101 protein-coding genes, 1 tRNA gene, 1 other RNA gene and 2 pseudogenes (1 of these 105 running past the window's edge) are annotated in these 101766 nt (G+C 68.1%); 60 read left to right on the forward strand and 45 right to left on the reverse strand.

What is annotated here, in order from left to right; all coding sequences use genetic code 11:
* On the reverse strand, positions 1-475 hold the start of the coding sequence (locus tag DAT37_RS19890; RefSeq protein ID WP_109526304.1) for a carbohydrate kinase family protein. 494 nt of this gene lie to the left of the window's left edge; 475 of the gene's 969 nt are visible here — the first part of the coding sequence; the start codon lies at positions 473-475; the stop codon falls past the left edge of the window.
* An 82-nt stretch (positions 476-557) separates the two neighbouring features.
* Positions 558-908: a HesB/IscA family protein gene (locus tag DAT37_RS19895; protein WP_109526305.1), complete on the reverse strand. Its 351-nt coding sequence runs from the start codon at positions 906-908 to the stop codon at positions 558-560.
* 223 nt (positions 909-1131) lie between these two features.
* On the opposite strand from DAT37_RS19895, the gene DAT37_RS19900 reads away from it, so the two are divergent.
* Positions 1132-1803: a DUF3043 domain-containing protein gene (locus DAT37_RS19900; protein WP_109526306.1), complete on the forward strand. Its 672-nt coding sequence runs from the start codon at positions 1132-1134 to the stop codon at positions 1801-1803.
* Between the two features lie 93 nt (positions 1804-1896).
* Here DAT37_RS19900 and DAT37_RS44175 read toward each other — a convergent pair whose 3' ends face one another.
* Entirely contained in the window at positions 1897-2058 is a 162-nt protein-coding gene (locus tag DAT37_RS44175) for a hypothetical protein (RefSeq protein ID WP_157978559.1), read from the reverse strand.
* An 86-nt stretch (positions 2059-2144) separates the two neighbouring features.
* On the opposite strand from DAT37_RS44175, the gene DAT37_RS19905 reads away from it, so the two are divergent.
* The 6 genes from DAT37_RS19905 to DAT37_RS19925 all read left to right on the forward strand — a co-directional run bounded on the left by DAT37_RS19905 (position 2145) and on the right by DAT37_RS19925 (position 6940).
* Positions 2145-3143, forward strand: coding sequence for a helix-turn-helix domain-containing protein (locus DAT37_RS19905; protein ID WP_109526307.1), 999 nt, complete (start codon positions 2145-2147; stop codon positions 3141-3143).
* Positions 3144-3290: 147 nt separating this feature from the next.
* Positions 3291-3851 (forward strand): bifunctional adenosylcobinamide kinase/adenosylcobinamide-phosphate guanylyltransferase, encoded by a 561-nt coding sequence (locus DAT37_RS19910; RefSeq protein ID WP_109526308.1) that lies wholly within the window; start codon positions 3291-3293, stop codon positions 3849-3851.
* Positions 3852-3985: 134 nt separating this feature from the next.
* A complete protein-coding gene (cobT, locus tag DAT37_RS19915; RefSeq protein ID WP_232839869.1) occupies positions 3986-5071 on the forward strand; it encodes a nicotinate-nucleotide--dimethylbenzimidazole phosphoribosyltransferase in 1086 nt (361 codons plus the stop codon).
* Positions 5068-5190 (forward strand): hypothetical protein, encoded by a 123-nt coding sequence (locus DAT37_RS46075; protein WP_269814790.1) that lies wholly within the window; start codon positions 5068-5070, stop codon positions 5188-5190. Before cobT ends, DAT37_RS46075 begins: the two co-directional genes overlap by 4 nt.
* On the forward strand, positions 5187-5936 hold the full coding sequence (locus DAT37_RS19920) for an adenosylcobinamide-GDP ribazoletransferase (RefSeq protein ID WP_109526310.1): 750 nt from the start codon (positions 5187-5189) through the stop codon (positions 5934-5936). Before DAT37_RS46075 ends, DAT37_RS19920 begins: the two co-directional genes overlap by 4 nt.
* Before the next feature lie 290 nt (positions 5937-6226).
* Positions 6227-6940: an MBL fold metallo-hydrolase gene (locus DAT37_RS19925; protein WP_109526403.1), complete on the forward strand. Its 714-nt coding sequence runs from the start codon at positions 6227-6229 to the stop codon at positions 6938-6940.
* A gap of 51 nt (positions 6941-6991) precedes the next feature.
* Here DAT37_RS19925 and DAT37_RS19930 read toward each other — a convergent pair whose 3' ends face one another.
* Together DAT37_RS19930 and gcvT are read right to left on the reverse strand one after the other, a co-directional pair.
* Positions 6992-8092: a branched-chain amino acid aminotransferase gene (locus tag DAT37_RS19930; protein WP_109526404.1), complete on the reverse strand. Its 1101-nt coding sequence runs from the start codon at positions 8090-8092 to the stop codon at positions 6992-6994.
* A gap of 112 nt (positions 8093-8204) precedes the next feature.
* The gene (gene gcvT, locus DAT37_RS19935) at positions 8205-9305 is read right to left on the reverse strand and encodes a glycine cleavage system aminomethyltransferase GcvT (RefSeq protein WP_109526311.1); all 1101 of its coding nucleotides are present in this window, start codon (positions 9303-9305) and stop codon (positions 8205-8207) included.
* A gap of 185 nt (positions 9306-9490) precedes the next feature.
* Here gcvT and DAT37_RS19940 point away from each other — a divergent pair, with 185 nt between their 5' ends.
* On the forward strand, positions 9491-11002 hold the full coding sequence (locus tag DAT37_RS19940) for a leucyl aminopeptidase (protein ID WP_109526312.1): 1512 nt from the start codon (positions 9491-9493) through the stop codon (positions 11000-11002).
* Positions 11003-11125: 123 nt separating this feature from the next.
* Here DAT37_RS19940 and DAT37_RS19945 read toward each other — a convergent pair whose 3' ends face one another.
* Positions 11126-11488, reverse strand: coding sequence for an oxidoreductase (locus DAT37_RS19945; protein ID WP_198654360.1), 363 nt, complete (start codon positions 11486-11488; stop codon positions 11126-11128).
* 257 nt (positions 11489-11745) lie between these two features.
* Here DAT37_RS19945 and sucB point away from each other — a divergent pair, with 257 nt between their 5' ends.
* From sucB to DAT37_RS20000, 12 genes and pseudogenes are all read left to right on the forward strand, one after another.
* Positions 11746-13521 (forward strand): 2-oxoglutarate dehydrogenase, E2 component, dihydrolipoamide succinyltransferase, encoded by a 1776-nt coding sequence (gene sucB / locus DAT37_RS19950; protein WP_109526313.1) that lies wholly within the window; start codon positions 11746-11748, stop codon positions 13519-13521.
* 23 nt (positions 13522-13544) lie between these two features.
* On the forward strand, positions 13545-14453 hold the full coding sequence (locus DAT37_RS19955) for a TIGR01777 family oxidoreductase (RefSeq protein WP_109526314.1): 909 nt from the start codon (positions 13545-13547) through the stop codon (positions 14451-14453).
* Positions 14450-14974 (forward strand): GNAT family N-acetyltransferase, encoded by a 525-nt coding sequence (locus DAT37_RS19960; RefSeq protein ID WP_232839870.1) that lies wholly within the window; start codon positions 14450-14452, stop codon positions 14972-14974. Before DAT37_RS19955 ends, DAT37_RS19960 begins: the two co-directional genes overlap by 4 nt.
* A 72-nt stretch (positions 14975-15046) precedes the next feature.
* Positions 15047-15391, forward strand: a complete 345-nt coding sequence (locus tag DAT37_RS19965; protein WP_109526315.1) for a DUF3024 domain-containing protein — start codon at positions 15047-15049, stop codon at positions 15389-15391.
* Between the two features lie 87 nt (positions 15392-15478).
* Positions 15479-16201: pseudogene (gene lipB / locus DAT37_RS19970) on the forward strand (lipoyl(octanoyl) transferase LipB); the annotation flags it as partial.
* A gap of 185 nt (positions 16202-16386) precedes the next feature.
* Complete coding sequence (gene lipA / locus DAT37_RS19975) at positions 16387-17403, forward strand: lipoyl synthase (protein WP_109526316.1); 1017 nt, start codon at positions 16387-16389, stop codon at positions 17401-17403.
* A gap of 279 nt (positions 17404-17682) precedes the next feature.
* Entirely contained in the window at positions 17683-19119 is a 1437-nt protein-coding gene (locus tag DAT37_RS19980; RefSeq protein WP_109526317.1) for an ATP-binding protein, read from the forward strand.
* An 82-nt stretch (positions 19120-19201) separates the two neighbouring features.
* Entirely contained in the window at positions 19202-20029 is an 828-nt protein-coding gene (locus tag DAT37_RS19985) for a hypothetical protein (RefSeq protein WP_109526318.1), read from the forward strand.
* On the forward strand, positions 20029-21114 hold the full coding sequence (locus tag DAT37_RS19990) for a hypothetical protein (protein WP_109526319.1): 1086 nt from the start codon (positions 20029-20031) through the stop codon (positions 21112-21114). Before DAT37_RS19985 ends, DAT37_RS19990 begins: the two co-directional genes overlap by 1 nt.
* The gene (locus DAT37_RS44950) at positions 21111-22595 is read left to right on the forward strand and encodes a hypothetical protein (RefSeq protein WP_198654361.1); all 1485 of its coding nucleotides are present in this window, start codon (positions 21111-21113) and stop codon (positions 22593-22595) included. The genes DAT37_RS19990 and DAT37_RS44950 overlap by 4 nt, the downstream gene beginning before the upstream one ends.
* Entirely contained in the window at positions 22592-23929 is a 1338-nt protein-coding gene (locus DAT37_RS19995; RefSeq protein ID WP_198654362.1) for an AAA domain-containing protein, read from the forward strand. Before DAT37_RS44950 ends, DAT37_RS19995 begins: the two co-directional genes overlap by 4 nt.
* Positions 23930-24138: 209 nt before the next feature.
* Positions 24139-24441 carry a hypothetical protein gene (locus tag DAT37_RS20000; protein ID WP_109526321.1) on the forward strand — a complete coding sequence of 101 codons (303 nt, stop codon included), beginning with the start codon at positions 24139-24141 and terminating at the stop codon, positions 24439-24441.
* A gap of 74 nt (positions 24442-24515) precedes the next feature.
* Here the strand turns inward: DAT37_RS20000 and DAT37_RS20005 are convergent, their stop codons facing one another.
* Together DAT37_RS20005 and DAT37_RS20010 are read right to left on the reverse strand one after the other, a co-directional pair.
* Positions 24516-25346, reverse strand: coding sequence for a siderophore-interacting protein (locus DAT37_RS20005; protein WP_109526322.1), 831 nt, complete (start codon positions 25344-25346; stop codon positions 24516-24518).
* Between the two features lie 146 nt (positions 25347-25492).
* Positions 25493-27769 (reverse strand): nuclease-related domain-containing protein, encoded by a 2277-nt coding sequence (locus DAT37_RS20010; RefSeq protein ID WP_109526323.1) that lies wholly within the window; start codon positions 27767-27769, stop codon positions 25493-25495.
* Positions 27770-28132: 363 nt separating this feature from the next.
* On the opposite strand from DAT37_RS20010, the gene DAT37_RS20015 reads away from it, so the two are divergent.
* Positions 28133-28387 (forward strand): excalibur calcium-binding domain-containing protein, encoded by a 255-nt coding sequence (locus DAT37_RS20015; RefSeq protein ID WP_109526324.1) that lies wholly within the window; start codon positions 28133-28135, stop codon positions 28385-28387.
* Between the two features lie 54 nt (positions 28388-28441).
* Here the strand turns inward: DAT37_RS20015 and DAT37_RS20020 are convergent, their stop codons facing one another.
* Positions 28442-29305, reverse strand: a complete 864-nt coding sequence (locus tag DAT37_RS20020; protein ID WP_109526325.1) for a Scr1 family TA system antitoxin-like transcriptional regulator — start codon at positions 29303-29305, stop codon at positions 28442-28444.
* Between the two features lie 200 nt (positions 29306-29505).
* Here DAT37_RS20020 and DAT37_RS20025 point away from each other — a divergent pair, with 200 nt between their 5' ends.
* The 5 genes from DAT37_RS20025 (at position 29506) to DAT37_RS20045 (ending at position 33988) form a co-directional block, all read left to right on the forward strand.
* Positions 29506-29784 (forward strand): hypothetical protein, encoded by a 279-nt coding sequence (locus DAT37_RS20025; protein WP_109526326.1) that lies wholly within the window; start codon positions 29506-29508, stop codon positions 29782-29784.
* Position 29785: 1 nt separating this feature from the next.
* Positions 29786-30256, forward strand: coding sequence for a DUF4254 domain-containing protein (locus DAT37_RS20030; protein ID WP_109526327.1), 471 nt, complete (start codon positions 29786-29788; stop codon positions 30254-30256).
* A 114-nt stretch (positions 30257-30370) separates the two neighbouring features.
* Positions 30371-30829 carry a hypothetical protein gene (locus DAT37_RS20035; protein ID WP_157978560.1) on the forward strand — a complete coding sequence of 153 codons (459 nt, stop codon included), beginning with the start codon at positions 30371-30373 and terminating at the stop codon, positions 30827-30829.
* 124 nt (positions 30830-30953) lie between these two features.
* Positions 30954-33152: an elongation factor G-like protein EF-G2 gene (locus tag DAT37_RS20040; RefSeq protein ID WP_109526329.1), complete on the forward strand. Its 2199-nt coding sequence runs from the start codon at positions 30954-30956 to the stop codon at positions 33150-33152.
* Positions 33153-33244: 92 nt separating this feature from the next.
* Entirely contained in the window at positions 33245-33988 is a 744-nt protein-coding gene (locus DAT37_RS20045) for a DUF4191 domain-containing protein (RefSeq protein ID WP_109526330.1), read from the forward strand.
* A gap of 11 nt (positions 33989-33999) precedes the next feature.
* Here DAT37_RS20045 and DAT37_RS20050 read toward each other — a convergent pair whose 3' ends face one another.
* Positions 34000-34452: an RDD family protein gene (locus DAT37_RS20050; RefSeq protein WP_109526331.1), complete on the reverse strand. Its 453-nt coding sequence runs from the start codon at positions 34450-34452 to the stop codon at positions 34000-34002.
* A gap of 252 nt (positions 34453-34704) precedes the next feature.
* Here DAT37_RS20050 and glnA point away from each other — a divergent pair, with 252 nt between their 5' ends.
* From glnA to DAT37_RS20065, 3 genes are all read left to right on the forward strand, one after another.
* The gene (gene glnA, locus DAT37_RS20055; protein WP_109526332.1) at positions 34705-36141 is read left to right on the forward strand and encodes a type I glutamate--ammonia ligase; all 1437 of its coding nucleotides are present in this window, start codon (positions 34705-34707) and stop codon (positions 36139-36141) included.
* Between the two features lie 544 nt (positions 36142-36685).
* On the forward strand, positions 36686-37078 hold the full coding sequence (locus DAT37_RS20060) for a YciI family protein (protein WP_109526333.1): 393 nt from the start codon (positions 36686-36688) through the stop codon (positions 37076-37078).
* 14 nt (positions 37079-37092) lie between these two features.
* Positions 37093-38334, forward strand: a complete 1242-nt coding sequence (locus tag DAT37_RS20065; protein WP_109526334.1) for an RNA polymerase sigma factor — start codon at positions 37093-37095, stop codon at positions 38332-38334.
* A gap of 114 nt (positions 38335-38448) precedes the next feature.
* Here DAT37_RS20065 and DAT37_RS20070 read toward each other — a convergent pair whose 3' ends face one another.
* Both DAT37_RS20070 and DAT37_RS20075 read right to left on the reverse strand, forming a co-directional pair.
* Positions 38449-38961, reverse strand: coding sequence for a signal peptidase II (locus tag DAT37_RS20070; protein ID WP_198654363.1), 513 nt, complete (start codon positions 38959-38961; stop codon positions 38449-38451).
* 100 nt (positions 38962-39061) lie between these two features.
* Positions 39062-39277 (reverse strand): hypothetical protein, encoded by a 216-nt coding sequence (locus tag DAT37_RS20075; RefSeq protein WP_109526336.1) that lies wholly within the window; start codon positions 39275-39277, stop codon positions 39062-39064.
* A gap of 139 nt (positions 39278-39416) precedes the next feature.
* Here DAT37_RS20075 and DAT37_RS20080 point away from each other — a divergent pair, with 139 nt between their 5' ends.
* The 5 genes from DAT37_RS20080 (at position 39417) to DAT37_RS20100 (ending at position 44922) form a co-directional block, all read left to right on the forward strand.
* Complete coding sequence (locus DAT37_RS20080) at positions 39417-40304, forward strand: hypothetical protein (RefSeq protein ID WP_157978561.1); 888 nt, start codon at positions 39417-39419, stop codon at positions 40302-40304.
* Positions 40305-40504: 200 nt separating this feature from the next.
* Positions 40505-42196: a CocE/NonD family hydrolase gene (locus tag DAT37_RS20085; protein WP_232839871.1), complete on the forward strand. Its 1692-nt coding sequence runs from the start codon at positions 40505-40507 to the stop codon at positions 42194-42196.
* 29 nt (positions 42197-42225) lie between these two features.
* Positions 42226-43578: a M20/M25/M40 family metallo-hydrolase gene (locus DAT37_RS20090; protein ID WP_109526339.1), complete on the forward strand. Its 1353-nt coding sequence runs from the start codon at positions 42226-42228 to the stop codon at positions 43576-43578.
* Between the two features lie 24 nt (positions 43579-43602).
* Positions 43603-44445 (forward strand): alpha/beta hydrolase, encoded by an 843-nt coding sequence (locus DAT37_RS20095; protein ID WP_109526340.1) that lies wholly within the window; start codon positions 43603-43605, stop codon positions 44443-44445.
* A 9-nt stretch (positions 44446-44454) separates the two neighbouring features.
* Entirely contained in the window at positions 44455-44922 is a 468-nt protein-coding gene (locus DAT37_RS20100; protein ID WP_109526341.1) for a 6,7-dimethyl-8-ribityllumazine synthase, read from the forward strand.
* Positions 44923-44931: 9 nt separating this feature from the next.
* Here the strand turns inward: DAT37_RS20100 and DAT37_RS20105 are convergent, their stop codons facing one another.
* The 3 genes from DAT37_RS20105 to DAT37_RS20115 all read right to left on the reverse strand — a co-directional run bounded on the left by DAT37_RS20105 (position 44932) and on the right by DAT37_RS20115 (position 48162).
* Positions 44932-46380: a neutral zinc metallopeptidase gene (locus tag DAT37_RS20105; protein ID WP_109526407.1), complete on the reverse strand. Its 1449-nt coding sequence runs from the start codon at positions 46378-46380 to the stop codon at positions 44932-44934.
* Between the two features lie 132 nt (positions 46381-46512).
* Complete coding sequence (locus tag DAT37_RS20110) at positions 46513-47466, reverse strand: endonuclease/exonuclease/phosphatase family protein (RefSeq protein ID WP_109526408.1); 954 nt, start codon at positions 47464-47466, stop codon at positions 46513-46515.
* A 90-nt stretch (positions 47467-47556) separates the two neighbouring features.
* Positions 47557-48162 (reverse strand): uridine kinase family protein, encoded by a 606-nt coding sequence (locus tag DAT37_RS20115; RefSeq protein ID WP_109526342.1) that lies wholly within the window; start codon positions 48160-48162, stop codon positions 47557-47559.
* Between the two features lie 133 nt (positions 48163-48295).
* On the opposite strand from DAT37_RS20115, the gene DAT37_RS20120 reads away from it, so the two are divergent.
* Positions 48296-48574 (forward strand): hypothetical protein, encoded by a 279-nt coding sequence (locus tag DAT37_RS20120; RefSeq protein ID WP_109526343.1) that lies wholly within the window; start codon positions 48296-48298, stop codon positions 48572-48574.
* 214 nt (positions 48575-48788) lie between these two features.
* On the opposite strand, the gene DAT37_RS20125 is transcribed toward DAT37_RS20120, so the two are convergent.
* The 3 genes from DAT37_RS20125 to DAT37_RS20135 all read right to left on the reverse strand — a co-directional run bounded on the left by DAT37_RS20125 (position 48789) and on the right by DAT37_RS20135 (position 54934).
* The gene (locus DAT37_RS20125) at positions 48789-51800 is read right to left on the reverse strand and encodes a bifunctional [glutamine synthetase] adenylyltransferase/[glutamine synthetase]-adenylyl-L-tyrosine phosphorylase (protein WP_109526344.1); all 3012 of its coding nucleotides are present in this window, start codon (positions 51798-51800) and stop codon (positions 48789-48791) included.
* Positions 51801-51888: 88 nt separating this feature from the next.
* The gene (locus DAT37_RS20130) at positions 51889-53229 is read right to left on the reverse strand and encodes a glutamine synthetase family protein (protein WP_109526345.1); all 1341 of its coding nucleotides are present in this window, start codon (positions 53227-53229) and stop codon (positions 51889-51891) included.
* 157 nt (positions 53230-53386) lie between these two features.
* Positions 53387-54934, reverse strand: coding sequence for an alpha/beta hydrolase (locus DAT37_RS20135; RefSeq protein WP_109526346.1), 1548 nt, complete (start codon positions 54932-54934; stop codon positions 53387-53389).
* A gap of 238 nt (positions 54935-55172) precedes the next feature.
* Between DAT37_RS20135 and panB the strand changes: the two genes are divergently transcribed.
* From panB to DAT37_RS20155, 4 genes are all read left to right on the forward strand, one after another.
* Positions 55173-56030, forward strand: coding sequence for a 3-methyl-2-oxobutanoate hydroxymethyltransferase (gene panB, locus DAT37_RS20140; protein ID WP_109526409.1), 858 nt, complete (start codon positions 55173-55175; stop codon positions 56028-56030).
* A gap of 265 nt (positions 56031-56295) precedes the next feature.
* Positions 56296-56739, forward strand: coding sequence for a hypothetical protein (locus tag DAT37_RS20145; protein WP_109526347.1), 444 nt, complete (start codon positions 56296-56298; stop codon positions 56737-56739).
* Positions 56739-57701 carry a prolyl aminopeptidase gene (gene pip, locus DAT37_RS20150; protein WP_109526348.1) on the forward strand — a complete coding sequence of 321 codons (963 nt, stop codon included), beginning with the start codon at positions 56739-56741 and terminating at the stop codon, positions 57699-57701. Before DAT37_RS20145 ends, pip begins: the two co-directional genes overlap by 1 nt.
* Before the next feature lie 4 nt (positions 57702-57705).
* Complete coding sequence (locus DAT37_RS20155) at positions 57706-58590, forward strand: CHAD domain-containing protein (protein ID WP_109526349.1); 885 nt, start codon at positions 57706-57708, stop codon at positions 58588-58590.
* A 142-nt stretch (positions 58591-58732) separates the two neighbouring features.
* Here DAT37_RS20155 and DAT37_RS20160 read toward each other — a convergent pair whose 3' ends face one another.
* The 3 genes from DAT37_RS20160 to DAT37_RS20170 form a co-directional block, all read right to left on the reverse strand.
* A complete protein-coding gene (locus DAT37_RS20160) occupies positions 58733-59170 on the reverse strand; it encodes a hypothetical protein (RefSeq protein WP_157978562.1) in 438 nt (145 codons plus the stop codon).
* Positions 59171-59331: 161 nt separating this feature from the next.
* Positions 59332-60768, reverse strand: coding sequence for an RNB domain-containing ribonuclease (locus DAT37_RS20165; RefSeq protein WP_109526351.1), 1437 nt, complete (start codon positions 60766-60768; stop codon positions 59332-59334).
* 3 nt (positions 60769-60771) lie between these two features.
* Entirely contained in the window at positions 60772-61086 is a 315-nt protein-coding gene (locus tag DAT37_RS20170; RefSeq protein WP_232839872.1) for a hypothetical protein, read from the reverse strand.
* Between the two features lie 456 nt (positions 61087-61542).
* Between DAT37_RS20170 and DAT37_RS20175 the strand changes: the two genes are divergently transcribed.
* Positions 61543-61932 (forward strand): hypothetical protein, encoded by a 390-nt coding sequence (locus tag DAT37_RS20175; RefSeq protein WP_109526353.1) that lies wholly within the window; start codon positions 61543-61545, stop codon positions 61930-61932.
* Positions 61933-62008: 76 nt separating this feature from the next.
* Here the strand turns inward: DAT37_RS20175 and rnpB are convergent.
* Positions 62009-62439: RNase P RNA component class A (rnpB, locus tag DAT37_RS20180), an RNA gene on the reverse strand.
* 75 nt (positions 62440-62514) lie between these two features.
* On the opposite strand from rnpB, the gene DAT37_RS20185 reads away from it, so the two are divergent.
* The 4 genes from DAT37_RS20185 (at position 62515) to DAT37_RS20200 (ending at position 65031) form a co-directional block, all read left to right on the forward strand.
* Positions 62515-63402: an alpha/beta hydrolase gene (locus tag DAT37_RS20185; RefSeq protein WP_109526354.1), complete on the forward strand. Its 888-nt coding sequence runs from the start codon at positions 62515-62517 to the stop codon at positions 63400-63402.
* 133 nt (positions 63403-63535) lie between these two features.
* Positions 63536-64054 (forward strand): TrmH family RNA methyltransferase, encoded by a 519-nt coding sequence (locus DAT37_RS20190; RefSeq protein WP_109526355.1) that lies wholly within the window; start codon positions 63536-63538, stop codon positions 64052-64054.
* Between the two features lie 40 nt (positions 64055-64094).
* Positions 64095-64676 (forward strand): NUDIX hydrolase, encoded by a 582-nt coding sequence (locus DAT37_RS20195; RefSeq protein WP_157978563.1) that lies wholly within the window; start codon positions 64095-64097, stop codon positions 64674-64676.
* A gap of 70 nt (positions 64677-64746) precedes the next feature.
* Positions 64747-65031 (forward strand): hypothetical protein, encoded by a 285-nt coding sequence (locus DAT37_RS20200; protein ID WP_232839873.1) that lies wholly within the window; start codon positions 64747-64749, stop codon positions 65029-65031.
* A gap of 101 nt (positions 65032-65132) precedes the next feature.
* Here DAT37_RS20200 and DAT37_RS20205 read toward each other — a convergent pair whose 3' ends face one another.
* From DAT37_RS20205 to cobC, 7 genes are all read right to left on the reverse strand, one after another.
* On the reverse strand, positions 65133-65837 hold the full coding sequence (locus DAT37_RS20205) for a S1 family peptidase (RefSeq protein ID WP_232839874.1): 705 nt from the start codon (positions 65835-65837) through the stop codon (positions 65133-65135).
* A 175-nt stretch (positions 65838-66012) separates the two neighbouring features.
* Positions 66013-67137: a bifunctional RNase H/acid phosphatase gene (locus DAT37_RS20210; protein ID WP_109526358.1), complete on the reverse strand. Its 1125-nt coding sequence runs from the start codon at positions 67135-67137 to the stop codon at positions 66013-66015.
* 231 nt (positions 67138-67368) lie between these two features.
* Positions 67369-68106: a zinc ribbon domain-containing protein gene (locus DAT37_RS20215; RefSeq protein WP_109526411.1), complete on the reverse strand. Its 738-nt coding sequence runs from the start codon at positions 68104-68106 to the stop codon at positions 67369-67371.
* Positions 68107-68248: 142 nt separating this feature from the next.
* The gene (locus DAT37_RS20220) at positions 68249-68890 is read right to left on the reverse strand and encodes a hypothetical protein (RefSeq protein ID WP_109526359.1); all 642 of its coding nucleotides are present in this window, start codon (positions 68888-68890) and stop codon (positions 68249-68251) included.
* A 96-nt stretch (positions 68891-68986) separates the two neighbouring features.
* Positions 68987-69553, reverse strand: coding sequence for an HD domain-containing protein (locus DAT37_RS20225; RefSeq protein WP_157978564.1), 567 nt, complete (start codon positions 69551-69553; stop codon positions 68987-68989).
* A gap of 94 nt (positions 69554-69647) precedes the next feature.
* A complete protein-coding gene (locus DAT37_RS20230) occupies positions 69648-70772 on the reverse strand; it encodes a Nif3-like dinuclear metal center hexameric protein (protein ID WP_109526361.1) in 1125 nt (374 codons plus the stop codon).
* A gap of 118 nt (positions 70773-70890) precedes the next feature.
* On the reverse strand, positions 70891-71928 hold the full coding sequence (gene cobC / locus DAT37_RS20235) for an Rv2231c family pyridoxal phosphate-dependent protein CobC (RefSeq protein WP_109526362.1): 1038 nt from the start codon (positions 71926-71928) through the stop codon (positions 70891-70893).
* Positions 71929-71972: 44 nt separating this feature from the next.
* Here cobC and DAT37_RS20240 point away from each other — a divergent pair, with 44 nt between their 5' ends.
* Both DAT37_RS20240 and DAT37_RS20245 read left to right on the forward strand, forming a co-directional pair.
* Positions 71973-72476 carry a low molecular weight protein-tyrosine-phosphatase gene (locus DAT37_RS20240; RefSeq protein ID WP_109526412.1) on the forward strand — a complete coding sequence of 168 codons (504 nt, stop codon included), beginning with the start codon at positions 71973-71975 and terminating at the stop codon, positions 72474-72476.
* Positions 72476-73339, forward strand: coding sequence for an SURF1 family cytochrome oxidase biogenesis protein (locus tag DAT37_RS20245; RefSeq protein WP_109526363.1), 864 nt, complete (start codon positions 72476-72478; stop codon positions 73337-73339). The genes DAT37_RS20240 and DAT37_RS20245 overlap by 1 nt, the downstream gene beginning before the upstream one ends.
* Positions 73340-73346: 7 nt before the next feature.
* Here the strand turns inward: DAT37_RS20245 and DAT37_RS20250 are convergent, their stop codons facing one another.
* Positions 73347-74270 (reverse strand): cobalamin biosynthesis protein, encoded by a 924-nt coding sequence (locus DAT37_RS20250; protein WP_109526413.1) that lies wholly within the window; start codon positions 74268-74270, stop codon positions 73347-73349.
* Between the two features lie 112 nt (positions 74271-74382).
* On the opposite strand from DAT37_RS20250, the gene DAT37_RS20255 reads away from it, so the two are divergent.
* Positions 74383-74805 carry a TIGR03618 family F420-dependent PPOX class oxidoreductase gene (locus DAT37_RS20255; protein WP_109526364.1) on the forward strand — a complete coding sequence of 141 codons (423 nt, stop codon included), beginning with the start codon at positions 74383-74385 and terminating at the stop codon, positions 74803-74805.
* Positions 74806-74911: 106 nt separating this feature from the next.
* Positions 74912-75865: an RNA polymerase sigma factor SigJ gene (gene sigJ / locus DAT37_RS20260; protein WP_232839875.1), complete on the forward strand. Its 954-nt coding sequence runs from the start codon at positions 74912-74914 to the stop codon at positions 75863-75865.
* A gap of 80 nt (positions 75866-75945) precedes the next feature.
* On the opposite strand, the gene ald is transcribed toward sigJ, so the two are convergent.
* Positions 75946-77061 carry an alanine dehydrogenase gene (gene ald, locus DAT37_RS20265; RefSeq protein WP_109526414.1) on the reverse strand — a complete coding sequence of 372 codons (1116 nt, stop codon included), beginning with the start codon at positions 77059-77061 and terminating at the stop codon, positions 75946-75948.
* Positions 77062-77187: 126 nt separating this feature from the next.
* On the reverse strand, positions 77188-77952 hold the full coding sequence (locus DAT37_RS20270; RefSeq protein WP_109526366.1) for an MBL fold metallo-hydrolase: 765 nt from the start codon (positions 77950-77952) through the stop codon (positions 77188-77190).
* A gap of 71 nt (positions 77953-78023) precedes the next feature.
* Here DAT37_RS20270 and DAT37_RS20275 point away from each other — a divergent pair, with 71 nt between their 5' ends.
* The 4 genes from DAT37_RS20275 (at position 78024) to DAT37_RS45550 (ending at position 80633) form a co-directional block, all read left to right on the forward strand.
* The gene (locus DAT37_RS20275; RefSeq protein ID WP_109526367.1) at positions 78024-79004 is read left to right on the forward strand and encodes a GlxA family transcriptional regulator; all 981 of its coding nucleotides are present in this window, start codon (positions 78024-78026) and stop codon (positions 79002-79004) included.
* A complete protein-coding gene (locus DAT37_RS20280; RefSeq protein ID WP_109526368.1) occupies positions 79001-79516 on the forward strand; it encodes a gamma carbonic anhydrase family protein in 516 nt (171 codons plus the stop codon). The genes DAT37_RS20275 and DAT37_RS20280 overlap by 4 nt, the downstream gene beginning before the upstream one ends.
* 183 nt (positions 79517-79699) lie before the next feature.
* A complete protein-coding gene (locus DAT37_RS20285) occupies positions 79700-79864 on the forward strand; it encodes a hypothetical protein (protein ID WP_232839876.1) in 165 nt (54 codons plus the stop codon).
* Between the two features lie 151 nt (positions 79865-80015).
* Positions 80016-80633 (forward strand): TetR/AcrR family transcriptional regulator, encoded by a 618-nt coding sequence (locus tag DAT37_RS45550; RefSeq protein WP_232839877.1) that lies wholly within the window; start codon positions 80016-80018, stop codon positions 80631-80633.
* A 1047-nt stretch (positions 80634-81680) separates the two neighbouring features.
* On the opposite strand, the pseudogene DAT37_RS46245 reads toward DAT37_RS45550, so the two are convergent.
* A pseudogene (locus DAT37_RS46245) lies at positions 81681-82292 on the reverse strand (Eco57I restriction-modification methylase domain-containing protein); the annotation flags it as partial.
* 151 nt (positions 82293-82443) lie between these two features.
* On the opposite strand from DAT37_RS46245, the gene DAT37_RS20300 reads away from it, so the two are divergent.
* Complete coding sequence (locus DAT37_RS20300; protein WP_109526371.1) at positions 82444-83139, forward strand: nitroreductase; 696 nt, start codon at positions 82444-82446, stop codon at positions 83137-83139.
* Positions 83140-83252: 113 nt separating this feature from the next.
* Positions 83253-83714 (forward strand): hypothetical protein, encoded by a 462-nt coding sequence (locus tag DAT37_RS20305; RefSeq protein WP_109526372.1) that lies wholly within the window; start codon positions 83253-83255, stop codon positions 83712-83714.
* Here the strand turns inward: DAT37_RS20305 and DAT37_RS20310 are convergent, their stop codons facing one another.
* From DAT37_RS20310 to aceE, 7 genes are all read right to left on the reverse strand, one after another.
* Complete coding sequence (locus DAT37_RS20310) at positions 83715-84182, reverse strand: winged helix-turn-helix transcriptional regulator (protein ID WP_109526373.1); 468 nt, start codon at positions 84180-84182, stop codon at positions 83715-83717.
* Positions 84183-84291: 109 nt separating this feature from the next.
* Positions 84292-85725, reverse strand: coding sequence for an acyl-CoA carboxylase subunit beta (locus tag DAT37_RS20315; protein WP_109526374.1), 1434 nt, complete (start codon positions 85723-85725; stop codon positions 84292-84294).
* A gap of 109 nt (positions 85726-85834) precedes the next feature.
* Positions 85835-87085, reverse strand: a complete 1251-nt coding sequence (locus DAT37_RS20320; protein ID WP_109526375.1) for a KasA/KasB family beta-ketoacyl-ACP synthase — start codon at positions 87083-87085, stop codon at positions 85835-85837.
* A 10-nt stretch (positions 87086-87095) separates the two neighbouring features.
* Complete coding sequence (acpM, locus tag DAT37_RS20325) at positions 87096-87395, reverse strand: meromycolate extension acyl carrier protein AcpM (protein WP_109526376.1); 300 nt, start codon at positions 87393-87395, stop codon at positions 87096-87098.
* Between the two features lie 123 nt (positions 87396-87518).
* Positions 87519-88433, reverse strand: coding sequence for an ACP S-malonyltransferase (locus DAT37_RS20330; RefSeq protein ID WP_109526377.1), 915 nt, complete (start codon positions 88431-88433; stop codon positions 87519-87521).
* A 128-nt stretch (positions 88434-88561) separates the two neighbouring features.
* The gene (locus tag DAT37_RS20335; protein WP_109526378.1) at positions 88562-89836 is read right to left on the reverse strand and encodes a PucR family transcriptional regulator; all 1275 of its coding nucleotides are present in this window, start codon (positions 89834-89836) and stop codon (positions 88562-88564) included.
* 71 nt (positions 89837-89907) lie between these two features.
* On the reverse strand, positions 89908-92808 hold the full coding sequence (gene aceE, locus DAT37_RS20340; RefSeq protein WP_198654365.1) for a pyruvate dehydrogenase (acetyl-transferring), homodimeric type: 2901 nt from the start codon (positions 92806-92808) through the stop codon (positions 89908-89910).
* Positions 92809-93091: 283 nt separating this feature from the next.
* Here aceE and DAT37_RS20345 point away from each other — a divergent pair, with 283 nt between their 5' ends.
* From DAT37_RS20345 to DAT37_RS20360, 4 genes are all read left to right on the forward strand, one after another.
* Entirely contained in the window at positions 93092-93649 is a 558-nt protein-coding gene (locus DAT37_RS20345; protein WP_109526380.1) for a hypothetical protein, read from the forward strand.
* A 117-nt stretch (positions 93650-93766) separates the two neighbouring features.
* Positions 93767-94189 carry a DUF3052 domain-containing protein gene (locus DAT37_RS20350; protein ID WP_109526416.1) on the forward strand — a complete coding sequence of 141 codons (423 nt, stop codon included), beginning with the start codon at positions 93767-93769 and terminating at the stop codon, positions 94187-94189.
* Between the two features lie 73 nt (positions 94190-94262).
* Positions 94263-94727 carry a peroxiredoxin gene (locus DAT37_RS20355; RefSeq protein ID WP_109526417.1) on the forward strand — a complete coding sequence of 155 codons (465 nt, stop codon included), beginning with the start codon at positions 94263-94265 and terminating at the stop codon, positions 94725-94727.
* 30 nt (positions 94728-94757) lie between these two features.
* A tRNA-Val gene (locus DAT37_RS20360) sits at positions 94758-94829 on the forward strand.
* Positions 94830-94987: 158 nt separating this feature from the next.
* On the opposite strand, the gene DAT37_RS20365 is transcribed toward DAT37_RS20360, so the two are convergent.
* The 3 genes from DAT37_RS20365 to DAT37_RS20370 all read right to left on the reverse strand — a co-directional run bounded on the left by DAT37_RS20365 (position 94988) and on the right by DAT37_RS20370 (position 98230).
* A complete protein-coding gene (locus DAT37_RS20365; protein ID WP_456320122.1) occupies positions 94988-96025 on the reverse strand; it encodes a DUF6630 family protein in 1038 nt (345 codons plus the stop codon).
* A gap of 556 nt (positions 96026-96581) precedes the next feature.
* Positions 96582-96716 (reverse strand): hypothetical protein, encoded by a 135-nt coding sequence (locus DAT37_RS46080; protein ID WP_269814791.1) that lies wholly within the window; start codon positions 96714-96716, stop codon positions 96582-96584.
* Between the two features lie 908 nt (positions 96717-97624).
* Positions 97625-98230 (reverse strand): TetR/AcrR family transcriptional regulator, encoded by a 606-nt coding sequence (locus tag DAT37_RS20370; protein WP_109526382.1) that lies wholly within the window; start codon positions 98228-98230, stop codon positions 97625-97627.
* Between the two features lie 94 nt (positions 98231-98324).
* Between DAT37_RS20370 and DAT37_RS20375 the strand changes: the two genes are divergently transcribed.
* A complete protein-coding gene (locus DAT37_RS20375) occupies positions 98325-99518 on the forward strand; it encodes an FAD-dependent oxidoreductase (RefSeq protein WP_109526383.1) in 1194 nt (397 codons plus the stop codon).
* A 180-nt stretch (positions 99519-99698) separates the two neighbouring features.
* Here DAT37_RS20375 and DAT37_RS20380 read toward each other — a convergent pair whose 3' ends face one another.
* Positions 99699-100121, reverse strand: coding sequence for a DUF4189 domain-containing protein (locus DAT37_RS20380; RefSeq protein WP_157978567.1), 423 nt, complete (start codon positions 100119-100121; stop codon positions 99699-99701).
* A gap of 401 nt (positions 100122-100522) precedes the next feature.
* On the opposite strand from DAT37_RS20380, the gene DAT37_RS20385 reads away from it, so the two are divergent.
* Positions 100523-101191: an HAD family hydrolase gene (locus DAT37_RS20385; protein WP_198654366.1), complete on the forward strand. Its 669-nt coding sequence runs from the start codon at positions 100523-100525 to the stop codon at positions 101189-101191.
* 28 nt (positions 101192-101219) lie between these two features.
* Here DAT37_RS20385 and DAT37_RS20390 read toward each other — a convergent pair whose 3' ends face one another.
* The gene (locus tag DAT37_RS20390) at positions 101220-101564 is read right to left on the reverse strand and encodes a toxin-antitoxin system YwqK family antitoxin (RefSeq protein ID WP_109526385.1); all 345 of its coding nucleotides are present in this window, start codon (positions 101562-101564) and stop codon (positions 101220-101222) included.
* Positions 101565-101766: the final 202 nt, after the last annotated feature.

Below are 101766 nucleotides of genomic sequence, written 5' to 3' on the forward strand. Positions count from 1 at the left end.
GGCATTCCTCGGTGTGGCGCAGCATCGCCTCGGGATCGTTCGCGCCGACCAGCACCAGGTCGAGGGTGTTCGATTCGGCGAGTTCGATGATCGAGATGTCGCGGGCCTCGCTCATCGCGCCCGGATAGAACGACGCGATCTGGGCCATGTCGTCATCGGTGGTGCACACGAACCGAGCGGTGTGGGCGCGGTCGGAGGTGAGCACGGTCGAGCAGTCGACACCGTGCTTCTCCAGCCAGGCGCGGTATTCGCCGAAATCGGCGCCGACCGCCCCGACGAGCAACGGCGCGCGGTTGAGGATGCCCATGGCGTAGGCGATGTTTCCCGCCACGCCACCGCGGCGGATCTGGAGATCATCGACCAGGAAGCTCAGCGACACATGGTCGAGCTGATCGGCCAGGAGTACGTCGGCGAACCGTCCGGGGAAACGCATGAGATGGTCGGTCGCGATGGACGCGGACACGGCGATTGACACGAGGCTGAGCCCTTCAACGGTAGGCAACAGAAAGTGAGGACGGGGACGAGAAAGTCCCTGCCCTCACCGTATCAACCAGAGCTCAGTTGAAGGAGTCTCCGCACGCGCACGAACCCGTGGCGTTGGGGTTGTCGATCGTGAAGCCCTGCTTCTCGATGGTGTCGACGAAGTCGATCGACGCGCCCTGGATGTAGGGGGCGCTCATCCGATCGACGGCCAGCTTGACGCCGGAGAAATCGACGACCAGGTCGCCGTCGAGCGAGCGGTCGTCGAAGAAGAGCTGGTAGCGCAGGCCCGCGCAACCGCCGGGCTGTACCGCGATACGCAGCGCCAGATCGTCGCGGCCTTCCTGATCCAGGAGCGCCTTCGCCTTGAGGGCGGCGGCTTCGGTCAGAGTCGCGCCGTGGGTGGTCGTCTCGTTCTGCACAGTCATGAACTCTCCTAAGGACAGCTGTCGTCAACCCGTGAACAGCGCACGGCTTGGTGGTCCAACGCCACTCAGCGGGCTGCTATTCCCTATCTTGCCACCACCGCACCCCGGCGTGAGCACAACCTCCATTGTGCCCGGCCTCCCGCACCCCCGCCGGAGACATGCCCCACACCCCCTCGGCGGACCGCGTTTCCCGCCGCGTCGAGCATCGAATAGCCTGGTCGGTGTGAAATTGTTCCGTCGCGGCGAGTCCAGCAGCACCGACGCGACCGCCGACACCACGGCGGACGCGAACGGTAGCGAGACCGCCGGTACCACTCGAAGTTCCACCACCGCAACCCTCGGGAAGGGCCGCCCCACGCCGAAACGTCGTGACGCGCAAGGTAAGCGACGCGGCCCCGTCGCGCCCGCGCCCCTCACCTCCAAGGAGGCGAGGGCACGCCGCAAGGCGACCCGCGGCACCAGGGAAGACCGCAAATCGGCCTCGGCCGAGCGACGCCTGGCGGCCCAGGATCGCCGTAACCGGATGCTCGCGGGCGAGGACAAGTTCCTGCTGCCGCGCGACAAGGGTCCGGTTCGGGCCCACGTACGCGACGTGGTCGACGGTCGCCGCAATCTCGTCGGGCTGTTCATGCCGATGGCCGTCGTGCTGCTGCTGTCGATGTTCGCCGCGCCGCGCCTGCAGTCGATCCTGACCCTCGGGATGCTCGTCATGATGCTGTTCATGATGATCGAGGGCTTCGTGCTCGGCCGGATCGTCAACAACCGGGTTCGCGAGCGCTTCCCCGACACCGCCGACACCGGGTTCAAACTCGGCTGGTACGCCTTCGTCCGCGCCTCCCAGATCCGCAAGATGCGCGCGCCCAAACCTCGCGTGAGCCCCGGCGACGCCGTCTGACCTCGCGACAGACGCACACGGGCCTCTTCGTCACTGCACCCTTTCGGACGCGGTCACGGAGAGGCCCGTGGCATATCCGGACCGAGGCCGGGATCAGTGATGGTGGGAGGCACGGCCGAGGATGACGTCCAGTTCGGCGCGTACGCGCTGGGCATCGCGATCGACGACATCGCGGGAGCCCGCCGGGGTGCGTCCACGGACCAGGAATACGCCGAAGACCACGATGATCGCCATGGTGAGGAGAAAAGTAATCATGGCAGTAATTTTGCGTCCATAGATTTTCCGCCGAAAGTGGCTGTTCTGCCGTTGTCCGCAAATATTCGGCCAGGTACGCTGAGCGCATGCTCTCGAAGGTGGCCGTCGCGCTGTCCGAACCACTCGCCATGTTCGAATTCGGCGTCGTCTGCGAGGTCTTCGGCCTCGACCGCACCATGGACGGACTGCCGGGATTCGACTTCAGGGTCTGCGGCGCCGAACCGGGGAAGCCGTTGCGCTCCACCACCCCCGGCGTCACGGTCACCCCGGATCACGGGCTCGACGCGCTGCTCGACGCCGACCTGGTCGCCATCGCGGCGTTCCACGTCTCGGGTCTGGACAACCCGGAGAACCAGCCGATCATCGACGCGGTCCGCGCCGCCTTCGACGCGGGCGCGATCGTGCTCACCGTCTGCTCCGGCGCGTTCATGGCGGGCGCGGCAGGCCTGCTGGACGGGCGCAAATGCACCACGCACTGGAAATACGTCGACCAACTCGCCGCCCGCTTCCCCGAGGCGACCATCGATCCCGACGTCCTGTTCGTCGACGAGGGCAATCTGATCACCAGCGCGGGCACCGCCGCGGGCATCGACGCCTGTCTGCACCTGGTGCGCAGGGAGATCGGCAGCAACGCCGCCAACGCCATCGCCCGCCGCATGGTGGTGCCGCCCCAGCGTGACGGCGGTCAGCGCCAGTTCATCGAACGTCCCGTCGCCGCGTGCAGTTCGGAAAGTCTGAGCGAGACCCTCCAGTGGATGAACGAGAACCTCGAACTCCAGCACACCGTCGAGGATCTGGCCGCCCGCTCGACGATGTCCACCAGGACCTTCGCGCGCCGCTTCGCCGCCGAAACCGGGACGACACCGGTGAAATGGCTCACCAACCAGCGTGTTCTCTACGCGAAGCAGCTGCTGGAGGAATCCGATCTCGGACTGGAGCAGATCGCCGGACGCGCGGGTTTCGGTTCGGGCGCGCTGCTGCGTCACCACTTCCAGCGACTGGTCGGAATAGCGCCCACCGAGTACCGCCGGCGCTTCGGTTCGTCCTCGGAGGGGCAGCGATCGGACCCGGCCCCGATCGGGTGAGCGCCGCCCGCCGGTGATCGCGGCCTGTCGGCGATCGCCGTCCGTCGGTCTACGCGGCCGTCGGTGAACGCCGGCCATCGGTGAACGCGCCTCGGCGTCCCCGGTCCGACCCGGTTCCACGGGGGCGACAACAGCGTGGTTGATAGATTGCCGACCGTGCCACCCCCGAGCGCCGACCCCGTCCGCCCCCCGCGCACGCTCGTGCTCGGCGGAGCCAGGTCGGGGAAATCCGCGTACGCCGAGAACCTGGCCGGGGCGGACGGGCCGGTCCGTTACGTGGCGACCTCGGTGCCCGACCCCGCCGATCTCGATTTCGCCGAGCGCATCGCCGTCCATCGGCGACGGCGTCCATCCGATTGGGTCGTCGTCGAAAGTATCGACCCGGCAGGTGTTCTCGCCGATCCGTCGACCGGTGCGACGCTCATCGACGATATCGGCACCTGGCTCACCGCCCGCATCGATGCGCGCGCGGCCTGGGAGGCCCCGCGCGGCACCGTCGGACCGGACGCGGACGAACTGGTCGCGGCGGTGGCGGCGTATCCGGGTCACCTGGTGGTCGTGAGCCCCGAGGTCGGCATGGGCGTCATTCCCGCGACGCGTTCCGGGCGGCTTTTCCGCGACGAGATCGGCGCGCTCAATCAACGGCTGGCCGCCGTGTGCGACGAAGCGTTCCTGGTCGTCGCGGGTCTGCCGCTGCGCCTGAAATAGGCGAGCGCTCGCCGTCGGCGCATGTGATGAGCCGTGCGAACGAGTCGGGCGCTGTCACCGCGCGGGAACCGGCCGGGCAAGATTGGTCGGCGGAACCACGCGCGGCACAGACGCCCCGACCGAGAGGCTCGACAGTGATAGACGGATTCGGACCGGTCACACCCCCCGACCCGGACATTCGTGCGGCGGCGGCGCAACGGCAGCAGCAGTTGACCAAGCCCGTCGGGGCGCTCGGGCGGTTGGAGGAACTCGGCAACTGGGTCGCGGGCTGCCAGGGTGTGTGCCCGCCGGAACAGTTCCGGCGCGCGCGAGTGGTGGTCTTCGCCGGGGACCACGGGATCGCGCGCCACGGTGTGTCCGCCTATCCGAGCGAGGTGACCGCGCAGATGGTCGCCAACTTCCGCGCGGGCGGCGCCGCCGTAAACGCCCTGGCCGCGGTGGCGGGTGCGACGGTGCGCGTGGTCGATATCGCCGTCGACGCCGAGACCGACGACGTCGTCGGCGCGCACAAGGTGCGCCGGTCCAGCGGATCCATCGATCGGGAGGACGCGCTCACCCCCGAGGAGATCGAAGCGGCCCTGGCCGCCGGCCGGGCCATCGCCGACGACGAGATCGACGCGGGCGCGGATCTGCTCGTCGCGGGCGATATGGGTATCGGCAACACCACCCCGGCCACCGTGCTCATCGCCACGCTCACCGATACCGAACCGATCCGCGCGGTGGGCCGCGGCACCGGTATCGACGATGCGGGCTGGTCGCGCAAGGTCGCCGCGATCCGTGACGCCATGCGCCGCGCGCGGCCCGTCGCCAAGGATCCTGTCGAACTGCTTCGCGTGGCCGGTGGCGCGGATATCGCCGCGATGGCGGGATTCCTGGCGCACGCCGCGAGCAGGCGCACGCCCGTCATCCTCGACGGTGTCGTCGTGACCGCCGCCGCGCTGGTCGCCGAGGATCTCGCCGCGGGCGCGCGCGACTGGTGGCTCGCGGGGCACCGGTCCACCGAACCGGCCCACGCACTCGCACTCGGCCGCCTGCGTCTGGAACCGCTGATCGACCTCGGCATGCGCCTCGGCGAGGGTTCCGGCGCCCTGACGGCGCTGCCGATCCTGCGCGCCGCCGTCGCTACCCTCGCCGAGATGTCGACTTTCGCCGAGGCCGGTGTGAGCACGTCCGATGACAGTGCCGAGGCCGAGGCGGCACGACCTGATCTGACGAAATGAGCGGTTACCCCGAAGCGCGTGACGCGACCGGAACGAGCATCGGGCAGGCCGTGGGCACGACGATCGTGGAGTATCACGGCGGCAAGATCTGGATCGACGGCGAACGCGGGCCGATATGAACGGGTTGCGGCTGGCCGTGTCCTGGCTGACGGTGCTTCCGGTGCGCGGTCCCGACGACGTCGATCGGAACGCCGCCGGACGGGCGATCGCGCTGGCCCCGGTCGTCGGCGCGCTGCTCGGCGCCGCGGCGGCCGGACTGCTGTGGCTGTTCACCTCGGTCGGCGCGAGCACACTGCTCGCGGGCCTGCTCGTCGTCGTCGCACTCGCGGCGGCGACCCGCGGCATGCACCTGGACGGGCTGGCCGACACCATGGACGGACTCGGCAGCTACGGTTCGCCGGAGCGTGCGCGCGAGATCATGAAGGGCGGTGCGGCCGGGCCGTTCGGCGTCGCCGCGATCGTCTTCGTCGTCGGGCTCCAAGCGGTCTCGTTCGCGGCGCTCGCGGACCACGAACGGTGGTACGCCGTCGCGCTCGCGGTCGCGCTCGGGCGCACGCTCGTCGTGCTCGCCTGCCGACGCGGTGCGCCCGCCGCCCCGGGCACCGGCTTCGGCGCGCTGGTGGCGGACACGCAATCTCCGGTCACCGCGGCACTGTGGACGACCGCCGGGGTCGCCGCCGCGATCTTCGCGGTGCCCGAGCGTGCCTGGCTCGGCCCGCTGGTCGTCCTCGTCGCCGTCGGGGCGGCGACGGTACTCGTCCGGCATACCGCGCGGCGTTTCGGCGGGCTTTCGGGTGATGTTCTCGGCGCGGTGGTAGAGATCTCGGTCGCAATATCCGCGATCGGGTTCTCCCTCGCGCTCTAGCGACGAACGCCACAGCGTTCCCTCCGGCATCCGCGCCCTCTCCTGTCACATCCGTCGACGCCTCGACGGCCCGTACCGCGGGTTGTGACCGATCAGAGCGACGGTTGCCTCCGTCACCGCACCGTCGATACCCACCGGTACTCCGGGCCGGAACATCGGATCCGTATTCGCGCTCGACTCAAGCGAATTCGCCGCACACCCCGCCCGACGACGGTGCGTGCGCGCCGGGCAACGGAATGTTTGCGGCACCGAGATGCCAACCGTCTGGGTCAGGACATAAGGTGAGCGGCATGTCTTCCGAGCGCATCTACTTCCGACAGCTGCTGTCCGGCCGTGACTACGCCGTCGGCGACCCCATCGCGACGCAGATGCGAAATTTCGCGTACCTGATCGGCGATCGGGAGACGGGCGAAGCCGTCGTCATCGACCCCGCCTACGCGGCCGCCGACCTCGCCGGGATCGCCGAGAGCGACGGCATGCGGCTCACCGGTGTGCTCGCCACCCACCACCATCCCGACCACGTCGGCGGGACCATGATGGGTTTCACCCTCGGCGGTGTGCGCGAACTCCTCGAAACCGTCAGCGTGCCGGTGCACGTGAACGCCCACGAATTGGACTGGGTCGCCAATGTCACCGGGATCGCGCCCAGCGAGCTCACCGGCCACGAACACGGTGACAAGGTCTCGGTCGGCGCCTTCGACATCGAGTTACTACATACCCCCGGCCACACCCCCGGCAGTCAGTGTTTCCTGTTCGACAACCGGCTCATCGCGGGCGACACGCTGTTCGTCGACGGCTGCGGGCGCACCGACTTCCCCGGCGGCGACTCCGACGAGATGTTCCGCAGCCTGCGCCACCTGGCCGCCCTCGACGGCGACCCGGTCGTCTACCCGGGCCACTGGTACTCCCAGGAACCCAGCGCCACCCTGTCCAGCATCAAGGACAACAACTACGTCATGCGACCGCAGACCCTGGAGCAGTGGCAGATGCTCATGCCCGGCTGAGCGAACCCGGGAACGACACCGCGGACGGCCGGGCCGACAGCCCGGCCGATCTCACATTCCGCGCATCCACCCGTGGATATCTTCGAAGGTGCCGCGCTGGATACCCGTGAGCGTGTCGCGCAGCGCCATCGTCACCTCGCCGGGTTCCCCACCGCCGATGGTGAACTCCCCCTCGGCGGAGCGAACCCAGCCGACCGGGGTGATGACCGCCGCGGTGCCGCAGGCGAATACCTCGGAGATATCACCGGATTCGGCGCCCTTGCGCCACTCCTCCACCGACACCTTGCGCTCCTCCACGGGATAACCCGAGTCGGCGGCCAGCGTGAGCAGCGAATCGCGGGTGATACCCGGCAGCAGCGATCCGGACAGTTCCGGGGTCACCAGACGGGCTTCCGAACCCGAGCCGAAGACGAAGAACAGATTGTTGGTGCCCATCTCCTCGACGTAGCGGCGTTCGACGGCGTCCAGCCACACCACCTGGTCGCAACCCTTTTCCGAAGCCTGCGACTGGGCGAGCAGCGAGGCCGCGTAATTACCGGCCACCTTCGCCTCCCCGGTGCCGCCGGGGGCCGCGCGCACGTATTCGGTGGACAGCCACACCCGCACCGGCTTCACCCCGCGCGGGAAGTACGCGCCCGCAGGGGAGCCGAGCAGCAGGTATTTGTAGGAGGCCGCGGGCTTCACACCGAGCCCGGCCTCGGTCGCGAACATGAACGGCCGCAGGTACAGCGAATCCTCGCCGCCCGCTTTCGGCACCCAGTTCCCGTCGGCCTCCAGCAGTTGGCGCACCGACTCGATGAACAGTTCCTCGGGCAGTTCGGCCATCGCCATCCGGCGTGCCGACCGCTGGAAACGCGCGGCGTTGGCATCGATCCGGAAACAGGAGACGCTGCCGTCGGCCTGCCGGTAGGCCTTGAGTCCCTCGAAGATCGCCTGTCCGTAGTGGAAGACCATGGTCGACGGGTCCATCGCGAGCGATCCGTACGGCTCCAGCCGCGCGTTGCTCCAGCCCTCGCCCTCGGTGTAATCGATCGACACCATGTGGTCGGTGAAGAATCGCCCGAATCCGGGTGCCGCCAGAATCTCCTGTACCCGCTGCGCCGGGGTGGGCGCAGGATGAGGGATACGGGTGAACTGTGCGGCAGCGGTCATGGAATGGATCTTATCTGCCACCTTTTCCCGGCGTTTACCGCCTTGGTCACGACTCGATAGAGGCGACGGCGGTCGCCGGGAACGACCGCCGAGCGGTATCGGCCCGACGGCCTCAGGCGGTGCGGGTCTCGACGAACGGAGGTTTGACGACCGAGCAGCGCAGCCGTCGCCCGCGCACGTCCACCTCGACCTCGATATCGGGCAGCAACTCGCGCGCGGTGTCGACGAGGGCCAGCGCGATACCCACCTTCAGGGTGGGCGAGAAGGTTCCCGAAGTGGTTTCGCCCACCGGTTCCCCGTCCAGCAGCACTTGCTGCCCCTGGCGCAGCACCCCGCGATCGATGGCCTTCAGCCCCACCAGGGTTCGGCGCGGACCCGCCGCCCTCTCGGCCTCCAGCGCCGCCTTGCCCCAGAATTCGGGTTTCTTCCAGCCGACCGCCCACCCGCAGCGCGCCTGCACCGGCGTGATGTCGGTCGACAGCTCGTGGCCGTGCAGCGGATACCCCATCTCGGTGCGCAGGGTGTCGCGCGCGCCGAGTCCGGCGGGCTGACCGCCCGCCGCGCGGACCGCGTCGACCAGCGCGCGGAACAGCGGCTCGGCATCGTCCCAGCGCGGCAGCAGTTCGTAGCCGTGCTCGCCGGTGTATCCGGTGCGGCACACGCGGACCGCGCGACCGTCCCACTCGGCGTCGGCGTAGGCCATGTACTCGAGCTCGGTCGGCAGGCCGAGCGCGGTCAGCACGTCGGCCGATTTCGGGCCCTGCACGGCGAACACGGCGAAATCGCGGTGCTCGTCGGTCACCGTGACGCCCTGCGGCGCGGCCTTACGCAATTCCGCGACCACGGTCGCGGTATTCGCCGCGTTGGGCACGAGGAAGATCTCGTCCTCGCCGACGTAGTAGGCGATCAGATCGTCGATCACGCCGCCCTCTTCGGTGCAGCACAGCGTGTACTGGGCCTTACCGGGCCGGATTCGACCGAGATCGTTGGTCAGCGCGGAGTTCACGAATTCCGCCGCGCCCGGCCCGCGCACGGTCGCCTTGCCGAGATGACTCACGTCGAACAGGCCGACCGCGGCGCGCACGGCCTGGTGTTCGGTGACTGTCCCCGCGTACGACACCGGCATCTCCCACCCGCCGAAGGGCGCGAAACTCGCGCCCAACTCGGCGTGCACTCCGCGGATCGGGCCTTGCAGCAGGTTCGTCTCGGTCACCCGGCGAGCTTAGCCGCCGCCGAACCGCCGTCGGGGCGCCACGCGATCGAACCCGTGCGGCGGCGCTCGCGGCGGCCGACAGGGAAACCGTGGCGTGTCGGTGACGTTCGTTTCGACAGGCGTTCGGCCCGCTACTCGGTGGCGTCGCGCTGCGATACCGGAAGCGAACCGAATAACCTGTGCCAATGACAGCTGTTGCAGATCGCTCGCTCGGACCGGAACTGGCGCGTACCGAAACAATCGGCCCGGACACCGACGTCCTCGTCATCGGGTTGACCTCTTCGGAGAACGGCCCGGCCATCGCGCCCGACGACTTGTTCAGTGACGTGCTCGGCGCCGACATACGCGCGGAGCTGCTGGATCAGCTCGGCGCGGTCGGCGCCAAAGGTAAACCCGAAGAACTCACCCGGGTCCCGGCTCCCGCCGGGCTGGAAGGCGTCACCAGCGTGCTCGCGGTCGGGCTCGGGTCCCCCGACAAGGTCGACGCGGAACAGATCCGTCGCTCGGCGGGTGTGGCGGCCCGCTCGCTCAGCGGCACCGAACTGGTCGTGACCACCCTGTCCGGACTCGATCTCGGGGCCGCGGCCGAAGGCTTCTACCTGGGCGCGTACACCTTCACCCCGTTCAAATCCGGCAAATCCGCGCCGAAGTCGGACGAGCGTCCCGTGGTACGGGTCGAATTGCTCGTCCCCGAACCGGAATTCGGCACCACCGAACTCCTGCGCGCGCAACTCGTCGCCGAAGCCGTCGCCACCGCGCGCGATTTCGTCAACACTCCGCCGAGCCACCTGTTCCCCGCCGAATTCGCCACGCGGGCGGCGACACTCGCCGAGGCCGCGGGGCTGGAGGTCGAGGTTCTCGACGAGAACGCCCTGGAAGCGGGCGGTTACGGCGGTGTGCTCGGCGTCGGCAAGGGTTCGTCGCGACCGCCGCGGCTGGTCCGGCTCACCTACGCGGGCGGTGACAAGAAGGTCGCGCTGGTCGGCAAGGGCGTCACCTTCGACACCGGCGGTATCTCGATCAAGCCCGCGCAGAACATGGAGAACATGACCTCGGATATGGCGGGAGCGGCCGCGGTCATCGCGGCCACCCTGCTCGCGGCGCGGCTCGGCCTGCCGATCACGGTGACCGCCGTCGTCCCGATGGCCGAGAACATGCCGTCCTCCACCGCGCAGCGGCCGGGCGACGTGCTCACCCAGTACGGCGGCACCACCGTCGAAGTGATCAACACCGACGCCGAGGGCCGCCTCATCCTGGCCGACGCCATCGTGCGGGCGGGCGAGGACTCCCCCGAGTACATCATCGACGTCGCCACCCTCACCGGCGCCCAACTGGTCGCGCTCGGCACCCGCACCCCGGGCGTCATGGGCACCGACGATTTCCGCGACCGGGTCGCGCGCATCTCCCGCGAGGTCGGCGAGAACGGGTGGGCCATGCCGCTTCCCACCGAACTGCGGGCCGACCTGAATTCCAAGGTCGCCGATCTGGCCAATGTCGCACCGCACCGGTGGGGCGGCATGCTCTCGGCCGCGCTGTTCCTCAAGGAGTTCGTCCCCGAGGGCGTGCAGTGGGCCCACCTCGATGTCGCGGGTCCGGCGTACAACACCGGCGGGCCCTTCGGCTATGTCGGTAAGGGCGGCACCGGGGTTCCGGTGCGGACCCTGATCGCCGTCATCGAGGACATCGCGGCGGAGTAGCCGGTGAGCCCGGGGGCCTGCGGCCCGGGCACACGCCGGATTTCCAGCGAGGGCGACCACGGACGACGAGGATTGCCGCGCGCTCGGTCGAGTCGGGATCGGACACCGATCGAGCACGCGGTCTCAGAGATCGCGCAGTTCGTCGTCGAAGGCGCGCTGTCGCTCGATCCGCTTGCGCGCGTCGTGGTCCCGCATCCGCTGCGGATAGCCGGTCTTGCCGACGTCGTAGACGGGGATCCGCAGATCCGAGGCCAATCGCCGCGCCCCGCGTTCCCCGACGATCCGCCGGGTCCATTCCCCGTCGGAGGCGACCAGCACGACAGTGACATCGGTCACTGTCGTCTTGGGCTCGAGGAACCCCTCCACCCCTTCGCGGGCGCGCACCCACTCGGCCAGGTAGCGAGTATCCGCGTTACCCGCACTCCCCCGGCGCCCCGTACCTCTGCCCCCGGTCACAGCGCCACGGAAACGATCCAGCAAACCCATCGACGCCGACCTCCTCACGGCACGGCGGAAACCTCACCACCGGTCTTTCCATCTTGCCAGCTGGGCGGCAGATGGACGCCCTGTGCTACATGCCACGCGATCGAGTGCAAGGATGGATCGCGGTACAAGAACCACACGGATCTCCGGTGCCGCCGAATGGTCGGTGGCTTGCGGACTTTCGCCGCGACCCGCGGCGCGAGGTCCGCCGGAGATCAACTGTTGTAGAACCCGTCGAGCAGTCAGAGGAGTCAACGGACATGGCCTTCTCCGTCCAGATGCCGGCTCTTGGTGAGAGCGTCACCGAGGGAACGGTGACCAGGTGGCTGAAGCAGGAAGGAGACACGGTCGAGGTCGACGAGCCGCTGCTCGAAGTCTCCACCGATAAGGTCGACACCGAAATCCCGTCGCCGGCGGCGGGCGTGCTGTCGAAGATCGTCGCCGCGGAAGACGACGTTGTCGAGGTCGGCGGTGAGCTCGGCGTGATCAGCGACGCGGGCGAAGCGCCAGCGGCCGAGTCTTCCCCCGAGCCCGAGGCCGCAGCGCCCGAGCCGGAACCCGAACCCGAGCCGGAACCCACCCCGGCGCCCGCCGCGCAGTCGGCCCCCGAACCCGCGCCCGCCGCGGCCTCGGCCGCCCCGGCCTCCGGATCGGGAACCCCCGTCAAGATGCCCGAACTCGGCGAGTCGGTCACCGAGGGCACGGTCACACGCTGGCTCAAGGCCGTCGGTGACGAAGTCGCCGTCGACGAGCCGCTGCTCGAGGTGTCGACCGACAAGGTGGATACCGAGATCCCGTCTCCCGTCGCCGGCACCCTGCTGGAGATCAGCGCACAGGAAGACGATGTCGTCGAGGTCGGCGGACAGCTCGGCGTGATCGGCAGCGGATCCCCCGCCGCCGCGGCGCCCGAGCCCGAGCCCGAGCCCGCACCCGCGCCGGAACCGGAGCCGGAGCCCGCACCCGCCGCGGCCGCGCCCGCACCGAAACCCGCCCCCGCCCCCGCTCCTGCGCCCGCCAAGGCTCCGGCCCCGGCGCCCGCTCCGGCCAAGGCCCCGGCGGCCACCGCCACCGCGGATTCCTCCGGCAACGGCGCGACCCCGTACGTCACCCCGCTGGTCAGGAAACTGGCCGAGGAGAACGGCGTCGACCTGGGTTCGCTCAGCGGTTCCGGTGTCGGCGGACGCATCCGCAAGCAGGACGTCATCGCCGCCGCCGAGGCCAAGAAGGCCCCCGAGCCCGCCCCGGCTCCGGCCGCCGCACCCGCCGCGAAGGCTCCCGCCGCCGCTGCCGCGCCGTCGCCCAAGCTGGCGCATCTGCGCGGCACCGTGCAGAAGGCCAGCCGCATCCGGCAGATCACGGCCACCAAGACCAGGGAATCGCTGCAGACCACCGCGCAGCTCACCCAGGTGCACGAGGCCGACGTCACCAAGATCGCGTCGCTGCGCAGCCAGGCCAAGGCCGGTTTCAAGAGCCGCGAGGGCGTCAACCTGACGTTCCTGCCGTTCTTCGCCAAGGCCGTTGTCGAGGCGCTCGGGGTGCACCCGAACGTCAATGCCAGCTACGACGAGTCGAGCAAGGAGATCACCTACCACGCGTCGGTGCACCTCGGCATCGCCGTGGACACCGAGCAGGGTCTGCTCTCCCCGGTGATCCACAACGCCAGTGACCTGTCGCTGGCGGGCCTGGCGCGTGCCATCGCCGATATCGCCGACCGGGCCCGCAACGGCGGACTCAAGCCGGATGAGTTGGCGGGCGGCACCTTCACGGTGACCAACATCGGCAGCCAGGGCGCGCTGTTCGACACTCCGATCCTGCTCCCGCCGCAGGTGGGCATGCTCGGAACCGGCGCGATCGTCAAGCGCCCGGTGGTGGTGACCGACGAGACCGGCAACGAGTCCATCGGCGTCCGGTCGATGTGCTACCTGCCGCTCACCTACGATCACCGCCTCATCGACGGCGCGGATGCCGGTCGCTTCCTGACCACCATCCGGCATCGACTCGAGGAAGCGGCGTTCGAAGCGGACCTCGGCCTGTAGTTCGGGAAGGTCGTCTGTCACCCATGAAGGTCGTGATCGCCGGTTCGTCCGGGCTGATCGGGACGGCGCTCGTCGCGGCACTGCGCCGCGACGGGCACGAGGTGGCTCGTCTGGTGCGTCGCCGCGCCGCCGCACCGGACGAATTCGTGTGGGATCCCGCCCGTGCCGAACTGGACGGGCGGGCCCTGCGCGACGCCGACGCCGTCGTGAACCTCTGCGGCGCGAGCATCGGTCGCCGTCGCTGGAACGGCCACTACAAACAGGAACTGCGCGACAGCCGCATCACCCCGACCGACGTCCTCGCCGACAAGGTCGCAGGCGCGGGCGTACCCGTCCTGGTCAATGCCAGCGGCGTGCACTATTACGGCGGCGACACCGGCGACCGCGTCGTCGACGAGTCCTCCCCCGCCGGAACGAGTTTCCTGGCCACCCTGTGCCGCGACTGGGAAGCCGCGACCAAACCCGCCGTCGCCGCGGGTGTGCGCACGGTGCTGCTGCGCAGCGCCGTGGTGCTGTCCAGGAACGGCGGCATGCTCGACGCCCTGCGCCCGCTGTACTCCCTCGGCCTGGGCGGCCGCTTGGGCAGCGGACGCCAGTACGCGCCGTGGATCTCCCTCGACGACGAGATCGGCGCCATCGTCTTCGCGCTCACCAACCAGACCGTCGGCGGCCCCGTCAACGCGGTAGGCCCGGCCCCGGTCACCAACGCCGAATTCAACCGCGCGCTCGGCAAGGCCCTGCACCGTCCGACCCCGCTCGTGGTACCCGCCTTCGCGCTGCGCGCCGTGGTCGGCGAATTCGCCGACGAGGCCGTGCTGAGCGGCCCGCGCGCCATCCCGACGGCGTTGGAGGAAGCCGGATACACCTTCCGTCACCCGACCATCGGCGCGGCGCTGGCCTCGGTGATCGGCCGAGGCGGAGACGACCGGTGACCGAAACCGATTCCCACGTGATCCGGGATGCCCGGCACGCGGATCTCCCCGCAATCCTCGCCATCCACAACGCCAATATCGCCACCTCCACCGCGATCTGGGATATCGACCAGGTCGGGATCGAGGAACGCGAGAACTGGTTCCGGGATCGCGGCGCGGCGGGGATGCCCGTTCTGGTCGCCGAGGTCGACGGCGACGTCGCCGGTTACGCCAGCTACGGCCAGTGGCGGCCCAAGGTCGGATACCGCTTCTCCGTGGAGAATTCGGTGTACATCGACGAGCGGTTCCACCGGCGCGGCCTCGCCACCGCGCTGCTCACCGAACTGATCTCCCGCGCGTCGTCCTCGGGGCGCGTGCACGCGATGATCGCGGCCATCGAATCGAGTAACGAGGCGTCGGTCGTCCTGCACGAGCGCTTCGGTTTCGTCATCGTCGGCCGGTTGCCCGAGGTCGGATACAAATTCGACCGCTGGATGGATCTCACCCTGATGCAATTGGCCCTGCCGGTGGACCCCCGGTAGATCCCGGATCGAGGCCACCCCCGGCACGCCACGAGTGGCACACTCGGCCGGCGGTTGCGATCATCGATCCCCATGACCCGCGGACTGCCCGAACTGGACGTGGCCCGTGCGCGACGCTGGGCCGCGAAGCAGGTCCCCGAGCACGTGCGCGACGAGATCCGCGTCGAATGCGATATCGCCGCACGTCATCTGACGATCTGCGAATGCAGGCCGCCCTGGCGCGAGGATTTCGGCCCGGAATGGACACGTTTCCCGATCGCACGGTTGCACTTCACCAAGACCACCGGCCTGTGGACGTTGTACTGGCGCGACCGGAACCTGAAATTCCACCGCTATCGCTACCTGGAGCCCAGTCCCCACATCCACGACCTGCTCGAATATCTCGACCAACGAGCCGACCCGATCTTCTGGGGTTGATCGCCGCCGAGCACACCGGCAACCCTGTGGCATTGCCCACACCATGTCCATTCGGCCGTCGATCCGCCTGGGCGTAACGTCGACGGGGTGAACGACACGCGCACCGTGCGGTCCGCTCGATTCGATACCACCCCGATCGTGATCGAGGACCTCGGACTCATCGACTACCACTCGGCCTGGGATCTACAGCGCGAATACGCCGCCGAACGCGCCGACGGCATCGGAGCGGATCACCTTCTGCTCCTCGAACACCCGTCGGTCTACACCGCGGGACGCCGCACCGAAACCGAGGACCTGCCGATCGACGGCAGTCCGGTGGTCGAGGTCGACCGCGGCGGCAAGATCACCTGGCACGGCCCCGGCCAGCTTGTCGGCTACCCGATCGTGCGCCTGGCCGCACCGGTCGACGTCGTCGCCTACGTGCGCCGCCTGGAAGAAGCGCTGATCTCGGTGGTCACCGGTTTCGGCATCACCTGCGGCCGTATCGAAGGCCGCTCCGGCGTGTGGCTGCCCGCTGCCGACCTGCTGGCCGAGCGCAAGATCGCCGCGATCGGCGTGCGCGTGCAACGCGGGGTCGCCCTGCACGGCATCTCCCTGAACTGCAATTCCGCGATGGACGGCTTCCAGGCCATCGTCCCCTGCGGCATTCGCGACGCGGGCGTCACCACGCTGACCCGCGAACTCGGTCGCGAGGTCACCGTCGCGGAGGTCAAGCCGCTGGTCTCCGACGCCATCGTGCGCGCGTTGAACGGCGACCTCCCGGTGACGGCCCACGACATCGCGCGCACGACGCCCGAGGTCACCGCGGCGGTGAGGATCCCGAACCCTTCGGCCGACACCGCCGCGCGCGCTCATGCGACGCGTTCGCCGTCCACCCCGGCGGACAGCTCGATTCCGGTGCGGGCCACAGACGCCACCGCAGCCCGCCCACAGCCGACAGCGACCGGTGTGACTGCCCCGTCGGCGACCGACACCGAAAGCGTAAGGTCGACCCTGTGACCTCAGCCGACGCCCCCGCTGGCCGCAAACTCCTGCGGATCGAAGCGCGCAACGCGGAGACCCCGATCGAGCGCAAGCCCAAGTGGATCCGTACCCGCGCCACCATGGGCCCCGAGTACACCGAACTCAAGGGCCTGGTCAAGCGCGAGGGCCTGCACACCGTGTGCGAGGAAGCGGGCTGCCCCAATATCTTCGAATGCTGGGAAGACCGCGAGGCCACCTTCCTCATCGGCGGCGAGCAGTGCACCCGCCGCTGCGACTTCTGCCAGATCGACACCGGCAAACCCGCCGCCCTCGACCGCGACGAGCCCCGCCGCGTCGCCGAGAGCGTCCAGGCCATGGGCCTGCGCTACTCCACCATCACCGGCGTCGCCCGCGACGACCTCGACGACGGCGGCGCCTGGCTCTACGCCGAAACCGTCCGCGCCATCAAGGGTTTGAACCCGAACACCGGCGTGGAACTGCTCATCCCCGATTTCAACGCCGACCCCGACCAACTCGCCGAGGTGTTCTCCTCACGCCCGGAGGTGTTGGCGCACAACCTCGAAACCGTGCCGCGCATCTTCAAGCGCATCCGTCCCGCGTTCCGCTACGAACGATCACTCTCGGTACTCACCGCCGCGCGCGAGGCCGGACTGGTCACCAAGTCCAACCTCATCCTCGGCATGGGCGAGACACCGGAGGAGGTCACCCAGGCGATGCGCGACCTGCACGAAGCCGGCTGCGACATCCTCACCATCACCCAGTACCTGCGGCCCTCGCCCCGGCATCATCCGGTGGACCGGTGGGTGAAGCCCGAAGAGTTCGTCGAGCATTCGAAGACGGCCGAGGAGATCGGTTACGCCGGTGTCATGGCGGGGCCGCTGGTCCGCTCCTCGTACCGGGCGGGTCGCTTGTACGCCCAGGCGATGGCCCACCACGGCCGCGAAATCCCTTCCGCCATGGCCCATCTCGCCCAGGAGGGCAGCGCTTCTCAGGAAGCCAGCTCCGTTCTGGCCCGCTTCGGCAGCTGAACGGCTCTCCGGAGACCGCCCCGGATCAGGCCGCCTCTCGGCTGCGAGCCGGAGTCGTCCGATGCGGCCCGTCGTGGCGCAAACCCCGTACGACTCGACACCGGGTGCGCCCGCGAGTTTCTCCGAGGAAGATCGCGGAGAACGTCGGCGGGCACGCACACGGGTCCGGCCCGGTTGCGATCAGTCCGGTACGCACGCCATCCTCCAGCCGCTGCGAGCTAAACAAACTAAGATAAGATCTTAGTAAGATCGCATCTTAGCTGACTTCGGGAGCCGTCCATGGAGTTCACCGGTCGAAAAACCGATCTCGACCTGCTCGCGCGCCAACTGGATCTCGTCCTCGACCGTACCGGCGCGACTCGAGGTCGCGCGGTCATCGTGACCGGTCGCCGACGCGTCGGCAAATCGCGACTCGTGCAGGAATTCTGCGATCGGTCGGATCGACCGTACGTCGTATTCCAGGCCACCCGCGGCCGCGACGCGATCGCGGAGCGAGCCGATTTCATCGGCACCATCACGTGCTCCCCGCTGGACAACGCGGAGCTGATCCGCGGATTCCACGCCGGTGACTGGAATCAGGCCCTGCGGGCGCTCGCGATCGCGATGCCCGACAACGCACCGAGCATCGTGGTCATCGATGAGATCCCCTGGCTCATAGAACAAGATTCCGCCTTCGAGGGCGCTTTGCAGACCGTGTGGGATCGGCACCTCTCGAATAAACCGGTCCTGCTCCTGCTGGTCGGAAGCGACATCTCGGTCATGGAGTCGCTGGGAACTCGCGAGCGGCCGTTCTTCGGACGCGCCACGAAGATGACCGTCGAGCCACTGCATCTCGCCGACGTCCAGTCACTTACCGAACTGGACGCTGCCGACAGCATCGACGCGCTGCTGATCACCGGCGGATTCCCGGAAATCGTGAAGTCGTGGCACCCCGGAATGAGCCGCATCGACTTCCTCCGCGACGCCACATCCAATCCCCTGGCTCCGCTGCTGGTGGCGGGCGAACTCTCACTACTCGGCGAATTCCCCGAGGGTGCACGATCACGGGCGATCCTCGAGGCTATCGGCAGCGGTGAACGCACGTTCAGCACCATAGCGGCCGAAGCTGGTGGCGCGAACGCACTCGCAGCCGGCACCCTGAATCCGCTGCTGAACACCTTACAAGCCAAACGAATCATCGACGCCGACCTACCGCTGTCCACGAAGCCGGACACGAAGAACAAGCGCTACCGAATCTCGGATTCCTATCTCCGATTCTGGCTGGCATTTCTCCGGCGCGGAATTCCACTGATCGAACGCGGTCGAGGTGACGTCGCGCTGGCACGGATCGAACGCTCATGGACGGCATGGCGCGGGCGCGCCATCGAACCTGTCGTTCGAGAATCTCTGCTGCGCCTTCTCCCCGATGAACGATGGCCTGACACCGAGGCTGTCGGAGGCTGGTGGAACCGGCAGAACAACCCTGAAATCGACCTGATCGGCGCGGATCGCGGACCCGTCGCCAGGACAATACATTTCGCCGGCTCGATCAAGTGGTTCGAGGACCGCGCTTTCGACCGGCACGACTACGACGCTCTCATCCGCGGCCTGCTCGCGATACCCGGCACTGCGATCGATACTCCTCTGGTCGCAGTCACCAGATCGGGAGTGGCCGATAACGTGCCGCTCGCAATGCACTGGGGACCGGAGGATCTCGTCCGCGCCTGGCAACGATGAGAAAGCGAATACGCACCTTCGGCGACACGCAGAACACTGGTAAATGCTGGACTTCACTGGAACCTCTGCGTACGTTGCCCGCATGACGGATTCAGCGGTCGAGCTGGAGGACCGGATCGCCGGACTACGTGCGGATGTCCGGCGGGCGGCCTCGGCGGGCGATCGCGCGACGGCGCGACAGTTGCGGGCGGAGTTACGGCGGGTGGAGAACCTGTGGGAGACAGCGGTGCTCGGTGAGACGCCGGTGGCGCGTACCGAGAAGGCAGAGGCGGAGGAGGCCTCGGGGACGTTCGGTGGTGACGGGGCTCCCGTGGTCGCGGTCCGTGATCATGTGCATCGTGCGCTGACACTCCTGTCGGCCCCCGCGTCACCGAAGGTGGTGATGGCGGTCCACGAGGGCTTCTTCTCCGGCCACCTCGTGGCGGCCCGGCTGACCAGCCTGCGCCGCGACGAGGAACGTTCCTTTCGCGCCGCCCCCTTCGCCCGGCCCTTCTACATCTGCGCCGCACTCACCACCGATCTCATCGCACCGGCCCGTGGTTTGCTGGCCGTGAGCACTTGGTCACTGCCTCGCCGTATGATCGGGCCGCTCAGTCCGCGCGTGGATTTGCTGACCGCGGTGATCAGGTTGTCCGAGCACATGATCGACCAGGGTGCGACAGGTCCCGCGGCGCAGCGGGTGCTGTGGCGGCTCGCGGTGTCGGTGCCGGGAGTGGCGGGGTCGCCGGATTCGCTGGATCCGGCGGCGGTGTCGGAGGCGGCGCGGCGCGAGCTCGCGGTGCACGTCGACGACGACACCGGTCATCGCGAGCAGGCGGCGCAACGAGTGGCGCGTCAGCTCGACGACGCGGCTGGGCAACTGTTCGGTGTTCGGCTGCGTGCGGCCGGACGGCGCGGAAACGAGTTGTGATGAACGATCTTTCGGCCCGATTGGACCGGTTGCGCGATGACGCCCCGACGTGTCGGCACAATGCCCGCACGATCGCGGCGCTGACCACCAACCCGGGCTGTGTGCGCCGTGCCCTACTGGACGCGGCGGCGGTGGACAAGGCCGAGATCGCGCGTGAGCTGGGGCATCCGCCGCAGTTCGGTCAGTCGCAGTTCGCCATCACCCGCGGCAACACCTTCGAGGCGATGGTGAAGGCCAACGGCTGCGCGGAATTGCTCGCGTTGCTGCGCGAGAAGCTGGGACTGTCGATTCCCGAGGTCGGCTACGTCGATCTGAACACGGTGGGCGACAACGCGGGCAACGCCGTGCGGCACCAGCGCACGCGCCAACTGCTGAGCCGGGCGATCCGCGACAACGACGCCACCCTGTTCGATCACCCGCTGTTGCGTCTCGATATCGCGGGCGCTCCGGCATATCTGGAGCCCGACGTGGTGGCGGTGCAGCTGGACGGCCTGTTCCATGTCATCGAGATCAAATCGTTCCCGGTCATCGACGAGCAGGCCGATCCGACCCAGGTCTCGGTCGCGGCGAAACAGGCGGCGGTCTATGTGCTCGCGCTGCGCCAGCTTTTCGAGGATCTGGGCGAGGACCCGGAACTGGTGTCGCACCGGGCGATTCTGGTGTGCGCCCGGGATTTCACGAATCGCCCGACCGCCGCGCTCGTGGATCTGCGCAAACAGCTGGCGGTGGTGTCGCGGCAGCTGTCACGGCTGACCTCGATCGAACAGCTACTCGAATTACTGCCGCCCGGAGCGAGTTTCGCGCCGGGTCCGGATCTGGCCGACACCATCGCCGCTATCCCGGCACGGTATGCCCCGGATTGCATGTCCCACTGCGACATGGCGTTCGCGTGCCGGTCCGAAGCGCGCTCGTCGGGCTCGGTCGACGCACTGGGCCGCGGTGTCTGTGACGATCTGGGCGGGATCGACAGTGTCGAGACCGCGCTCGGCCTCGCCGACGGCTCGTTCACCCCCGGCCCCGAACACGCGGATATCGCGGCGGTGCTGCGCGCCGCCCACCGCCTGCAACTGGAGATCGCCGGATGAGTGTGCTGACCGCGCTGGCCCGGGTGCGGGCCGCGCACACCGGTCGCGCCGAGCCGCTGGCCACGGTCCGGCACTATCACCTCTCGCCACGTCCGTTCGTGCTCATCCCGCTGCGTCTGGCCGGTGAGGCCGCGGCGCCGTTGGCGGTGATGTTCGGCACCGACCGCGACGAGCCGACCGTGCTGATCGTGCCGCAGCCCCGCGACCGGGTGCTGCGGCTACGTTTCATCGAAGCCTTGGCCGGGCAGATACTGCCGCATGTGGCCTCGTACCTGGACGCGGCGGAGAACATCACCGATAAATCCGGCGAGGTGATCGGTCGCCGCTGCCTGGACGCCGCCCAACTCTGGGTGCCCAATACCGGTGGCGTGGATTTCCTTCGGCTGCTGGGGCGTTCGGTGCGGTACCACAGGGTCGACGGGCCGAATCCGATCCCCGCCGAGGTGCCGCTGCTCGGCCGGTGGCTGACCTGGTTCGCCGAACGAGCCGAACGCCCCGGCTCCGCGGTCCTGCTGCCGATGACCTCGGTGCTCGCGATGCACTGGGCCACCGGGCAATCCGCGCTCGAAGACGCCAATCTCGCCTCACTGCTCGGTTGGATCGCACCGCCGCCCGGGATGTCCGGCGCGCAGGCCGCAGCGCTCGCCGAGGACCCCCTGCTGAGCCCGCCCGCCGGACCCGCGACCGACCCCGGATTCGACAACGAAGAGCTGGCGCCACTGGTCAACGCCTACGACAACGCGATCGAGGATATCGACGGCACCGCCAAAACCGTGGCGGCCCAACGCCTCGAACTGGCATTGCGCGGCCAGCTCGAACCGACATGGCAGCTGATGTGGCGCGGCATCGAGCTGCTGTCCGCGCTCCCCGAGGCCGCCAATGTACCGACCCGCTGGCAGCGTGACCGCGGTTCGTTCACCTATTTCGCCGACACCATCGACGACGGGGGCGCCCAGGCTCGCCGCGACGCTGCCGTCTCGGCGGTGCGCAGGCTGCTGGATCGAGAGGCGGCGGCCGAGGCCTTCCAGGCCCAGCGGGCCTACGACGACCCGCGCGTGATGGCCGAACATCGACTCTCCGGCACTGCGTTTCGCGGCACCGTCACCGAATGCGATCCGAACCGATGCGACACCTCCGGCCGACGCGCCCTGCTGCGCCCGATGCTCGAGGTCAAATCCGACGACCCCTTCATCCCCACCCCGGGCGAGACCCTGCACAGCGCCGAACGGCCGAACCAGAAGGCCAAGGTGCTCGATTTCGACAGCGGCACACTGACTCTAGAACTCTCCGGGGGTATGGGCAACGGCCGCACCGCGAAACCGGGCAGCATCCCCGAGGTGGGCGACTCGATCGGTTTCACCCGCTTCCCGCTCAACAATTCCAGCGGAAAACTCGCCCTGCCCGAACCGGAGGAGACCCCGTGGACCCACGGCGGTCCCCCACCGGAATTCGACCCCGACCACGCCGAGGAGCAGTGGTGACGAAAACCGCCGACGAGGTCACCGCGGATATCCTCGCCGACCTGGAGAATCCCACGCACCGCGCGATCGTGGTCGACTCCCCGCCCGGCGCGGGCAAATCCACCCTGGTCGTGCGCGCCGCCCGTCAGCTGGCTTCCGAAGGCACGCAACGCATGATCGTCGCGCAGACCAACGAACAGGTCGACGACCTCATCGACCGCCTCGCCCAGGCCGATCCGGCGCTGCTCATCGGCCGTCTCTCGGCCACCACCTACGTCACCTCCGACCGTGTCGCGGCCCACCCCAACGTCACGGTGTTCTCCCGTGTCGCCGACCTCGCCGACCGCGCGATCGTCATCGGCACCGCCGCGAAATGGGCCACCATCGATGACGGCACCTGGGAATGGGCCATCATCGACGAGGCCTACCAGATGCGCTCGGATATGTTGCTGCGCATCGCGAATCGCTTCCAGCACGGGCTCTTCGTCGGGGATCCCGGCCAGCTCGACCCCTTCGCCACCGTCGAGGTGGATCGGTGGAAGGGTTTGTCGTGGGACCCGACCATGAGCGCGGTCAGCGTCATGCTCGCCAACAATCCCGGCATCCCCATCCACCGCCTTCCGGTCTCCTGGCGGCTGCCCGCCTCGGCCGCTCCCGTCGTGTCGGCCGCCTTCTACCCGTTCACCGGTTTCCGCGCGGGCACCGAACCCGGCACGCGGCGAATGGAATTCACGACCTCGGGCATGCTCGGACCGTTGGACGACGCGCTCGACGAGGCCGCCCGCTCCGGGTGGGCCTGGTACGAACTGCCCGCCCGCCACACCCTGCGCACCGATGCCGAAGCGGTCGCGGCGCTGGCCGCGCTCACCAACAGACTCCTGGCCCGAGGTGCGCTCGCCCACTCCGAGCAGGGGACCCGGCCTGTCACCACCGACCGTGTCGCCATCGGCACGGCCCACCGCGACCAAGCCGAGGCCCTGCGCACCGCGCTGCGCGACACGCCCGCCGCCGCCGTGACCGTCGACACCGCGAATCGGCTCCAGGGCCGCGAATACGACGTCACCTTCGTTCTGCACCCCCTGTCGGGCCGACGCGACGCGGGAGCGTTCCACCTCGAGGCAGGACGTCTCTGCGTGCTCACGTCCCGGCACCGGCACGCGTGCGTGGTGGTGGGACGCGCCGGGATTCCGGAACTACTCGACGCCCATCCCTCCGGTGAACCTGTCCACCTGGGGGTCGAGGTGAAGTTTCCCGATGGCTGGGAAGCGAATCAGGCGCTGCTCACGCATCTTTCACGGCACCGAGTGGTCGCCGACGCCGCGTATTCGGATGACCAGGTGGTCTTCCACACCTGATCCGCTCCGCCTCTCGAATCGGCCGGGGTATCGGATCACCTCGATGCGAGTCCACTTCCGGCGCCGCGTGCGGCGGTCGTGGCAGGTGACCCGACCGACTTCCCGCGTAGCCGCCGCCGTCCGGGGTACATCACCGACAGGACTCCGAGTTCGACCGAACCCCTGACCCGCTCGACAACCGATGCGACGTCGAGGGAGAGTGAGGATCATTGAACGACAGGGCAATCGGCCTGCTACACCTCGGCGTGACCGACCGGCTACTCGATGACCAGAACATGATCGAACACCTGGCCCGAGACAGCGGCTACCAGCTGGTCCGCATCCTCACCATCGACCACGACACCTACATGCCCGTGACCCTCATGATCAGCACCGCGGCCCGATCACACGCGACGGTGATCGTCGCCCCCGACATCGACCACTTGGGCGTCGGCTACAAAGCCGTCCCCCACGCCTGCGCCGTCCTCCTCCCCACCGGCATGATCCCCCGCACCCCGCGTCCCGCCTTCTGAGCCCCGCCCGGCAGATCGAGCCTGCCGAGAACAGCGGAGCCCAATCCGTGAAACGGTCGGGCTTCTTCCGCGGATCAGCTCGGTGCGGCCTTGCCGAAACGCCAGTAGCCGGTGAAGGTGATGTCGGCCTTGGGGACTCCGCGGTCGTTGGCCAGGTGTCTGCGCGCGCCGGTGGCCAGACTCTGTTCGCCCGCGACGAAGCCGTAGACGCCGGAGGTGGGCAGGTCGGATTGGCGGACGGTCTCGAGGGCGAGTTCGCCCACCGCGTCGTTGGGATTCTTTCGCGTCAGCCAGTGCACCTGCACGCCCTCGGGCGCGCCGAGTTCCTGCACATCGTCGGCGGTGGGAATCTCGATGTAGGCCGCGCCACGCAGGTCACGCGGCGCCGAGCGCAGCACACCCGCGATGGCGGGCAGCGCGCTCTCGTCGCCCACGAGCAGTGACCAGTTCGTGTGCTCGGGCGGCTGGTACATGAGGCCCTCGTCGAACAGGCCGACCGGCGTTCCGGTGCTCACATTGTTCGCCCAGGTCGAGGCGGGGCTGTCGTCGCCGTGGGAGACGAAGTCGATATCGATCTCGGGATGGTCGCCGTATTCTCCGGAACCCGCCGGACGGAAGTCGCGCACCGTGTAGTTGCGCACCAAGGGGCGGGAATCCTTGCTCATCATCAGGTATTGCGCGTACCAGAGATTGTTGGCGACGGTCGGCAGTCGTAGCTCGCTCTGGTTTTCCCTGCGCAGGAACAGTCGGAACCACTGGTCGTAGCCCATGGCGGTGAAATCGTGCAGGTCGGGACCTCCGACGGTCACCCGCACGAAATTGGTGCTGATTCGCTTCGACGTCAGGGTCTCGGCGGACCTGATCCGCCGCGCCTCCGGCTTGACGTACTTCACGCGCTTGGCCATGCGTTTAGGTTAGCAAACCCTAAGTATGTTGTGCAGGTGCCGGACGCCGTTCAGTTCAGAATGTTCCGCACCACCGAGCACCATGAGGGCGAAGACACCACCCAGCTACCTCCGGACATTCGACAGCCGGGTCTGCCCGAATACGGTCAGCAGCTCGTCGGGAGCGGAAAGCACACCGCGGGTAGCGATATCGGTGACCGGCCCGGCGTCTCCGCACCGGGCGGACCGACGACCTCGGCGTTCTGGTTCTGCTGGGCCGGTGGGGTCACCGAAGCCCCCTCCTCGGCGGCGCCCGTGGAGACGATGACCCAGATCGCGCCGACGCTCAAGGCGATGACGGCGAGCGCGGCCAGTTGCTGTGGGAGTCGGTCCCCCAGGCTCGGCAGCCGGGTGGGGACGTGGTCGCGGATCGTGGTCACCGCGGCGCGCAGTGGGTTCGCGGAACGGTCGCCGGACTCGACGACGGTGATGTTCCTGCGCAGGAAACGCGGCTCGTCGACGGGTGCGGACACCTCCGCGAGCACCGGGCGGGACGCGCGGACGGGCGGAGAAGCATCCACGCGCGGCCCGCGGGTGGACGGCTCCTCGGCCGCGCGCGCCGGGGTCGGCGCGGCGGCATCCCGGTACGCGAACGGCGGAACTACGCTCGGCCGGACGACATTCCCGTACGCGGGCGGGGGCTCGTTCGGTCCCGGCCGGACCGGGACGGGTCTGCGCGGCAGGGACGCGGGGCGGTCGTCATCGATCCACGACGTCCATCGGTCGGTGAACTCCGACGCCGGGTGAACGGTCGGGGACGGATCGACCTCGGCCTCGGGTGCGGACTCGCGAACTTCCCCCGATGTTCCGGTCGGCCGGGCGGGCTCGACGGGAACGGGCGGCGCGGGGTGCTTGTCGAGCACGGGCGCACGTACATCGTCGGATTCCGGTTCCGCGTGACCTCGCTGGACCTCCACCGGGGGCGGGGACGCCAAGGCGTCGTCATCGGGCGGAATCCAGGGCGGACGCACGTAGGTGGACGGCGCTCGCGGGACCGGCGACGGGTCCGTGTCGGGATCCGGCGCTATCCAGGGCACCTGATGGTCGGCCCGGGGCGACAGCGAATGGGGCGGACGCTGCCCGCCCGATTCCGGGAGACGCCGTGGTTCGGGATCCGCGGGAATGTCCTCCAGGCCATCCGGGTACGGAGAGGGGCCGGGACGAACCGGTGGTGCGGTATCCGGGCCGGACACACCGTCATCCCTCGGCACATGTTCTGTCCCGGTACGCGGATGGTCCGCCCCGCCGGATACGTGCGCTTCGTACGGTGCGGGAGATCCCGGTGGCGGCGAGTCGGTATGGGCCGATACCGCGAACGCCAGCGGGGCGACGTAATTCAATACCCCCTCGATCGGGGTACCGGATTCGTCGGCCCGGTCCGTGACGACCACCAACTGCTCCGGCATCGTCGCCCGCGAGGAATCCCGCTGCTGCACGGTCGAGGGTGTCGCGACCGCGGCATCCACGGTCGACGCGGTGCTCGCGAACCGATGCGCGGGCGATTCCGATACCCGCGCGACGTCGACCGTCGCGGCCGCGTATTCGACCACCGCCGAATCCGCCGAAGCCGTGGTCACCGGTATGGCACCGACCTCGGTTTCCTGCGCGGCGTTGCGTCGAGCGAACTGTCCGGACAGGTGATCCGGATACGCCTGCGCGACAGCGGCAACCGGCACTTCGGTCACCGATTCCACGGGGTTCGCGGCCGTTTCGCCACCCACCGCCGTCGAGCGCGGGACACGACGACCGGTCGCCGACGGAAACCCCTCGGCCAGAAGGTCTTCGACCGTGAGCTGATCGCCGATGTTCATATCGACCAGCAGCGCGTGCACCGCCTCCGCCGTCCACAGCAGTTTGCGATTCGAGGTGCGGTGCAACCACGCCCGCAACTCCCCCGGCGTGGACCCGAGGACGACACCGCAGCCGTGCTGCCGCGATTCGACCTCGAGGGTGATGGTCGATTCCCAGGACGGAACGACAACGATCAACCCGTCCACATAGGCGTCGGGGTGATGTCCACGCACCAGCGTCTTGAGGTTGAAGACATTGTTCGTCACCTGGTCGAACGGGCCGGTGTCGTTGTCGCGCACCTGGATCGGGTCGCCCTCGAAGCCCGACAGTCGCCAGCGACCGTTGGCCTGTACCGACAGCACGCCCGAGGTCGCGTCGGGAACCGTGCCCTTGACCTCGATCACGACCACCGCGCGCGGCGTGATGACGACGAGGTCGGCTTCCCGAGTGTCGCCCTCGCGGTGTCTCTCGGGGACACAGCATCCCGAGATCGCCAGGCCGACAATGATGTATTGACCCGTCCAGGTCCGCATCCAGTCGAGAACTCGCTGTTCGGATCGCGGCAGGGCCGCCCGTTCGTTGATGACCAGCATCGGCGGTCACCCTCCATCACGCTCGCACAATCGACCAGTCGACAGTATCCGGCGCATGAACACGCGGGAAACCCGAAAGGCACTGTAAGAGCAGGGCATTGGCATCACAAAGTCGGGCGTGGCGCAGTGTGAGAGTCGCCACAGCACCGCACGGGATCCGACGCCAGGAAGCAATATCCGGGGGCACCTCGATGATTGCCCACAGACGCTGTGCCGTGCCGCCACCGCCGCGGAACTCCACGCGGATCACGCGGTGAGCTGCGTCGCGTGTCGATCGTTCACTCGACATCGGCCCGGTTGCCCGGTCGATGCCCGTGCCGCTGTGCCACACTATCCCCCGCTGTAAATCTCGAATGGAGCACAATGCGATTCACTGCCGCCCTCGGCGCTTCCACCCTTGCCCTGGGCTTCGCCCTCACCGCGACCGGCGCGGCCACCGCCGCACCCGAGTCCGGCTGCCACCCCTCCTACACCCCGTGCGTTCCCTACGCGAGCGACGTCGACTGCAAGGGCGGCAGCGGTAACGGGCCCGCCTACACCGGACGGGTGCAGGTCATCGGCCCCGACGAATACGACCTCGACCGCGACGGTGACGGCATCGCCTGCGAGAAGAGCTGAGCCTCGGCGCGCGATCTGCTCCGGCGTCCGCCGAACAGATCGCGCGCGACGCGACTACCCCGTCATCCCCCGTTCGATCTCCTCGATCAACGCCACCGAATCCTCCAGTTCCAGCGCCGAGGACCGCGCGCGCAGATACTGGTACTTCAACTGCTCGACGATCCTGGGTTCCTCGATCAATTCCGACCAGGTCGCCGATTCCAGTCGACCGATGGTCGGCAGTCGCTCACTCGCGAACTCGAGGACGGTGAAGGTCGCCGCGTTGACCGCCGCGGCCGTGTCCACCTCGAACGGGATCACCCGGATATCGACCGTGCCCGCGAGATCCTCGATCGCCGAGACCAGCGCGCGCAGCTGCGCGCGCTGCACCTCGACACCGCCCACCTGCTGCATCAGCGCCGCCTGCCCCAGAACCACGGTGAGCAGCACCGGATGCTCACCGCGCAGTCGTTGCTGCCGTTCCAGCCTGGCCCTGACCAGTTCCTCCGCCTCCGCGGGCCGCGCGGCCACCGTCGAGGTCATCAGCGCGCGGATGTAGTCCTCGGTCTGCAAAAGCGCGGGGACGACCGAACTCTCGTAACTCTTGACGTGGGTCGCGCCCGCCTCCAGTCCGAGATAGCGCAGCGTGCCCTCGTCGAACAGCGCCGAGTACCGGTTCCACCAGCCGCGCTCCTTCGCCAGACCGCGCAGTTCGACCAGTTCGCGCCGTTCCCCGGCGGGAAATTCGAGCAGGGCGGCGAGCTGGTCGAGTTTGTTCTCGGCGAGGACCCCTTTGTAATTGGTGATCTGCGACCAGTAGGTGGGTCCGATGCCGAGCGTCTTCTGGATCTCGCGGGAGGTGAGGCCGAGTTCGTTGACGCGCTGACGTATTCGGAGCACCAGTTCCCAACCCGCGACGGTCGGGGAGGTCGGCGCCATCGATACTCCTCAGCTCGGTCCGGCCGCTGGGGCCCGCTCGTGCGGGAGAATACCGATATTCACGATTGTCACCTCATGTGAATTTCAGTACTGTAGATTCACGCTCTGATTCAGCGGACCCCGGTCGTGATCTGCGGGAGGGCTGAGCAGCGGACCTGAGCATTGGTGGCACGCCGAACATTCGGCGAGATCGGGGAACCATGTCGGTGCAGGTAGTCAATCGCGTGCATGTCATCAGCGATCGGAGCGGGCACGATGCCAGAACCGTCGGGGACGGGCGGTGGGTGGTGTCGTACCTACCGGGCCGCACGGTGTCGCTGGAACAGGCCGTCGCCGCCGTACAATTCGCCGAATTCGTCAGCGAAGCAGCCGAATTCGCCCGGCTCATCGGATTGACCACGCGGGAGGCAGTCTTTTACGCCCTCGCCGATCCGCTCTGGCGAACGGAGACACCGGGTGTCACACGAAGGCGGCGCTGAGATGAGCGCGAGTCGACGACCGGGGACCCCGTCGAACCTGTTCCCCTCGAAGGAATTACTCCTCGATTCCTGCGCCGGTAAGCGCGGCGCGTCCCATCCGGTGCTGTGGGCGGCCGGTGAACTGGCCCTCGCCCATACCGAATTACGCACCGCCGCGGGCCCACGCGGCGAGATCGCGATCCGGCGCACGAGCCTGGTACGCCATATCGATCGCTGGCTCGCGGCCGAACTGCCCTCCGCGCACGGCGGGGCGCACCTGCACACCGAATCGGTTGGCGCCGTGGTCGATCGACTCGCCCGATACAGCGTGCTCGCCCGCGGCGCGCTGACCGATCGTCATCCGGAACCGGAACTGCATCACGCCTGGCACCGGCTCTCCGAACTCGCCCTGGGCTACCGTGACCTCGCCTTCGAGGTCGGCGCGGGGTTGCGGCGAATCCCCGATCTCACCGATCCCGGGCTGACGCTCTGACCGTGCCGCGCGAATGACCGATAGGCTTACCACCCATCCGGAACGAACACCTCGGAGCAGGCGACATACAGAACGATTCCTTTCCGCGACACACGAGACGTCAGGAGAGTTCGAATGAAACGTATGGCGAATATGGTCGGCGCGGTTCTCGGCACGGCGGCACTGACCGCGGCGGCGGTGACATTCTCCACCGGTATCGCGCACGCCGACCCGGGCCCGGTCTTCTTCAACGCGGGCAGCGCCAACTGCGCCATCCTCGATGACGGGACCGTCGGCTGTGACCTGGGCGGACCGGTCCCGGTGCAGTACAGCTTCCTGCCCGTCACGGTGAAGATGAACAAGATCGTCATCAGCCAGCCGTGGCTGCCCGCCCATCCCTCTACCGACCCGGGCACCCCCTACACCCTCCCGGGCGGCAATCCCGCCCTCGCGGACGTGAAATCCGGCGACGGACAGTGGGGGCCCTACGTCGAGTACGCGGGCGCGAAATGCGAGGCCGGTTTCCACGGCAGTTTCACCTGTTCGTCGAAGGGTCGGTCCTGGACCTGGTTCGCCGGGGTGATCTCGGCCTGATCCGACCGCGCGACCGGGGCGGGGACCCCGCCCCGGTCGCCGCCTTCCGCGGAATCGTCCACGTTCGGCATCCGATGGTGGGAAGCTCGAAGTACCGCGGTGTCGAGGCGAGGAAGCGTGACACATGGTGGACAAGACGAGTGGATCTGCCGGGGGCAACGGCAGAGTGGTGACGGTCGACCGGCCCGAACGCATTCGGAATGTGGTGCTGGTCGGTCATTGCGGGGCGGGTAAGACGACACTGGTCGACGCGCTGGCGTTGACCGCGGGGGCCGTGAATCGCGCCGGGCGGGTGGAGGACGGGACCTCCCTGTCCGATTACGACGACATCGAACATCGTCAGCGCCGATCCGTGCAGCTGTCGGTGGTGCCGATGGCCTGGGACGGCATGAAGATCAATCTGGTCGACACCCCCGGCTACGCGGATTTCGTCGGCGAGCTGCGGGCCGGTCTGCGCGCGGCGGACGCGGCGCTGTTCGTGATCTCGGCGGCCGAGGGGCCGGAGGGGGTGAGCGGGACGACGCGGGCGCTGTGGGAGGAATGCGCGGCGGTGGGAATGCCGCGCGCGATCGTCATCACCCATCTCGACACCGCACGCGGGGATTTCGACGACATGGTGCGGACCTGCGGCGAGGTACTCGGCGGCGGGGCCGAGCACGTGCTGCCGCTGCATATGCCCGTCTACGGGCCGAAGAGTCCGGACGGACATCGCCCGGTGACCGGGCTCATCGAATTACTGCCGAATTGCGTCGTCGACTATTCCTCGGGCGCCGCCGAGCGGACCGATCCGTCGGAGGAACAGCGCGCGGTGCTAGAGGACGCGCGTAATCGGCTGATCGAGGGAATCATCGCCGAGAGCGAGGACGAAACGCTGATGGAGCGATATCTCGGCGGTGACGATATCGAACTCGACACCTTGACCGCCGATCTCGAGCGCGCCGTCGCACAGGGCGGTTTCCACCCGGTGCTGTTCGGCGCGCCCGCCGTCGAAGGCGCGAAACAGGGACTCGGCACGGTGGAACTGCTCGATCTGATCGTCGGCGGATTCCCGACGCCGACCGAACACGTGGTCCGCGCCGCGCCCGCGGCCAACGGCAGCGAACCGCGCCCCCTGTCGTGCGACCCGGACGCGGCGCTGGCGGCGGAGGTGATCCGCACCGCGTCGGATCCCTACGTCGGGCGGGTCTCGCTGGTCCGGGTGTTCTCCGGAACCCTGCACACCGACGACACCGTGCACGTCTGCGGACACGGTTTGGAGGAGCGCGGGCATCCCGATCACGACGTCGACGAACGCGTCGGCTCGGTGACCGCGCCGTTCGGCAAGCGGCAGTTCGCGCTGGGGCAGGTCATCGCGGGTGATATCGCCTATGTCGGCAAACTGGGTCACGCCGAAACCGGTGACACGCTGTCGGAGACCGGGGCGCCGCTGCTCATCCAACCGTGGACGATGCCGGATCCGCTGCTGCCCATCGCGATTCGCGCGCACGGCAAATCCGACGAGGACAAACTGTCGCACGGTCTCGCGCGACTGGCCGCCGAGGATCCGACCCTGCGCGTCGAACACAACGCCCTGACCAGCCAACTGGTGCTGTGGTGTCTGGGCGAAGCGCACCGGGATGTGGCGCTCGAGCGGCTGCGCAGCCGTTTCGGCGTCCAGGTGGACGTGGTCGATCACCGGGTGGCACTGCGCGAGACCTTCGCCGGGAAGGCCACCGCGCGCGGCAGACATGTGAAGCAGTCCGGCGGGCACGGCCAGTACGCGGTCTGCGAGATCGAGGTGGAACCGCTGCCGGGCGGGTCGGGGATCGAGTTCGTCGACCGGGTGGTCGGCGGCGTGGTGCCGCGCCAGTTCATCCCCTCGGTCGAGAAGGGGGTGCGGGCACAGGCGGCGCGTGGCGTCGCGGCCGGATATCCGCTGGTCGACATCCGGGTGACGCTGTTCGACGGCAAGGCCCATTCGGTCGACTCCTCCGACTCGGCGTTCCAGACGGCGGGGGCGCTCGCGCTGCGCGAAGCCGCCGCCACCGCCGGAGTGGCACTGCTCGAGCCCGTCGCGGAGGTCGCGGTCGTGGTGTCCGACGACTACGTCGGCCCGGTCCTGAGCGATCTGTCCGCGCGGCGCGGTCGGGTACTCGGCACCGAACCGCACGGTGACGGACGCACCCGTGTGCGCGCGGAGGTGCCCGAACTCGCGCTGAGCCGCTACGCGATCGACCTGCGGTCGCTCTCGCACGGAACCGGCGACTTCAGCAGGAGCTACGCGCGTCACGAGTCGATGCCCGCGGCCGTCGCGGCGGCGATCCGCGACGAGGCCGACCGCTGAGGTGACGGTGCGTCACAGTCACCGCTCCCGGCATTCGTGAGCAGTCCGTCCCGCCGCCGACCGGCCCCTACGCTGCCACTATCCTGGGAACCATGGCAGCAGGTAAGGGCGGCACGCAGTCCAAGGAAGCGAAAGCCGCGGCTAAGGCGGCGCGCAAACAGGCGTCGAAACAGCGGCGTCAGCAGCTGTGGCAGGCATTCCAGATGCAGCGCAAAGAGGACAAACTGCTGCTGCCGCTGATGATCGGCGCACTCGTCGGTATCACCGCGGTGTTCCTCGTCATCGGGCTGATCTTCGGCATCCTGCTGTTCCTGCTGCCGCTGGGCATCCTGCTCGGCGTCCTGGCCGCCTTCATCATCTTCGGCCGCCGGGTGCAGAAGAACGTCTACGCCAAGGCCGAGGGTCAGGCGGGCGCGGCCGCGTGGGTGCTCGACAACCTGCAGGGCAAATGGCGGGTCAACAACGGCATCGCCGCGACCACCCAACTCGACGCCGTGCACCGGGTGATCGGGCTGCCGGGCGTCGTCTTCGTCGGCGAGGGCTCCCCGCAGCGGCTCAAGTCACTGCTCGCGCAGGAGAAGAAGAAGACCGCCCGCCTGGTCGGCGACACCCCCATCTACGACGTGATCATCGGTAACGACGAGGGCCAGGTGCCGCTCAAGGAACTACAGCGCTACCTCACCAAGCTGCCGCGCAATATCGACGTCAAGCGGATCGATCTCATCGAGGGCAGGCTGGCCGCGCTCGGCGCGCGCAGCGGACCCGCGATGCCGAAGGGGCCGATGCCCGCGGGCGCCAAGATGCGCGGCGTGCAGCGGACCATCCGCAGGCGCTGATCGCTCGGCGATCAGCGCGCGTTGACGACTGCCGTTCCCGTCGCCCGGTCGTGCATGCCGCGACCGTCGGCGTCGGTGAACAACGCCGGCACCACGAAGATCAACAGCACCTGCCTGGCCAGCGCGCGCACGAACCCGACGGGCACCGCGGCGTCGACCCGCAGGACCCGCAGCCGCAGGAAGTACTGCCCCGGAGTGAACCCGAACAGCGTCACCGCGGCGACGCCGACCACGAACCAGATCAGCAACGGCAGATTCGCGTTCACATGACGCAGGATCAGCAGCGATATCCCGACGGCCATCAGCCAGTCGACGAACATCGCCGCGATACGGCGACCCTGCCCCGCGATCGACCCGGCGCCGGACTTCGGCAGGCCGAGGTGTTCGCCGGGAAACTCGGGCGTAGCCGAGTCCCCGGACTCCGCCGATGGTCCGGAAAGCCAGCTACCGGTAATGCGCGCCATGGCTTCCAGGGTAGGCGGCGGCGACCTCGGGGCCCGCACCGCATAAGGGGAGTTCAGCGTCACCGGGCGATGAACGGATGGCAGGATTACGATGCTGGACGAGCCGGGGTGAGCATCCACACCCCGCCAGCCGCACGTGTAACACTGGCGAAACACAGCCTTGATTGCGGGGAAACACCGCGTCCATAGCGTCTGGACGCGACGAACCCATGCAATCGACACTCGCTGGGAACCGATCCGTAAGGAGAACAAGTGACGTTCAGCACGGCCGACGAGGTCATCCAGTACATCAAGGAGCAGGAGGTCGAATACGTCGATATCCGCTTCAGCGATCTTCCGGGTGTACAGCAGCATTTCTCGATCCCGGGGAAGGCTTTCACCGCTGACCTCGCCGAGGAAGGGCTAGCATTCGATGGCTCCTCCGTTCGTGGTTTCCAGTCGATCGACGAGTCCGACATGCTGCTGCTGCCGGACTTCAGCACCGCGCGCCTGGACCCGTTCCGCGCCGCCAAGACGCTGAACCTGAACTTCTTCGTGCACGATCCGTTCACCCGCGAGGCCTACTCCCGCGACCCGCGCAACATCGCGCGCAAGGCGGAGGAGTACCTGCGTTCGACCGGTATCGCCGACACCGCGTACTTCGGCGCCGAGGCGGAGTTCTACATCTTCGACTCGATCCGCTACGACTCGACCATGAACAGCTCGTTCTACGAGATCGAGTCGGTCTCGGGCTCGTGGAACACCGGCGCCAAGACGAACCCGGACGGCACCGCCAACCGTGGTTACAAGGTGCGCAACAAGGGTGGCTACTTCCCCGTCGCGCCGTACGACCACTACGTCGACCTGCGCGACAAGATCGCGACCAACCTGCAGAACGCGGGCTTCGAACTCGAGCGCGGCCACCACGAGGTCGGCACCGCCGGTCAGGCCGAGATCAACTACAAGTTCAACACCCTGCTCGGCGCGGCCGACGACCTGCAGCTCTTCAAGTACATCGTGAAGAATACCGCGTGGGCCGACGGCAAGACCGTCACCTTCATGCCGAAGCCCCTCTTCGGTGACAACGGCTCGGGTATGCACGCGCACCAGTCGCTGTGGAAGGACGGCAAGCCGCTGTTCCACGACGAGGCCGGCTACGGTGGCCTGTCCGATATCGCGCGCCACTACATCGGCGGCATCCTGCACCACGCGCCGTCGCTGCTCGCGTTCACCAACCCGACCGTGAACTCCTACCACCGCCTGGTGCCGGGCTACGAAGCCCCCATCAACCTGGTGTACTCGCAGCGCAACCGCTCGGCCGCGGTCCGCATCCCGGTCACCGGCAACAACCCCAAGGCCAAGCGCATCGAGTTCCGCGCGCCGGACTCCTCGGGCAACCCGTACCTGGCCTTCGCCGCCATGCTGATGGCCGGCCTGGACGGCATCAAGAAGAAGATCGAGCCGCTGGCCCCCGTCGACAAGGACCTCTACGAGCTCCCGCCGGAGGAGGCCAAGAACATCCCGCAGGCCCCCACCAGCCTGGCCTCGGTCATCGACCGCCTCGAGCAGGATCACGACTACCTGACCGAAGGCAACGTCTTCACCCCCGACCTGATCGAAACCTGGATCGATATCAAGCGCACCCAGGAAATCGCCCCGGTCAACCTGCGTCCGCACCCGTACGAGTTCGAGCTCTACTTCGACGTGTAAGGGTTCGTAGTGGCGTGAGCTGCGGCGGAGCATCTGTTTCAGGTCTTCCGCACGCCGTTCATGCGCGGTAGTTCAGTCGAGTCCACCCGTTCCGTGATCGAGTCCCGATCACGGAACGGGTGGACTTTTCTGTGTCGGGCAAAGTTCCCCGTGGAGGCCCTCTTCCCTGGAATCGGTCACGTTGTATTCATGTGACAACTTCTACCCGCAGCCGACAGCGGCAAATTAATTCACGTGGAATCACGCTTGGTGTCGTGCCGAAATTTGTGTTCGACGGCTTTCTCGGCCACAGCCTTTCGGGAATATGCCCCCGCAGACGAGTCGATATCGGTGATCCGCAATGCCGATATCTCCTCAACCCGGTGAGTATTCCTTGCAGAAGTGCCCGAACAACGCAGCACGCGTGCGCGCTGCCGTAGATCCCGGGCGCGGAGATTTCTCGGGTGGTGATGTCGAAACCGGTGCTTGCCGATCGACGTAGGGGTGAGTCAGGGTTGAGACGGTCCGCGAACAGTGGGTCGGCCCCGGCGGCGAAGGAGCGTTCATGCGAGTCATGGTTCTGGGGAAGGCGACCGAGGAGACCGAGCGTGGGGTGCCGCCCACCGCCGAGGAGTTCGCCGAGATGGAGGCGTTCAACGACGAACTCACCCAGGCGGGGGTGATTCTGGCCGGTGAGGGGCTGAAGCCGAGTTCGGCGGGCAAGCGGGTCGCGTTCGACACGGACGGCGGTTCGTCGGTGCTCGACGGACCGTTCGCCGAGACCAAGGAGTTGATCGCCGGGTACCAGATCTGGGAGGTGTCCTCGCTCGAGGAGGCGCTCGAGTGGGTGCGCCGGGCGCCGATCCGCAACGGTGTGGTCGAGGTGCGGCCGTTGTACGGGCCCGAGGATTTCGGCGAGGCGCTGACCGCCGAACTGCGTGAGGCGACCGGGCTGTAGGACGAGGGCATCGGGTGAGCAGTGCGACCCAGCGGACCGTCGAGGCGATCTGGCGGATCGAGTCGGCGCGGTTGACGGCCTCGCTGGCGCGAACCGTGAACGACCTGGACCTGGCCGAGGACTTGGCCCAGGACGCGCTGATCGCGGCGCTGGAACAGTGGCCGGAGTCGGGCGTCCCGGACAGGCCGGGCGCCTGGCTCCTGGCTGTCGCTCGGCGGCGCGCGGTCGACGCCGTCCGCCGCCGGGTGAACCTGGAGCGCAAACTCGCACTGCTCGCCCGCGAGATGCCCGACGGCGACGATCCGATGGACGCCGTCGAATTCGACAGGCAGGTCGGCGATGACGTGCTGCGGCTGATGTTCACCGCCTGCCACCCGATGCTCGGCCGCGACGCGCGCGTGGCGCTCACGCTCAAGACGGTGGCGGGACTGTCCACGGACGAGATAGCGCACGCCTTCCTGATCCCGCCCACCACGCTCGGCCAGCGGATCTCGCGGGCGAAGAAGACGTTGTCGACCGCGGGAGTTCCGTTCGAGGTCCCGGTCGGCGACGAGCTGACCGCTCGGTTGGCCTCGGTACTCGAGGTCGTCTACCTCGTCTTCAACGAGGGATATTCCGCCACCAGCGGCGATTCGTGGACGCGTGTCGAGTTGTGCGCGGAGGCGATGCGGCTCGGCCGGATGCTCGCCGCGCTCGCACCCGACGAACCGGAGCCGCACGGACTGGTGGCACTGATGGAATTCCAGGCGTCACGGCTCCGCGCACGAACCGATGCCGGCGGTCGGCCGGTGCCGCTCGACCGTCAGGACCGGACCCGCTGGGACCGCTTGCTCATCACCCACGCCGAGGGTGCGCTGCGGCGGGCCGATCGACTCGGCGGACGCGGGTCCTACGTGCTGCAAGCCTCGATCGCCGCCTGCCATGCCCGCGCGACCAGCGCCGAAGCCACCGACTGGCATCGCATCGCCGCGCTCTATCGCGAGCTCGGCGCGCTCACCGGCTCGCCGGTGGTGGAGCTGAACCGGGCCGTCGCGGTGTCGATGGCCGAAGGACCCGCGGCCGCGTTGTCCATCGTCGACGAGCTGTCGGCCCTCGCCGCCCTGCGCGGCTATCACCTGCTGCCCGCCGTGCGGGGCGACCTGCTGCGCAAACTCGAACGCCGCGACGAGGCGCGCTCGGAGTTCGAACGGGCCGCGGCGATGACGGGTAACGAGGCCGAGCGGACGCTGCTGCTCGAGCGGGCCGCGTCCTGCTGAACGGTGGCGATCGATCACCGCGTGCGTCGCGTCGTCAGCACAGAGACCGCGAAGCACCGTCCGGTCCGGAGCCCAGGAGAAGCGCCGACCGAATCGGGTCGGCGGCGGCGCGGGTCACGCCGCGCTGTCGAGGCGTGCGGGCTCCGGTGACGCGGCGGGTTCGAGACGCAGCACGGCAAGCAGTGCCAGCGCCGCCGCCCCGCCGACGATAGCGATATCGGCGACGTTACCGACGAAATAGCCGTTGTAGTCGATGAAGTCGACGATGTGGCCTCGGGCGAAGCCGGGTGCGCGCAGCAGTCGATCCGCGAAATGGCTGATCGCGCCGCCGAGGAGTACGCCGACGGCTGTCGCGCCGGGATAGGTGTGCACGCGGCGCGCGAATGCGCAGAGACCGATGACGGCGAGGCCCGCGATGACGGTCAGGATCCAGGTGTACGCGGCGGCCGTGCCGAAGGCCGCGCCGGGGTTGTACACCAGCCGCCACTGGAGGAATTCGCCCGCGACCGGGGTCGCGGAACCGGGCGTCAGGCTGCTCTGCGCCCACCATTTGGTGAGTTGGTCGGCGGCGACGACCGCTGCCGCGAGGACGGGGATCGACAGGCGTGTTCCGCGGGATGCGCTCACGGATGGGCGTTTCATGGTCTCGTTTCTCCCGGTACCTCGAACAGGATGCAATCTACCCGTGTGCTCGACCGCGCTCGGAGCCGATCTCGGGGCGGTCGAATCAGCGTCGGCACCGGGCTGTGGCCGCTCCTACGCCGACGACTCGCACGTCCGAAATCTTCACGCTGGGTGACATTTCACTCCAGTGGGCCACCACCAGCGTGTACGGAATCTGCGCCCTCAACCCGCTTGCACCCGCGAACGGCTCCGCGAGCAGCTTCAGCAGGATCGCTTCTTCCCGCTGCGATAACGCTCGTGGCGAAATCGGAACGATCATGTCGAATTCCTTTTCCGGTCAGGCCGACCGACGAGCGGGCCTGCTCGAGGCGCGATGAACACCGGTTGGCGAATAGCCCCGAGCACGCTGATGGCACCATAGGCGCTAACACCGCCTCCGTTCCGAGGGATATTCCGGTGTGGGTGGAACGCGACGAGCTGTACTGGGCACCGTGATGGCTCTGTGCGTGCTGGCAGGCTGTGACGCACGGGTCGAACCGCCGGAAGTCGGTCCCGCCGGGGTGGATTTCGATGCCGAAGTGGTGGAATTCGATCCGTCCGGATTCAACGGACCGACCTTCGCCGCGCTCATCGACAGTGAGTCCGCCGCCGAGGCGTTCGCGGGGTGGTTCGCGTCCCGGCGCGGTGCGGCTTCGACTCTGCCCCGGGTCGTCCGAAACCCCGAACTTCTCGGCGACACCGACACCCACGCCTATCTGGCGATGGTGACGAGCACCGGTTGCCGTGCCCCGACCAGCGCGACATTGGGACGGGTCGGCACTGATCTGCGGCCCGAGTTGCTCGGCGGCATCGACCATCCGGAGTGTGTACGCGCCTACACACCATTCGTGGTGTTCAGAGTGCCGCGAGGCGCGATCGACGGCCTCGCCACGGTCGATGGAGCCGCCGTCGACCGTGACGGTCCGGCCGAAGCGATCGGAAGTGTCGAACTCTCCCCTACCGCGCCGGTCTTCACACCACGCGAGGTCACCGATCCCGGGCGACGCGCCGAACTCGCCGACGAACTCGCCGCGACGGGCAGCGACCGCGCCCGCGTGCTCGCGACCCTCGACCGGAGTTCCCGGCTCCTCGACGAATACGGCCCGACGACCCTGCGCCGCTACGCTTTTCCGGTCCGGTCCTGCCCCGACGATCTCCTCGTCCTCGACGTCGGCCGGACCGAACTCCGCGCCCGGGCGCTCGCCCGCGTCGACGCTGCACTGACCTGCGAGGCGCCGACGACCCACCTGGCCGTGTTCGATGTGCGCTCGATCCATGTTCCGGACGGAGCCCGACCGGCGAGCTGAGCGCCGCGCCCCAGGGGGCCTGCTCGGTCTCGGGTGGCGAACGTGCGGCTCGATCCGGCCGGGCGGGGCGGTTCGCGCTGGGCGCGCGAGTTGAGGGTGGGCGACACGGTCCGCATATCGCGCACCCCGAACAAGCGCAACCGGCGCACCCCCGGTTCCTGGGGCTGGACTCGCCGATGACATGCGGCGATAGTCCATGGGTGAGCTCGGTGTCGGTCGTGGTGCGGGTGTTGGCGGGTCTGATGCTGGCCGTCGGGGTGACGGCACCGGTGACGGTGGCAGAGCCACAGCCGGTCGCCGATCCGTGGTCGGACGGGGTTCCGGTGACGCACCAGTACCGCCAGACCTACCTGACCGCGCCGGACGGCACCCGACTACACGCGGACATCCTGCGCCCCGCCGGCCTGCCCGAGGACGCCCGCACGCCGGTGATCCTGACCGTCAGCCCGTATCGGTCGCACACCGCCTACATCTCGTTGCCCCGCCTGACGGGTGGGCCGTCCACCGAATCCCTCCCGGTGGAGATGGCGTTGCGGGCGGGCTACACCTACGTCATCGTCGACCTCCGCGGTTTCGGCGGTTCCGACGGCTGCCCGGATTACGGCGGGCCGGGCGAGCGTTCGGATGTGGTCACGGCGGTGGAGTGGGCGGCGAGCCAACCGTGGTCGACGGGTCGGGTCGGCATGGTCGGGGTGTCCTACGAGGCGTGGACCGGGTTGCTGGGTCTGGCCGCGAAGCCGAGGGGGTTGGCGGCGGTGGCGGCGTTCTCCCCGGTGGTCGATCCGTACTCGTATCTGTACATGCAGGGCGTTTCGTGGAAGTTCTCGGGAAAGCCGGTGACCGAGAACGGAATACGGCCCGCGGATCAGGTCGGGCTGGAGAATCTCGCGATCGCGTCGACGCCGGGTAGGCCCGAGGATTCCGCCGAATACCGGGCCAACGCGATCGCCATGACGCAGCGGTGCGCCGAGGACTATCTGTCGCTGACCGGGGACCACGATGCGAACCGGTCCGGCTGGCGGGAACGCGATCTGGTGACGGCGACCCGTGGCAATACGATTCCGCTGTTCCTCGGGCAGGGTTTTCTCGACGCCAACACCCGCCCGGATCGCGTATTCGACCTGTGGCAGGCGCAGGGACCCGGTGAGCATCGCGCGTGGTTCGGCCAGTGGGGCCACAGCGACTGTCACACCAAATGCGGCACACCGAATTTCGACACCGAACTGCTGGCGTTCTTCGACCGGCATGTGGCGCTGCGGACGGTCGAGATTCCCGGACCGACGGTGACGGTCGGACAGTTCGACGGCGGGTGGCGCGCCGAATCCGCCTGGCCCCCGGCGGATTCGCGCCGGCACCCGGTCGAGCTGCGGACCGGGGCCTATACCGATCGAGGTTTCCTACCCGGCCCGGACCGGGAGATCTGGTCGATATCGCAGCCGTTCGACCGGGTGACGCATCTGTCCGGGGTCGCGACCGCGTCGCTGCGGCTGGGCGGTCCCCCGTCCGCGACGGCGACGATCGAGCTCTACGACATCGAACCGAGCGGGCGCGCCACACTCGTCACCCGGGGTATCGCGCCGGTCGCCGCCGACACCCGGATCCGGACGCTGGCCCAGGACTGGCCGCTGGCCGCCGGGCATCGACTCGGGGTGCGGATCACCGATGTCGTGGACGACGTGTGGTCGCACGCACCGGCCGACGCACGGGTGACCGTCGACGCCGCGCGACTCGAACTTCCGCTGCTCACCGACGCCAGGGTGCCCGATCTGACCGGCGGCACCAGCGAGGCACACGCGAAGTGGCGCGTGGAGAAGACGACGACGCTCTCGCCCGAGGTGTTGAACAATGCAGTGATGTTCATGAACTTGCCGAACGAGACGGGCCGACCGTGAGCTCGGGTGGGCCCGCGCCGAGCACCCCCGTGACGAACCCGGTCGACGACGCGGTCGCCGAGCGCTTGGCGCGGGCGTTGCGCTGCGTCACGATCTCCACCGAGGAACCGACCGACGCCGCCGACGGCGAGTTCGCGCGTCTGGCCGAGCACCTGGAGCTGTCCTTCCCGCTGACGCACGCCGAACTCGAGCTGGAGACCTTCGGTCGCAGCAGGCTCTACCGCTGGGCGGGTGCGGAGCCGGATCGGGTGTCGGCGATTCTGCTCGCGCATCAGGACGTGGTTCCGGTCGGGGACGAACCGGGCTGGACGCATCCGCCGTTCGACGGCGTGGTGGACGCGGACCACATCTGGGGTCGCGGCGCCATCGATGACAAGAGCAGGCTGATGGCGATCCTGGAGGCGGTGGAGGCCGCGCTCGCCGACGGGGTGCGCCCCCGGCACACCGTCTACCTGGCGTTCGGCCACGACGAGGAGGTGTTCGGCGACGACGGCGCGGTCCGCATGGCGCGGCGGTTGCGTGAGGCGGGGGTGCGCGCGGATCTGCTGCTGGACGAGGGCGGCGTGATCACCCGGGGCGTCGCCGACGGGGTGGATCGCCCGGTGGCGTCCATCATGCTGGGCGAGAAGGGCTATGCCACCGTCCGGCTGTCGGTGCGGGAGGTGGGCGGACATTCCTCGATGCCGGGTAGGCAGACCGCCGTGGGCAGGCTCGCCCGCGCGGTGGCGCGCGTCCAGGACAATCCGATGCCGTTGCGGCTCACTCCCGGCGCGATCGACATGCTCTCGCGACTGCGCCACGCGATGCCCGAGGCCAGGCGACGTCTGCTCGGTCTGGCGTCGGTCGGTGTCGTCGCGCCGCTCATCACCCGGATCCTGGCCCGGACTCCGCAGACCGAGGCGATGGTCCGCACGACCACGGCGCCCACCGTCATCCGCGGCGGTGTGAAGGCGAACGTCCTGCCCCAGCACGCCGAGGCGCTGGTCAATTTCCGGATTCTGCCGGGGGACTCGGTCGACACGGTGCTCGCGCACTGCCGCGAGGTCGTGCGTGACGCCGATGTCCACATCGAACTGGTCGGGATGTCCTCGGAACCTTCCGGTAGCGCTACTCCGGGTCCCGCCTACGAGATGATCGCCGCGCTCGCCGAGGCGGTCGTGCCGGGGATCGCGGTCACCACCGGCATCGTGCCGGGAGCCACCGATTCCCGGCACTACGACGATCTGGCCGTCACCCGCTGCAATTTCGCGCCGATCGTGCTGACGGCCGCGGACCTGGCGACGATCCACGGAACCGACGAGCGGATCTCCCGGGTGAACTACGCTCGGCTGATCGAGTTCAACAGACGGCTGATCGACGCGCTCGCGACGGGCCCCGAGTAGTCGACGCGACCGGAAGGAGCGCGGGTGACCCGCACCGAAGAAGGCGTTTTCGAAGGCAGTGGCAGCCGGATCGCCTGGCGCGCATGGCTTCCCGAGACGGCGACGCGCGCGGTCGTCGTGCTCGTGCACGGTGTCGCCGAACATTCGGGCCGCTACGCCCATGTCGGCACCCGGCTGGCCGACGCCGGTTTCGCCGTCTACGCGCTCGATCACCTCGGACACGGGAAATCCGCGGGCGGCGGCGGGGCGAATATCGGATCGATGGACATCTCGGCCGACAATGTCGCGGCCATGCTCGCCCTCGCGATCCGCGAACAACCGGATGTGCCGACCTTCCTACTCGGGCATTCGATGGGCAGTCTGATCACGCTGTATCTGGCGACCCGCGAACCCGTCGACGTCACCGGAATCATCCTGTCGGCTCCCCCGCTCGATATCCCGGTCGGCAATCCGTTGCAGCGCCTGTTCGCGCCGGTACTGAGCACGCTGACGCCGAATCTCGGTGTGCTGACCCTGGATTCCTCGATGATCAGCCGCGATCCGGCGGTGGTCAGCGCCTACGACAACGATCCGCTGGTGTTCCGCGGCAAGCTGCCCGCCCGCACGGGCGCGGAGATCCTGCGCGGCACCGACCTGGTCAAGAAACGGCTCGGCGAGCTCGCCCAGCCGCTGCTGGTGCTGCACGGCACGGCCGACGCGCTGGCTGCGCCGTCCAGCACCGATCTGGTGGAGCGCGGCGCCGGATCGAAGGATCTGACGGTGATCCGCTACGAGGGCTTCTACCACGAGGTATTCAACGAACCGGAGCAGGACAGGGTTCTGACCGACGTGGTCGAATGGCTGGAGCGCCACATTACCGGGCAGTAGACTCCCGGCATGGGAACCACATCCACCGGATCGGTCGCCTTCGTTCGCGCTATGTGGCACAGCTCGATCGTCGGTAAGGCTTTAGAGGGCTTCACCGCCGAATTGTCCGATCTCGGCTTCGACCCCGACACCGTCGACGTCTTCGAGGTGCCCGGCGCCTTCGAGATCCCGCTGCACGCCAAACGGCTCGCCGCCAGCGGGAAGTACTCCGCCGTCGTGGCCGCCGCGCTGGTCGTCGACGGCGGCATCTACCGGCACGATTTCGTCGCCTCCGCGGTGATCGACGGACTGATGCGCGTGCAGCTCGACACCGACGTCCCGGTGTTCTCGGTGGTGCTCACCCCCCATCATTTCCACGAGCACAGCGAGCACGTCACCTATTTCACCGACCATTTCGTCACCAAGGGCGCCGAGGCCGCCCGCGCGCTGGCGACCACGCTCAACTCGCTGCGGTCGCTGCCCGCCGTCGCCGACTGATCCGCCCGCTCAGGCGAATTTCGTCAGGCAGGCCCGCTCGCCGTCGAGTACACCGGTCCGGAACGCCTCGAGCCGCTGATACCCGCTCGTCACGATCTTGCCGTCGACATCGGCGGCGGCGAGACCGTCGGAGAGCAGTCCGGAGACCGCCTCGTCGAGATCCTTGGCCGACAACCGTGGGTCGCTGCTCGGTTCGCTCAACTCGGTGGTGAAAGCGCCGCTCAGGCAGGCCGTGCGCAGGCCCGCGGTGTCCGCGCCGGTCAGTTTCAGCCCGCGATCCTGTTGCACGGCGAGCATGTAGCGCGAGACGAACACGATGAAGGCGTTGTAGTCGCCCGCCACCGTGTCGGAGAGGACTTCCTCCTCGTCCGCGGCCACGGCGCGCTTGGCCAGCGTGCGCACATCGGTGCCGATCGTGTTCGAGGTCGGGCAGTAGGACACCGGCGCGGTCGCGGTGACCTTCGGGCAGTTCTTCACCACACCCGAATAGTCGAATTTCGGATTCTGCCGGATCGGGAACGCCTTGGCGAGCGCCTGGCTCACACTCGTCAGCGAGGCCACGTCGACGGGCAGTTGCTGCTGTTCCTCGTCCTCGATCTCGAAGGTGGTCGGCAGGGTGCCGCGACGGCTCTCCAGTTCGTTGCGATCGATCTTCTTGCAGGCGGCGGCGCCGTCGTTGTAGCCGAGTTGCACCGCCGTCACCCGTTCGAAGGCCGAACCGTGGACATTGTCGGGGTCGCTGGGATCGGTGTCGCGGATGGCGACCGTCACGCCGAGCACTCCGTCGAGTCCATCGGTCATATTCATCGTGAAATGTTTCGAATTCCCCTCGGCCACGTGGCGTAGGAAAACCCCGGCGAGGCAGTCGGCCTGCTGTTCCTGCACCAGTACCGGTGTCAGGAATCCCGCGATCTTCGCCTGCCCCTGGATGGCGTGACCGTATTCGTGCGCGAGCACCATCACCACCGCCATCGCGCCGTACTTCTTCTGCACCTCGGGCAGCAGTACCCCGCGATCCCAGCCGATGGTGTGATCACCCGAGCAGTAGGCGGCGTTGACCACCTGGTAGGTGTCGGAGCGGCAGAACTTGACCGATTTCTGCTCCGGCGCCTTCGCGTCCCAGGAGATGAAGCGGCTCACCGGCTTCAAGGTTCCGGGAAAGGTCTTGGCGTACTCGGCTTTCCAGTACTCCTCGATATCGGCGATGGCGTTGAGCGACAGCCGGTCGATGGCGCCGCCGTCCCCGTTCTCCGCCGTCAGCGGCGCGTCCGGGACGCCGGGGCGCGGGCCGCTCGTACCGCTGTTGGTCGCGGCGGCGGCGAGCTCCCACGGATTCTCCGTGATCGTGGGAGCGGCGGCGTTCTCACCGGTGACGGTGACGGCGTCGCAGGCGGTCAGCGTGACGCCGAAGACGACGAGAGCCGCGATCACCCCGACGCGCAGTCGCGCGAACCTCATCAGGTACCTCCCCGAAATCCTGTGCGGGACCCGCATGTTCACGGATCCGTCGGCGGATCCGCACATCCACCATCGAGCGTTCACATGGTAATCGCAGATTTCGCGCCGCGCGCAGCGCGACCGGCCGCTCGATCAGCTGTTCAGGCGTGTCCTGGCCAGCACCGCCCGGTGGTCGGATCCGGTGACGGTCATCGCCCTGACTTCTTCCGCGCTGCCCCCGGAGATCAGGATGTGGTCGATACCGATCAGCGGCCCCCAACTCTTGTCGGTCGGATAGGTCGGCAGCGGGCCCGCGCCGACCAGTTCGGCGGCGGAGGCGAATCCGCCGCGCAACAGGTCGCGGAAGGCGGTGTGGTCGCGGGTCGCGTTGAAATCCGCCCCGACCAGCGCCGGACCGGTGGTGGCGCCGAGGATGTCGCGGATGCGGCGCATCTCGGAATTCCACGCCTCGAAGTCCAGCGGCGGCGGCATCGGATGGAAAGCGAATACCGCGACAGCGCCGCGTTGCGGATGTTCCATCACCGCGCCGAGATTGTTCATGACGAAACCGTCGTATTTCCTGGTGTCGCGCAAAGGGTATCGGCTGTAGATGCCGGTGCCCGCGCCCCAGCTCGCAGTCTCGACATAGCGGTAGGGCAGCAGCTCGGCAATTCCGGCGGCGTCCAGGCGCGTCACCGCCTCGGCGGTCAGTTCCTCGACGGTCAGCAGGTCGACCCGGTCCTCGCGCACCGTCCGCACGACCTGCGTCACGTCCGCGCCGCCGAACAGCAGATTGGACTGGAGCACGGTGACCACCGGACCGTTACCGGCCGCCCTGCCGTCCGCCACGAAGATCGGCAACTGCGTCCACAGCGCCCCCGCGACGACGAGTCCGGCCGCGACCGCACTGCGCCAACCGCGAGCCAGCAGGAACAACAGCAGACCGACGATCGCGCCGAGCATCAGGTAGGAAGCGCCCGACGCGAGCAGCACCGGAATCTCGCGCTGGCGGAACGCGCCGAAATACAGCACGATTCCCACGATTCCCGTCACGAGGGCGCCCCACCCCAGACCGAGCAGTGCCCGGTTCATCCATATACGCACCATGATCTGCACTCTAGGTGGGCGCGGTGATAGCGGAACGGGGCCCGTGTGGAGACTTCGTGGAGATCGGTGGTCGACGCGGGTCTTCGAACCCTAGCTCCGCGCGGTGGGCGCGAACCCATATCCCCCGTCACGCTGTGTGATCAACAGATCGGCATGGGGCCGTGAGGGATCGGAGGCGAAGTGGTCACACTCGGCCATGATCCAGGCGTCCCAGAATTCGGACAGTCCGTGGCCGTCGCGTCGACGGCCGCGACGCCACGATTCGTCGGCGTCGAGTTCCATCCACAGCAGGTGTGACAGCCACGGCCGCAGATCGCGCCGCCCCGTGCCGACACCCTCGAGCAGGACCACCGGCGCCGGTGCGAGATGACCGACGGTCGTGAACGCCCGGGCGGTCCAGTCGTAGATGTCGTAATCGGCGGTGCGGTCCCGCGCGAGCGCGGTCAGCACCTGGTCGCGCAGACGATCGGTCCAGCCGAAGAATTCGTCGTGGGTGGCGAGGTCGTCGATGTGCAGGATCGGCGCGTCAACGAGGGCATGTGCCAGTCGATGGGCGAAACCGCTCTTCCCCGACCCGGCGTGGCCGTCGATCGCGACGAGGCGGACCCGCCCGCAGGACGGCGGCTGTGCGCGAAGCCGTCCTCCGAGGTCGTCGAGGTCGGAGGCGTTCTCGGCGGACTGTGTCGGGCGGTCCATCCGGCCCACTCTAGGTGTGCGCGGACCGGCGACGAGCGGTGCGATCCACCTCGTCGATGTGCGCACAGGACCGACCGGCGGCGTCCTACAGTGGCGGGAAGGGTTGGCGCGGAGGTTTGCGAGGTGGGTCCGAATGTATTTCGAGGAGTTCAGGGCGACGCGGGCGCTCACCGATGACGACGCGCAGGATCTGGCCGATGTCGCGGCCCGGTTCACCTCGCGTATCACGGTGACCAGTAACGGACGCAGCGTGCACGCGCCGGTCCTACCGACGTGCTGGGACGTCCTCGCGGTGCGTCCCGGCAGTGTGGTGGCGGTGACGGCCGAGGCGGGACATCATCCGCCGGATACCGAGGACCGCAGGGCAATTCGCGCGTTCGTCTCCCGATTCCGGGAACCGATCGAGCGCTGAGCATTCATTCCTTCGGGAAGCCGAGGACGAATCCGATCGCGATGAGAACGGCGCTGACGACAGAAATCGGGACGATACTCCACATGGACGTCAAGGTTACGAAGCCGACAGTCCCGCAGTAGCATTTTGCCCGATTCGCCTGATATTCACCCCTCTTCGGGTGCGGCCGAATGTCGGCACCACGCACTCGAGCCGGGAATCGGCGGGCTCGCGTCTACCCGCCGAAAACCCTTTCCACCACGCGTTTCCCACGCCTGGTCACCCGCATGTAATTGTCGAGGAATTCGCTGCCGTCGTCGTTGGGCCACCCCGCGACACGGGCGACCGCCGAGAGCAGACGGCCCGGCGCGGGCAATTGATCGGCGGGTTTGCCCCGGACCAGGACCAGGGCGTTGCGGGCCTTGGTCGCGGTCAGCCAGGCGTCGCGCAGCAGCGCCACGTCGGAGGCGTCGAGCAATTTCGTCTGCTCGATGACATCCAGCGATTCCAGTGTCGAGGTGTTGTGCAGCGCCGGGATCTCGTGCGCGTGACGCAACTGCATGAGTTGCACCGTCCATTCGATATCGGCCAGGCCGCCGCGACCGAGTTTGGTGTGGGTCGCCGGATCCGCGCCGCGCGGAAGCCGTTCGGCGTCGACCCGCGCCTTGATCCGCCGGATCTCGCGCACCGCCTCGGCCGAAACGCCGCCCGCCGGATAGCGCACCTTGTCGATGACGTGCAGGAAGCGCACGCCGAGTTCCTGATCACCGGCCACCTGGTGGGCGCGCAGCAATGCCTGCACCTCCCACGGCTGGGCCCACTGCTGGTAGTACGCGGTGTAGGCGGCCAGGGTGCGCACCAGGGCGCCGTTGCGGCCCTCCGGTCGCAAGCCCGCGTCCACGTGCAGCGGCGGGTCGGTGCTGGGGGCGCCGAGCAGTTTCTGCACCCGGTCGGCCACCGAATTCGACCACTTCACGGCCTTGGTCTCATCGAAACCCGGCCGTGGATCGCAGACGAACAGCACGTCGGCGTCGGAACCGTAACCGAGTTCGAGGCCGCCGAGTCTGCCCATGCCGATCACCGCGAAGTCGGCGGGCGCGGGTTCACCGGTCTCGGCCTCGACGGCCCTGATCACGGCGGCGAGGGAGGCTTCGAGCACCGCGACCCAGACCGAGGAGAGCGCGCGGCACACCTGCGGGACGTCGAGCATCCCCAGCAGATCGGCCGAGGCCACCCTGGCCAGTTCGTGGCGACGCAGCGAACGCGCCGCCGCGACCGCGCGCCACGGATCCTCGTAACGCGCGGCGGCGGTGAGGATGCCGCGGGAGACGTCCTCCTGTTTAGGGCTGAGCAGCAGCGGACCACTCGGACCGTCGGCGTACATGCGAATGGTGTCGGGCGCGTTGATCAGCAGATCCGGCAGGTATTCCGAGGAGCCGAGCACGATCATCAGCCGTTGCGCGATCGCGCCTTCGTCACGCAGTTCGCGCAGGAACCAGATCTGGTCGTCGAGCCCCTCGGACACCCGGCGGTAGGCCAGCAGGCCCGCGTCGGGATTCGGTGTGTCACCGAGCCATTCGAGCAGCGTCGGCAGCAGTAGCGCCTGGATCCTGCCCTTGCGCGACACCCCGCCGGTCAAGGCCTTCAGATGTCCGAGCGCGTGCTCGGGCGAGGTATAGCCGAGGGCGGCCAACTGGCGGATGGCCGCGTCCGGGCTCAGCCGCAGCGCGTCCGAATCCAGTTTCGCCACCGATTCCAGCAGCGGGCGGTAGAAGAGTTTGGCGTGTAATCGCCGCACCCGCACCGCGTTGCGGCGGATCTCCGCGGCCAGCACACCGACCGCGTCCTGCCTGCCGTCCGGACGGACATGCGCCGCGCGGGCCAGCCAGCGCATCCCCTCCTCGTCGTCGGCGGGCGGCAGGGTGTGGGTCCGCTTGAGCCGCTGCAATTGCAGCCGATGTTCGAGCAGGCGCAGGAATTCGTAGGAGGCGGTCAGATTCGCCGCGTCGTCGCGGCCGACGTAACCACCGGCCGCCAAGGCCGTCAGCGCTTCGACGGTGCCCTGCACGTGCAGTGTCTCGTCCACCCGGCCGTGCACCAATTGCAGCAACTGCACGGCGAATTCGACGTCGCGCAGGCTGCCGTGACCGAGTTTGAGTTCGCGCTCGCGCAGATCCTCCGGCACCAGATCCTCGACGCGGCGGCGCATGGCCTGCACGTCGGGCACGAAATCCGGACGTTCCGAAGCGGCCCACACCATGGGCATGAGCGCGTCGCGATACTGCTGGCCGAGTTCGAGATCACCGGTCATCGGACGGTTCTTCAACAGCGCCTGGAATTCCCAGGTGCGCGCCCATCGCCGGTAGTACGCGAGATGCGATTCCAGCGTGCGCACCAACGCGCCGGCCTTGCCCTCGGGCCGCAACGCCGCGTCGACGTCGAAGAAGGCCTGGCTGCCGACGCTCATCATCTCGGCGGCCAGCCTGGTCGCCGTGGGGTCGGCGGGTTCGGCGACGAAGACCACGTCGACATCGCTGACGTAGTTCAGTTCCCGCGCCCCGCACTTGCCCATCGCGACGACCGCGAGCCGGACCTGACACGGGCCGTCCTTGCACACCCTGGCCACCGCGACCGACAGCGCGGCGGTGAGCGCGGCGTCGGCGAGGTCGGTCAGGTGCCGCCCGACGAGCTGGTACGGCAGTACCGGTTCGTTCTCCACGGTGGCGGCCAGATCGAGCGCGGCGAGCAACATGAGCTGATCGCGGTAGCGCCTGCGCAGCAGGGCCACCGCTTCGGGTCCGGCGATCTGCGCCCGGAACAGCATCGGCCCGGCGTGCGGGCCCTCCTCGGGAACGGCCTTGACCACCGCGAGCAGATCGGCGATCAGTTCGTCGCGATCGGGCAGGTCTCGGCGTTGCAGGACCAGCCACGACGACGGGTCGGCCACCAGGTGGTCGGCGAAGGCGCTCGACGCGCCGAGCAGCGCGAAAAGCCTGCCGCGCAACGAGGTATCGGTGCGCACCGCCGAATCCAGTGCCGCCCATTCGGTTCCGAGCTGCTCACGCAGCTTCACCATCGTGTTCAGCGCCAGGTCCGCGTCCGGTGCGCGCGACAGCGCCCACAGCACGGGGATACTTTCGACGTTGTCCCAGGCCAATTCGCGGAGCGAATCGGCGGCTGTCGGCTCGAGCAATCCGAGCCGACCGACACCTGGAACAGCGGAGCGGGCAGACGGTGGCCGGACCATGGTTCTTAAATTACATGGCCCGGGTGAAGAAAGGTGCTCGGCCGGTCGAGCACCGGCCGAGCACAGGTCTCGGTGTGATCTCTTCGAGCTAGAGACCCAGGTATTCCTTCAGTTCGTACGGTGTGACCTGGCTGCGGTAGTCGGCCCACTCCCGGCGCTTGTTGCGCAGGAAGAAGTCGAACACGTGCTCACCGAGGGTCTCGGCGACCAGTTCGGACCGCTCCATGGCCTGCAACGCCTCGTCCAGGGTGCCGGGGAGTTCCCGGAAACCCATCGCGCGGCGTTCGGCCACCGTCAGCGACCACACGTCGTCCTCCGCCTCCGGCGGCAACGTGTAGCCCTTCTCGATGCCGCGCAGACCGGCCGCCAGCAGGACCGCGAAGGTCAGGTACGGATTGCAGGCCGAATCGGGGCTGCGGATCTCGACGCGTCGCGACGAGGACTTGTTCGGCGTGTACATGGGCACGCGCACCAGCGCGGACCGGTTCGACCGGCCCCACGAGGCCGCGGTGGGCGCCTCGCCGCCGTGGATCAGGCGCTTGTAGGAGTTCACCCACTGGTTGGTGATCGCGCTGATCTCCGGCGCGTGCTCGAGGATGCCCGCGATGAACGCGCGCGCGGTGCTCGACAGGTTGATCGGATCGTCGGGGTCGTGGAAGGCGTTGGCTTCGCCCTCGAACAGGCTCATGTGGGTGTGCATGGCCGAACCCGGGTAGGCGGCGAACGGCTTGGGCATGAACGTCGCGCGCACGCCCTCGTCGATGGCCACTTCCTTGATCAGGTAGCGGAACGTCATCACGTTGTCGGCCATCGACAGCGCGTCGGCGTAGCGCAGATCGATCTCCTGCTGGCCGGGCGCGCCCTCGTGATGGCTGAACTCGACCGAGATGCCCATCGATTCCAGCGCGTCGATGGCGTGACGGCGGAAGTTGGGGGCCGAATCGTGCACGGCCTGGTCGAAGAAGCCGCCGGAATCGGCGGGCCGGGGCGGGGTGCCGTCCTGCGGGCTGTTCTCCAGCAGGAAGAACTCGATCTCGGGGTGCACGTAGCAGCTGAAGCCCACGTCGGCGGCTTTGTTCAACTGTCTGCGCAGCACGTGGCGCGGGTCGGCCCAAGACGGTGAACCGTCCGGCATGGTGATGTCGCAGAACATGCGGGCCGAATGCTGGTGCCCCTTGGAGGTGGCCCACGGCAGCACCTGGAAGGTGGACGGATCCGGCCGGGCGACCATATCGGCCTCCGAGACGCGGGCGAAGCCCTCGATGGCCGAGCCGTCGAATCCGATGCCCTCCTCGAACGCGCCTTCCAGTTCGGCGGGCGCGATCGCGACGGACTTCAGATAACCCAAAACGTCGGTGAACCAGAGACGCACGAAGCGGATGTCCCGCTCTTCGAGCGTCCGCAGCACGAATTCCTTCTGGCGATCCATGTCCGCGAGAGTAAAGACCTGGCGTTAAATCCGTGTTACATACAGGCTGAGGTTTGCAATGTCGGTAGCTGAGGGGCTTTCCGGTACCTAGTTCGCGTCCGAACTGCCGCGAATGTGAGGTATGACGCGGGTTGGACACAACCGCGCCGCGCCGCTGTCAGCAGGTGAGTCCCGGCGCGGGTTCGGTGAGGTCGACCAGGTAGGCGACGACGGCGTCATCGAGACATTTGTCGCCCGCGACGAGCGCGGCGGTGTGCCGATTCCCGCGATAGGTGATGAGGGAGGCCCCGAGTTGCTGGGCCAGATCGACACCGGCCTGATACGGAGTCGCCGGATCCTCGGTCGTGGAGACCACCACCGTCTTCGGCAGACCCGTCACCGATATCCGATGCGGTTCGCTCGTATTCGGGACCGGCCACGACACACACAGGTCGAGCGGAGCCGCGCCGGTGCCGCGACCGTCGTCGATGAACGGCGCGGCCTTGCGGTATTCCATGTCCTGGCGACCCGCGAGAGCCGGATCGGCGATCCGGGGATCGTCCACGCAGCGGATGGCGTTGAAGGCGTCGTCGGTATTGCGGTAGGTGCCGTCCTCGCGGCGGCCGTCGTACATATCGGCCAGTTGCAACAGGGTGTCGCCGCGCCCCTTGCCGAGTTCGTCGAGACCCATGGTCAGCACCTGCCACAGTTCGTCGGTGTAGAGGGCTTGCCGGACGCCGGTGATCGCGTCGTCGTAGGTCAGTCCGCGCGGGTCGGTGGTCGCGGCGGGCGTCGTCCACAGCGGGTCGACCAGTGCGCGGAAACGGGCCACGGCGCGCGTCGGATCGGAGCCGAGCGGGCAGTCGGGTTTGCTCGCGCACTCGGCGCTGTAGGCCTCGAACACGCCCTGGAATCCGGCGGCCTGGCGCAGTGATTCCTGGACCGGGTCCTGGGAGGAGTCGACCGCGCCGTCGAGTACGAGCGCGCGCACCCGGTCGGGGAATCGCTCGGCGTAGGCCGAACCGAGCCTGGTGCCGTAGGAGTAGCCCAGGTAGTTCAGTCCCGGATCGCCGAGCACCGCCCGGATGACGTCCATGTCCTGCACGACCTCGCGGGTGCCGACATGGGCGAGGAATTCCGTGCCGGTCCGCTCCGCGCATTTGTCGGCGTAGGCCTTGTTCTCGGCCTCCATCTCGGCGATCCCCGCCGGGGAGTTGTCCTCGGGCGGATCGGCCCGCTCGGCGTCGGACTCCTGCGGCGTCAGGCAGGAGATGGTCGGCGTCGAGGATCCGATCCCGCGCGGGTCGAATCCGACCCGGTCGAAACGTTCGGCCAGTTCGCCGCGTCCGGCGATGCTGACCATCGACAATCCGGAACCACCGGGCCCGCCCGGATTCAGCAGCAACGATCCGATCCTGTCCCCCGAGGCCGGGATCCGCGACAGCGCGATCTGCGCGGTGGCGCCGTCGGGTTTCGCGTAGTCGACCGGAACGGTGACCTTCGCGCATTCGGCGCTGGGCGGGAGACGATCCTCCGGATCACCGAAGCCGTCGCAGTCACCCCACCGCACCGACTGGTCGTAGAAGCGCTCCAGTCCGGCGGGCGCCGGGGGCGAGGGCACCGGTGTCGTCTTCGGCTCGGCCGTACCGCCGCATCCCGCGACGACCAGCAGCATCCCGGCCACACCTGTCACCAGCAACCCACGACCGCTCCGCACCCGACCCATGCCGATGATCCTGCCAGGGGCGCGGCGCTTCCCCGCGCGCCACCACCCGGGCCGCCGATCATGTCGCGCGGTCGGCACCGTTCACGTCGGCAACGCAGAGGCACGCCGGTCACGCCTGTGACCAATTGCACCGGCGACCGGCCTTATTACCCGGGTCGTCGCGGTGGCACACTGGAGCTGTCAGAGAACCCGGGGACCCCACAGGGCCTCGAGGCGACACGTAGCGAAAGGGACGATGATGTCCGTATCCGATTCGGAAACCCCTGCCTACGGTGCGGCTCCTGCCGAGCCGAAGAAGACCGTGCGCAAGACGCGGGTGCATCACCTCCAGCAGATGAAGGCCGACGGCGAGCGCTGGGCCATGCTGACGGCCTACGACTATTCCTCGGCCCGCTTGTTCGAAGAGGCCGGGATCCCGGTCCTGCTGGTCGGTGACTCGGCCGCGAACGTGGTGTACGGCTACGACACCACCGTGCCCATCACGGTGGACGAGCTGATCCCCCTCGTCCGTGGGGTCGTGCGCGGCGCGCCGAACGCCCTCGTCGTCGCCGACCTGCCCTTCGGGACCTACGAGAGTTCCCCGCAGCAGGCCCTCGCGACCGCGACCCGGTTCATGAAGGAGGGCCAGGCGCACGCGGTGAAACTCGAGGGCGGTGAGCGCGTGGCCGAGCAGATCGCGCTGATCAGCGCGTCGGGCATCCCGGTGATGGCGCATATCGGTTTCACCCCGCAGAGCGTCAACGGGCTCGGCGGTTTCCGGGTGCAGGGCCGCGGCGACGGCGCCGAACAGCTCATCGCCGACGCTATCGCCGTACAGGAGGCGGGCGCGTTCTCGGTGGTCATGGAGATGGTTCCCGCCGAACTCGCCGGACAGGTCACCCGCAAGCTGACCATTCCGACCGTCGGCATCGGCGCGGGCGCGGAATGCGATGCCCAGGTACTGGTCTGGCAGGACATGGCCGGATACACCAGCGGCAAGACCGCGAAATTCGTCAAGCGTTTCGGCGATATCGGCGGTCAGTTGCGCACCGCGGCGGCTACCTACGCCGACGAGGTACGGCGCGGCACCTTCCCCGGTCCCGAACACAGCTTCTGATCGCGCGGGCGGGTCGAGCGGTAGAGGACATTCCCACGACACCGCTCGACCCGCCGTCCGCACCACTGACCGAGTAAGCCTCACGCATCCATTCCTGTCGAGAACCGTCCTCAGCGATCCCTCCCGGACCGAATACTTCGCGCGCTGGGAGCGATTCGAGTCGCGCGGCGGCTTCGGCTGAACCGGACCGCCCGAGGCGCGCACCGGACCGGTCGAATCAGTGGCAGTATCGAAATCGACCGATTCGACACGATCAGAGGTACCGATGCCGCACAGCCGATGGATTTCTCGCAGCACGCTGCTCGCGGCAGGAGTTCTCACCGCCGCGGCGCTGGCCGCCTGCGGACCCACCGACGACCCGAATCCCACCGGAAGTTCCGGTTCGGTCACCTCGACCCCGCGGGCCACCACGGGCGCGGGCAGCGCCGGCAGCCAGAAGCCGACCGCCCAGGTAACCGACGCGGCGGGCAAAGCGCTCTGCGACGCGATCCGCCCCGAGCTGTCCAATTTCCGGGTGCAGGGTCCCACGCTCGGCGGGGTCGGCATGAACCTGATCGTGCATCCGTGGGGACTGCAATACGGCATCGACGTTCTCGGCAACAAGGCCGTCGTCGACACCGCCACTTCGAAGAGCTGCCCCGATGTGCGCCAGCAGGCGATCGAGGCGTTGTCGGCGCCGGATCTGGCCTCGGTGATCGTGGGGCTGTGATGCGCACGCTGTATCCCGAGATCGAGCCGTACGACTCCGGCATGCTCGACGTCGGCGCGGGCCAGTCCGTGTACTGGGAGGTCAGCGGCAATCCCGAGGGTAGACCGGTGGTGTTCCTGCACGGCGGTCCCGGCGGCGGCACCTCGCCCGCGCAACGGCGATTCTTCGATCCGTCGGCCTACCGGATCGTGCTGTTCGATCAGCGCGGCTGCGGTCGCTCCACCCCGCACCTGGCCGACGGCGCGTCACTGGAGACCAACACCACCTGGCATCTGATCGCCGATATCGAAGCCCTGCGTGCCCATCTCGCCATCGATCGGTGGCAGGTCTTCGGTGGCTCGTGGGGTTCCACACTCGCCCTCGCCTACGCCCAGAAATATCCCGAGCGGGTCACCGAACTGGTGCTGCGCGGCATATTCCTGTTGCGGCGCAAGGAAATCGATTGGTACTACAACGGCGCCGCCGGATCCGTCTACCCGGACGAGTGGGAGAAATTCCTGGCCCCGGTGCCGGAATCCGAACGCGGCGAGGATCTGGTCGAGGTCTACCACCGGCTGCTGCACTCCCCCGACGACCGGATCGCGACCGCCGCCGCCATCGCCTGGTCCACCTGGGAAGGTTCGACGAGTTCGCTGCTGCCGCAGCCGGATCGCGTGGCCGAGACCGCCGCGCCCCGGTTCGCGCTCGCCTTCGCCAGGATCGAGAACCATTATTTCCGCCACGGCGGTTTCCTCGACGAGGGTCAGCTGCTGCGCGATATCGGCATCATCTCCCACATTCCGGCGGTCATCGTCCAGGGGCGGCACGACATCGTCTGCCCCGCGGTCAGCGCCTGGGATCTGCATCGCGCCTGGCCCGGTTCGACATTGCGCATCGTCGACGACGCCGGTCACTCGGCGAACGAACCCGGCATCACCCACCATCTCGTCGAGGCGACCGACGGATTCTCGAAAGTGAGTTGATCGCATGGGGGTCACCGCAGGAACCGCGCTGATCACGGCGCTCGGCGACGACGTCGACCGGCTCACCGCCGCCGAACCCGACGTGCGCGCCGACGCCGACGATTCGGTGCACCAGATGCGGGTGGCGACGCGGCGACTGCGCAGTGTGCTGCGCTCGTACAAGACGCTGCTCCAGCGAGATCCGGTGACTGCGGCGAATATCGAGTTGAAGTGGCTGGCCGATCTGCTCGGCGTCGCGCGTGACGCCGAGGTGCGCGCCGATCGTTTCGTCACCCTGCTCGACGAACAGGCGACCGATCTCTCCCAGGACGATCTGGCCACGGCGACCGCCCGGCTCGTCACCGCGGAGCGCGCCCGCTACGAGTCCGCGCACGCCGACATCCTCACCGCGCTGGACGCCGACCGCTACCGCGCGCTGCACGACCTGCTGATCCGATGGCGTACCGCGCCGCCGCTGCGCTCCTCGCGTGCCGCCGCCCCCGCCGCCGGATTCTTCGGTTTCGTACTGCATCGCGACCAGGAACGCGTCGAAGCGCTGATCAGGACCGAGCCGACCGTCTCCCCCGCCGACCGCGTCGAACTGCTGCACGACATCCGCAAAAGCGCCAAACGCCTGCGATATTCGTGCGAAGCGGCCGAGGGCGTCCTCGGGGAGCAGGCGACCGCGCTCGGCTCACGCGCCAAACGACTACAGACCGTGCTCGGCGACCACCGCGACGCCGTCGAATCGCGCGAGGCGATCCTGGAACGCGCCGCCGCGGCCGAGGCCGCCGGGGAACCCACCGAGGTCTACCATCGCCTCGCCGCCGTCGAACAGAGCGCCGCCGACCGCGAATTGGACCGCTACCCCGTCGCCGCCCGAGCCCTGTCGACCGGCAAGCCCCAGTAGGGCCCGCCGTCCACGCACGTCACGTTTTCGCCGCCGCGCGAAGACGATCGAATGCTCGCGGCATCGGTCCTCGCCCCAGGAACTCCGCGACTCCTTTCCGGGGTGACCCGGCGAAAAACGTCGCACGGACCCGAAAGGCGGCTCAGGTCGTGGTCTTGTCGCGCAGGGCGGCGCGCTCGGCCGCACGGGCGGCGCGGCGTTCACGACTGGCGGCGGTTCGGCGAGGTTGGGGCTGCGGGGCGGCCCGCACGTCGGATCGGCGGTCGCCGGACGGTCGGACGTCGGGGCGGCGGTGGCGACGGCGGCGTTCGTGGGCGGGGAGTGAATCCTCGGACACGTTGTAGAGGTCTATCGAGCGTACGAAATCCACCAGGAGCGCGATGGGGAATATCAAGACCCACAGGCTCATCACCGCAGGGCCGCCGTCGTGGAAGAACGCCAGGTAGCAGGCGTAGACCAGGAACGCGACACCGAAGACACCGTTGACGATCCGGCGCCCGAGTCCCACTTCCTTCGCGGCGAGCGAGAGCAGCACCAGCATGATGCCGCTGGCTGTGTACGCGAAAATGAAGAAACCCACGGCCGAAACCCCCACGGAGACACTGGCGGACACGCCGCGCTATCGAACGAGCGACAGCGTAGCAACTGTGCGTGGGAATCGGGCGGCGGTCCCGCTTCGGAACGAGGGCGCACGACAGCGCGGTAGCCCTCCGCGCCCGCGCGGCCGAGATGCGAGTGGGCTCAGGCGGGAAAGGTGAACGCGATCTTGCGGGTGGCGGGATCGGCCGTGACCAGGCGGACGCGGACCGAGGCCCCCTCGGGGGGTGAGCCCGCGCAGCGGCCGAGTACGGGCGGGTCGGCGACGAAGATCTCGGCGGGGCGGTTGCCGTTGCCCTCGCGGAGGACGACGGCATCGAATTCGCCGCCGGTGCGCGAGGCGAGCAGGGTCGATTCGGTGAGGTCGATGCAGGCGCGCTCGACCTTGCCCGCGACGGCGTCGCTGCGTTTCATCGATTCGGCGGTCGGCGCGAGACCCGCGCGCACCCATTCCGGGATCGGTGTCCCGGCGCAGCGGGCCAGGCAGATCTCGGTGCCGAAGCGGTCGGCCAGCCGACGCAGCGGTGCGGTCACGTGGGCGTAGGGCGCGCCGATCGCGCTGTGGCGCAAGGCCTCCGGCGGCAGTTCGGTGTCACCGAGCACGGTGTAGGCGGCACCGCGCAGCAGGCCGGTCGCCTCCGACATGAGGACGAGGGCGGCGGGGGTGTTCGGATCCAGTTCGGCGAGCATCCGCCCGACCGGTTTGTCGGCGGGCCAGGCGACCCCGACGGCCGCGGCGGTGCGACGCAGGGATTGGATGGCCGATTCGGGCGGGGGCGGCATCGTGCGCAGCAGGCCGACCCGGCCCCCGTCCGAGTTGTCCACCATGATGCGGGCGGCGCACATCCCGGTGAGCAGCGAGATCTGTTCGTTCCAGTCGTCGGCGGCGGTGCGCGGCTCCAGCACCAACTGCCAGTGTCCGTCGGTGGCGTCGTCGCGGATGACGCTCTGCGACGGCAGCCGCAACCCGATCACGCCCCGGGCCAGCCCCGCTTCGATGCGCCGCGTGCCGAATTCCGGCAGGGCCGCGATCGAGGGGTGCGGCCGACCGGCGTCGGCGGCGGCCTGCACACCGGCGTAGTCGAGCCGGGCGCGGGAGCGGACGGTGGCCCGCGCGACCGAGTACCGCCGCGGTTCGGCGTTCTCGTCGCATTCGATGGTCCACAGCGCGGCGGGTCTGGTGCGGTCGGGCAGCAGGCTCGCCGACCCCTCCGAGAGCACCGGCGGATGCAGTGGCACGGTGGTGTCGGGCATGTAGAAGGTCTGGCCTCGCGCGCCTGCCTCACGGGCGAGCGCGCCTTCGGGGGCGATGACGGCGCCGAGGTCGGCGATCGCGTAGTGCACGGTGAAACCGGTGCCGGTGCGCTCGAGATGGACGGCCTGGTCCAGGTCCATCGAGCCCGGCGGGTCTATGGTCACGAATTCGATATCGGTGCGATCGATCCGGTCGCCCGCGAACACGTCGTTCGCGTCGCGGGCTTCCGCGGTGGCCTCGGCGGGATACGTCGAGGCCAAGCCGAATTCGGATCTGACGGCGCCGAAGTCGACCGGCGCCGAGATGATCCGCTGGTGTAATTCCACCAGCTACTGCAACGCCAGCATGGTGCCGTTCAGTTCGTTGAACGGACCGAAGACGGTGAAGGTGACCCGTCCCGTCGGGTAAGCCGAGGACACGGCGGCGGCCCCGTCCAGTGCCTCTCCGAACGACGCGGCCGACGGGTGCGGAAGGCCCGCGATCGTGCGACCGAAGTGGGTCTGGTGCACCCACTGGGTATCGGCCGGGCTGAGATCGACCTGAACCCCACCCGGCAGCGGGGTGACGGCGACCGCGCTTGCGGACCCGGCACCGAGCACTGCGAAAACCGATGCGGCCCCGGCGATGAGAGCACCGGCGACCATAGAACGAACTACCCGCATGGAGTTGAGACCTGCTTCCGCGATCGAAATTCGAAAGGCCCGATGCAGCCCGGCAACGGGCCTTGCCAACGGCGACCACTCTATGACGTCGATCACGATCGGGGCCAGTAGGAGATGAATTGTTATGCCCGACCCGCAGCCGCCGGCGCGTCGTCGGCGGCTGCTAACGTTCCCGGGCGGCGCGGGCTGTCCGGTTCTCGGCACCTCCCGCCGCGTTCCGAAGTGACCCCGTACGTCGATATTTGGGAGTACCGCACTGATGTCATCGATCATCTTCGACTACCTGATGCCGCTGCTCGGCCCCGACCAGGCCGCCTACTGGGCTCAGGTATTCCTGATCGAACCGGTCTGACCTCACAGTTTCGGTCCACGCAATGGTCGCCTTCCGTTAACCACACGGAGGGCGACTTTTGTTCGAGGCCGCTAGCATCCCGCTCCGTGAGAAGAACCTCCGCCGCTCTCGCGGCAAGCGCCTCCGTATTCGCCCTGCTCCTCGCCGGTTGCAACGACGACACAGCCACATCCTCCGCGGCGGCCGGTACCTCGGCGTCCGCGGCGGCCGCCTCGAGCGTCGCCCGGGTCGTCGACGGCGCGAAGGCGGGCACCTTCGTCGTCAGCTTCAAGAGCGCCTTCCCGAAACTCGCGCAGGGCAAGAGCGACGTCCAGATCAGCGACATCCTCAATCAGACCTGCGCGGACCTGAAATCGGGTAAAGCAGAGGACGCCGTGATCAGCGGTATCTCCTCGTACGCCAAGAACGGTTCGACGGAGGTGACCAGGGAAGAGGCGGCGGCCATCTATCAGATGGCCAAACTCATGTGCGGGTAGTCGCTCCCGCGGTTTCATCGTGCTCGGCCGCGTGTCCTCGGACAGCGGCCGGGCTCGTATCCCGCCGGGGCGGGAGCGGACGAGTTGGCGTGTAAGCCGGATCCTGTTCCCGGTTCGCACCGGGTGACGACCATCCATCTGGACACACCGTTGCCGGGTGCCTCGAGCGGTCCACCCGCAGGCTCGGGCGAGCAGCCCTCGAACACCTGCGCAGCCGCACCGCGAGCGGTGCGACCTTCGACCTTGCTCCGGGCGGGGTTTACCTAGCCGCCCCGGTCACCCGGGGCGCTGGTGCGCTCTTACCGCACCGTTTCACCCTCACCGCACGATCGAGCCGTGTTCGCACACGACGCGATCGTGGGCGGTCTGTTCTCTGTGGCACTGTCCCGCGGGTCACCCCGGGTTGCCGTTAGCAACCGCCCTGCTCTGTGGAGTCCGGACTTTCCTCGGCGCGGGGCGGCGGCACGAAGTGCCCGTTCCCAGCGCCGCGGTCGCCCGGCCAACTCGTCCGCGCCCCAAGGGTACGCGACCGGGCAACCACCGGTCCGCGCGCCCACGACCGACCCAGTACGGTAAATATCCATGGAGCGTGTCGAGGTCGGTTTCACGTCGGGCGGGGATCAATGCGCGGCGTGGCTGTATCCTCCCGACGGCGTCCCCAAACCTCGCCCACTGGTGGTGATGGGTCATGGTCTCGGGGGCACCAGGGAGATGGGATTGGACAGGTACGCACGGCGGTTCGCGGCGGCGGGCATGGCGGTGCTGGTCTTCGATTACCGTCATTTCGGCGCGAGCCAGGGCACCCCGCGTCAGGTGGTGAATATCGCGAGACAGCGTGAGGACTGGCGCAACGCCATCGCCTTCGCCCGCACCCTGCGCGGGATCGACAAGACCCGAATCGCGCTGTGGGGCACCGCTCTCGGTGGCGGGCACGTGCTCACGATCGCACCGCAGGACGATTACATCGCGGCGGTCGTCGCGCAGGCGCCGTGCACGAGCGGATGGGCCTCGGCCATGGTGAAAGGCCCGATCAATGTGACGAAGGTCGTCACGATCGCGGCCACCGACCTGCTGATCGGGCCGATCCGGCGCAAGCCGGTCGGGATCAAACTCGCGGGCCGCAAACGGTCGGCGGCCCTGATGAGCGCCCGCGATGTCCCCGAGGGTTACGGCAGGCTGGCCGAGGACAGCGAGAGCTGGCAGCCGAAAGTGGCGGCGCGCTTCGCCTTTCCCGCGTTGTTCGACGCACCGGGCCGCCGGGCCAAAGCTCTGAAGATGCCGGTTTTCTACGCCATCGCCGACAACGATTCGGTGGCACCGGCGAAACCTGCGCTCGAGGCCGCGAGGCGAACCAAACACGCTGTGGTCAAACGGTATCCGGTGGGCCATTTCGACCTGTACTTCGACGACGTCTTCGAACAGGTCGTCTACGACCAGACCGAATTCCTGGTCTCGGTGCTGCGGCCCTGAGCCGAGCTGTCGCGGTCGCGCGGCGACCGGGTATCGTCGATGGCAATATTCCCGTCGATGGCCCCGGTGCGCCGCGAAGTACCGTCACGATGAAATCTGTTCTCTCCCCGGGGAAGGCTCTCCCCTTCCGTTCATGACGGCCCCGCGGGTCCGCACCCGCCCCGAATTGCGCAGACAACGGCGCAGACGCGCGCACGGCTGCTGGAATCACCTGATCGCGGCGCCGCTGTGGCCCAAGCACAGCGTCAATCTCGGTACCCTGCTCCGCACCTGCGACGCGGTCGGCGCCTGTATGGCGGTACCGCGTCGACCGTGGGTGCCCGACGCGCTCGCCCAGGGCAACACCTTGCGCACACGGCCGTGTGTGCACTGGATCGACGGACGCGTCGACCGCTGGCTGGAACGTCAGCGCCGGGGCGGATCCGCCATCGTCGGTGTCGAACTCACCGATGAATCGATCCGGCTCGCCGACGTCGAACCGGCGAACCGGCGAACCGTCATGGTGCTCGGGCACGAATCCGACGGTATCCCGCCCGAGGGGGTGGAGCTGCTGGATTTCGCCGTCGAGATCCCGATGGTCGGCTCGGGACACAGTCTCAATGTCGCGGTGGCGGGATCGCTTGTCCTGTACAAACTCGCCGGACTGTGCTGATTCGCGAACCTGTCGGTACCTGCCGCTACCGTCTACCTCCATGAATTCGGTGACAGCGGGAATCGCCGAGATCGTCGGCGGGATCGAAGCATGCGACGACCTGGAACGCGCTCATATCGCGACGACACTGTCGTGGATGGCCGCTACCGACGACGTGTTCCGCCGCGTGAAACCGGCGGTTCCGCCCCGGCATCTGGTGTCCTACGTCGTCCTGGTCGACCCGGACGCCGGGGCGGTCTTCCTGGGCAGCCACCTGCTCGCGGGGCTGTGGCTGCCCACGGGTGGCCATGTCGATCCCGGCGAGCTGCCGCTCGCCGCGGCGCGGCGCGAGACGTTCGAGGAACTGGGTATCGAGGCCGATTTCGACGTCGTCAGCACGGATCCGCTGTTCCTCACCGTCACGACCACGATCGGGCCGAGCGGCGGGCACGAGGATGTCAGCTTCTGGTACGTCATCCGTGGCGACCGCACCCGCGAATACGCGCTGGACCCACGTGAATTCGGCGAAGGCCGGTGGTTCGATATCGAAGAACTCGCCCACCTCGAATCCGACCCGCACATGTCCCGTTTCCTCGCCAAACTCGACTCGGCCATCGGGGGCCGACCGACCGGCACCGGGTAGGACGCCGTCGCGGGGGCGACGGGGGTAGATTGCGAGTGTCGTGGTCCCGCAGGAGAATCGAGGGCACATCATGACCGATCCGCAACTGCTGGACGTACGCCGCGCGGGCATCCTCGCCCAGGTGACGGAATTACGCCGCGCGCTGGCGGAATTGACCGAGGACTACCGTGCCCTGCCCGCGTCGGGACTACTGCTCGACACCGAGGGTATCGGCGCACTCATCACTCCCGCGTACTGCGTGGCGGGCACACGTGAGGTCTTCGAGGAGGCGACGATCGAACTCGACGCCGCCATCGACGCACTCGACCGCGCCGGTACCTACACCTCTCGGCTGCGCCTGGCGGTATTCGACTGACCTGGGAGTTCAGGCCGACCCGCCATGTAGCGAAGACGACGGAAACGACTCGCCGCCGCGACCCGTTCGGGCACGCGGCGGCGAGGGTGGAACTCTCCGGCTCAGAAGGTCCGGAATCCGCTGCCGACGCCACCGGTGGCGTTGACGGCGGCCAGGATGATGTCGATCGGCGCGAAGAACGCGGGCGAATGGATCGGGTTCGCCGCCGTCGCGCAGGGCAGGTCGAAGCCGATCCCGGCCAGGCCGGTGAGCCTGCCCTGGTTCATGCCGACCAGCTTGTCACCCACGGTGACCGGACCGCCCGAATCACCTGGCTTGGAGCACGCCTGGTTGATGGTGACCGACTCGTCCAGGGTGCCCCAGACGACGCCGCAGCCCGGACCGCTGGTGCGGCCGTTGGAGCACACCGTCGTTCCCGGACCCGGCTGTCCGCCGATGCCGTTGATGGTGGTGGCGCCGACGACCCGCGCCGGGGTGACCTTCGCCGGGTCGAATTGCAGAACCGCGTAATCCAGACCCTCCCCGTTGTCGGAGTACGCCACGACACCGACCGCGCCCGCCTCCATCGCGCCCTCCGAGGCCAGCCGCGCACCGGTGGGCGCGCAGTGACCCGCGGTCAGCCCGACGAGCCGATTGGCGTTGTCGTAGCCGATGGCGGTCAGCGAGCACGCCGAGTTGTTGTCGAAGACGAGGCCCGAACTGCCGCCGAGGACCACACTCCCCGGCGCGGCCTGCGCCATACCCGCCACGACGGCACCGACACTCGCGATGACGGCAACAACGGCCGCCACCCCTCTGAATCTCACAGCAGTTACTCTCCTTCTCCAAGAATCCGGGCCGACACCCGGATTCGCCCGGGTGTGACCGCACCACACCTCGCGGCAGTATTCCCCCACCAACCCCGCACGAAATGTACTACCGCGCTGGACGATTGGCCATTCTTTCGCGGATCCGACCGCGCGGACTGCGGTATCACGACATCTAGTTCAGGTACGAGGTGTCGTTGACCAGGCGCACCGACGAACCGCCGTCCGGATAGAACTCCGCGATCGACAACGATGCCAGGTCCAGGTGCAGCCGGTACAGCAGCGACGGCCCGACCCCCAGCGCCAGTTGCAGCAGGGTCTTGATCGGCGTCACATGGCTGACCGTGACCACGTTCTGTCCCGGATACAGGGCGACCAGGTCGCGGCGAACCGATTCGATCCGCTCGCGCACCCGGTCGAAACTCTCGCCGCCGGGCGGTGCGACCGCGGTGTCACCGAGCCAGCGGGCGTGCAGTTCGGGGTCGCGCTGCGCGGCCTCGGCGAAGGTGAGGCCGTCCCACTCGCCGAAATCGGTTTCGATCAGACCGTCGAGCACCCGCACCGGTGCGCCGAGCGCGGCGCCCGCCGCCTCGGCGGTCTCCCTGGCGCGATCCAGCGGCGAACTGACGACGGCGGCGATATCGCCCCTGGTCGCGAGCATCTTGGCGGCCCGTGCGGCCTGTTCGCGGCCGAGTTCGGTCAGCGGCGGATTGCCGCGCCCGGAATATCGGCGTTCCACGGACAGAGCGGTCTGGCCGTGCCGCAGCAGCAGCAACCGGGTGGGGCGGCCGACGGCGCCGGTCCAGCCGGGTGAGGACGGGACGGCGGCCTGCGCGGGCTTGCGCTCCTCGGTGGGCGCCGACAGGGCTCCGCGCACCTCGTCGACCACGCTCGCGTCGTCCATGGCCTCGTTGGCGAGCCGGTCGGCGTGGGAGTTCTCGGCGCGTGGGATCCAGGTGAAACTCACCCGATCGAAGGCCGCGACCAGTCTGCGCGCACGGTCGGCCAGCGGAATCATGGACGCGTGCTTGATCTTCCAGCGTCCCGACATCTGTTCGACGACGAGTTTGGAGTCCATGCGCACCTCGACCACGCGCGCGCCCAGTTCGGTCGCGGCCTCCAGGCCCGCGATCAGCCCCCGGTACTCCGCGACATTGTTGGTCGCGACGCCGATGAATTCGCGGCGCTCGGCGAGGACCCGCGCGTGGTCGTCGGCGAAGACCACCGCGCCGTAGCCCGCGGGTCCCGGATTGCCGCGCGACCCTCCGTCCGCCTCGACGATCACGTGTTCGTTGCTCACTACCCGAACTCCTCGCTCATGACGGACGCCGACGCCGAGCCGCTTCGACCGGTACCGGCCGGAACGCTCGCACACCCGGTCGGCCACGATCTCACGCTAGCCGCCCACTCCTACAGGCAGCCCGTTTCGACCGGACCGGGACGTTTCCGTGCGAAGTGTGCTTACCACCACACGCTCAGCGCCTGTCATCCGCCATGCCCGAAGCCCGGGCGGCGATGGGATCAGAGCAGGTCACAGACCCGATTCCTTGGTGCGAACGAGAATCGCACCGCATTCCGAGCAGCGGACCACCACATCGGGCGCGGTCTTGGCGATCCGCGCGATCTCACCGCGGTCGAGTTCGATGCGGCACGCGCCGCAGCGCCTGGCCTGGAGCAGCGCGGCGCCCGCACCCTGCTGGGCGCGCTGCTTGTCGTAGACGGTCAGCAGTTCGCCGGGAAAGAGCTGGATCAGATCCGCCCGGTCCTTCTCGCACCGCTGCTGGGCCACATCGAGATCGGCCAGGGCCTCGTCCCGCTGGCGTTGCGCATCGGCCAATTCCTCCTCGGTCTTGCTGAGACGGGCGCCCGCGTGATCGTGATCGGCGGCGGAGGCCTCGCGCCGCTCCATCACCTCGAGCAGTTCGTCCTCCAGGACCGAACGCCGCCGTTCCAGGCTGCCCAGCTCGTGTTGGAGTTCCGAAAGCTGTTTGGCGTTCACGGTTCCGGCGCTCAGCATGCCGCGATCGCGATCCTCGCGCTTGCGCACCGCCTCGACCTCGCCCTCGAGCTTCTTGATGTCGCGATCGAGATCGTCCAGCTGGATCTCCACCGCCACGGCGGCGTCCTTGTGCGCATTGCGCTCCGCCTCCAACCGGGCGACCTCCTGCTGCTCGGGCAGCACGTTGCGACGATGCGCGATCCGCGTCGACTCGGCGTCGACAGCGGCGAGGCGGAGCAGCTTGGCCTGGATCGATGATTCGACATTCAACGCGGGGAAGCTCCTGAACGCTATGGGAACGGTGGAAGTACCCGAACCGCCCCTCGGGCGTCGAATACCGGTGCTCAACCGTACCCCGGCGTCGGCGCGATCGGACGCGAGGCCGGTGACCGGCCCCACCCCCGAGGCCCCACTACCCCGCCGCGCGGGTCTTGATGGCGTCGCGGGAGATGAACACGTCGTACTCACCCGGTGTCGAGATGACCGCGTTGCCGTAGGCGGAGCGGACGAACGGCTCGGTGTACCACTTGCCCTCGCGCATATCGGCGAAGAAATCCTTGTCGTCCCCGTTGACGAAGAACTGGTTCTGGGTGGTCGCCACACCGTCGAGACGCTGACCGTAGAGCCGGGTGACCTGGTATCCGGAGTGGAATCCGAGCGCGTTCACCCACGGCTCCAATTCCACGATATTGGCCTGGAGCACCCACAGATCGCCCTGGACCCGGTAGGTCTCCTTGCGCTCGTCATGGTTCTCGTCACCGTAGAGGGTGAGTTCGACTTCCAGCTGATGTTCCTGCCCGGCAACCTCTTTCACGACGACGTGGGCGGCCTTGATCTCGCCGCTCAATCCGAGATATGTCTGCATCAGGGTCGCTATCCAGAGCAGGCCCACGGCGGCGACGAGTAGGACCAACCCACCCGCACCCCGTCCGAGCAGCACACGCGGCCCCACTTTGCGCACCATTACCAACGCCGAGACGATCAGCGCCACTGCGATCAGGATGAGCAGGATCAGGCCGACCTGCACGAACCCGAAGTCCACCGGGTAGTTCATGCGGTAGTTGTACCCGGTCCGGGGATTTCGATTCGGGTGAACATCGCGACACACCGACAACACGCGCAAATAGGACAGAGGTTGGGGCGCGCGGGTCTAGAACTTCACCATCGGCGCCGGGTGCAGCGGATGACGCAGCGCGCCCGCGGTCGCCAGTTTCACCAGTTTCCAATGGAATCCGGAACTGGGATAGGCGCGGCGCACCGCGCGGTAGTCGCGCGCCGACAGACCGAAGCGCACGGTGCCACTCGTGAAATCCACGGTGTCGGCCTTGCGGAACAGTTCCACCGGCGACAGCGGCCCGGCCGCGGCGCGCAGTTTGTGGTGATCGTCGATCATGGTCGTCACCAGCGGTATTCGGGTCTCGTCGCCGGTGTCGCGCAACCAACGCTCGGCACGTTCGACGGACGGCGGCAGATAGTCCCAGGTGCCGTCACTCCAGATACCGAGATCGTGGAAGGCGGCGGCCACCACGAATTCCGGCAGCGCGCTCGGCAGTTCCGCCTCGCCGCCGCCCGCGCGCAGATGCAGCAGGTCGGCGACCTGCACGACGCGGATGGCGTGATTCAGATAGCCGCGGTAGTCACCGCCGAGCGCGGGAGCCCAGGTCTCGAGAATGTCGGCGATCCCGGTCGCCGCGCCGTCGTTCACCGTGAGATCCATCCAGAACAGTCCCTTCGTGCGGCGATCCGACCCGCACATATCCTCGGCGCGAACCGCCGGATGCGCCATTCGAATCGCCGGTGCGCCGGGAGCTTCACTCGGCGCCGGTCACCGTCCACGGGTCGGTGCGCAGGTTCGAGACGTGGGTTTCCAGCGCGGGGAACGCGCGGCGCACGATATCGGCGGCCTGGGCACACCACGGGAATTCCGTGGCCCAGTGGGCGGCGTCGACCAGCGCGGGACCGCCGGCGCGCAGATGTTCGTCGGCCGGATGATGACGCAGATCGGAGGTGACATAGGCGTCGACCCCGAGCCGCGCCACCTTCCCGAGATAGGAATCGCCCGCACCGCCGCAGACGGCGACGTTCTCGATCATCCGATCCGGATCGCCCGCGGCACGGACACCCCAGACGGTCTGCGGGAGCGCGGCGCGCACCCGGGCGGTGAAGGCGCGCAGTGTCTGCGGCTGTGGCAGGACGCCGACCCGGCCGATGCCGACACCGGAGGGGAACGGCGCGCGCTCGGTGACGTGATAGGCGGGTTCCTCGTACGGGTGGGCGGCGCGCAGCGCGGTGAGCAGCGCGCCGCGGGCCGCGGGCGGCGCGATGACCTCGATCCGGTCCTCGTCCACGCGCTGGAGTTCACCGATGCTGCCGATGGCGGGATTCGCGCCGGTCATCGGACGGAACTGGCCGACGCTGGGCACGTGTACCGCGCAGTCGTGGTAGTTGCCCGACCCGCCCGCGCCCGCGGCGAACAACGCCGCGAGCACCGCCTCGGTATGGGTGCGCGGAACCTGTACCACCCAGCTGTCGACGGCGGCTGTGGGTTTCGGGTCGAGTACCCCGGTGACAGTGAGACCGAGCGCGTTCGCGAGCGCGTCGGAGACGCCGGGCGCGGCGGAATCGGCGTTGGTGTGCGCGGAGAACAGCGCGCACCCCGACCGGATCAGCCGGTGCACCAGCGCGCCCTTCGGGGTGTCGGCCGCCACCGTGTCGACGCCGCGCAGCAGCAGCGGGTGGTGCACGATCAGCGCCTGCGCGCGCTCGCCGATCGCCGCGTCCACCACGTCCGCGGTGGCGTCGACGGCGAACAGGACCCGGCTCACCTCGTCGGAGGGATCACCGCAGACCAGCCCGACCGAATCCCACGATTCCGCCAGTTTCGGCGGGTAGGCCGCGTCCAGCACCCCGATGAGTTCCGCCAGCGTCGTCACCATCAGCCTCTCCCTGTTCCGGACTCACACCTGTCGATTCGCCGTCGGCGGCGTCGGCCCGCACCCGCGCCCCGGACATTCAGAGGTCCGTACACCGCGACCTCCGACGACCGCGCGGCTGTCACAGACCCGCCCGCTCGATCGCCTCGACCAGGCGATCCACCTCGGCCGCCCCGCGCACCGCGACCCGCAGGTGATTCGGGCCGAGGCCGGGAAAAGTATCCGCGCGGCGGACCGCGACGCCCAGGTCGGCGAGGTGTTTGCGCAGCAGTTCGCCGTCCGGCGCCCGCAGCAGCAGGAAAGGACCGTGCGCGGGGGTGTGCACGTCGACGCCGAGCGCGGTCAGCCGCCCGATCATCGCGGCACGCTCCCGCGCGATCACGGCAGCCCGCTGCTGGGCCCAGGCGACGGCGTCGGGTGCGGCGGTCGCGGTGATCGCCTCCAGTTGCAGACTGCCGAGGGGCCAATGCGGGCGGCCGTGGCCGAGTCGAGCCAGGACCTCGGGCGCGCCGAGGAAATATCCGCAACGCAGGCCCGCGAGCGCCCAGGTCTTGGTGAGGCTGCGCAGCACGAGCACGTCCTGGGTGGCGTCGGCGGCCAAGGACTCCGGTTCGCCGACCACGGCGTCGGTGAACGCTTCGTCGACCACGACGAGTCGGCCGGGGCGGCGCAGGGCGCGCAGGGTGTCGGCGGGATGCAGCACCGAGGTGGGGTTGGTCGGATTACCGAGGACCACCATGTCGGCGTCGGCGGGGACGGCGGCCGGATCCAGGGTGTAGGGCGGTTCGAGGACGACCCGCGTCACCGGGACGTCCGCCTCGCGCAGCGCCAGCTCCGGTTCGGTGAACGACGGGTGGATCACCGCGGCCAGTCGCGGCGTGAGCCGGGGCAGCATCGCGAACCCCTCGGCCGCGCCCGCGAGCAGCAGGACCTCCTCCGGAGCGCGACCGTGCCTGGCGGCCACCGCCGCGCGCGCGGCGGATTCCGCGTCGGCGCTCGGGTAGCGGCCGAGATCGGTCAGGCAGGCCGCCAGCCGCTCGCGCAACCACCGTGGCGGGGCGCTGCCCTGCACGTTCACCGCGAAATCGAGCAGTCCGGGACGTGCGTCCACATCGCCGTGGTGGCGTAGTTTCGCATGATCGACCGGGTCCGATGGCACGATCCAACACCCTACGTGGCGGCCTCGTGGCGTCACCGGCCAGAATGGTTGTCGTGGGTGAGCTGCACATATCGTTCGTCTGTACCGGCAACATCTGCCGTTCGCCGATGGCGGAGAAGATATTCGCGCACCATCTGAGCGAAGAGGGTCTGACCGATCGGGTGCGGGTGAGCAGTGCGGGCACCGGCGGTTGGCACGTCGGAGACGACGCCGACCCGCGCACCACCTCGACGCTGCGCCGATACGGCTATCCGATCGGGCACGCCGCGGCACTGCTCGGCCCCGACCATCGCGACGCGGATCTGCTGATCGCCATGGACCGCGGCCACGAACGCGCGCTGGCCGAGGCCGGAGTGCCCTCGGATCGGCGCCGACTCCTGCGCAGTTTCGACCCGGACGCCGACGGACCCGACGTTCCCGACCCGTACTACGGCGACACCTCCGATTTCGAGCTCGTCCGCGAGCAGATCGAAGCGGCCATGCCCGGTCTGTTGGAGTGGACCCACACCGCACTCGGCGACGCGGCCCCCGACGGACGACGACGCTGATGCGCAGAATCACCTTCCTGCTCCGGCCGAGCTGGGTCATCCTGGCCGCGCTCGTGGTCGCGTTCGCCTACCTGTGTTTCACGGTGCTCGCGCCGTGGCAGCTCGGCAAGAACACCTCGACCTCGCATCGCAATCAGCTGATCGCCGATTCGGTGCGGGCGGATCCGGTCGATATCACCACCATGCTCGACGACGCCGGCGGCGCCGAATGGCGTCGGGTCACCGCGACCGGCAGTTTCGTCCCGAATTCGACGGTGCTGGTCCGGCTGCGCCACCTCGACGGCGCGCCCGGTTATTCGGTGCTGAGTGCCTTCGCGTTGACCGACGGGCGCGTACTGCTGGTGGATCGCGGCCTCGTCGCGGGTGTGGACGGCGGTTCGCGGCCACCGGCGATTCCGGATCCGCCCGCCGGGTCGCAGCGTGTCGAAGGCCGCGTCCGAGCGTCCGAAGGTGTCACGCCGGGGCGGGAACCGGTGACCGAGGACGGTTTCCGGCAGGTGTACTCGATCGACACCACCCAGGAGGCCGGGGTGATCGGCCTGCCGCTGACCCCGGTCCCGGCCGGCGATCGCGGCGGCTATCTCCAGCTCTCGCAGGATCAGCCCGGCGCGTTCTCCCCCACGCCGCTGCCGCAACTCGACGCCGGACCGTATCTGTCCTACGGGTTGCAATGGCTCGCGTTCGGCATCATGGCGCCCCTCGGCCTCGGCTACTTCGTGTACGCGGAGATCAGGGAGCGGCGCAAGGACAAGTCCGCCGCCGAACCGGTCGCCACCGGGCCGACCGCCACCGAACCGCTCGAACCCGAATCGGTGGCGCCGCGGGATCGCCTGGCCGATCGTTACGGGCGCACCAGGTCCTGACGGCGGTTCAGCGTCGTCCGGCGGCGAGCGCGTACCCCGCGGCCACCAGCACCGCCGCCACCTGCACGGCTTCGGACATGCGCACCGCACGACGCAGGTCGGGAACGGTCGGGGCGGGCCCGTCACCCAGCCGGGGCCGCGATTCGGTGCCGTGGCGATACCGGGTGACCCCGCCGAGTCCGACACCGAGCGCACCCGCCATCGTCGCCTCGACCACCCCCGCGTTCGGGCTCGGGTGTCCGGCCGCGTCCCGTCGCCACGCGGCCAACGAATCGGCGGCGCGACCGCCCGCGACCGGGGCGAGGGCCGCCGTCAGCAGACCGGTGACTCGCGCGGGGACCAGATTCGCCACGTCGTCGGTTCGCGCCGCGGCCCAACCGAACCGCTGGTAGCGATCGTTGCGGTAGCCGATCATCGCGTCGAGGGTGTTGATCGCGCGGTAGCCGAGCAGGCCTGGCACCCCGGCGACCGCACCCCACAGCAACGGTGCGACCGTCGCGTCGGAGGTGTTCTCCGCGATGGATTCCAGTGCGGCGCGGGCGAGTCCGTCCGCGTCGAGCACCTCGGGGTCACGCCCGCACAGCGAGGGCAGCAGTCGCCTGGCCCCGTCCAGATCACCGGATTCCAGCCGATCCGCCATCTCCCTCCCGGTTCCCGCGAGACTGCGGCCACCGAGCACGGTCCAGGTCGCCAACGCCGTCGCCGCGACCCCGCCCCGGCGCAGCAACAGCCCGAGCCCGACCACGCCGCCCACCGCCACGATCTCGTGCGCCACCCCCGCCGACCGCCGATCGGCATAGGTCCGCCGTTCCAAGGCCAGCGCCGCGCTACCGAACCCGGCGACCGGATGCCAACGCCGCGGATCACCGAACGCCCGATCCAGCGCGAACCCGAGCACCAGCCCGGCCGCGTTCGCAAACCCCTTCCGCATCCGGCGAGAGTATCCGCCGTGACCCTGCCCGCCGTCGACCGGCCGGATCATCGGTCGCGCGACCTGTCGCGGACCGGGAATGAATTCACCGGGCGCACGGTAGAACTTGCACATGAGACTCGATGACGCCGCCCGCGCGCTGATCGGCGCCGGGGCCGACGCGACGCTGGTGACCCTCGATCCGAACGGCAGTCCGCAGGTCAGTGTGGTGTGGGTGGCCTTGCGTTCCACACCGGAAGGCGACGAACTCGTCACCGCGCATCTGGGTGAATACCGGAAGGTGCGCAATGTGCGGCGTGACGGACGGGTCGCGGTGACGATCCTCTCGCACGAGAGCGGAGAGGTCATGCGGCCGTATCTGGCGATCACCGGCACCGCCCGGATCGAGGAGGGCGGTGCGCCCGAGCTGCTGGCCGAACTCGCCGAAACGCTCGCGGCACCGGGCGCCGGGTTCCCGCCGGACGACGCACCGCCCGGCTTCCTGACCCGCATCCGCATCGACAAGGTGGGTGGCATCGGCCCCTGGGCCTCCTGACCCGATCGCGATGTCACACTCGCGACACCCGCGTCGTCACCTCGGTGCCAGCATTCGACACGCGTCCGCCAGTCCGGACCTCGACACGACCGAAACGGTGGTTGCAGTGACCGACGACAGACCCGCCGAACAACTCGATGCCGCCGAACTGGCTCGGCGGTTCGAGGAACAGCGCCCGTATCTGCGCAGACTCGCCTACAGCACGCTGGGCAGTCTGACCGATGCCGACGATGTGGTGCAGGACGCGTGGCTGCGCCTGCAACGTCAGCACGCGGCGGGTCGAGCCGACGAGATCGACAATCTGCGCGCCTGGCTCAGCACTGTCACCGGCAGGCTCGCTCTCGATCTGCTGGGTTCGGCGCGCGCACGCAGGGAGCAGTACGTCGGCGAGTGGCTTCCGGAACCGGAGGTCACCAGCTGGGACGATCCGGCCGATCGGATCGCCCAGGACGAGCGGGTCACCACCGCGCTGCTCGTGGTCCTGGAATCGCTGTCACCGGCCGAGCGCACCGCCTTCGTCTTGCAGGACGTGTTCGGCATGAGCGGCCCCGACGTCGCCGAAGTGGTCGGACGCACCCCCGCGGCCGTGCGGCAGCTGGCCGCGCGCGCTCGCAAACGCGTCGAGGACGGCACCCCGCGTTTCCCCGCCTCGTCCGACGAGCAGGAGAAGGTGGTGTCGGCGTTCGCGCTGGCCTGGCGTTCGGGCGATCTGAGCGCGTTGCTCGGTGTGCTGGACGCGAACGTCAGTCTCACCGCGGACGGCGGCGGCAAGGTGCCCGCCATCCGCAAACCCGTGCACGGCGCGGAACTCATCGCGAAGATGTTGCTCGGCTGGTACCACGCGCCCTCGGCGAAGGGCGGCTGGGGCCGCGCGGTGCTGGTCAACGGCCGCCCCGGCCTGGTGGTCTTCGACGGCAACCACACCGGGGTCTTCGATTTCACCGTCGACGCGGGCCGGATCGTCGCGATCAACGTCGTCCGCAATCCCGACAAACTGCATGACCTGCCGACCGGCGGTGTCCCCGACTGGTACCTGGGACACGACGAGGAGGCCGAATAGTCGAACGCGCCCGCGAGGTCGTCGCGGACTACACCGCCCCGACCTCGCGGCCGGACAACCCGGCGCACCCCGTATTCGCCCTACCCGACAGACCCCACCACAGTGGGCGCCGAATACCCGTGCGCGGCGGCAACTTTTACCGAGAGCAACCGCCCCGCCTCGGCCGTCATCCCGCGAGCCAGTTCCGGGTACTCCACACACGCCTGCCGCGAACCGCGGTCCGCGATGGCCAGGACGTAGGGCAACGTCGCGTTGGTGAGCGCGACGGTGGAGGTGTGCGGAACCGCGCCCGGCATGTTCGCCACGCAGTAGTACAGCGAATTCGCCACCCGGAAGGTGGGATTCGCGTGCGTGGTCGGGCGCGAACCTTCGAAACATCCGCCCTGGTCGATGGCGATGTCGACAAGTACCGACCCCGGTCGCATGCGGGCGACGAGTTCCTCGGAGATCAGTTTCGGCGCCCGTGCGCCGGGCACCAGCACGGAGCCGATCACCAGATCCGCGCCGAGTACCGCCCGCTCGATCTCGACCGCGTTGGACGCCAACGTCGTCAACCGCCCCTGGAATCGGGCGTCGAGCGCGCGCAGGCGGTTCAGGTTCGTGTCCAGGACGGTCACCCGAGCGCCCATGCCCACCGCCACGGTCGCCGCGTCGGTTCCCGCGACGCCCCCGCCGAGCACGACCACATCGGCGGGACGCACCCCGGGCACCCCGCCGAGCAGCACCCCGGCCCCGCCCAGCGGCGCCATGAGGTGATAGGCCCCGACCTGGGTGCCGAGTTTGCCCGCGACCTCGCTCATCGGCGCGAGCAGCGGTAGCGAGCCGTCCGCCGCGCGCACGGTCTCGTAGGCGATAGCGGTGATCCCCGAGCGCAGGATCGCGTCGGTGCATTCACGCGACGCCGCCAGGTGCAGGTAGGTGAACAACACCTGCCCCGAGCGCATGCGCGGATACTCCGGCGCGATCGGCTCCTTCACCTTCAACACCAGTTCCGCCGTCCGCCACACCTCCTCGGCGGTGGACGCGAGCCGGGCGCCCGCGCCGGTGTAGTCGATATCGCCGAATCCCGACCCGACGCCCGCCCCCGCCTCGATCAGCACCTGGTGCCCGTGCCTGACCAGTTCCCCCGCGCCCGCCGGCGTCAGCGCGACCCGGAACTCCTGTTCCTTGATCTCACGCGGAACTCCGATCTTCATACCGCCATCGTGGCCCACACCCGGCCTGTTCGCCACGAGGGCGCGCACGGGTCCACGCAGACATCTTCGACCGATCTCGCCGGGTATCGGCCGATCGCCGGACGGAAAGTCCGTGGAGGCCGCCCGTCAGATCGCCGTCGGCTCCCCCGCCCGAAGCACGCGCAAGCGCCCCGCGCTGCCCGCGTAGTCGAACACCCGCGTCAGATAGTCCAGGGTCTCGCTGAAATGCGCCCATCCTTCGGCGTGGACGGGGACGATCACCGCGTCACCGAGCAGTTCGGCGGCCCGCAGCGCGCTGCGCCCGTTCAGGGTGACATCGGTGTCGCCGAAGATCCCGACATTGGCGGCACCCACGTGCAGCACGGCGATATCGATGGGGCCGACGCGAGCGACGATCTCCTGCACCAGGTCCACCGAGGCGTTGTCGCCGGAGATGTACACCGTCGGCTCGCCGTCGGCCCGCAGGACGAATCCGGTGACGACGCCGGTCACCGGCTCGCATCCGGGCGGGCCGTGTAGCGCGGGCACGCCGGTCACCTGTGCCGCGCCGATCGTGACGGTCTCCCAATTCTCCAGTGCCCGAACGCCGTCCAGTCGACTCGCGGCGTCGGCGGTGGACAGCACGGTGTCGACGCGGTCCAGGAAGGCGCGGCCCGAGGTGTCGAGATTGTCGGCGTGCTGATCGTGGGAGAGCAGGACCACGTCGACCGCGCCGACCTCGTCCGGGCCGATCGCGGGTCCGGCGATCTTGTGCAGGGTGACGGGGCCCGGGTAGTCGCCGGGGGTGTCGAAGGTGGGGTCGGTGAGCCAGGTGAGTCCGGCGTAGCGCAGTCGCAGTGTCGGTCCGCCGACGAGCAGGGCTTCGACTGTGCGGGTGATCGTCTCGGTCATGACGTCGATCGTCCGATGAATACGGGACCGCCGACAGTGGCCCGTGAGCCACCTATCGCTAATATCGGGCCATGCGTTTCGTGGCGGTTCTGGCCTTCGACGGCATCAGCCCGTTCCATCTCTCCGTGCCGACGCTGGTCTTCGGCCGCGTCGGGGCCGAAGGCCCGGCACCGTATGTGGTGCGCGTGTGCGCCGAACACCCGGGCACCCTGCGCACCCCCGCTGGTTTCGACATCCACGTCGCGCACGGACTCGAGGTGTTCGACGCGGCCGACACCGTGGTGATCCCGAGTTGGCCGCCCGGCGAGGGCGTCTCCGACGAACTCCGCGCCGCCCTGCGCGCCGCCCACGCCCGCGGCGCCCGGATCGTCGGCCTGTGCCTGGGCGCGTGGGCCGTCGCGGCGAGCGGTCTGGCCGACGGGCGCGAGATCACCACGCACTGGTCCGCGGCCGCCGCACTGGGCCGCGCGTATCCGGCGGTGCGGGTGCGCGCCGACACCCTGTGGTCGGATCTCGGCGACGTCGTCACCTCGGCCGGGGTCGCGGCGGCACTGGATTGCTGCCTGCACCTGGTCCGCGCCGACCTCGGCAGCCGCGCCGCGACGGAACTGGCCCGCGCGCTGGTCACCGCGCCGCATCGCAGCGGTTCGCAGGCCCAGTACATTCCGGTGGCCGTTCCCGACGACGCGGCCGACGATCCGATCGAGCGCGCGATGGTGTGGGCGCGAACCCATCTCGGCGATCCGGTCGACCTCGATCGGTGGGCGCGGGTCGCCCTCATGTCACGGCGCACCTTCACCCGCAGATTCCGCGAACGCACCGGAAGCAGTCCGCAGCAGTGGCTGCTGCACCAGCGCACCGACCGCGCGCGACTGCTGCTCGAGACCACCGACGAGACGGTGGATCGCATCGCCGAGGAGACCGGTTTCCATACCGCGGTCAGCCTGCGCCATCACTTCCACCGACTGCTCGGCACGAGTCCGGCCGCGCATCGAGCGCTGTTCCGGACCGCGGATCGACCGCGCGGCGAGTCGGCTAAGTTGCCCCCATGATGATTGAGTTCGGCGGCGTCGCCCCCGATATCGACGACAGTTCCTGGATCGCGCCCACCGCCACCGTGATCGGACGGGTGACGCTCGGCGCCGAGGTCAGCGTCTGGTACGGCGCGGTGCTGCGCGCCGATCTCGAGGACATCACCATCGGACCCGCGACGAACATCCAGGACGGATGCGTGCTGCACGCCGATCCCGGCTTCCCGTTGACCGTCGGCACGGGGGTGTCGGTGGGTCACAACGCGATCCTGCACGGCTGCACCGTCGGCGACAATGTGCTGGTCGGCATGGGCGCCACCGTGCTCAACGGCGCGGTGATCGGCGAGGGCAGCCTGATCGCCGCCAACGCGCTGATTCCCGAGGGCGCGCAGATTCCGCCCGGTTCGCTCGTGGCCGGTGTGCCCGGCAAAGTCCGCCGGGAATTGAGCGACGGGGAACGTGACGGCCTGCGCCTCAACAGTGCCGTCTACGTGCACAATATGACCGGTCACCGGGACGCGAAGATTCTGTGAGTCATCGCACACTGGTCAAATGACCTGCTCGAGCGGCTGATAACATTCGGGGTGCGTGCCCGGCGTCCCGGGGGCTCCGGCCGAGACGTTTGCCAGCGGTTTTCGTCGATATGGTCCCCCAGGGACGGCGAGCGACGCGGCGTGCGGGCAGGAGGTATCACGGTGGTGTGCAGGGATACGAATATGCACCGGCCGAAGGCGCGGATCAGCGTCGCCGACATCGCGGCACAACCGGGGGGTATCGAGGCGCTCCAGCGCCGGGTTCACGAACTGCGATCCAGCGGTGTCGATTTCGCGGCCAACGCGATCGAGCAGGAAATGGCCGATCTGGATCTGCCGCGTCCGTAGCCCCACCGCGCGAGGGCCTTCGGCGATAGAGTGAGATGCTTGACATGCCTTCCACTCACCTTTCGGCCGATCCGGGACCGCGACGGCGTATGCCGGTGGGATAATGAACGACCCACCCCGCCCTGTCGGCGCGCCCCTGACTGGAGACTCGATGCCCACCGTTCCGCCCATGCTCCAGCGGATTCTGGACAAGCCCGTGAAAGACGGGGAGAAACTACTGGAGAGCGCGCTGTCGGCATTCCTGGATTTCGGCATCAAACGCACCAGCATGGGCGAGATCGCCCGGCGCGCCGGAATCAGCCCCGCCACCCTCTACCGCCGATTCGAATCCAAGAACGATCTGGTCGAGGCGGTCAGCGTGCGCGAGGCACAGCGTTTCGTCGCCGATATCGACAAGCGGGTGCAGACGGTCGAAGGCACCGAGAACCAACTGGTGGAGATCTTCGTCGCCTTCATCGGGGCGATCGCGGGTAACGAACTACTGCGCCGCCTGCTGCGGACCGAACCGGATCTGATCCTGCCGCGGCTCACCACCGAGGGCGGCCCGATCCTCGCCGTCGGCCGCACGTACCTGGCGGGCAAACTGGGCGAATTGCGCGGCGCCGACGACGACTTCGACGCCGATCTGGTCGCCGAGATCATGGCCCGCCTGGCGCTGTCGCTGGCCCTCACCCCCGACGGTCTGATCCCGCTCGGCGATGCCGAGGCCGGGCGCGAATTCGCGCGGCGCACGCTGCTGCCCATGGTCGGTGTCAGGGCGACGACCTGAGCCGACCCCGAACGCGGCCGCGACCAACTCGTCGAGTGTCCGCTGCGCGTCCGGCTCGACCGGACGCCCGCCGACGAATTCGCCGACCAGCCCCACTATCTCGGCGGCCGCCGCCGACCCGGGATCCGGCAGCGGCAATCGCGACACGTACTGGGTGATCCACCGCCGCCTGCCCGCGTAGAGCCGGTTCCCGCAGACCGCGTCGTAGAAACGCACTCCGAGCGCGGAATTGGCCACGCCCATCAACAGATGGGCCAGGTGGTCTCCGACCCCGAGATCCGCGAGCGAGATCCAGTAGCAGTCCCCGTTCACCACCGCCCCTGAGCGGTCGAGCGCGAACCGGGGACGTTCGCTGATATCCGGGAAGACCAGTTTGGGCACGCGCCACAGGTGCGGACGCTGCGGCACCCAGATCTCGAACCAGCTCCTGCCGCTGTCGACCAGATACCGTCGCGCCGTCAGCGTTTCCTCGTGCGTTCGCAGATAGGCGGCGGCGCCGGGGAATTCGCGCAGGTCGACCGGGGTACGCCGGGACACGTCGGTGTCGTAGGGATAGAGCACCCGCGTCTCGCGCTCGCGGTCGATACGCCACGGCGCGAGATCGTGGTGGGTGATGAGATCCAGCAGCAGTTCCTGTTCCGGACACGGATCCGCTTCGTGCCAGCGGTCGGAGATGAAGACCCGATCGGCGGTCGTCTTGATTCCCACCCTGATCCGCGCGACCTCACCGAACGTGTGCCATGTGCGCTCACCGATCCGGGCCAGCCACGCGTCGACGCCGGGACGCGACATCCGCCAGGTGCTGTCGGCACGGTGCGCGAGCGCCGGACCTTCGGAGCACAGCGTGCCGACCTCCACCGCGAAGGTGCGCCCGTCGTGGGCGACGCTGCCGCCGGTGTCACGGGTCAGCGCTTCGAAAAGCCCGGGTACGGACACGGTTTCGGATTCGGGTACTTCGTAGGCCGAGACGAAACGACAGTCGGGGCGGGTTCCGGTCCTGGTCGCGATCGTGATCGCGGGCAGCACGGCCGCCTCGAACAATTTGGTGTCGCCCAGGTCGTAGAGTTCCACCGGCGCGAGTTCGGCGCACAGGATCGCGCGGATATTGGCGCCCGCCCTGGTGGTGATGAACCTGTTGGCGCACAACAGACCGAGCACGCCGCCCTGGCGCAACAGTCGCGGCGCGACGGCGACGAAGGGGTGGGTCAGATCGATCCGGCCGCGCAGTCCGAAGCGCTCGGCCAGCGATCGCGCGGCCACCGTGCCCAACTGCTGGGTGCGCACATACGGCGGGTTGGTGATGATCGCGTCGAAACTGTTGTCGGCCAGCCGTTCCGACTCCGACAGGAAATCTCCCGAATGCCATCGCACGTCGACACCGGCCGCCAGCGCCCTGGCCCGGGCCACCGCCAGTGCCGTCTCGTCGAGATCGAATCCGATCAGTTCCACCGGGACGCCGGGAAGTCCGGCGGTGATCTCGCGATGGAGCGAGAGCAGCAGTTCCCCGTCTCCGCAGGCGGGATCCAGGACTCGCAGCGTGCCCGCGCGGCTCGGTTCCGGCATATGCGCCAGCAGGCGTCGCGCCAGGAACTGCGCGAGCGCGGGCGGCGTGTAGTGCCTGCCGTGCCGCTTACGCGCGTCACAGGCCTCGGACCCCATGGGTCGGATTCTGCCAGCACGCGCCCTCCGATAACTGGATTTTGCTGTCCCGCGCTCGGGTGCGATTTCCCGGCCGCATCCAGTTCCGAAATGAGACCACTCACGCTAGCATTCAGTCTCGAAATAGAACCAAATACGAGAGGGTGGGCCGATGAACCCGACGGATGTGCGGACCGACGAATACGAGGCGTTGCACCGGATCCTCGAACAACGGTGGACATGCAGGCAGTTCACCGCCGACCCGGTCGCCCGCGAGACCATCGAAGCGCTGCTTCGCCTGGCCGGGCGCACACCGTCGTGGTGCAACACCCAGCCCTGGCAGGTGGCGGTCACCGAGGGCGCGGGCACCGACCGATTCCGGAAAGCGCTGCTCGAGCACGTCGCGGGCGCCATCCCCGAACCCGATTTCCCGTTCCCGTCGGCCTACACCGGCGTCTACCGCGATCGCAGGCGCGAATGCGGCCTGCAACTCTACGACAGCGTCGGTATCGCCAAGGGCGACAACGCGGGCACCATGCGCCAGGCCGTCCGCAACTTCGAACTCTTCGACGCGCCCCACGTCGCGATCGTCACCAGCGAAGCGGATCTCGGCGTCTACGGCGCCGTCGACTGCGGCCTCTACATCGGCAATTTCCTGCTCGCCGCCCAGAGTCTTGGCCTCGGCGCCGCACCCCAGGCCGCCCTGGCCTCCTACTCCCCCTTCCTGCGCGCCCACTTCGACATCCCCGACCACCGCCGAGTCGTCGCCGCCATCTCCTTCGGTCACCCCGACACCGACCATCCGGTGAACCGGTTCCGCACCACCCGAGCCGATCTCGACCACGTTGTCGCCTGGCACAGCGACTGAGGGGGGCGATCGTCGCGCCGATACCGGCACTCGCCCGCCGACCGCGCTAGGGTGAGCGCAGGTCGGGGGGCGATCAGCGGCTCCGGCGTCGACCGCGCGACACAGGAGGCTTCATGCGTTCTTCCGGCGTACTGTCCGCGGTCATCGCCGCGGTCACGCTCACCGCGGGCCTCACCGGCTGCGACGATGCCGAGGGCGAGGTCCTCGGCGCGACGCCGACCGCGAGCGCCGCGGCCACCACCGCGGCCGTGATCGTTCCCACCACGACCTCACCCACCCGGGCCGTCCACGTCGCGCAACCGGTCCTCGAACCGATCGAGATCTCCTGCGGCACAGCCGAGTTCGGCCAGAGCATCACCGCGATCACGATCAGGGGAGACACCGCGTGCGAGGCCGCGCTCGCGGTCGCCGAGATCTACGCGGCCAGGTCACGCACGTCGGGCGAGAATGTCGTGATCACCGTCGCCGTCGGCACGGGGGTGTGGAACTGCCGGATCTCCCCGGCCGTCCCGAATCCTTTCCAGGAGTGCGTGAATCAGGACAATCCGGCCGAAAAGATCCGGTCCGTTTCCTGATCAGCCCGCCGCGACACTTTCCCCGGTCAATCCCGGACCGAGTTCGGGAGCGATATCGCGGGCGGTCAATTCACTTCCGCAGGAATCGCATTCGAGTTTCACATGCGCCTCCCCGGCACATCCGCGATGACGGTATTCGACCGGCGGCCCGGCGGGCGCCATATAGGTGTCGCCCCAATCCCGGATAGCCATCAGGATCGGATAGATATCGTGCCCCTTCGGCGTCAGCCGGTACTCCTCGTGCGCGCCGACCTCGGCCTTCTGCTTCACCAGGATGCCGTGCTCGATCAACCGGTCCAGCCGATCCTGCAATCGACTGCGGGAAATACCGAGCGCGCTCTGGAAAGTGTTGAAGCGACGGATACCGGCGAACGAGTGCTTGAGAATCACCAGTGTCCACCGGTCACCCAGAATCACCAGCGGCCGGGTAATCGAACACGGCTCCTCGGAAAGCTCCTCGTAACGCACAACCCGATGCTACCCAGCGCTGACGCCTCCGCCCCCGTGATCGCTCGACGGAGACGAACAACGAAAACGGGCCCGGGGAATTTCCCGGGCCCGTTTCACGACACTCACCTCACAGCGGAATGTTCTTGTGGTGACTCTTGCGCGACGGCGCGGCGGCCAGCGCGGCGGCGATCGTGCTCCGGGTCTTGGCCGGGTCGATGACCTGGTCGACGACCCCGATCGCGATGGCGCGCTCGACACCGCCCGCGATCTGCTCGTGCTCGACGGTCAGCCGCTCGTGCAGCGCCTCGCGCTCGTCGTCCGGCGCGGCGGCGAGCGCCTTCTTGTGCAGGATGCCGACCGCGGCCTTGGCGCCCATCACCGCGACCTCCGAACCCGGCCACGCGTACACGGCGGTCGCACCGAGCGACCTGGCGTTCATCGCGATGTAGGCGCCGCCGTAGATCTTGCGGGTGACCAGCGTGACCCGGGGAACCCGCGCTTCGGCGAAGGCGTGCAGCAATTTCGCACCGCGCCGCACGACGCCCTCCCACTCCTGGCTGACGCCGGGCAGGTAGCCGGGCACATCGGTGATGACGATCAGCGGGATGCCGAACGCGTCGCACAGGCGCACGAACCGCGCCGCCTTCTCCGCGCTCTCGGAGTTGAGGCAGCCGCCCAGGCGCAACGGATTGTTGGCCAGCACACCGACGGTACGACCGCCGAGACGACCGAGACCGGTCACCATGCTGCGCGCGTAACCGCCCTGCAATTCCTCGAAGGAGGACTCGCCGTTGATATTGTCGAGCAGCTCGTGCACCAGCGGCTTCACGTCGTAGGCGCGCTTGGCCGATTCCGGCAGCAGCGCCTTCAGGTCGACATCACCGTGCTCGGCGGCGAGCAGATCGAATTCGCCCTGCTCGGCGAACATCGACACCAGCCTGCGGGCGCGATGCATGGCATCGGATTCGCTGTCGGCGACGATATGGGTGACACCGGACTTCTTGCCGTGGGTGACCGGGCCGCCGAGGGTTTCCATGTCGACCTGTTCACCGGTGACGCTGCGCACCACATCGGGTCCGGTCACGAAAACGCGGCCTTCGGGAGCCATGATCACGATATCGGTCAGCGCGGGACCGTAGGCGGCGCCGCCCGCGGCGAATCCGAGAACCACCGAAAGCTGCGGGACCAGGCCGGACGCGCGGACCATGGCCTCGAAGACCAGTCCGACAGCGTGCAGGGCCTCCACGCCCTCGGCCAGCCTGGCACCGCCGGAATGCCAGATACCGACAACGGGAGCACCGGAATCGATGGCCGTGTCGATGGCGTCGACGATGTGTTTGCATCCGTCGACGCCCATCGCGCCGCCCATGACGGTGGCATCGGAGCAGTAGGCGATGGTGCGGACACCGTCGACCTCGCCGATCGCGGCGAGCACGCCGGATTTGTCGCGCGGGTGCAGCGGAAGAACCGTGCCGGGATCGAAGAAGCGCTGGAGCCTGCCCAGCGGATCACGCGGATCTGTCGTCGTCTCCTGTGGGAACGCCGGAGCCATGATGGTCATCGCGTTATCTCCTCGATAAGAGTGTTGCCGCGAGCGCGGCTGCGTATGTCGAATCAGGCGGGGGCCGATACCGGCCCCCGCCTGATTCGTTGTGCAGTCGATCGAGCGGCTATGCGCGACCGAAGGCGAGCGCGACGTTGTGCCCACCGAAACCGAAGGAATTGTTGATCGCGTACTCGATCTCCTGGCGACGGGCTTCCCCGTGCACCACATCGAGGTCGATCTCCGGATCCTGGTTCTCCAGGTTCAGCGTCGGCGGCACGATGCCGTCGCGGATGCTGAGCACGGTGAGCACGGACTCGAGGGCGCCGACCGCGCCGATCGAGTGGCCCAGTGCCGACTTCGGAGCGTAGACCGAGGCGTGATTGCCGATGGCCTTGTTGATCGCGTTCGCCTCGGCGGTGTCACCGATCGGCGTCGCGGTCGCGTGTGCGTTGACATGGGTGATGTCAGCGGCGGTCAGACCCGCCGTCTGCAGCGCGCGCTTGATGGCGCGCGAGGCACCGTCGCCCGTGGGATCGGGGGCGACGAGGTGGAAACCGTCCGAGGTGATACCCGCGCCGAGCAGACGCGCGTGGATGGTGGCTCCACGAGCCTTGGCGTGCTCCTCGGTCTCGATGACCATGAGGGCGCCCGCCTCACCGAAGACGAATCCGTCGCGGTCCTTGTCGAAAGGCCGCGAGGCGCCCTTGGGATCGTCGTTGCGGTTGCTCATCGCACGCATCATGGAGAATGCCGCGATCGGCACGGCGTCGATGTAACCCTCGACGCCACCGGCGACGACGATATCGGCGTCACCCATGACGATCATCCGCCACGCGTTGGCGATGGCCTCGGAGCCGGACGAGCATGCCGAGACCGGAGTGACCACTCCTGCCCTGGCCTTCAATTCGAGACCGACCACGGCCGAAGGGCCGTTCGGCATGACCATCTGAACAGCCAGGGGCGAAATCTTTCGATAGCCGCCGTTCTTCAGCTTGTCGACCGAGTCGATGAGGGCGTCGCCGCCGCCGATCCCGGTTCCGATGGCCACACCGAGCCGCTCGGGATCGACTTCCGGGCTGCCCGCGTTGCGCCAGACCTCACGACCGAGAACGGTCGCGAGCTGCTCGACGTAGGCCATGCGCCGACATTCGACCCGGGTGAGCAGGGTGTCCGGTCGGACCTTCAGGTGTCCGCCGATGCGGACGGGAAGGTCGTATTCCTCGACGAAGGAATCCTCGAGAACGTCGATACCGCTCTCGCCGTTGAGGAGTCCCTTCCACGTCGCATCGACGTCACCCGCGATCGACGTGGTCGCCGCCAGGCTAGTGACGACGACGTTGGGGAAATTCCCGTTCAAGGTGGAAGGAGTGGTCACTGTTTCGGCCCTACTCGGAGTCGAACTTGGCCTTGAGCTCCGCGGCGGCTTCGCTGTTCTCCGCCTCGAGCTTCTGGATGTAGCCGACAGCGTCGCCGACCGTCTTCAAGCTGGCCAGATCCTCGTCCGGGATCTTCACGCCGTACTTGTCCTCGGTCTGTACCGCGATCTCGACCATGGACAGCGAGTCGATGTCCAGGTCATCGACGAAGGACTTCTCGATGGTCACCTCGGAGGGTTCGATACCCGTAACCTCTTCGATGATCCTGCCGAGTTCCTCGACGATTTGTTCCTGGGTCAGAGCGGCCACGGTGTGGCTCCCTTCTTGTTTCTATTTGTAGGGCTCTTGTGTTTATTTCGGATCGAAGCGGCGGTTGGTTACCGCCGATTCGGTCACGACTGTGCGAATTTCTCCGCACCGTCGCGGGGAAAGTTAGCCGGAGGTCGTGAACCCGGCCAACGCGGGGAGGTCTTCGGGCGTTTTCAGGGCCAGCGTCGGCGTGCCCTTCAGTTCCCGTTTCGCGATGCCGACCAGCGTGCCCGCCGGCGGCAACTCCGCCACTGCCGACACCACGGCGGCGCGGATGGTCTCGGTGCACAGATCCCAGCGAACAGGTCGGGTGACCTGCGCGGCGAGCTTATCGATCGCGTCCTGACCCGAGGCGACCGGCTGCCCGTCGAAGTTCGACAGCAGCACGCGAGTCGGCTCGTCCGGCGCGATCTTGCCGATGGCCTCGGCCACCGCGTCCTGGGCCGGAGCCATGTACGCGGTGTGGAAAGCGCCCGCGACGGGAAGCGCGCGGACCCGCGCCTTCTCCGGCGGGTTCGCCGCCAGTTCCGCCAACGCGTCGAGTGTGCCCGCGGCCACGATCTGACCGGCCGCGTTGCGGTTGGCGGGCACGAGGTTCAGTTCCGCGAGCCGTGCGAGGACGGCGGCCTCATCGCCGCCGAGCACCGCGGACATTCCGGTCGGCTCCAGCGCGCACGCCTTGGCCATCTCCGCACCGCGGATGGCGGCCAGCACCACCGCGTCGTCAGGGGAGATTACCCCGGCGACAGCGGCGGCGGCGAACTCGCCGACCGAATGTCCGGCCACGATGGTAGCGGCGGGCAGTGAATTCTGCTCGACTTCGGCGAAGGCCAGCAGCGCGGCGGCGACAACGAGGGGTTGCGTCACAGCGGTGTCGACGATCTCCTCGGCCGTCGCGGTGGTGCCGAGACGAACGAGATCCAGGCCCGAGGCCTTGGACCAGAGGGCGAGGCGTTCTCCCGCGCCGGGAAGGTCGAGCCAGGGCGCGAGCATGCCGGGTGTCTGGGACCCCTGTCCTGGGGCAAGTAACGCGATCACGCCTCTAAGAAAACACTGTGAGGCGCCTCGTACGAGATGTCGACGCGACCGAAGCTTCTCGATCCCTTTTGTAGGGGTCCCACAAAATCCCATGTGGGATGTCCCGATCGACCGATTCGCCTTCTGCGTTACAGCCCATCGGGACCCACAGCGACATGTGGTGCTTCTGGGTCGGATGTTGATGATTCGTTACGGGTTCGTGTCAAACGACCCACTGTGGCCGCGATCCGGAGCACGTAGGCGTCACGGGGATTCATCGGATCACGTCCGGTGATCTCCCCGATTCGCTTGAGCCGGTAGCGCACCGTATTTGGATGGACGTACAGCTGACGGGCGCAGGTCTCGACCGCTCCACCGCAATCGAGGTAGGCGTCGAGGGTGTCGGCGAGCGAGGATCCCGCAGCGGCCAACGGGAGGACAAGATACTCGTTCAGCGCGTCGACCGCAGCTCGATCACCCAGCAATGCGCGTTCGGGCAGTAATTCGGTCGCGTGCACCGGCCGTGGCGCACCGCGCCACCCCACGACCGCCTCCATACCGGCCAGCGCCTCCACCGCGCTGGCGTGGGCCGCGCCGAGGGTGCGCATGGTCGGTCCGATCACCACCGGCCCGTCCGAGAAGACCTCGGCGAGCAGATCGGAGAGGAAAGCCGATATATGGGTGGTGTCGCTGAGATGCCCGCTCACCACCATCACCAGCCGCGCGCCCTGCACCACCGCGAGCGCCGCGCGCCCGTGCCTGGCGGCGATGTTGTGCACCGCGCCGACCATGGACACGCTCTGATCCTTGGGCGGCGTGCCGACCAGCACCGTCGCGGGCGCGGTGGCGTCCCAGTTCAACGTCGCGGCCCGCGACAGCATGTCCGGGCCGGTATCGCCGCGCACCACCGCGTCGACGACCAGCGCCTCCAACCTGGTGTCCCACGCGCCGCGTGATTCCGCGGCGCTGGCGTACACCGAGGCGGCCGCGAAGCCGAGCTCACGCCCGTATCGCAACACCGCCTCGGTGAGCGCGACCAACTGCCTGTCGTTGCGCGCGAGCGCGGGCAGCCACTGTTCGAAGAACTCCATGGCCACGCGGACCATGTCCACGGTCTGGCGCAGCGTCAACCGCCGCGCCAGATCCTGCGGAATGACCTGGAAGGCGTCCAGGCTGAACCGGATATCGCTTTCCGGGTCCTGGAGCCATTCGAGGAAGTTCACCACCGCGGTCTGCACCAGCATCTGGACCCCGGCCCGCTGGGCGGCGTCCAGATCGGCGAAGAACGGCAACCGATCCTGCATGGACCCGACAGCCTCGGTCGACAGTCGGCCGGAGAACTGCTTGACCCGCTTGAGCAGCGTGTCCGGGAGCGGATCCCGGTTCTGCCGATTCGGGGACAGTGCCCCGGTCGGCAGATACACCTCGTGCTCGGACGAGCCTTCGGAGATCCGTCGGGGCCGCGGCGGTTTACGTTCCACGTTCCAATAGTCCGCTACGCGAGTTCTTCCTCACCGCTTGCGGCCGACTTCGGCGCGGCGTCGACATCGCCGATCCGATATTCGGCCGCCGCCTCGAGCACCGTGGACTGGTCGATCCTGCCCACCCGGGCCAGACCTTCCAGCGCCGCGAGCGCGATCGACTGCGCGTCGACGTTGAACACCCGCCGCGCCGCCGCCCTGGTATCGGAGAAGCCGAACCCGTCGGTGCCGAGGGTGGTGAAATCACCGGGTACCCACTTGCGTACCTGATCCGGCACCGCGCGCATCCAGTCGGTCGCGGCGATGTAGGGACCGTCGACCCGCGACAGCGCCTCGGTGACGTAGGGCACGCCGACCTCCGCGCTCGGATCACGCAGTGCCGCGATCTCCTTGGCGAGCGCCTCCTTGCGGAGTTCACCCCACGAGGTCACCGACCACACATCGGCCTGCACACCCCACCGCTGTGCGAGCAACGCCTGGGCGCGCAGACCGTCGGGCACGGTGACGCCGGAGACCAGGATCTGCGCGCGCACGTCACCGGCCTCCCCCGCCTTGTACAGGTAGATGCCCTTGAGCAGACCCGCGATATCGAGACCTTCCGGCTCGGCGGGCTGCTGGTAGGGCTCGTTGTAGAGGGTGATGTAGTAGAAGATGTCCTCGCCGCCGAAGGTGTCCTCGGCGCGACGAACCGTCTCTGTACCCGGCAGCGCCGTCTGCGCCGACGGCTTCGGCACTCCGCCGCCGTACATCCGGCGCAGGCCGTCGCGCACGATATGGGCGAGTTCGAAGGCGAAGGCCGGATCGTAGGTGACCACGGCGGGATTACTCGACGCGAGCAACAGCGAATGGCCGTCGTTGTGCTGCAATCCCTCACCGGTCAAGGTGGTTCGCCCGGCGGTTGCTCCGAGTACGAATCCGCGGGCGAGCTGATCCGCCGCCGCCCACAGTCCGTCACCGGTGCGCTGGAAACCGAACATCGAGTAGAAGATGTAGAGCGGGATCATCGGCTCGCCGTGGGTGGCGTACGAGGTGCCCACCGCGGTGAACGACGCGGTCGATCCGGCCTCGTTGATGCCCTCGTGCAGGATCTGACCGGTGGTGCTCTCTTTGTAGGCAAGCATCAATTCCGCGTCGACCGATGTGTACAACTGGCCGTTGCGGTTGTAGATCTTCAACGAAGGGAACCACGAGTCCATACCGAAGGTCCTGGCCTCGTCCGGGATGATCGGCACGATCCGCTTGCCGATCTCCTTGTCCCGCAGCAGTTCCTTCATCAAGCGGACCAGCGCCATCGTGGTGGCGACATTCTGCTTGCCCGAACCCTTGCGCACCGAGCGATACGCCTCGTCGCCGGGAAGTTGCAGAGGCTTTGCCACGGAACGCCGTTCGGGCAGGAAACCGCCGAGCGCCTTGCGGCGATCCAGCATGTACTGGACCTCGCGGGTGTCGATGCCGGGATGATAGTACGGCGGCAGGTACGGATCCTTCTCCAACTCCGCGTCGGTGATCGGGATCCGTTGCAGATCGCGGAAGTCCTTGAGGTCCTGCAACGTCAGCTTCTTCATCTGATGGGTGGCGTTGCGGCCCTCGAAATGCTTGCCGAGGGTATAGCCCTTGATGGTCTTGGCCAGGATGACCGTCGGCTGACCCTTGTGGGCCATCGCCGCGGCGTAGGCGGCGTAGACCTTGCGGTAGTCGTGGCCGCCGCGCTTGAGGTTCCAGATCTCCGGATTCGACAGATCCTGCACCAGCGCCTTGGTCCTCGGATCGCGACCGAAGAAGTGGTCGCGCACGTAGGCGCCGTCGTTGGCCTTGTAGGTCTGGAAATCACCGTCGGGCGTGGTGTTCATCAGATTCACCAGCGCGCCGTCGCGATCCGCGCCGAGCAGCGCGTCCCACTCGCGACCCCAGATCACCTTGATGACATTCCAGCCCGCGCCGCGGAAGAACGACTCGAGTTCCTGGATGATCTTGCCGTTGCCGCGCACCGGGCCGTCGAGACGCTGCAAATTGCAGTTGACGACGAAGGTCAGATTGTCCAGCCCCTCCATCGCCGCGACGTGTGCGAGACCGCGCGACTCCGGCTCGTCCATCTCGCCGTCGCCGAGGAACGCCCACACGTGCTGATCGGAGGTGTCCTTGATACCGCGATCGTGCAGGTAGTGGTTGAACCTGGCCTGATAGATGGCGTTCATCGGGCCGAGACCCATGGAGACGGTCGGGAATTCCCAGAAGTTGTTCAGCAGCCGGGGATGCGGATACGACGGCAGACCGTGTCCGGGGCCGCCGTGGCTGTACTCCTGACGGAACCCGTCCATCTGGCTCTCGCTGAGCCTGCCCTCGAGGAAGGCGCGGGCGTAGATGCCGGGCGAGGCGTGACCCTGGATGAAGATCGAGTCACCGCCGCCGGAATGATCCTTCCCGCGGAAGAAGTGGTTGAAGCCGACCTCGTAGAGCGCCGCCGAGGACGCGTAGGTCGAGATGTGCCCGCCGACACCGATGCCGGGACGCTGTGCGCGATGCACCATGATCGCGGCGTTCCAGCGAATCCAGGCGCGGAACCGACGCTCCACCTCTTCGTCGCCGGGAAACCACGGCTCGTTCTCGGTGGGAATGGTGTTCACATAATCGGTGGAAGTCAACGCGGGAATGGAGACCCGGCGCTCACCCGCGCGCTCCAACAATCGGAGCATCAGGTAGCGCGCGCGGCCCGGACCTTCCCGGTCGAGCATCTCGTCGAATGATTCGAGCCATTCGCTGGTTTCTTCCGGGTCGATATCCGGCAGGTAGGACGCCACCCCCTCGCGGATCACCCTCACCCGGCCTGCCGGCTGTGCGTGCGACCCGTTCGGGGCGGAGACGGTGTCGGGACCAGCGGGTTTCGCCGGAACGGACGAGTGGATCACGTCTGTCAAGTCTGCTCCTCGTACAGGGGTGGACAAGCTGATGGCTTCTATTTCCCCGGGCGGAGCGCTGGTTGGCGGACCACCCGTTACGAAAGTCCGGGCGCACCTTCCATCCTTGCCGACGGTGCGTCCCAGGTCATCATGTCAGCAGCGAATCCAGTACGGTTTCCTCGGCAAAGGGTTACCCGGTAGTTTTTCCGGCGCGGGCCGGTTTCGGCACCCCACGAGCCACCCGAGCACGAACTGTTCGATGCGAATCTCGATGCGAATACAGAGCAAGAGCGGGAGGACGATGAAGGTGCTCGACCCACGCCGATTCGGATTGGTGTGTGCTGCCGCGGCGGTCGTCGCCGGGCTCACGGTCGCCGGATGCGCGGAAACGTTGGAGGGAACCGCCACTCCGAACGCCGCGGAACTCTCCTCCTACAAGACCGAAGCAGCCGCATCCTCCGCGGCGGCGACCTCGTCGCGGCGGGCGGCAGCGCAGGCCCAGGCCGTCAGCGAGAACTGCGCGCAGTTCCCGACCACATCCGGCCTCGGGGTGAAGGCGTACAACGACTTCGTCGACGCGCACGACTCCAATGCGCCAGACTACGCCGCCAAACGCGATGCCGCCTCCACGACGCTGGAGGACGCCGCGACGAAGGTCGAGGCCGGAGTGACGGCCGCGGCGGGCGCGTTGCCCGATGATCTTGCCGCGAAATTCTCCGAGTACGTCACAGCGGCCAGGGCGCTCGCCGCCGAAACCCGTCGAATGACCTATACGGCGCAGGTAGGGCCCCTGAACGACGCCAGCAAACGCGTCAACGACGCCAGGAACGCGGTCCGGGAAACGTGCCCGAAACGCTGAAATTTCGTACCGGTCGCGCGACATTCGGAGGGTATTTCGTCCGATCAGCTTGCGCTCGGGCCGATAACCATGTTCGCTTGCAACTACCTACTGTCGGGAGTTGAGGAGGACACCACCGTGGTCGCCGCGGCGGACGCGCAGAACTACGCTCAGAAGCTTGGCATTACACACGGCATGGTTGTCCAGGAACTGGGCTGGGACGAGGACACTGACGACGACCTGCGGGCCGATGTCGAAGACGCCAGTGGCGGTGAAATGGTGGACGAGGACTCCGATGAAGTCGTCGACGCCGTACTGCTCTGGTGGCGAGAGGGAGACGGCGATCTGGCCGACGAGCTGATGGAAGTCATCAGCCCGCTGGCGGACGACGGATTCATCTGGGTTCTCACCCCCAAGACCGGTCAGCCTGGCCATGTCGATCCGAGCGAGATCGCCGAAGCCGCGCCCACGGCGGGCCTGACGCAGACTTCTGCGATCAGCCTCGGCGCTTGGGCCGGAAGCCGATTGGTACAACCCAAGGCTCCTTCGAAGCAACGCTGACCCTTTCGCTATGGTTTCCGCCGGGTGGCGCATCACCACCCGGTGGAGACCCGACACGATGGAGGATTCGCGTATGCCGCTCGAAGTTGGCACTGTCGCGCCGGATTTCACGCTCAAGGATCAGAACAACCAGGAAGTCTCACTGTCGGACTTCCGGGGCAAGAAGAACGTGCTCATCGTCTTCTACCCGCTCGCCTTCACCGGCATCTGCCAGGGGGAACTCTGCAAGGTGCGAGACGAGCTGCCCAAATTCCAGAACGACGACGCGGAAATCCTCGCGATCTCCGTCGGCCCGCCGCCCACCCACAAGATCTGGGCCGCCGAACAGGGCTACACCTTCCCCCTGCTGTCCGATTTCTGGCCGCACGGCGCCATCGCCCAGGCCTACGGCGTCTTCAACGAGAAAACCGGCTTCCCCAACCGCGGCACCTTCGTCGTGGACAAGGACGGCACGGTCCGTTTCGCGGAGATGAACGGTCCCGGAGAGGCCCGTGACCAGGCGGCTTGGGAGAAAGCGCTCGCCGCGCTAGATTCATAAGCCGCACCGTCGGTAGCACCGACGGAGTGCGGGCGTATAGCTCAGCGGTAGAGCACTGGTTTTACACACCAGCGGTCGGGGGTTCGATCCCCTCTGCGCCCACCGAGAACATGCGGGTAGACGGCAAGTCTTGCCCCCGGCGATCGCCCCACACCTCCTTCTATGGGGCAAACGTGGGGCCACATGTCACCTGTCATTCGGCCTTCGTGCTCGACCACTGTTGATCGTGGCAGGGTTGGGGACTCTTCGACGGATCCGAGTCAGTGATCGACCGACCCGTGGACGAAGACCTCCACCTCGGCCGTCGCGGCGAGTGCGATGAACCGCTCCAGTTCGCCTTCGGGCAGGAAACCCAGCACCAGTCCGTCCTCGCCACAGAAGACGCCTATCAACGCGGTGCCGATCGCGCGGCAGTGATCGCCCAGCGACCGGAGGTAGGTCTGGAGATCTGTCGCGGTATTCCCGGCGTCCTCGATACCACCGTCGTGCCACTTCCGGATCAACTCTTCCGGGCAGGCGGGCAGCAGCGTCAGGTAGCCACGAATCGCTTCGGGATCGGCGAGCACGGGATGGAAGTGGGCGAAACCACCGGCGACGCCGTCGAGCAGAGCCTCGATCAGCGCGTCCTCGGGATCGAACGCCGACCACGACGCGTTCTCGAGGACGCACTCCAATCTGCCACGGGCCTTCTCGACATCGGGCGCCAGGAGTTCGACCAGGTCGATGAGCGCCGCCCGTTGCGCCGCGCCGATGTGCCCGGTCCGGAACCTCTCGGCGGGCCCGGGAAGGAAGTCGACGACCACGACATATTCTCGCGAGTAGCTGTCGAGGTCGTCCACCAGCCAGCTTTCCTCGGGCCGGATTCGGTGAAACCTGAACGTGCCGTTGGTTTCGCCGGTCGAGATAATGCATCGCAGCGGAATCGGCGCGCTCAGTTCACCGGCCAGTCGCCCGACCTCCCGAGCCAGTGCGACTCCTTGTCGGAGCAGAGTTCGCTGTGCGTCGACACCGATGATCGGCCCATCGGGATACGCACGCTCTACGGGTACGAAATCTTCGAGGTGGAGCTTGGTTTCGAAGCATTCCCACCCGGTGAGATCGAACTGTCTCCCGGGTGCGTCGTCGGCGTACGCGGGGACCGGCGCCCAGCACACCACCTCGCCACGGCATGCGATTCCACCGTCGACCCAGGTGGTCCGCAAGCCGGATACCAATTCCTCGTCCGGATCGAGACCACCGAAGCCGTTCCGCAGACCGAGCAATCTCGCCGCTCGGTCGTTCATCGTCACCGTGAGCACGACCAAAGCTATCGCTCCTACCGACGCGTGGTCGTGCGCATTTGCTTCTCGACATCCGTCACGCACAGCCCTCGGTGCCGCGAGACCCGAGTGGGTTTCGACGTGCACGAGTCCGTGTGGTCGCGCGACACACCCTCTCCAGATCCCTGACGCGATGCGGCGGACGACGCGGTTCCCGTGCACCCACCTTCGGCCGCGGAAACACCGCCCGGCGGGATTCGGATGGGCAGCCCAGCTCACAGATCGGCGATCCTGACGACGCGGTGCGTGTCCACACTCCACCGCGGAATCACCTACGGTCAGGGACGCGGTCATCGACAACCTGGCTCGCAGGTTCACGACGCGGACGAGGCCGTGCAGTTCACATTCGGCCGCGAATCACCGACCCACAGATTCCGACCATCGACAGCTCCACTCGCAGGCTCGTGATTTGGACGAGGCTGTGCATGTTCATATTCCGCCTCGAAATCACGGCCCTCGAGAACTCGGATCATCGACACCCTGGCTCGCAGTTCACGACGCGGACGATGTGGTGCGCGTTCACATCCGCCGTGAATCACCGGCCCTCAGCATTCGGATCATCGACGGCCCCGCTCACCGATTCGTGGTCCTGACGACGCTCGGGCCAGACGAGGGTGGCCACGAGCACCACCGACGGCACGCTGATCGCCGTGACGAACCCCGCTGTCACCCAGCCGCTCACCTCTCCCCCACTCCGTCGGCCCGTGAGCACGGCCCGTCCTCGAGACCTACGGCGACCGGTGACGAGACGACGGCCGTCGCCCGGTATGCGGCATACACGAATCGCATGACCCTCCTGACCCTCGGTGACCGAATTCGGCGATAGATCAGAGTTGGACGCGACTACCGCACAATCGGTTCCATCCGATCCGAGCGACCTGTTGTCCGTCGCCGTGATTGCGGCGTATCCACCGCGACATGCACGGCACGTCCACCGCCACGTACTGTGCACGTCCACCGCGACGTGCACACAGCATGTCCACCGCGACATGCACGGCACGTCCACCGCGACGTGCGCGAAAGGTCCACCGCGACGTGCGCGACAGGTCCACCGCGACCCGTGCGACAGGTCCACCGCGACCCGTGCGACAGGTCCACCGCGCCCCGTGCTACAGGTCCACCGCGACCCGTGCGACAGGTCCACCGCGACATGCGCAACGTATCCACCGCGACATGCGCGGGAATCGGATCGAGGACCCCTGAGACATATGGTGTGCTCCGGAATCGTGGCGAGCGCCCCGTGTTCCAAAGGATGTGGGTTCAGGGCCCAGCCCGACCGATGTACCGCGCTCGGCGGCGGCACATCGGTCGGGCTGGGGGCGAGGATAGGCGGCGACAGAACGTCGTGGCCGATAACCTCGGTCATATCGGGCCGCGGGCCGGGGGCGGTCATGAAGGCGCAACCGGCCATCGATCGCGACGAAATGGTCGGAAACGCGACGCGATGGCGGTCGCGGACCGCGAGGATCTACGCGGTGTAGGTATCGAGTCCTGCGGCGGACCCGCCGAGCAACTCGGTGAGTCGCGGCAGCAGGTCACCGAAGGCATCGATCCCGCCGACAGACGAGCGGACCGGGCCTACACGATTCGGTCCGAGGGCGATGATTCCGCCGAACTCGATTCGACGCCGATACCGTCCAGAAGCAGATCCATCACGCGCGCGATCGCCGCGGTGGGTTCTTCGTCGGGCCGGGTGTAGATCTGCACCGTCATCAGGCGGGCGACATCGCCGGCGTCGACATCGGGACGTAGCGTCCCCTCGGCGTGGGCCCGCGTGACCAGATCGGTGATCGCGGCGACAACGGTTTCGCGCACCTCGGTCAGATGCGCATCACCGCGAATCCTGTTGTGCAACACCGGTTCCACCGACGAGGCGAACGCCCCGACCCCGGTCCTGGCGCATTCGTGCAGAAACCTTCGCAGAGCCGACCAGGCGTCGCGCTCCTCGCGGGCCGCCGTCGTGACACCCTCCGCCAGACCTGTCAGGTAGGCGTGCGAGGCGGCGGAGATCAGCGCTTCACGGTCGGGGAAACGCCGGTACAGCGTGCCGACGCCGACGCGGGCGTGATCGGCGACCTCCTTCATGGACACGTCTATTCCCTTGTCCCGGAACAGGATCAAGGCCGACGCGACGATCTGGTCGCGGTTGCTGCGGGCATCGGCGCGCAGGCCATCGGCCGCCATCACTACCTCCTCGGGCACATATGGACGAAATTCTTCCGCTTATGCTACCTTCGCCGTAACGGACGAAAATCGTCCGGTTATCGGAGGTAGGCAAATGGGCAAGAAAGTGTTGATCTCCGGCGCCGGGGTCGCCGGGGCCACGGCGGCGTACTGGTTGGCCAGGGCGGGATGCGAGGTGACGGTCGTCGAGCGGGCCTCGGGCGTGCGGAGCAGCGGCAGCCCGGTCGATGTCAAAGGTCCCGCGGTCGACGTGGTGGAGAAGATGGGCGTCATGGCGCGGCTTCGCGAGGTCGACTCACCGACGGATCGGATGACGTTCGTCGACGCGAACGGACGGCGGCTCGCGGGCATCCCACTGCGGGCTTTCGCGGGTGCGGCCGGGACGAGGGAGGTCGAGGTGGCGCGGGCCGACCTCGCGGCGATCCTGGTCGACGCGGGACGCGACACCGTCGAATACCGCTGGGGTGACACGATTACCGACCTCGTCCACGACGACGCGGGCGTCGACGTCACCTTCGCCGCCGCGCCACGGTCGCGGTTCGACGCGGTGATCGGCGCCGACGGCCTGCATTCGACGGTCCGTCACCTGACCTTCGGACCGGAGGGGTCGTTCATCCGGCATACCGGAATGTATGTGGCGACCATGCCGATCGATGAGCCGACGGGTGACGATACCGAGGTGCTGATCTACAACACGCCCGGTCGGGCGGTGGCCGTGCACCCGAACCGGGGACACGCGATCGCCGCGTTCATATTCCGGCGGGCCGAGGTTCCCGGGTACGACTACCGCGACCTCGATCAGCACAAAAGGGTGCTGGCGGAAGCCTTCCCCGACACGGGATGGCTACTGCCGAATCTGCTCGACCGACTGCGCCACACCGACGACCTCTACTTCGACTCCATCAGCCGGATGCGACTGCCGCGCTGGTCCGAAGGACGGGTCGGACTCGTCGGGGACGCGGCGGCGGCGGTGTCGCTGTTCGGCGACGGCAGCACCCTCGCCATCGCGGGCGGGTACCGGCTCGCGGAGGAATTGAGTGGCTCACCGTCACAGGTCGCCGCCGCGCTGCGCCGGTACGAGACACGGCACCGGCCGTTGGTGCGATCCAAACAGCAGGCGTTCCGCGTTGCCCGCGCCCTGCTGCTTCCCGCGACCAGGCCGGGGATCGCGTTGCGCAACGCCGTCGCGCGCGTCACCCCCGTACTCGCCGGACTCACCAGCGAAGGCGGCCGCCGGGCTCGCGGTTCGGCGGCGGGCACCGGTCGTGCGGCGGACCGGATGGGCTGAACGCGGTCGCGCCGCCTGAGCGTCCGGCCGCTCGGCGACGGACGACACGCACTGATCTTTCGCCGACAGCTCGAACACCGGGTTCATCGCCGCACGCGTACTCGCCGCCGACCACGAGGCGACGGCGCCTCCTCACAGGCCGAGGTTGACCCGCTCGACACACCCCGACTCATCCCTGTGTCACTCCGAATTGGGGGTGCAGGCGACATAGCCGATGGACGCGGGCAGCGGAATCGGCCCCGGCACCCCGAGCGCGTTGGACAGTCTCAGCGCGTTGGCGGTGGCTTCCGCCCGATTCGCCCCCTCCGCCCACTGATAGTCGACTCCGCGAGTCGCGGCGTCCACGCACGCGTTGGCCCAGGTGACCAGATCGCAGACCGCTTCCCTGTTCCCGGTGGCCGAACCGCACCTGGCCGAGGCAGCCGCCCTCGCCGCTTCGCGGGTATCGGCCCACGATCCGTAGAAATGTGTCACACCATAGGGATTCGCGGCCTTCTCGACGGTGATGGCCCCGAATTGATCTCCCGAGGCATGCGCCGCTCCGGCGCCGATCGCGGCGATGGCGAGCAGGGTGATGAAGAGACTTCGAACGAGATACTTCACGGTCACTCCTCGAATTGTTCTCCGATAGGCGAGATCTCACCGATTCCATTCGGGTGTGCGCCGTCGAGCTCGACAACGGAAGGCACTTCCGGTCGGCGACGAACACGGACGATGCGTCAGGCCACGGCAGACGGATCGAGATTCCACGGCAGTACCGCGGAATGAATATTTCGCACGCGCGAATCCCCCTTCTACCGGATATCCGACCTCGGCAGGCCGCTACTCCGTACTCCCCGGCAGGGAACGTATCCGAGCGAGAAGGCATTGTCAAAGGAACATCAGCGCTCGATCCGGTGTGGGATCTCGTAACCGATTGCACCGCAATCACTTCGGTCGACGTCATGACAGGTGTCGACGAAAACCGGGCGTCGCTGTCGGAGACCGGGTGTAGCTTGTCGAATGTGCCTCTGAGAGCGATGATCTTCGACTTCGACGGCCTCGTCCTGGATACCGAGACGCCCGAGTTCACGGCGTGGCAGGAGGTGTACGCGGCGCACGGTGCGACGCTGGAACAGCACATCTGGGCCCAGGTGATCGGCACGACGGAGTCGAGCTGGGATCCGTGGCTGCACCTGGAGGGCCTGATCGGCTACCCGGTGGACCGGAAAACCCTGCGGGCCGGTCGACAGGCCCGTCATCACGCGTTGATCGCCGCCGAAGTGTCGCGCCCCGGTGTCGAGTCCTGGCTCGACGAGGCTCGTGACCTCGGCCTGACGATCGGGCTCGCGTCGAGTTCCAGTCGCGGGTGGGTCACCACGCACCTGGACCGACTGGGACTCCTCGACCGTTTCGCGGTGATCGCCACCGGCGACCGAGTTCGGCACACCAAACCCGATCCGGCCGTCTATCTGCTCGCCCTGGCCGAATTGGGTGTGGATGCCGCCGAGGCCATCGCGGTAGAGGATTCGGCGAACGGTATCGCGGCGGCGAAGGCGGCGGGACTCGTCTGTGTCGCCATCCCGAATCCGATGACCGCCGGTCTCGATCTGTCGCGGGCCGATCTGGTACTGGATTCGCTCGCGGATATGACGATCCGAGAGGTCGCGCGCCGCACGGCATCGGATACGTGAGTCGGAGCGCGACGCACGGGATGTCCGGTCAACGGTAGACTTTTCGTTTCACCTCGATCCCGGCCTTGTCGTAGGTGACCCATTCGCCGGACTTCTTTCCGCGCTCGAAAAATCCGTCGTCCAAACGATTTCCGGTGTCGTGCCACCGTTGCCAACGACCGTGCTGCAAACCGTCGACGAATACGCCCTGCTGTAGCAGCCCACCGGATTCGCGATGCCAGATCCACTCGCCGTCGAGTTGCCCGGAGTCATATGAGCCACGCGCTTTCACGGACCCGTTCTTGAAATAGAACGTCCACGGCCCGTGCCGTTCCCCGTCGAGGTATTCACCGACGCCCGACACCGTGCCGTCCTTGAAGTACTCCTCCGCCATCCGACCAGCGTACGAGGGTGCGGGGGTGGGACCGATCTCGACACATCCCGTGCCGGATGGTCGCGACCCGCGGCGCGGATCACGACCGTCCTGGTTCGTCGGGAACGCTAGGGCGTGTTTTGAAAGTGGTGAGGTGATGGTGCCGGGCTGTCGGGCGGGGTGTTGAAAGATGTTGTGCGGGTGTGCGTGTCAGTGACCTGAA

It is taken from the genome of Nocardia aurea (assembly GCF_003123685.1).
GTDB classification, from domain to species: Bacteria; Actinomycetota; Actinomycetes; order Mycobacteriales; family Mycobacteriaceae; genus Nocardia; species Nocardia aurea.

Excerpts from the sequence above, each read along its gene's own strand:
- DAT37_RS20110 (WP_109526408.1), bottom strand. The coding sequence starts at position 47,466 with ATGGTGCGTATATGGATGAACCGGGCACTGCTCGGTCTGGGGTGGGGC.
- DAT37_RS19905 (WP_109526307.1), top strand. The coding sequence starts at position 2,145 with ATGCTCTCGAAGGTGGCCGTCGCGCTGTCCGAACCACTCGCCATGTTC.
- DAT37_RS19940 (WP_109526312.1), top strand. The coding sequence starts at position 9,491 with ATGACAGCTGTTGCAGATCGCTCGCTCGGACCGGAACTGGCGCGTACC.
- DAT37_RS19920 (WP_109526310.1), top strand. The coding sequence starts at position 5,187 with ATGAACGGGTTGCGGCTGGCCGTGTCCTGGCTGACGGTGCTTCCGGTG.
- DAT37_RS20245 (WP_109526363.1), top strand. The coding sequence starts at position 72,476 with ATGCGCAGAATCACCTTCCTGCTCCGGCCGAGCTGGGTCATCCTGGCC.
- DAT37_RS19895 (WP_109526305.1), bottom strand. The coding sequence starts at position 908 with ATGACTGTGCAGAACGAGACGACCACCCACGGCGCGACTCTGACCGAA.
- DAT37_RS19945 (WP_198654360.1), bottom strand. The coding sequence starts at position 11,488 with ATGGGTTTGCTGGATCGTTTCCGTGGCGCTGTGACCGGGGGCAGAGGT.
- DAT37_RS20355 (WP_109526417.1), top strand. The coding sequence starts at position 94,263 with ATGCCGCTCGAAGTTGGCACTGTCGCGCCGGATTTCACGCTCAAGGAT.
- DAT37_RS20375 (WP_109526383.1), top strand. The coding sequence starts at position 98,325 with ATGGGCAAGAAAGTGTTGATCTCCGGCGCCGGGGTCGCCGGGGCCACG.
- sucB (WP_109526313.1), top strand. The coding sequence starts at position 11,746 with ATGGCCTTCTCCGTCCAGATGCCGGCTCTTGGTGAGAGCGTCACCGAG.
- DAT37_RS20315 (WP_109526374.1), bottom strand. The coding sequence starts at position 85,725 with ATGACCATCATGGCTCCGGCGTTCCCACAGGAGACGACGACAGATCCG.
- DAT37_RS20030 (WP_109526327.1), top strand. The coding sequence starts at position 29,786 with ATGAGCGCGAGTCGACGACCGGGGACCCCGTCGAACCTGTTCCCCTCG.
- DAT37_RS20100 (WP_109526341.1), top strand. The coding sequence starts at position 44,455 with ATGGGAACCACATCCACCGGATCGGTCGCCTTCGTTCGCGCTATGTGG.
- DAT37_RS19985 (WP_109526318.1), top strand. The coding sequence starts at position 19,202 with ATGACGGATTCAGCGGTCGAGCTGGAGGACCGGATCGCCGGACTACGT.
- DAT37_RS20130 (WP_109526345.1), bottom strand. The coding sequence starts at position 53,229 with ATGGATCGCCAGAAGGAATTCGTGCTGCGGACGCTCGAAGAGCGGGAC.
- DAT37_RS20275 (WP_109526367.1), top strand. The coding sequence starts at position 78,024 with ATGCGTTTCGTGGCGGTTCTGGCCTTCGACGGCATCAGCCCGTTCCAT.
- DAT37_RS20305 (WP_109526372.1), top strand. The coding sequence starts at position 83,253 with ATGCGTTCTTCCGGCGTACTGTCCGCGGTCATCGCCGCGGTCACGCTC.
- DAT37_RS19965 (WP_109526315.1), top strand. The coding sequence starts at position 15,047 with ATGACCCGCGGACTGCCCGAACTGGACGTGGCCCGTGCGCGACGCTGG.
- DAT37_RS20190 (WP_109526355.1), top strand. The coding sequence starts at position 63,536 with ATGACGGCCCCGCGGGTCCGCACCCGCCCCGAATTGCGCAGACAACGG.
- DAT37_RS20220 (WP_109526359.1), bottom strand. The coding sequence starts at position 68,890 with ATGAACTACCCGGTGGACTTCGGGTTCGTGCAGGTCGGCCTGATCCTG.
- pip (WP_109526348.1), top strand. The coding sequence starts at position 56,739 with ATGCGCACGCTGTATCCCGAGATCGAGCCGTACGACTCCGGCATGCTC.
- DAT37_RS20225 (WP_157978564.1), bottom strand. The coding sequence starts at position 69,553 with ATGGATCTCACGGTGAACGACGGCGCGGCGACCGGGATCGCCGACATT.
- DAT37_RS20115 (WP_109526342.1), bottom strand. The coding sequence starts at position 48,162 with ATGGACCGCCCGACACAGTCCGCCGAGAACGCCTCCGACCTCGACGAC.
- DAT37_RS20020 (WP_109526325.1), bottom strand. The coding sequence starts at position 29,305 with ATGGCGCCGACCTCCCCGACCGTCGCGGGTTGGGAACTGGTGCTCCGA.
- DAT37_RS44175 (WP_157978559.1), bottom strand. The coding sequence starts at position 2,058 with ATGATTACTTTTCTCCTCACCATGGCGATCATCGTGGTCTTCGGCGTA.
- DAT37_RS20045 (WP_109526330.1), top strand. The coding sequence starts at position 33,245 with ATGGCAGCAGGTAAGGGCGGCACGCAGTCCAAGGAAGCGAAAGCCGCG.
- DAT37_RS19990 (WP_109526319.1), top strand. The coding sequence starts at position 20,029 with ATGAACGATCTTTCGGCCCGATTGGACCGGTTGCGCGATGACGCCCCG.
- DAT37_RS20345 (WP_109526380.1), top strand. The coding sequence starts at position 93,092 with ATGAAGGTGCTCGACCCACGCCGATTCGGATTGGTGTGTGCTGCCGCG.
- DAT37_RS19930 (WP_109526404.1), bottom strand. The coding sequence starts at position 8,092 with ATGACCGCTGCCGCACAGTTCACCCGTATCCCTCATCCTGCGCCCACC.
- DAT37_RS20195 (WP_157978563.1), top strand. The coding sequence starts at position 64,095 with ATGAATTCGGTGACAGCGGGAATCGCCGAGATCGTCGGCGGGATCGAA.
- DAT37_RS20015 (WP_109526324.1), top strand. The coding sequence starts at position 28,133 with ATGCGATTCACTGCCGCCCTCGGCGCTTCCACCCTTGCCCTGGGCTTC.
- DAT37_RS45550 (WP_232839877.1), top strand. The coding sequence starts at position 80,016 with ATGCCCACCGTTCCGCCCATGCTCCAGCGGATTCTGGACAAGCCCGTG.
- DAT37_RS20390 (WP_109526385.1), bottom strand. The coding sequence starts at position 101,564 with ATGGCGGAGGAGTACTTCAAGGACGGCACGGTGTCGGGCGTCGGTGAA.
- DAT37_RS20035 (WP_157978560.1), top strand. The coding sequence starts at position 30,371 with ATGAAACGTATGGCGAATATGGTCGGCGCGGTTCTCGGCACGGCGGCA.
- DAT37_RS20075 (WP_109526336.1), bottom strand. The coding sequence starts at position 39,277 with ATGATCGTTCCGATTTCGCCACGAGCGTTATCGCAGCGGGAAGAAGCG.
- DAT37_RS20050 (WP_109526331.1), bottom strand. The coding sequence starts at position 34,452 with ATGGCGCGCATTACCGGTAGCTGGCTTTCCGGACCATCGGCGGAGTCC.
- DAT37_RS20255 (WP_109526364.1), top strand. The coding sequence starts at position 74,383 with ATGAGACTCGATGACGCCGCCCGCGCGCTGATCGGCGCCGGGGCCGAC.
- DAT37_RS20270 (WP_109526366.1), bottom strand. The coding sequence starts at position 77,952 with ATGACCGAGACGATCACCCGCACAGTCGAAGCCCTGCTCGTCGGCGGA.
- ald (WP_109526414.1), bottom strand. The coding sequence starts at position 77,061 with ATGAAGATCGGAGTTCCGCGTGAGATCAAGGAACAGGAGTTCCGGGTC.
- DAT37_RS20120 (WP_109526343.1), top strand. The coding sequence starts at position 48,296 with ATGTATTTCGAGGAGTTCAGGGCGACGCGGGCGCTCACCGATGACGAC.
- DAT37_RS20005 (WP_109526322.1), bottom strand. The coding sequence starts at position 25,346 with ATGGCCAAGCGCGTGAAGTACGTCAAGCCGGAGGCGCGGCGGATCAGG.
- DAT37_RS20025 (WP_109526326.1), top strand. The coding sequence starts at position 29,506 with ATGTCGGTGCAGGTAGTCAATCGCGTGCATGTCATCAGCGATCGGAGC.
- DAT37_RS20230 (WP_109526361.1), bottom strand. The coding sequence starts at position 70,772 with ATGGTGACGACGCTGGCGGAACTCATCGGGGTGCTGGACGCGGCCTAC.
- DAT37_RS20105 (WP_109526407.1), bottom strand. The coding sequence starts at position 46,380 with ATGAGGTTCGCGCGACTGCGCGTCGGGGTGATCGCGGCTCTCGTCGTC.
- DAT37_RS20300 (WP_109526371.1), top strand. The coding sequence starts at position 82,444 with ATGAACCCGACGGATGTGCGGACCGACGAATACGAGGCGTTGCACCGG.
- DAT37_RS20135 (WP_109526346.1), bottom strand. The coding sequence starts at position 54,934 with ATGGGTCGGGTGCGGAGCGGTCGTGGGTTGCTGGTGACAGGTGTGGCC.
- DAT37_RS44950 (WP_198654361.1), top strand. The coding sequence starts at position 21,111 with ATGAGTGTGCTGACCGCGCTGGCCCGGGTGCGGGCCGCGCACACCGGT.
- DAT37_RS20285 (WP_232839876.1), top strand. The coding sequence starts at position 79,700 with ATGCACCGGCCGAAGGCGCGGATCAGCGTCGCCGACATCGCGGCACAA.
- DAT37_RS20280 (WP_109526368.1), top strand. The coding sequence starts at position 79,001 with ATGATGATTGAGTTCGGCGGCGTCGCCCCCGATATCGACGACAGTTCC.
- DAT37_RS20240 (WP_109526412.1), top strand. The coding sequence starts at position 71,973 with ATGGTTGTCGTGGGTGAGCTGCACATATCGTTCGTCTGTACCGGCAAC.
- DAT37_RS19980 (WP_109526317.1), top strand. The coding sequence starts at position 17,683 with ATGGAGTTCACCGGTCGAAAAACCGATCTCGACCTGCTCGCGCGCCAA.
- DAT37_RS20125 (WP_109526344.1), bottom strand. The coding sequence starts at position 51,800 with ATGGTCCGGCCACCGTCTGCCCGCTCCGCTGTTCCAGGTGTCGGTCGG.
- DAT37_RS20200 (WP_232839873.1), top strand. The coding sequence starts at position 64,747 with ATGACCGATCCGCAACTGCTGGACGTACGCCGCGCGGGCATCCTCGCC.
- DAT37_RS20010 (WP_109526323.1), bottom strand. The coding sequence starts at position 27,769 with ATGCTGGTCATCAACGAACGGGCGGCCCTGCCGCGATCCGAACAGCGA.
- DAT37_RS20060 (WP_109526333.1), top strand. The coding sequence starts at position 36,686 with ATGCGAGTCATGGTTCTGGGGAAGGCGACCGAGGAGACCGAGCGTGGG.
- panB (WP_109526409.1), top strand. The coding sequence starts at position 55,173 with ATGTCCGTATCCGATTCGGAAACCCCTGCCTACGGTGCGGCTCCTGCC.
- DAT37_RS19925 (WP_109526403.1), top strand. The coding sequence starts at position 6,227 with ATGTCTTCCGAGCGCATCTACTTCCGACAGCTGCTGTCCGGCCGTGAC.
- DAT37_RS20155 (WP_109526349.1), top strand. The coding sequence starts at position 57,706 with ATGGGGGTCACCGCAGGAACCGCGCTGATCACGGCGCTCGGCGACGAC.
- DAT37_RS19955 (WP_109526314.1), top strand. The coding sequence starts at position 13,545 with ATGAAGGTCGTGATCGCCGGTTCGTCCGGGCTGATCGGGACGGCGCTC.
- DAT37_RS20185 (WP_109526354.1), top strand. The coding sequence starts at position 62,515 with ATGGAGCGTGTCGAGGTCGGTTTCACGTCGGGCGGGGATCAATGCGCG.
- DAT37_RS20040 (WP_109526329.1), top strand. The coding sequence starts at position 30,954 with ATGGTGGACAAGACGAGTGGATCTGCCGGGGGCAACGGCAGAGTGGTG.
- DAT37_RS20250 (WP_109526413.1), bottom strand. The coding sequence starts at position 74,270 with ATGCGGAAGGGGTTTGCGAACGCGGCCGGGCTGGTGCTCGGGTTCGCG.
- DAT37_RS20145 (WP_109526347.1), top strand. The coding sequence starts at position 56,296 with ATGCCGCACAGCCGATGGATTTCTCGCAGCACGCTGCTCGCGGCAGGA.
- DAT37_RS20370 (WP_109526382.1), bottom strand. The coding sequence starts at position 98,230 with ATGGCGGCCGATGGCCTGCGCGCCGATGCCCGCAGCAACCGCGACCAG.
- DAT37_RS46075 (WP_269814790.1), top strand. The coding sequence starts at position 5,068 with ATGAGCGGTTACCCCGAAGCGCGTGACGCGACCGGAACGAGCATCGGG.
- DAT37_RS20170 (WP_232839872.1), bottom strand. The coding sequence starts at position 61,086 with ATGGTCGCCGGTGCTCTCATCGCCGGGGCCGCATCGGTTTTCGCAGTG.